This is a genomic window from Ensifer aridi (assembly GCF_002078505.1).
In the GTDB taxonomy this organism is placed as follows: Bacteria; Pseudomonadota; Alphaproteobacteria; order Rhizobiales; family Rhizobiaceae; genus Sinorhizobium; species Sinorhizobium aridi.
In genome coordinates, this window is record NZ_LUAV01000016.1 from 21354 (window position 1) to 134209 (window position 112856).

Consider the following 112856-nt stretch of genomic DNA (forward strand, 5'->3'; position numbering starts at 1 on the left):
CATGTTTTTATCCTTAAATCGGGTACGATTTAAGGAAACATGCAGTAGAATCCGGCTTCCGTCACTCCGCCGCGTGGCGGGCGCCGCCCATCTCGGCCGCGGCGGCCAGAATCGCCTGGACGATGTTGTGATACCCGGTGCAGCGGCAGATATTGCCCTCGAGTTCGGCGCGCACGGTCGCCTCGTCGAGATTGCTGCCGTGACGGCGGATCATGTCGACCGCGGTCATCACCATGCCGGGGGTGCAGAAGCCGCATTGCAGCCCATGATGGGCCTTGAAGGCCGCCTGGACCGGGTGAAGCTCGCCGTTGGCCGAAAGCCCCTCGATGGTCGTGATCGACGACCCTGCCGCCTGGACGGCGAGGATGGAACAGCTTTTCACCGACTGTCCGTCCATATCGACGACACAGGCGCCGCACTGGGTCGTGTCGCAGCCGACATGCGTCCCAGTCAGGCCAAGATTTTCGCGGATAAAGTGCACCAGCAGCGTGCGGTCATCGCACAGGCCGCTCACCTGGCGGCCGTTGACCGTCATTGTTATTTTCGCCATTTCGCTCCTCCGGGGTCGGTCAGTGCCATTTCGAGCGCGGCTTCAAGTCGGGTGATATGTTCACGCGACTGGAAGTACGCGTCACTGATATCAATGCCCTCTGCCAGCGGTCCGCTCCTCCCGGACCGATCGGCGACGTTGTATCATTTGTTTTTTTTCCGAATGTCGCAACCGTCTCGGCTGCCGAATGGCAAAAAAATCCAGGGCCGTCTGTAACAGCGGCGACAGCGCCTTCATCTTCTGTTCAGGAAAGAGCGCATTATCTTGCGGCGGGAATGATTTGCCCCCCCCGTGGACTTTACACGGCGGCGGGGTATCTTCCGGATTGCAAGTTCAAGTGGAGAGCGACGGTCGCGTCGCCCTTCCATTCACCCTAAAGACGGACGAGGCGACAAGCTGAATCCGTTGAAATCGGAGAGGACAATATGAAGAAAGCCATCGCACTTGTGCTGGTCGCCTTGTCGGTCGCAAGCTGCACGCAGACGGAAAAGGGTGCCGGCATCGGCGCTGCATCGGGCGCGGTCATCGGCGGCGCCATCACGAACGACGTGCGCGGCGCGGCCATCGGCGGGGCCATCGGTGGTGTTTCCGGCGCGCTGATCGGCCGTGCCACCGAGCAGCCGGGCCAGTGCTACTACCGCGATCGCTACGGCCGTCGCTACATCGACGCCTGCTGATTGCTGCGGCAGTTCGCGAACATCGGCCCCGGAGCTATCCGGGGCTTTTTTATGGTATTCGGCGGCTGCCGCCGCGCTTTCTACAGCGCCGTGCGTCTTTTCAGACGCACAAAGGACGCTGTAGCACTTTGAATGCTGCATGTTTTTGTCCTTAAATCGGCTACCATTTAAGGAAACATGCAGTAGGCTGCGTGTCACTCGGGAAGCTCGGCGATCCTCTTGCGGATAAATGCCTTTTCCGGTTCCTGGCGGCAAAGTCCGAGGGCGTTTTCATAGGCGAGGCGAGCATCGGGGAAACGCTTGAGCTGGCGCAGGAAATCGGCGCGGGCCGCGTGCGCCAGATGATAATCCCGCAGCTCTCCCCTGGAGAGGATCGCGTCTACGATCGCAAGCCCGGCCGCAGGTCCCTCGCACATGGCAACGGCCACCGCCCTGTTCAGTTCGATAATGGGCGAGGGGCGGGCGCCAAGAAGCAGGTCGTAAAGCCGGACGATGCGGTGCCAATCGGTTTCATCCGCCTTGCGCTTCCGCGCATGTTCGGCGGCGATTGCCGCCTGCAGGCCATAGTAGCCGACCGCCCCACCCTCGGTCGCCGCATCGATCAGAGCCAGCCCCTCCCTTATCATCTCACGGTCCCACAGCGCGCGGTCCTGATCGGCAAGCAAGATGATCTCGCCCGTAGCGCTCCGCCTCGCCGCGCGCCGCGAGTCCTGCAGCAGCATCAACGCAAGCAGCCCTGAAGCCCCGGGGTCCGGCAGAAGGGCAAGCAGTGTGCGGCAGAGCCGAATGGCCTCCGCCGTCAAATCCGCCCTGACGATATCCGTTCCCGAGGAAGCCGAGTACCCCTCGTTGAAGACCAGATAGATCACGTGTAGTACCCGCTGCAGGCGATCCGGCAACTGGTCCTTGTCCGGCACCTCGTAGGGAATTCCGGCAGAGCGGATGCGGTTCTTGGCGCGCACGATCCGCTGCGCGACTGTCGGCGGAGGAATAAGGAAAGCGTGCGCGATCTCCTCTGTCGTCAGCCCGCATATTTCCCTGAGTGACATGGCGATCTGCGCATCCGCCGGAATGAGGGGATGGCAGCAGGTAAAGATCAGGCGGAGCACATCGTCTTCTATGAGATCCATATCGCCGATCTCCGCTTCTTTGGCCGGGTAGAGGCTGTCTTCGATATCCTTCAGCGACGCGTCGAAGCGCGACCGCCTTCTCAGCTGGTCGATGGTACGGAAGCGTCCCGTCGACACCAGCCAGGCCATTGGGTTCTCCGGAACCCCGTTCTTTGGCCACTTCCGCGCCGCTTCGGCGAAGGCCTCGTGCAGCGCCTCCTCCGCCCGGTCGAAATCGCCGAGCAGGCGGATGAGCGTTGCAAGAACCCTGCGCGAATGAGAGCGGTAGATGTCGTCGATCAGCTTCTGCAAGACGTCACCTCAGCCGTGTCGGCATGCCTTCCACCTCCGATAACACGCGATATCACGCCTCGTTGATCGAATAGGCCGGGCGCACTTCTATGGCGGCGATCCTGGCTAGCGGCGAACGACTTGCGATGCGAAGCGCCTCGTCCATGTTCTCGGCTTCGATGAGGATGATACCGCCGAGGTGTTCCTTGATCTCGGCGAAGGGCCCGTCGGTGACCGAAATTTTTCCGTCGCTCATGCGGACTGTCTTTGCAGTTGCCGGAGGCCGAAGGGCCTGAGCGAGCAGCAGATGGCCGCTTTTGGTGAGGCCTTCGTCATAGCTGCGGCACTCTTCCGTGAGCTTTTCCCCTTCTTCCTTCGATAGTTCCTTTCCGCCCGTTTCAAACCAGAATTGGCAGAGATAATGCATAGGTTCCTCCTTGAGCCTCAACCGAAATTGTGAACCGGCCGCACCTCTATGCTGCCGAGCTTTGCGAGCGGAATCCCAGCCGCAACGCGGATCGCCTCGTTCAAATCCCTCGCTTCGATCAGGATGAAGCCGGCGAGCTGTTCCTTGGCTTCGGCGAAGGGGCCGTCCGTCACGGAAATCTCCGAGTGGCGCACGCGTACGACAACGGAGTTCGCGGGCGACTGCAGCGCTTCCGTAGCAATCATATGTCCGCTTCTGGCCAGTTCCTGGTCATAACCCATGGAGTCGCGATCGAGTTGTTCCCTCTCCTCATTGGACAATGCCTCGAACTTCCCTTCCTCGCACCAGACCAGACAGAGATACTTCATGATGAGTGCTCCCGTGTTTCGATGCCCGGTTGACGAACAGAAGAAGCACATTTCGACAGGCGGTGAGAATTTTTTTGGAGTTTTCGTGCCGCCTGTCGAACTTGGTCAGCCGTGTTCGACCAAAGACCGTCGTTACAGATACGGAGTGACGGTCATGAATATTGTTGATGTCGCACTGGCAAAGCAGGCTTTTGCCCGCGGCCATGAAAAATGGCAAAACTTCGATCCCTTGGAAATGCGCCGGCTGCTGCTGCGGCTTTGCATTTTCGTGCCGGTCCTGGCGGCGATCATCGGTTCCCTCGAAATCGCCGGTGCCAGCAATCCGAAAGTCGCTCGATCCGACGCCACTCAAGAGCTGGCTCTTCCCTGACCTTTTGCCTCATTCAAAGGCCTCTTGATAGGTTCGCTGCGGTCTCGCAAGCCGCCGAACGGCATCGGCTCTTGTGCCTGTCACACAACATAACGAGTCCTTTTTGCCGAAAAACGTCGCCGAATCTCGCTTTCCAGGGTGGAACAGATGGGCCTTCACCGTTAACACATGGAAAACCATGCCCTGCTATGGTGGCCGATGCCGCATATGCAGGCAGTAAGTAAAGAGTCGCCTGGAACGGGATGCGGGGAGGAATGTCTCCACCACGATGGAGTATCGCGCATTGGAAGGCTGCGACGGTATTTGCCCTTGCGGCCTCGACGGCGCTCGGTCCGATTGCTGCGGGTAATGCGCATGCGATCAGGATCTTCGGCATGCGCTTCTTCGAAGGTCCCGAGGAGGAAGTGCAGGTCATTGATCCGGTCCGCTATGCGCTCACCTTCGACGCGGGCACCGACGACGAGGAGCTTCGCGAGGCGCTCGAAAACGGGTCGCAGCTCTTTCAGGATCAGGAGGAGCCTGTTTCCGGCGATCTCGGGCTGGCCATCAAGGCGCGCGACGACCGCGACCGCCTTCTCGCGGTCCTCTATGAAAGAGCGCGCTACGGCGGCTCGATCAGCATCCTCATCAACGGGCAGGATATCGATAGCCTGCCGCCCGATCCATCCTTCCCGGACGGCCAGGCCGTTCCTGTCACTGTCCGCGTCACGCCGGGGCCGGTATTCACGCTCGATTCGGTGAGGTTCGAAGGCGACGCCGCCGGCCTCGACCCGGCGACTTACGAACTCAGGCGCGGCGCCCGTGCCGATTCGACGCTGATCATCAGGGCGGGCGAGCGGATCGTGAACGACCTGAAAGAGCAAAGCCGGCCGCTGGCGAAACTCACGGAGCGCAGCGTCGTCGCCGACCACGCCACCTCCACTGTCGACGTCACGATCAGCGCCGACGCGGGGCCGGTCGCACCCGTCGGCGACCTTACCGTCACGGGCACCAGGACTGTGGATCCCGATTTCGTCCGGGACTATTCCCGTCTCAACCACGGCCGCCGCTATTCGCCGGAAAACATCCGCAAGGCTGCCGAGCGCCTGCGTCAGTTGAACGTCTTTTCGAGCGTCACCATCAACGAAGCCGACACGCTCGCCCCCGACGGCACCCTCCCGATGAATATCCACGTGTCCGAAGGCAAGCACCGCTATTTCGGCTTCGGCGGCCAGGTCTCGACGACCGAAGGTCTCGGCGTGCAGGGCTATTGGGGCCACCGCAATCTCTTCGGCCGCGCCGAGTCGCTCCGGATCGAAGGTTCGGTCGACCGCATCGGCGAGACCACGGACGTCGGCAGCCTCGACTATTCGGCCGGCATCCTGTTCGCGAAACCCGGGGCCTTCGGACCGGCGTCGACCTTCACCGCCAGCGTCAAGGCAAGCCTCCTCGATCCGGACGCTTATAGTGCCAAGACCATTACCGCGGCGGCGGGCGCGAGCTTCGAGCTTTCGCCGACGGACACGATTTCGGCCGGCGTGGAACTCGGCTGGGCGGATATCGATGATGCCTTCGGCTCGAACTCCTATGTCACCGCCGCCCTCCCGTTCGAATATGTCCGCGACACACGCGACGACAAGCTGAATGCGACGGAGGGCTACCGGGCGCTGATCAACGCCAAGCCGAGCTACGAAATCGAGGGGCAGACCTTCTTCAGTTCGTTCGAGGCCTCCGCATCGGCCTACTACTCGCCGGGAGAAGAGAACCGTTTCGTACTGGCCGGGAAGCTCGGCGCCGGTGTTCTCGTCGGCGGCGACGAGCTTTCCGACATACCGGCGACGAGGCGCTTCTTTCTCGGCGGCGGCGGAACGGTTCGCGGTTATTCCTTCCAGGAAATAAGCCCACGCAACGCCGACAACGAGCTGACGGGCGGCCGTTCCTATGTGAACGGCACGCTCGAGGCCCGCATCGCGGTTACCGACACGATCGGCATCGTGCCCTTCATCGACGCCGGCAGCGTTTCGGAGAGCACGACACCCGATTTCTCGGATATCCGCGCCGGTGCCGGCATCGGCCTGCGCTATGCAACGCCCTTTGGACCGATTCGGCTCGACTTCGCCGTGCCGCTCAACAAATACCCGGGAGGCACCGACTACGGCATCTATGCCGGCATCGGGCAGTCCTTCTGATCAAGGTCGCGACGCCGTGGTAGAATAGATGAAGCCGGCCCCACGGGGTGATGCGTTTCCGTCCTGACGATTCCAGAGCGGCGCAACATGGTCTATGGATAGGACATGAATCAGGTCATCGGCACTCTTCGATCCGCGCTGCGCTATTTCTTCGCCGTTCTCGGCACCGTGCTGGTCGCGCTGCTCTTGCTTGTCGCGTTCCTCGGCTTCACCGTGCCCGGAGCGCGTGTCGTCGCCTGGGCTATCGAGAAATATGCCGGGACTCCCGATCAGATCGTCCGCATCCAGGATCCGGGGCCCCTGCTGACCGGCGACTTCACCGCCGGAACCGTCACTCTCTTCGACGGCGAAGGAATTTATGCGGAGGTCCGCGACCTTTCGGTGGATTGGTCGCCGGCGGAGCTCCTTTCGCTGCGCTTCGACGCCAGCAAGGTTTCGGCAGGTTCGGTCCGTCTGGAGCGGCTGCCAATTCCCTCGACAGAGACTAAGGAAGTGCGCTCGACCTTAGCGCTCCCGGTCGACCTCAAGATCGATGCCTTCGATGTCAGTGAGATCATGATCGGCAAACAGATCGCCGGGCAGGATCACTTTCTGACAGCGAAGGGTAAAGTCAACGCCACGAATTCCAGCATTGCGCTCGCGGTTGACGCCGCCGAACGCGATCGGCCGGACGCGCGGGCCGTCGCCGACCTCGTCTTCAATCCGGCCGGCAACCAGTTGAAACTCGACGCGCAAGTCTCTGAACCGACGGGCGGACTTCTGGCGAAGCTCATGCGCCTGCCCGGCGAGCCCGCAGTGAACATAACGCTATCGGGTGATGGCCCGCTTTCCGACTGGACGGGGTCGGGCACGGCCTCGCTCGACGGCGGCGAGATCCTGAGGCTCGATGGACGGCATGTATTGGCGCAGGACGGCATGCACAATCTCGCCGTTTCTGGCGGCGGCGCCCTTGCAGCCCTGATGCCGGCCGCTTTCAAGCCGCTTTTCGAGGGAACGACCAGCATCGATCTCACCGCCGCCTTCGACGGCAAGAGCAGGATCCGGATCGACGCCGGCAAGCTTTCGACCGGTGCCCTGACCCTGAACGCCTCGGGAACCGTCGACAGTCGTGGCGAAAACAACCTTCAGGCAAGCGTCACCGGCACGAGCGGGCCCTTCGATTTCCGCTGGCCGCTGAAGAACGGCGAACTACAGGCACGCATCAACGCAGCGAACCTGTCGCTCATCGGCGACGGGCAGTCGGCGATTGTCGACATAGCCGCCGACGTACCCTCGGTTTCACTGCCGCAGGGGAACCTCACCGCCATTCGGCTCTCGGCGCAAAGCGACGCCTTCAATCTGGAAACGCGGTCCGGACCACTGAAGACCACCGTGGACATAGGAGATACCCGGTTTGCGAGCGCCGACCTTCAGCGGGCAATACGAGCTCCGATGAAGCTCGACGGCACGATGACCGTCGCGCCGGACGACATTCGTTTCGATCCGCTGACCATCGAGAGCGCCAGCATTGGCGGCTCGATCACCGGCAATCTTGATCGCACCGACGCATCGCTCGAGGCGGCATTCAAGCTCTTCGCCGTTCCGGACGTGTTGCCGCCCCCGCTTGCGGATAAATTCGACAAGACAATCGAGCTCTCCGGCAATGTCGCGACGGAAGAGGACGGCACCGTTCGGCTCAGCGGTCTCGACATCAAGTCGGAGACCGTCCAAGCCTCCGGCTCGCTTGCCCTTTCAGGCGAGACGCTCACCGCCGACATCCAAGGCACAATCCCGGAAATTGGAAGGTTGGTGGACGAAGCCAGGGGCGCCGTGGCTTTCCATACGACCGCGTCCGGTCCTGTCAACAAGCTTGGCGTCAAGGCGGATATCAGCTCGAGCAGCGTGACGCTGGCAGGACGAACATTGAGCGATCTCAAGATCGGTGCCTACGCGACCGCGACACCCGACAGCCCCGAAGCGAAGCTCACCGCCACCGGCGCGCTCAACGGCCAGGCGATCGACATGCGCGCCGACGTCGTCTCGAAGGATGGCCGCACCTCCGTTCCCGCACTCGAAGCAAAAATCGGCGGCAATACCCTTACCGGCGCGATCGAGCTGACGGCCGACTTCAGGCCGAACGGCCGAATCAATTTCAGGCTGCCCGAGCTCGGGCTTCTCACCGCCATGGCTGGTGAGCAGGCATCGGGTGATCTTGCCGGGACTGCGACGGTGCAGACTGCTGACGGGATCACGTCGGTTGCGATCAAGGCCAATGGCGGCGGCATTCAGCGCGGGGCACTGGCGGCTGCCAGACCGGAGATCGACGTCGACATAGCCGATGTCGCCAACCCGGCGGTTCGGGGGGCAATCCGGGCCGAGAGCCTTTCGCAGGGGGCTAACCGCATATCGGATGTCAAACTCGCTTTCGACCAGCAGGCGGGAAGGACGAACTTTTCTGCCGATGGCCTCTATGATGGCGCGCCGCTCACGGCAACAGGCGAGCTGACGAGCAACGCCGGGCGCACCGAACTCCGCCTTGTCTCCGCCTCCGCGGCGCCCAGACGCCTGCCGCTCGAGCTGGCCGAGCCTGCGGTTATCGCAATCGAAAACGGTGTCGCTCGTCTCGAAGGCCTGGCCATACGAGCTTCGACGGGCACCGTTGCCGTCTCCGGTACGGCCGGCGATACGCTTGACCTCGCGGCGAGCCTGAACGACCTCCCGGCCGTGCTGCTCAACAATTTCGCGCCGGCCCTCGGCGCCGAAGGCATCGTCGACGGTACGATCGACGTCGACGGAGAAGCCGCGGCGCCGCTGATCGAATACGGTCTCGCTTGGCGCGGCGCATCCGTGTCGTCGCTGCGATCTGCCGGCATTGCCGCGCAGGATCTGACGGCGCGGGGCACGGTCGCCGTCACGGAGACTGAGATCCGCTTCGATCCGATGGCGATCTCGAGCGCCGGCTTCCGCGGCAGCGTCTCCGGCAGCCTCTCCCGTGCTGAGGGGACGGCCGCCGCGAATTTCAGATTTGAGGCCGAGCCCGGCCTCTTGCCAAGAGGGCTTGCAACAAGAATCGACACGCCCGTCGCGGTCTCGGGCAAGCTCGAGACCGGCGGCAATGGCAGCGTGAAGTTGAGCGCTCTCGAGGTCAAATCTGGCACCCTCGACGCCACGGGCTCGGCTACACTTGCCGAGGGGCAACTGACGGCCGACGTCAATGGCACGATGCCGGATCTTGGCAAGCTGCTTGCCGAAGCGGAAGGCCAGGTTGATTTCCAAGCCGGCATCTCCGGACCGCTGGACGCGCTCGTCGTCAACGGGGAATTGACCTCCGGCGGCGCCGTCCTTGCCGGCCGTTCACTGACGGACCTGACGGTCACCGCCGATGCGACGGTCAGACCAGGCAACCCGCAGGCAAGGCTCACCGCCACGGGCACCCTCGACGGGCAGGCGATCGACGTTCGCGCCGACGTGGTCTCGGAAGATGGGCGCACGTCCATTCCGGCGCTCGAAGCGAAAATCGGCAACAATCGCCTGACGGGCACGCTCGATCTGACGACTGACTTCAAGCCTAACGGACAGATCGATTTCACCCTGCCCGACCTCGGCCTCATCGCTGCCATGGCCGGTCAGCAGGCCTCTGGCGATCTTGCCGGTTCGGCGACGCTGCAGACGGTGAGCGGCGTTACGTCGGCTGTGATCAAAGCCAATGGCAGCAGTATTCACCGTGGCGAGCTGGCAATCGCGAAGCCCGAGGTCGACCTCGCGATCGCGGACATCGCGAAACTCGCAATCAACGGGGCGATCAGGGCGGAGAGCGTCGCACAAGGGGAAAACCGCGTATCGGATGTCAACGTCGCTTTCGACCAGCAGGCGGGAGAGACCCACTTTTCCGCGAAAAGCCTCTATGACGGCGCGCCACTGACTGCGACTGGCGAACTGACGAGCAATGCCGGCCGCACCGAGGTTCGCCTCGCCTCCTTCTCGGCCGCGCCCAGGCGCGTGCCGCTCGAGCTCGCCGGGCCGACGGTGGTCGCGGTCGAAAACGGTATCGCTCGCCTCGACGATCTGACCATCCGGGTCTCGACGGGCACAGTAGCCGTTTCTGGAACCGCCGGCGACCGGCTTGACCTGTCGGCGAGCATAAACGGCCTGCCGGCCGTGCTGCTCAATACGCTGGCACCGACCCTCGGCGCGGAAGGCGCCGTTGCCGGCACTGTCGATATCGACGGAGAAACGCAGGCGCCGGTGGTCGCATACGATCTTGCCTGGAGCGGCGCATCCGTGTCCTCGCTGCGATCCGCCGGCATTGCCACGCAGGACCTGACCGCGAAGGGCACGGTCACTGTCACGGAAGCGGCGATCCGTTTCGATCCGACGGCGATCGAGAGCCCAGGCTTCCGCGGCAATCTCACCGGCAGCCTCGCCCGCGCCGAGCAGACCGCGACGGCAAGCTTCGAGCTGCAGGCCGAACCGCGCGTGCTGCCGGCTGGCTTAGCAACAAGGTTCGACACGCCGGTTACCGTCTCGGGCGACATCAAGACCGGCGGCGACGGCAGCGTCAGACTGAGCACTCTCGAGGTCCGGTCCGGGACCGTCAATGCCAGCGGTTCGGCGGGCATCGCCGAAGGCCGGGTGACGGCCAATGTCGAGGGCACGCTGCCCGCGCTCGGCAAGCTGCTTGCCGACGCGGAAGGAAAGGCTGCCTTCAACGCCGACATCTCCGGTCCGCCGGACGCTCTCGCCGTCAAGGGAGAGCTGACCTCCAGCGGCGCAATGCTTGCCGGCCGCTCGCTGACGGACCTCACGATCACGGCCGATGCAACGGTCACCCCGGGCAGCCCGCAGGCGAAGCTCACCGCGAGCGGCGGCCTCGACGGTCAGCCGATCGACGTCAGGGCGGAGGTGGTTTCCAAGGACGGCCGCACGTCGATTCCCACCCTCGAAGCGAAGGTCGGCGACAACCGGCTGACGGGCGTGCTCGATCTGACGGCGGACCTCAAGCCGAACGGCACCATCGATTTCAACCTGCCCGATCTCGGACTGGTCGCCGCGCTGGCCGGGCAGAGGGCCTCTGGCGACCTTTCCGGCTCGGCGACGGTCCGCACTGCAAACGGGATCACGTCCGTTACGCTGAAGGCGAGCGGCAGCGGCATCAAACGCGACGCGCTGACGATCGCCAGGCCGGTCGCGGACATTAGCATCGCCGACATCGCCTCTCTGGCAATCCGAGGCAGCGTCAGGGCGGAGAGCGTCGCCCAGGGGCAAAATCGCGTCTCCAACGTCAATCTCACCTTCGAGCAGCAAGGCGGCCGGACCGGCTTCGCGGTCGATGGCCGCTTTGACGGCGCCCCGTTGGCGGCGAAGGGCGACATGGTGAGCCAAGGCGGCCGCACGGAAATCCGCCTCGCCTCCTTCACGGCGGCGCCGAGGAAGCTCCCGCTGAAGCTCGCCAAGCCGACGGTCGTCGCCATCGAAAACGGCGCCGTGCGTCTCGGCGACCTGACCATTCAAGCGTCGAAAGGCGCAATCGCGGTCACCGGAACCGCAGGCCCCTCGCTCGATATTTCGGCCAAGCTCAACGCGCTGCCCGCCGCGTTGATCAACACCTTCGCGCCGGCGCTCGGCGCTGAAGGCGCGATCAACGGTACCGTCGAAGTGAGTGGAACCGCGGCTGCCCCGGTCGTCGACTACGATCTTAGATGGAACGCCGCGTCGGTGGCGGCGGCGCGCGGTGCCGGCGTGTCGGCGCTTGAGGTCTCGGCGAAGGGCCGATACGCCAACAACCGGGTTACCGTCGACGTCACGGTATCGGGTCCGGGCGATCTCTCCTTCCGGGGAGGCGGCCATGTCGATATCGGCGGCAATATGCCGATGTCGATGAAATTCGCCGGCGACGTGCCCTTCGGCCTCCTCGCCAATACTTTGGCGGAACAGGGCTTCACACTCACCGGATCGGCCAGGGTCGATCTCTCGCTCACCGGGTCGGCCCGGGCGCCGCAGATTACCGGTACCGTATCGACCAGCGGCGGCCGGCTCGTCGATGTACGGCGCAATCTCGCCCTGAACAATCTTGCAGCCAATATCGCGCTCGACGGACGTCAGGCGAGGATTTCGAGGCTCTCGGCCAATCTCGCGACCGGCGGATCGATCGAGGCGAGCGGGACGATCGGCATCGCCGCCGGGTCCGGCTTCCCGGCGGATCTCAGGATTCGCCTCAACAATGCCACCTATGTCGACGGCACATTGTTTACGGCAAATCTGGCCGGCGACCTGACGCTCAAAGGTCAGCTCGTCGCCACGCCCGTGCTGGGCGGTCGGGTGACGATCCGCCGGGCGGCGATCACCATTCCGGAAAGATTGCCGGCCTCGCTCTCGGCCATCGACATCGAGCATAGGAACGCCCCGCCCCAGGTACGGCGGATGGCAAGAGACCTCCGCAGGGACACCTCGGCCGGTGCAGGGGTCGAGGCCCGCGGCGTCATCGCCTTCGATCTCGCGGTCCGTTCGCCGGGACAGTTTTTCGTGCGCGGCCGCGGCATCGACGCCGAGCTTGGCGGCGACCTGACGATTCGCGGCACGGCCGCTCAACCGGTCGTTTCCGGCGACTTCGACATGCGGCGCGGGCGCCTCGAAATCCTCGGCAAGCGGCTGACCTTCACCGAAGGCCATATCGGCTTCGGCGGCGATCTCATCCCGACGCTCGACCTAGACGCGACCTCGAGCGCCGGTTCGACGACGATCACCGTCAACATCGCCGGTCCTGCCAACAATCCGACGGTAACCTTCTCCTCCTCTCCGGCGTTACCGCAGGACGAGATCCTGGCGCAGTTGATCTTCAACCGGTCTCTCAACAACCTGTCGGCCTTCCAGATCGCCCAGCTCGCCTCCGCGGTCGGCCAGCTCGCCGGCGGCGGCTCCACCTCGCTGCTCGACGGCCTGCGCAACAAGCTCGGCGTCGACGATCTGGACATCACGACCGACGAAAGCGGCGGCGCGCAACTGCGCGCCGGCAAATACCTCAACGACCGGACCTATCTCGAATTGCAGCAAGGCTCCGATTCGGCCTCCAGCAAGGCAATCATCAATCTCGATGTCGGCCGGGGCGTGAAGCTGAAGGGCGAAGCGGCCGGCGACGGCTCGGCCGCCGGCGGCATTTTCTTCGAGAGGGAATACTAGGTTTCTCGCCACTGAAGAAGGTCAAGGCGCTAAGCCAAGCGATGCAAGTGCAAGACACCGATCTGCCACCCGGTTTCCGTCTGCAGTTGTCAGGCTACAGCTTCGAACGGGATACGCTTGGCCGCTCGGCCTCGACCGTGGTGCTGCTCGAGTCCGACAATCGCCCTCGCCTGATCCTGAAACATGAAAAGGCGGGACGGTTTTCGGAACTGAACGACGAGGCGGCGCGCCTGCGATGGCTTGCCCGACAGGGCATCCCTTGTCCGACGGTTCTCGGCAGCGCGGATCACGAAGGGCAGAGCTGGCTCTTGCTGCAAGCAGTCGAGGGTATCGACCTTGCCTCTTCCCCGCTGCCGCCTGCCGAGCGCATAGCAATCCTCGCCGATGGCCTCCGCCGGCTGCATCAGCTCGACCCGGCGGCCTGCCCTTTCGACCGTCGACTGAAGACGAGCATCGCTGCCGCAAGGGCGCGGATGGAGGCGGGCCTCGTCGACGAGAGCGATTTCGACGACGAGCGGGAAGGCAGGGCAGCGAGTGAACTCTTCGGCGAGGTCCTATCGCTCAAGCCGAAAGACGAGCGATTGGTCGTTGCTCACGGCGACGCCTGTCTACCCAACATCATCGCGGCGGGCGGCCGATTCGCCGGCTTTATCGATTGCGGCCGACTGGGCGTCGCCGATCTCCACCAGGACATTGCCTTAGCCTGCCGCAGCATCGCCTACAATGTGGGAGAGGAATGGGTGTCGCCCTTCCTCGCCCAATATGGTCTTCAGAGCGCCGATCAGGAGAAACTCTCCTTCTATTGCCTGCTGGATGAGTTTTTCTGAAGGGGGCGAAAAAGCGCGAGCAATTCGGGAGGAAGACCCCTCCCCGCGAGGGGCCACGAGAGCCGACAGGGAGAGGGAGCTTGATTCAGCACGAAGCTCGCCGGTCACGCGGCATTCCGGTCGACGCCGAACGCATCCAAGGTCTCGCTCTCGTCAAGCGCCGTGAACAGCGCCCAGATGTGGCCGAAAGGATCGATGAGCGCACCGACGCGATCTCCGGTCGGCAGCGTTTCGGCGGCATTGCGCAGGCTTGCGCCGGCGCCCATCGCCCGTTCGATGACGCGATCCACGTCATTGACGTGAAGCTCGAGGATCGCCGCAGTCGTGCCGAGCGCGTGCGGCGACCGCGGGCCGCCGAGCCTCGGTTCGGCATCCCGGCGGGGGTTGGCTCCGGCCACGCGGAAGACGGAGTCGCCGATGGAGAGATCGGCGCTCGTCAGGATACCGCGCCACTCATGGCGCTGGAGAAGCTCGGCGCCGAAAACGTCGCGATAAAAGGCGATTGCCCGCTCCTCGTCCCCATGCCTGACGAACAGCTTTATGCAGATCTGCCGCACTGTCGGACCGCCGGAATAAATGGCCATGGCAACCTCCCTGGATCGCGATGATTTCGGGTCAGTGGAACCCTGGATCAAGACCGTGATCGTTCAAACAAATGAGAACGGGTGCGAGCGGACCGCGCCCTTCCTCACGCCTGTGTTTTTTCGCTGAGGTGGAGCATCTTACAGGATGCCCGGAACAAATCAAGAACAAACCGATCGCGAACCCGGAAAAGTTGTTACGGCGCGCCGGCCATCTTGCTGGTCTTCAGCAGGATGTTCGTCTCGGTAACGGTGATGCCGTCGATCAGGCGGATCCGTCGCAAGGTCTCGTCGAAGCTCGCGAGATCGCGGTCCTCGAGCTCGGCGATGAAGTCCCATCGGCCATTGGTGCTGTGCAGCGCCCGCACCTGCGGCAAGCCGCGCAATTGCTCGGCGACGCGATCGGCCATCTTGCCGTGCACCTCGATCATGACGACGGCGCGGACGCCGGAGGCGGGGATTTCCGCCCCGGTTCGGATCGTGAAAGCCGCGATCGTGCCGTTCGCCACCAGCCGGTCGATACGCGCGGCAACCGTCGCGCGCGAAACGCCGGTCATCGCCGAGAGCGTCGACACGGGCATGCGGGAATTTTGCCGGAGTGCGCTGATGAGCGCCTGATCGAGGTCGTCCATGCTGATCACTTTGTCAAAGGCAAATTGCCAATGTGCAAATCATAGCCTTCCAATCGACAGTTTTCCATCTTTTTGCTGTCACGCTTTTTGCCGATAATTCGCTCGACTTCACGCAATCGAATAGAGGAAGAGGCGGACATGAAGAGCATCACGTTGATCGGTGCACCCATAGAGGAGGGTTCCGGCCGCCGCGGCGCCGCGATGGGGCCGGCGGCGCTCAGGATCGCTGGCATCGACACCGTGCTCGCCGAGCTCGGCCACACGATTCACGACGATGGTGACATTCGCCCGCTGCCGGCCCGCGACCTCGCCAATCACCCGGGCGCCAACAATCTGCAGACCGTCGCCGCCTTTGCCCGTGCGCTCAACGACGCCGTGCACGACACAGCACGCAGGGGGCATTTCCCCCTGATCCTTGGCGGCGACCACGCCCTTTCGATGGGCAGCGTCTCCGGCATGGCGCGCTATGCTCAGGAGGTTGGCCGGCCGCTTTTCGTCCTCTGGCTCGATGCGCATGCGGACTTCAATTCCCCGGTGACCTCGCCCTCCGGCAACATGCACGGCATGCCGGTCGCCTTCTTCTGTGGTGAAGCGGAATTCGCGCCCGTCCTCCCGAAGGATCGCCCGCTGGTCGACCCGAAGAGGGTCTATCAGGTCGGCATTCGTTCGGTCGACGAGCGCGAACGCGAGGAAATCGCCGAGCATGGCGTCAACGTCTATGACATGCGGGCGATCGATGAGATGGGCATGGCCCAGATCATGCGGAAGATCCTGGACGAGGTCCGCGTCTCCAACGGCCTTTTGCATGTCAGCCTCGACGTGGATTTCATCGATCCGGAGATCGCTCCGGGCGTCGGCACTACCGTGCCGGGCGGCGCGACCTTCCGTGAAGCGCACCTCATCATGGAGATGCTCTGCGACAGCGGCCTCGTCTCCTCGCTCGATGTCGTCGAGCTTAATCCGTTCCTCGATGATCGCGGCAAGAGCGCACGCATCCTGGTGGAATTGACGGCGAGCCTCTTCGGCCGCCGCATCCTTGACCGCCCGACCCGCAGCGCCTGAGAATGGGCGACGGCCGCGGTGGACGCGGTTGAAGAGACGCCAAGCGGAGGCAGTGGATGACCACGGTGCTCGCTTCCGCTTGGCCGCTTTCCCGCGCCCCTTTTCGTCCCCAGCAGCGGACGAAACGCCGCAAAAGCAAGTCTTAACGAATCCGGACTAGACTGGCCGTCCAAAGCGCAAAGCGGGATTTCCGCGCATGATGCGGCTTGCGCTTCGCCGGATGTCGTCGGCGGATCACCACTCCCGACCGGAAAGCTGGAAGGACCTTCGATGACAGGCACGCTGAGGACGGCCGCATTTGACGGCGAGACGCTCGAGATCATAGCGTTCCGCCTCCACGACCAGGAATTTTGCGTCAAGACGACGACGATCCGCGAGATCCGCGGCTGGGCTCCGTCAACGCCGATCCCGCACGCGCCGCCGGAGGTCATCGGCGTCATGAACCTGCGCGGCACGGTGATCCCGATCATCGACCTTGCCCACAAGCTCGGCATGAAATCGACCGTCGCCAACGAGCGCAGCGCAATCGTCGTCGCCGAGGTCCACAACATGGTCATCGGCCTCGTCGTCGACCGCGTCTCCGACATATTGACGGTGCAAGGCAGCCAGGTGCAGCCGGTGCCGGAAGTGACCGCCTCCTTCGACAAGAGCTTCGCGGAAGGCATCATCGCCAACGAGTCGGGCATGATCTGCTTCCTCAATCTCGCTCGCATGTTCAAGGAACGCGAGACGGAAGAGCTTGCCGCTTAGCTGCCGATTCCACACGCCAGGATAGTCAAAGAGGCCCCTCCCCAACCCCTTTTATCTGCCGCTTAGCGGCAGATACAAGGGGTTCCTTTCACGCAGCAAATCGATCGCTGGACTAAGCCGCCTCCGGCTTCCGAATCTTCGCGGCCGCCTCGATCACCAGCGGGTTCAGCCCCTCCCCGCCGGCCTCGATATGCTCGAACAGCTTACGGCGCATGCGCCGCTCCCAATATTTGTTGATGTGCGTCGCGACCCCCTGCGCCGCCTCCTGCGCGGGCTGGCTCTGGAAGAAGGTGGCAATCTGGTTCGCCATATAGATAAGCTTGGCGTTGGTGTTTTCAGACATTCGGCAACTGCTCCGCTTCTCTTAAAATCGATCAGAGCGGGACTCGGGCGGAAAACGGCGTCCGTTCTTCCTCGTCCCGACCTATACGCTCCGCATGGGTGAAGATTTCGAACTCGTCTCCGCGCACCAGCGCGATGAGCGTCATACCCGCCTCTTCCGCCGTACGGATGGCGAGCGCCGTCGGCGCGGAAATCGCAATGATCACCGGGCTCCCGGCGATCGCGGTTTTCTGCACCATCTCGACGGACACCCGCGACGTGACGACGACCGCGCCTTGCGTGCCCTTGAAACCGGCGCGCGCGGCGGCACCCGTCAGCTTGTCGAGTGCATTGTGGCGGCCGACATCCTCGCGAACCGCGGTCAACCCGCGACCCGGCACATAGAAAGCCGCGCCATGCACCGCGCGCGTCTCGATGTGCAGCGGCTGCCGACCGTCGAGAAGCCCCACGGCGTCCACCACATCCTGCTCGGAAAGCCGGAGCGGTGAGCCGGAGACATCCGGCGTCTGGCGAACCGCCTGCTCGATCGATTCGATGCCGCAAAGCCCGCAGCCGACGGGTCCCGCCATATGGCGCCTACGCAGCCGCAACGCCTCGTTCTGCTCGTCGACGAGCGTGATCTGCAGGTCGATACCCTTCTCTTCGGCGACGATCTCGACCGCCTCGATCTGCTCGGGACCGGTGATGATGCCCTCGGTCAGGCTGAAGCCGACTGCAAAGTCCTCGAGATCGGCGGGGGTCGCCATCATCACCGCATGGGTGGAGCCGCCGTAGGTCAGCGCGATCGGCATTTCCTCCGGCACGAGGCGCGATTGCGTGACCATCGCGCCCGCCCGGCGCGCCGCTTCGGGAACTTTCATCGTCGTCCGGAAACGGCTCATGTCCGCCGCCCGGACCGTGACGACGGCCGGAGAGGCGGAAACTCGCTTGTCCGCCATCCCGCCTCCTATTCCGCCGCCTCCAACTTGCCGGCGATGCGCCGCGACTGCCGCGCCTGCTCGTCATAATCACGCTGCCAGTCGGATGGACCGTTCGAAGGCGTCACCTGCACCGCCGTCACCTTGTATTCCGGGCAGTTCGTCGCCCAGTCGGAGAAGTCGGTCGTGATGACGTTCGCCTGCGTCGAGGGGTGATGGAAGGTGGTGTAGACGACGCCCGGCGCGACGCGGTCGGTGATCAGCGCCCTGAGCGTCGTTTCGCCCGAGCGGCTGGCGAGCCTGACCCAATCGCCGTCGCGGATGCCGCGCTGCTCGGCGTCGTGCGGATGGATTTCCAGCCGGTCTTCCGGGTGCCAGACGACATTCTCCGTGCGCCGCGTCTGCGCGCCGACATTGTAGTGGCTAAGAATGCGGCCCGTCGTCAGAAGCAGCGGGAAGCGCGGCCCCGACTTCTCGTCCGTCGCCACATATTCAGTGCGGATGAACTTGCCCTTGCCGCGCACGAAGCCGTCGACATGCATGATCGGCGAACCGAGCGGCGCCTTCTCGTTGCAGGGCCACTGCACCGAGCCCATCTTGTCGAGATAGTCATAGGAGACCATGGCGAAGGTCGGCGTCGTCGCGGCGATCTCGTCCATGATCTCGGACGGATGGCCATAGTTCCAGCTGAGCCCCATGGCCTGGGCGAGCTTTTGCGTCACCTCCCAGTCGGCATAGCCGTTCTTCGGCCGCATCACGCGGCGAACGCGATTGATGCGCCGCTCGGCATTGGTGAAGGTGCCGTCCTTTTCGAGGAAGGTCGAACCGGGCAGGAAGACATGGGCGTAATTGGCCGTCTCGTTAAGGAAGAGATCCTGCACCACGACGCATTCCATCGCCGCAAGGCCGGCGGCCACATGTTTCGTGTCTGGATCGGATTGCAGAATGTCCTCGCCCTGAATGTAGATGCCCTTGAAGGTGCCGTCGACGGCGGCGTCGAGCATGTTCGGGATGCGCAGGCCCGGCTCGTTGTTAAGGGTGACGCCCCAGAGCTTCTCGAAGGTCTCGCGCGTCGCGTCGTCGGAGATGTGCCGGTAGCCCGGCAGCTCGTGCGGGAAGGAGCCCATGTCGCACGAACCCTGCACGTTGTTCTGGCCGCGCAACGGATTGACGCCGACGCCCGGCCGGCCAATGTTTCCGGTGACCATGGCGAGGTTGGCGATCGCCATCACGGTGGTCGAGCCCTGGCTGTGCTCGGTGACGCCGAGGCCGTAATAGATCGCTCCATTGCCGTCGGTGGCGTAAAGCCGAGCAGCCCCGCGCACCAGTTCGGCCGGAACGCCGGTATAGACCTCGGTTGCTTCCGGGCTGTGATAGGGCTCTGCAACGAAGGCGGCCCAGTCCTCGTATTCCGACCAGTCGCAGCGCTCGCGGATGAAGGCTTCGTTGGCGAGGCCTTCAGTGACGATGACATGCGCCATCGCCGTCAGGATCGCGACGTTGGTGCCCGGCTTCAGCGGCAGGTGGTAAGAGGCCTCGACATGGGCCGAGCGGACGAGGTCGATCCGCCGCGGGTCGATGACGATCAGTTTCGCGCCCTCGCGCAGCCGCTTCTTCAGCCGCGAGGCAAAGACCGGATGGCCGTCGGTCGGGTTGGCGCCGATGATGATCGCGACATCCGTATGCTCGACGCTGTCGAAATTCTGCGTGCCGGCCGAGGTGCCGAAGGTCTGGTTGAGGCCGTAACCGGTCGGCGAATGGCAGACGCGGGCGCAGGTATCGACATTGTTGTTGCCGAAGCCGGCGCGCACCAGCTTCTGAACCAGATAGGTCTCCTCATTGGTGCAGCGCGACGAGGTGATGCCGCCGACGGAATCGCGGCCGTATTGGTACTGTATGCGGCGGAACTCGGAGGCCACGTGCGCGAAGGCCTCTTCCCAGGTGACTTCGCGCCAGGGATCGGTGATCTTTTCGCGGATCATCGGATTGAGAATGCGATCCTTGTGGTTCGAATAGCCATAGGCGAAACGGCCCTTGACGCAGGAATGGCCGCGGTTCGCTTGGCCGTCCTTCCAGGGCACCATGCGCACCAGCTCCTCGCCGCGCATCTCGGCTTTGAAGGAGCAGCCGACGCCACAATAGGCGCAGGTGGTGACGACCGAGTGTTCCGGTTGGCCGATCTCGATCACCGATTTTTCCGTCAGCGTCGCCGTCGGGCAGGCCTGCACGCAGGCGCCGCAGGAGACGCATTCGGAGGAGACGAAGTCCTCGTTCATGCCGGCGGAGACGTGCGAATCGAAGCCGCGACCGCTGATCGTCAGCGCGAAGGTGCCCTGCACCTCCTCGCAGGCGCGCACGCAGCGCGAGCAGACGATGCATTTCGACGGATCAAAGGTGAAATAGGGATTGGACTCGTCCTTCGGCGCCCATTGGCGATTGATCTCGCCATTGTTGCGCGCCTTCACGTGGTTGGCACCGTCATAGCCGTAGCGCACGTCGCGCAGGCCAACGGCGCCGGCCATGTCCTGCAGCTCGCAATCGCCATTGGCCGCACAGGTGAGGCAGTCGAGCGGATGGTCGGAGATATAGAGCTCCATGACACCGCGGCGGACATCCTTGAGGCGCTGCGTCTGGGTCGAAACGCTGATGCCCGCTGCCACCGGCGTCGTACAGGAGGCCGGCATGCCGGCGCGGCCTTCGATCTCGACGAGACAGAGGCGGCAGGAGCCGAAGGCCTCCATCATGTCGGAGGCGCAGAGCTTCGGCACCTCGATGCCCGCTTCCATCGCCGCGCGCATGATCGACGTGCCCTCCGGCACGGTGATCTCGCGCCCGTCGATCGTCAGCGTCACCAGCTTTTCGGATTTCGAAGCAGGAGTGCCGAAGTCGATTTCACGCACCAAATTCATTGCACTGCTCCCATGCCGACCATACGGGGGGTCAATCGTTCTCGCGCTGTTTGCGCGGCAAATTCGACAAGTTCTAACGGCAAGTCTTCAGAGAAAGCCGAGAAGGTCATGCGGCCGTCTTCGTCCCGATAGAACACTTCAAGCACGACGTGCGTTCCGCCATCAATTTGCTCGCTGATCTCGATATACATGCCATCGCGCTGTACATCGCTGCCGTGTATGAGGACAAAGTGTCTTCCGCCGAACTCGATCATTCCGCAGCCTCCACCGCCGGTGCCGGCTCGAAATCCTCCGGGAAATGCGTCATCGCGCTCATCACCGGATAGGGCGTGAAGCCGCCAAGCGCGCAGAGCGAGCCGAACTTCATCGTGTTGCAGAGATCGGCAAGCAGCTCGCGGTTCTTCTCCGGCTCGATGCCGGCCCTGATCTTGTCCGCGACCTCGACGCCGCGGGTCGAGCCGATGCGACAGGGTGTGCACTTGCCGCAGCTTTCAACGGCGCAGAACTCCATCGCGAAGCGCGCCTGCTTCAACATGTCTGCGGTATCGTCGAAGACGACGATGCCGGCATGGCCGATCAGCCCATCCTTTGCGGCGAAGGCCTCATAGTCGAACGGCGTGTCGAACAGTGCCCGCGGGAAATAGGCGCCGAGCGGGCCGCCGACCTGCACCGCCTTGACCGGCCTTCCGCTCGCCGTACCGCCTGCGATCTCGTCGACGATCTCGCCGAGCGTCAGCCCGAAGCCGATCTCGAAAAGGCCGCCATGCTTGACGTTGCCGGCGATCTGGATCGGGATCGTACCGCGCGAACGGCCCATGCCGAAGTCGCGGTAGTAGGCCGCGCCCTCGTCGAGGATCACCGGCACCGAGGCGAGGGAGATGACGTTGTTGATGACGGTCGGGCAGTCGAACAGGCCCTTATGCGCCGGCAGCGGCGGCTTGGCACGCACGAGCCCGCGCTTGCCTTCGAGGCTGTTCAAGAGCGAGGTCTCCTCGCCGCAGACATAGGCGCCAGCGCCGGTCCGGACTTCCATGTCGAAGGCGTGGGTGGAGCCGAGTACCGAAGCGCCCAGCACGCCAGCGGCGCGGGCGATCTCGATCGCCTCGGTCATCGCCGCGATCGCATGCGGATATTCGGAGCGGGTGTAGACGTAGCCCTTGGTCGCGCCCGTCGCGATGCCGGCGATCGCCATGCCCTCGATCAGGACGAAGGGGTCGCCTTCCATGATCATGCGATCGGCAAAGGTGCCGCTGTCGCCCTCGTCGGCATTGCAGACGATGTATTTCTGCTTGCCCCTCGCTTCGAGGACGGTCTTCCACTTGATCCCGGTCGGGAAGCCGGCGCCGCCGCGGCCGCGAAGGCCGCTCTCGGTGACCTCGGCAACGATCGCCGCGGGCTGCATCGACACCGCCTTCTCGAGACCGCGCAAGCCGCCATGGGCGCGATAGTCTTCGAGCGACAGGGGATCGGTGATGCCGCAGCGGGCGAAGGTCAGCCGCGTCTGCCGCTTGAAGAAGGGAATCTCCTCCGTCTTGCCGAGACAGAGTGGGTGCGCGCCGCCGTCGACGAGTCCCGCATCGAGGAGCGAGGCGACGTCGCGCGCCTTCACCGGCCCATAGGCGATGCGGCCTTCGGCTGTTTCGACCTCGACCAGTGGCTCCAGCCAATGCATGCCGCGCGAACCATTACGGACGATCGTGGCGTCGAGGCCGCGCGCAGCGATCTCGTCGGCCATCGCCTTCGCCACCTTTTCGGCGCCGAGGGCAATCGCTGCGGCATCGCGCGGAACATAGATCTTCACGGTCATCGGCGTGCCTCCGCGACCAGCGTCTCGAGTTCCGCCTCATCGAGCCGAGCATGCACCTCGCCGTCGAGCATCGCCGACGGCGAGCAGGAACAGAGCCCGAGACAGTAAACGGATTCGAGCGTCACGGCGCCGTCCGGCGTCGTCTCGTGGAAATCGATACCGAGCAGGGCCTTAGCGCGTTCGGCAAGCCGGTCGCCGCCCATCGACTGGCAGGCTTCGGCACGACAGAGCTTCAGCACATGCCGCCCCGCCGGGTGCTCGCGAAAATCATGATAGAAGGTGACGACGCCGTAGACTTCGGCGCGCGACAGATTGAGTTCGCGGGCAATGACCGGCAGGCTCTCTTCTGGCACGTAGCCGAACTCGTCCTGGATCTCGTGCAGGATCGGAAGCAGCGGGCCTTCCAGGCTTTTAAGTTCGCCGACGATCGCCAGCGTCCGTTCGGTCACGTCTGCACGCGGCAGATGGATATTCACTGAGAGAGCCCTCCCGGCTCGCGGCGCGGTGCCGTCGAATTTTCGACCGTCGTCACGCCGTTTCAATCACTTGGCAAAGATCGGAGCCTCTTCGACCTCTGCCTACAAGACAAGCTTCGCGCTTATGTTCCGAAGGGTCAATAATGCTGTTCCGTCGATCGATAGAAAAAATCTATTGAGCCCTGTTGCGCTCACCAAGAATGCGCGCTTCATGCAGCAAAGCCGAGACCAATGGCGTAAACGGCTCACGATAGGTCGCCACCAGGCCAACCGTGTGATGCACGTCCGGTTCGACGATCGGAATCAACCGGATATCCTCGGGAAAACCAAAGGATTTCGCGACGTTATAGGGCATGATGCTCGCCCAGCGGCCGGTGCGGACATGGGAGAAGAGCACGATCATCGAGTTCGATTCGAGCGTCGGGTTCGCGACCGCGCCGGTTTCGGCAAAGTGCTGATTGATGATCCGCCGGTTCTGCATATCCGCAGTCAATAGACAAAGCCGAATGCCGCTCACCTCCTTCCAGGTCACGCTTTCGCGATCCGAAAGAGGCGTGCCAGCGGCCGTAACCAGATGATATTGCTCGACCTGCAGCGGCACGCTGGTGACGCGGCCGAGCGGTTCGTTTTCGAGATAGGTCAAACCGGCATCGATCTCGAGGTTTTCGAGGAGCGCCAGGATCTGCAGCGACGTCGTCGAAAGCACCGAGAAGGTGACGTCCGGATGCTTCTCCTGGAACGGCGCAGTGATCATCGGCACCATGGCAAGCGTCGTCGGGATCGCGGCAAGCCGGATATGACCCGACAGACCTTTTCGCGCCGCCCGCATTTCCTCCCGCATGGTGCGCGTGTCGCCGACGATCCGCCGCGCCCATTCGAGCACCCGCTGGCCTTCGGGCGTCAGCCCCTGAAAGCGCGAGCCGCGATTGACGAGCATGACGCCGAGCTGGTCTTCAAGCTGGCGGATCGCGGCCGAAAGCGTCGGCTGCGTGACCCCGCACTCCTCCGCCGCCCGGCCGAAATGCCGTTCGCGGGCGAGCGCGAGAAAGAATTCCAGCTTGTCGATCATGCCTGGATCTCAAGCGATGAGCTGCCCACCATTCACCTCCAGCACCTGCCCGGTGATGTAGCCCGAAAGCGCGTGCGAAGCGAGGAAGAGATAGGCGGGCGCACAATCCTCGGCGGTGCCGAGCCGGCCGAGGGGGATCGTCTTGCGCGTCGCCTCCAGTTTCTCTGGCGACGAATAGCGCGCGTGGAAGTCGGTGGCGATCGTGCCGGGCGAGACGCAGTTGACGCGGATGCCTGCCGGCGCCAGCTCGCGCGCCAGCGCCTTCGAATAGATGGCGACGAAGGCCTTGGTCGCGGAATAGATGGACGAGCCGGCGCTGCCGCCGGTGCGCGCCGAGATCGAGACGGTGTTGACGATCGCCGGATGGGTGCCTTTGCCGAGGAGCGGCAGCATCGCTCGCGTCATCTCGACGACCGATGTCTGATTGAGCGCAACGACGGTTCGATAGTCGTCGTCGGTGATATCTGCCGCGGAGAAGCGGCCGACCATCGTCCCGGCATTGTTGACGAGCACGTCGAGGCTGTCGAAGCGGCTCCGCACCACATCGGCGAGGCCCTCCACGCCCCCTGCTGCAAGAAAATCCGCCGCTGCAAGGAACGCCCTCCCCTCGGCGGCGGCGAGATCGAGAAATTCCGGACGATCGGCGGCGATCGTCCGGCCCATATGCACCAGCACGCGGGCGCCGCAGTCGAGAAATTGCCGCGCGACCTCAAGGCCGATGCCCCGACCGCCGCCGGTGACCACCACATTCATGCCCTTGAACAAGGCCGGATGAAACATGTGCTTGTCTTCCTCTTAAAGCGCGCCGTGGCCAATCGAATTCATAACCACGCTGGCGCATCCGCCGATCGATTGCAACGTCCGCTTCACGCTTGCGGGCCGAAAATCGAAACTCCAGTTCAATCGCTGATTCTGAAATTGCGCGGCTTTCGTTTTTGCATATTATGAAAGAAAACGAAAACGAGGGAGCGTCGGATGTATCTCACGGAGCGGCAGGCGGAAATCCTGGAAATGGCGAAAGCCGAGGGCCGCGTACTCGTCGAGGACCTCGCCCAGCGCTTCTCCGTGACGCCTCAGACGATCCGCAAGGACCTGAACGATCTCTGCGACGCCAGGGTGCTCAACCGCATTCACGGCGGCGCCATCTTCCCGAGCGGCAAAGAGAACGTCAAATACGAATCTCGCCGCCAGATCGCAGCGGCGGAAAAGCAGGCGATCGGCCGCGCCGCAGCGAGCCTCATTCCCGACAACGCCTCGCTCTTCATCAATATCGGCACCACCACCGAGGCGGTCGGAGAAGCGCTGCTCGACCACAAGGAACTGATGGTCATCACCAACAACATAAATGTTGCCAATCGCTTGCGGGTTTTCCCCTCGATCGAGGTGGTGATTGCCGGCGGCGTCGTGCGCGGCTCTGACGGGGGCATCGTCGGCGAGGCGGCGGTTGACTTCATCAAGCAGTTCAAGGTGGACTTCGCCGTCATCGGCGCCTCCGCGATCGACCATGACGGCGCGCTGCTCGATTTCGACTATCGCGAGGTCAAAGTCGCGCAGGCGATCATTGCCAACGCACGTCATGTCATTCTCGTTTCCGATTCGACCAAATTCGAACGCACCGCGCCGGTCCGCATCGGCCATATCTCCCAGGTGCAAACCTTCATCACCGACCGCTGCATCATTGAAAACGTGAAGAAAATCTGCGCCGACCAGGGTGTCAAACTGATCGAGACGGAAATCTGACCGGGCATGCGTGTTCCATCATCTGAGATTCGGGAAACATTCGTTTGACATTCGAAATGTTTTCGCTTTAACTGCTTTCACTTTCGCGATTGCGTAAAAATTGTGCGTCGCGAAATGTGGAGGGGAGCATACAGTGTCAGAGCAGGCAATCTTCGACGTCTTTGTCATAGGCGGCGGCATCAACGGATGCGGCATTGCGCGTGATGCGGTCGGTCGAGGATATTCCGTCGCGCTTGCCGAGATGAATGATTTCGCCTCCGGAACCTCCTCCGGTTCCACCAAGCTCATCCATGGCGGCCTGCGCTATCTCGAACATTATGAATTCCGGCTTGTGCGGGAGGCCCTGATGGAGCGCGAGGTGCTCTGGGCCATGGCGCCGCACGTCATCTGGCCGATGCGCTTCGTGCTGCCCTACCACAAAGGCGGCCCCCGCCCAGCCTGGCTGATCCGCCTCGGCCTCTTTCTTTATGATCATATCGGCGGTCGCAAGCTGCTCCCGCCGACGAGCACGCTCGACATGACCCGCGATCCGGCGGGTGCGCCCTTGAAGCGTCTCTTCATCAAGGCGTTTGAATATTCCGACGGCTGGGTCGACGACGCCCGTCTCGTGGTTTTGAACGCGCGCGACGCCGCCGATCGCGGCGCGCGGATCATGACCCGCACCCGCGTCGTCTCTGCCCGCCGCGAGGGCGGTCGCTGGGCGATCGAGATCGAGAACGTGACGACGGGCACGCGCGAAACGGTGCGCGCCCGCATGCTCGTCAACGCCGCCGGTCCCTGGGTGGACCGGGTGCTCGCCGAGACCCTCGGCAAAAACGACGTCCGCAATGTCCGCCTCGTCCAGGGCAGCCATATCGTCGTGAACAAGAAGTTCGACGATCCACGCGCCTATTTCTTCCAGAATCCGGACGGACGGATCATGTTCGCCATTCCTTACCAGGACGACTTCACGCTGATCGGCACCACGGACCGCGATTACACCGGCAACCCGGCGGACGTGCGCATCAGTGATGCCGAGATCGACTATCTTTGCAGGGCGGCGAGCGAATATTTCAGTGATCCGGTCACGAAAGAGGATATCGTCTGGACCTATTCGGCGGTGCGTCCCCTTTTCGACGACGGCGCAAGCAAGGCGCAGGAGGCGACCCGCGACTACGTACTGCGCGTCGAGAACGGCGAGGCTCCGTTGCTCAATGTTTTCGGCGGCAAACTCACGACCTATCGGCGGCTCGCGGAATCTGCTCTAGACAAGATCGGCGAGGCGATCGGCGCTAAGGGCAAGAAATGGACGGCCGGATCGCATCTGCCGGGCGGCAAATTTCCAGTTGCGGGCTACGAGGAGGAGGTCGCGAAACTGAAAGCGCACTATCCCTTTCTGGCCGCTTCGCACGCCCGCCGCCTCGTCCGGCTCTATGGCACGCGGGCGGCGCGGCTTCTCGGCAATGCCGCAAGCGAGGCCGACCTCGGAAGGCGCTTCGGGGCGGACCTCTATGCGGCCGAAGTGGATTGGCTCATCGGGCAGGAATGGGCGTTGCGTGCGGAGGACGTGCTTTGGCGCCGTACGAAGCTGGGCTTGAAGCTTTCGCGGGCGCAAACCGCGGAACTGGAGGAGTATATGCGGGACGCGGCCAGCGCAGCCGCGTAGATCACGATGATCTTGGGTGGATTCGACCCAAAATCATGAGCGTGATCGATCAAAAAAGAGCGGGATGCGGGCGGAAAACCGAAAACACTTTTCCTCGTCCCGCTCTATTCCGCGCTTGGGACTGCCGATGGCTGGGTGGAGAATTCAATGCTTGAAATGAAAAACATATCCAAGGTCGTGGGCGGGGAGACGCATATCCACCCGACCGACCTTGCGCTGGAGCGGGGGTCGCTCAACGTGCTGCTCGGCCCGACCCTCTCCGGCAAGACGTCGCTGATGCGGCTGATGGCCGGTCTCGACAAGCCCGCCTCCGGTTCGATCCATTTCGACGGCGCAGACGTCACCGGCCTGCCTGTGCAGAAGCGCTCGGTCGCCATGGTCTATCAGCAGTTCATCAACTACCCGGCGATGACGGTCTACGAAAACATCGCCTCGCCCATGCGCATCAGGGGTGCCGATAGCGCCGCCATCGACCGGGAAGTGCGCAAGGCGGCCGATCTCCTGAAGCTCGCGCCCTATCTCGACCGTACGCCGCTCAATCTTTCCGGCGGCCAGCAGCAGCGCACGGCGCTCGCGCGCGCCATCGTCAAGAATGCCGACCTGGTGCTGCTCGACGAGCCGCTCGCCAATCTCGACTACAAACTGCGCGAGGAGCTGCGGGAGGAATTGCCGAAGATCTTCGCCGCTTCCGGCGCGATCTTCGTTTATGCGACGACAGAACCCTCCGAAGCGCTCCTGCTCGGCGGCAACACCGCCACCTTGAGCGAGGGCCGCATCACCCAGTTCGGCCGCACCATCGACGTCTATCGCCGTCCGGTCGACATCGTCACCGCCCGCACCTTCGCCGATCCGCCGCTCAACACGATCGGCCTCGTGAAAGCGGGATCGCATTTCACGCTCGAAGGTAAGCCGGTGCTTTCCGTTCCCGCGCATCTGGCGGCAGTCGCCGACGGCCCCTGCACGGTAGCCTTCCAACCTCACCACCTTTCCTTCGACCGCCCCAACGGAAGCGGCGATCCGCTGACCGTCAAGACGGCGATTTCCGAAATCACCGGTTCGGAAAGCTTCATTCACGTCGGCTTCGCCGATGCGCGCTGGGTGATGCTGGCGCCGGGCATTCACGATATCGAACCGGACGCGACCCTCGAGGTCTTCGTCGACACCCGCCATCTGATGGCCTTCGGGCCGGACGGCCGGGCGGTCGGCGGGACGGCCTGAAGAAAGCGTCGGGGAGGAGACCATGGCACGCATCGATCTCGACCACATCCGCCACGCCTACGGCGCCAAGCCGAAGTCGGAAGCCGACTATGCGCTGAAGGAAGTCCATCACGAGTGGAACGACGGCGGCGCCTATGCGCTGCTCGGCCCTTCAGGCTGCGGCAAAACCACGCTGCTCAACATTATTTCGGGGCTCATCAACCCGTCGGAGGGGCGCATCCTCTTCGACGGTACCGATGTCACGCATCTGACGACGCAGCAGCGCAACATCGCCCAGGTGTTCCAGTTCCCAGTCATCTACGACACGATGACCGTCTACGACAATCTCGCCTTCCCGCTCCGCAACCGCCGGGTTCCGGAAGCGGAGGTCGACCGCCGCGTCAAGGAGATCATCGAAATGACCGGGCTCGGCGGTTGGGCGAAGAAAACCGCACGCGGGCTGACGGCCGACCAGAAGCAGAAGATCTCGCTCGGCCGCGGCCTCGTCCGCTCCGACGTCAGCGCCATCCTCTTCGACGAGCCGCTGACCGTCATCGACCCGGAAATGAAATGGGTGCTGCGCTCGCAGATCAAGCGGCTGCACAAGCAATTCGGCTTCACCATGGTCTATGTGACGCACGACCAGACCGAGGCGCTCACCTTCGCCGACAAGGTCGTCGTCATGTATGACGGCCAGATCGTCCAGATCGGCACGCCGGCGGAACTCTTCGAGCGGCCGCGCCACACCTTCGTCGGCTATTTCATCGGCTCACCGGGCATGAACGTCCTGCCGGCCGAGATCGACGGAGCCAGGGCAGCTATCGGTGACCAAAGCATTGGCCTGAATTTCCAGCCGAAGATCGAGGCTGGCGCGAAGACCGAACTCGGCATCCGTCCGGAATTCATCTCGCTCGGCCGCGAGGGCATGCCCGTCGCGATCACCAAGGTCGAGGACATCGGCCGCCACAAGATCGTGCGCGCCCGCTTCGCCGATCGGCTGATCTCGATCGTCGTCGACGAGGACGGCGAGATCCCTGCCGAGCCGCGCGTCACCTTCGATCCGAAGGCAATCAACATCTATGCCGATTCCTGGCGCGTCGGTGAGGAGGCCTGACATGGAAAAGACCTGGAACAACAAGGCCTGGTTCATGGTCCTGCCGGTGCTCGTGCTCGTCGCCTTCTCGGCGGTGATCCCGCTGATGACGGTCGTCAACTATTCGGTGCAGGACACTTTCGGCAATAACGAGTTCTTCTGGGCCGGCACCGACTGGTTCCTGGAGGTGCTGGAATCCGACCGCTTTTGGGACGCGCTCACCCGCAACCTGATCTTCTCGGCGATCATTCTCGCGATCGAGATCCCGCTCGGCATCGTGATCGCCCTCAACATGCCGAAGAAGGGCATCGGCGTGCCGATCTGCCTTGTGCTGATGGCGCTGCCGCTGCTCATTCCGTGGAACGTCGTCGGCACCATCTGGCAGGTCTTCGGCCGCGTCGACATCGGGCTGCTCGGACGAGCAGTCGCCTCGCTCGGCATCAATTACAATTATGTGCAGAACCCCATCGATGCCTGGGTGACGCTGATCATCATGGATGTCTGGCACTGGACGAGCCTCGTCGTCCTGCTCTGCTATGCCGGCCTCGTCTCGATCCCGGATGCCTATTACCAGGCCGCCAAGATCGACGGCGCCTCGCGCTGGTCCGTCTTCCGCTACATCCAGCTTCCGAAGATGAAGCGCGTGCTCTTGATCGCCTTCCTCTTGCGCTTCATGGACAGTTTCATGATCTACACGGAACCCTTCGTCGTCACCGGCGGCGGTCCCGGCAACTCGACGACCTTCCTGTCGATCGATCTCGTCAAGATGGCGATCGGCCAGTTCGACCTCGGCCCCGCCGCAGCCCTCTCGATCATCTACTTCCTCATCATCCTGCTCTTGTCGTGGATCTTCTACACGGTGATGACCACGAGCGACGCGCAGGGCTGAGAAAGGAGGGAGGAAACCATGATGACCAACAAGCAACCGCTTTCGCAGCGCCTCTCCTGGCTGGTGCCGACGATCTACATCGTCTTCCTGCTGCTGCCGATCTACTGGCTCGTCAATATGAGCTTCAAGGAAACGAGCGAAATCCTCGGCGCCTTCTCGCTCTGGCCTCAGAACCCGACGCTCGGGAACTACCGGGTGATCTTCACCGATCCGTCCTGGTATTCGGGCTACATCAACTCCATCATCTATGTGGTGCTCAATACCGTTATCTCGGTGACGGTGGCGCTGCCGGCGGCCTACGCTTTCTCGCGTTACCGCTTCCTCGGCGACAAGCACCTGTTCTTCTGGCTGCTCACCAACCGCATGGCACCGCCCGCGGTTTTCGCGCTTCCCTTCTTCCAGCTCTACTCCGCCTTCGGCCTCATCGACACGCATATCGCTGTCGCGATCGCGCACTGCCTGTTCAACGTGCCGCTCGCAGTCTGGATCCTGGAAGGCTTCATGTCCGGCGTGCCGAAGGAGATCGACGAGACCGCCTATATCGACGGGTACTCGTTCCCGCGGTTCTTCGCCAAGATCTTCGTGCCGCTGATCGCCTCCGGCATCGGTGTGGCCGCGTTCTTCTGCTTCATGTTCTCCTGGGTCGAGCTGCTGCTCGCCCGCACGCTGACGACGACCGACGCCAAGCCGATCGCCGCAACGATGACGCGCACGATCTCGGCGTCGGGCCTCGACTGGGGCGTGCTCGCCGCCGCCGGTGTGCTGACCATCATCCCCGGCGCGCTCGTCATCTATTTCGTCCGCAACTACATCGCCAAGGGCTTCGCCCTGGGGAGGGTCTGATGGCAAGCATCGCCACTCGCAAGAACCGCTGGCCCGTCGCACTTGTCGCCGTGCTCGTCGTCTATGTCGCAGCTGCGGGCCTGCTCATTTCCGCTCTGCCAGTGGAGGACGGCGAGCGCGACTGGTTCGCCTCGCTGATCCCCGGTGGCTGGATGGCCTGGTCGTTCCCGACCGCCATGTTTTTTCTGACGATCTTCGCGCTGCTGTCGCTCATGGCTGTCTGGGAATATGCCCGGCCCGGCGGCAATCCGCGCGTCGGCATTCTTCGCTTCGAGACGACCCGCGGCGACCGGCTGTTCGTCTCGCTGCTCGGAAGCGCATTCATTCACCTCGCATGGCTGGGACTAGTCGGCGCAAATCTCTGGTGGGCACTCGCCCTCTCGGTGATCTACGCCATCGGCGTCTTCCGCTACGTCTGAGGCATCGGAATGAAGGGCACGCCGCCAGCGCGCCCTTCGAAACTGCAAGGAAACGCAATCGCAAAACCCAAGGGAGGAATTGATGCGACGGCACCTTTTGACAACGACGGCGGCTATGCTGCTGGCACTTACCGGCTCGGCATTCGCCGGCATGGAAGAGGCAAAGCAGTTCCTGGACAAGGAAATTGCCGATCTCTCCTCGCTCGACCGCGCCGCCCAGGAAGCGGAAATGCAATGGTTCGTCGATGCGGCGAAGCCTTTCGCCGGCATGGAGATCAAGGTCGTCTCCGAAACGATCGCCACCCATGAATACGAATCGAAGGTGCTGGCCCCGGCGTTCACTGCGATCACCGGCATCAAGATCACGCATGACCTGATCGGTGAAGGCGACGTCGTCGAAAAGCTGCAGACGCAGATGCAGTCGGGCGAAAACGTCTACGACGCCTACATCAACGACTCGGACCTGATCGGCACCCATTGGCGCTATCAGCAGGCGCGCAGCCTGACGGATTTCATGGCGAACGAGGGCAAGGACGTCACCAATCCCAACCTCGACATCGACGACTTCATCGGCAAGTCCTTCACCACGGCTCCGGACGGCAAGCTCTACCAGCTTCCCGATCAGCAGTTCGCGAACCTCTACTGGTTCCGCTACGACTGGTTCAACGATCCGAAGAACCAGGAGGAGTTCAAGGCCAAGTACGGCTACGACCTCGGCGTCCCGGTCAACTGGTCGGCCTATGAGGACATCGCCGAATTCTTCACCGGCCGCGAGATCGATGGCAAGAAGGTCTATGGCCACATGGACTACGGCAAGAAGGACCCGTCCCTCGGCTGGCGCTTCACCGACGCTTGGCTGTCGATGGCCGGCAACGGCGACAAGGGCATCCCGAACGGCAAGCCGGTCGACGAGTGGGGCATCAGGGTCGACGAGAACTCGCGCCCCGTCGGCTCCTGCGTCGCACGCGGCGGTGATACCAACGGCCCGGCCTCGGTCTACGCCATCCAGAAATATCTCGACTGGATGAAGGCCTATGCGCCGGCTGCCGCCCAGGGCATGACCTTCTCGGAATCCGGTCCGGTTCCGTCGCAAGGCGAGATCGCCCAGCAGATGTTCACCTATACCGCCTTCACCGCCAGCTTCGTGAAGGAAGGCCTGCCGGTCGTGAACGCTGACGGCACGCCGAAGTGGCGTTTTGCTCCGAGCCCGCATGGCGTCTACTGGAAGGACGGCATGAAGCTCGGCTATCAGGACGCCGGCTCCTGGACGCTTCTGAAGTCGACGCCCGACGACCGCGCCAAGGCCGCCTGGCTCTACGCGCAGTTCGTCACCTCGAAGACCATCGACGTGAAGAAGAGCCATGTCGGCCTCACCTTCATCCGCCAGTCGACGCTCGATCACCAGAGCTTCACCGATCGCGCGCCGAAGCTCGGCGGCCTGATCGAGTTCTACCGTTCGCCGGCCCGCCTGCAGTGGTCGCCGACCGGCACCAACGTGCCTGACTATCCGAAGCTCGCACAGCTCTGGTGGCAGGCGATCGGCGACGCCTCTTCCGGTGCCAAGACCGCGCAGGAAGCCATGGACTCGCTTTGCGCCGAGCAGGAGAAGGTGCTGCAGCGCCTCGAACGCGCCGGCATCCAGGGCGACATCGGTCCGAAGCTCGCCGAGGAGCACGATCTCGAATACTGGAATGCGGAAGCCGTCAAGGCCGGCAACCTCGCTCCGCAGTTGAAGGTCGAGAACGAGAAGGAAAAGCCGATCACCGTCAACTACGACGAACTGGTCAAGAGCTGGCAGACGAACTAATCCAATGACAAAGGCACCGCCCGGAGTTTCGGGCGGTGCCGCGATACCGGAGATGCGGCACCGGGGCTGGAAACAGCCCCGGTTTTCGTTACTGCATGTTTGGTTAAACCGTACCCGATTTAAGGACAAAAACATGCAGTGGAGATCTCCCGCCCAGGGAGATCTCACCACACTTCGATCGGGACCGAAGCATCCGTCTCTCCAGCGAGGTTAGAAGAGCGGCATGGACTCGCTTCAAGGACTGATCGATGATCGCTGCCGCCAAAACAAACATCGCTTGCGAACTGTTGCTTCTTCTCGCTCTCGCGACGCTCTGGGGCGCCTCTTACACCTTCATCAAGATCGGCGTCGAAACCATTCCGCCGATAACGCTGATCGCCGCCCGGACCCTGATCGCCGGGGCGATCCTTCTCGCCGTCATCGGCTGGCGCGGCCTCTCGCTGCCGCGTGACGCGGCCACTTGGCGGCGCCTTCTGTTCCAGGCCTGCCTCAACAGCGTCCTTCCGTTCACGCTAATCGCATGGGCCGAGCGCACGATCGACGCCGGCGTCGCAGCGATCCTCAATTCCACCACGCCCATCTTCGCCTTCCTGCTGACGGCGCTAATCACCCGCCACGAGGCGGTTACCACGCGCAAGTTCGTCGGCGTCGTTGCCGGGCTGACGGGCACAAGCTTGGTCATCGGTTTGGAGGCGTTTCGCGGTATCGGTGATCAACTCGCGGCACAGATCGCGGTGGTCATTGCGACGGTCTGCTATGCGGGCGCCGCGATCTTCGGCAAGGGCTTCAAGGACCTCGATCCGATCATCCCCGCCGCCGGATCGCTGATCTCGGGCGCCGCTCTGCTCGTCCCAGCGAGCCTGATCGTCGACCAGCCGTGGACGCTCACGCCTTCGGCCCAGTCTCTGACGGCGCTCCTCGGCCTCTCGGTCTTCTCCACAGCACTGGCCTTCGCCATCTATTTCCGCCTGATCCAAACGCTCGGCTCCGTCGGTGCGACGGCTCAGGCTTACGTTCGCGTTCCCATCGGCGTTGCGATCGGAGTGCTGTTTCTCGGCGAGACGCTGTCAGCGACGGCGTGGCTGGGGCTCGGCTGCGTCATCCTCGGGGTCGCCGCCATGACCATGCCCGCCGGACGCGCGGTGCCGGCGGTCGTCCCGAAAGGCTGACCGCTCAGTCCTTGCGCTTGCGGCAATAGAGCTCCAGCCGGTGGCGCACCAGGTCGTAGCCGAGCTCGGCAGCGATCTCCGCCTGGAGCTGCTCGATCTTGTCGGAACGGAACTCGATCACGGCGCCCGTTTCGATGTCGATCAGATGGTCGTGATGCGGCGCATCCGCCGTCTCGAACCGGGCAGTCGCGCTCTCGAAGGCGTGCCGCTGCACGACACCCTGCTGCTCCAGCGCGGACAGCGTCCGGTAGACGGTCGAGAGCGACACCGTCGCGTCGATTTCCTTTGCCCGCCGGTGCAGTTCGCTGGCGTCCGGATGGTCTTCCGCCTCGGCCAGAATCTTGAGGATCGCCGCCCGCTGACGCGTGACGCGCACGCCGCCTTCACGCAGGATTCCTTCCAGTTCCTCGATCCGATTCTTCGTCTTTCTCATCCGGCGACACTAGCCAAGGGTCATCTGTTTGAAAATAGCTAGTTGCAAATGGTTCTCATTTGCATTGACTTATGCAGGCCATTCGCCTACCCATAATGTAGGTCTGCAAAGAGGAGAGCTGAATGATCGATCCGACGAGGCGCATGATACTGGCGGCAGCAGCGGCAATGGCTGCCTTTTCCCTCCTGCCCGGCACCGCCGCCGCAGCGGAAAAGTTCAAGGCCGTCACCACCTTCACAGTCATTGCCGATATGGCGCGGAACGTTGCCGGCAACGCGGCAACCGTCGAATCGATCACCAAGCCGGGGGCGGAGATCCACAACTACCAGCCGACCCCGCGCGATATCCTGAAGGCGCATGACGCCCATCTCATTTTATGGAACGGGCTCAACCTTGAGCTCTGGTTCGAAAAGTTCTTCCAGAATTTCGATGACATTCCGGGCGTCGTCGTCTCCGAAGGCGTCGAGCCGATGGGGATTGCCGAAGGCCCCTATACCGGCAAGCCGAACCCGCACGCCTGGATGTCGCCTTCCGCAGCTCTGATCTATGTCGACAACATCCGCGATGCTTTCGTGAAGCACGATCCGGAAAACGCCGAGATCTACAAGGCGAATGCCGAGGCCTACAAGAAGAAGATCGAGGCGACGATCGCACCCATCCGCGCCGAACTCGAGAAAATCCCGGCGGAGAAACGCTGGCTCGTTTCGAGCGAGGGCGCCTTCAGCTATCTCGCCCGCGATTTCGGCCTGAAGGAGCTCTATCTCTGGCCGATCAACGCCGACCAGCAAGGCACGCCGCAGCAGGTGCGCAAAGTAATAGACGTGGTGCGGGCCAACCACATTCCGGTGGTCTTCTCCGAAAGCACGATCTCGCCCGATCCTGCCCAGCAGGTCGCGCGCGAGACGGGTGCAAAATACGGCGGCGTGCTCTATGTCGATTCCCTGAGCGAGGCCGACGGCCCCGTTCCGACCTATCTCGATCTCCTGCGCGTTACATCGGAAACGATCGCGAAAGGCTTATCGCAATGAACCTTCAGGAAAAGGCCCGCGCCTATCCGAAAGCGGTTCCAAAAGAGGAAGCAGACGGCATCCGCGTCAGCGGCGCCACGGTGACCTATCGCAACGGCCACCGGGCGCTGCGCGATGCCTCCTTCAAGATCCCGACCGGCACGATCGCCGCTCTCGTCGGCGTCAACGGCAGCGGCAAGTCGACGCTCTTCAAGGCGATCATGGGCTTCGTCCGGCTGGCAAAGGGCGATATTTCGATACTCGGCCTCACCGTACCGCAGGCGCTGAAGAAGAACCTCGTCGCCTATGTGCCCCAGGCCGAGGAGGTCGACTGGAATTTCCCCGTCCTTGTCGAGGACGTGGTGATGATGGGCCGCTACGGTCACATGAACATGCTGCGCATGCCGAAGCACGCCGACCACGAGGCGGTCGAGGCGGCATTGGCTAGGGTCGGGATGAGCGATTTCCGCAAGCGCCAGATCGGCGAACTCTCCGGCGGCCAGAAGAAGCGCGTCTTCCTGGCCCGGGCGCTCGCGCAGGACGGCCGCGTCATCCTGCTCGACGAGCCCTTCACCGGCGTCGACGTCAAGACCGAGGATGCGATCATCCGCCTGCTCGTCGCGCTTCGCGAGGAAGGTCGCGTGATGCTCGTCTCCACCCACAATCTCGGCAGCGTGCCGGAATTCTGCGATCGCACTATCCTTCTGAAAAACACGGTGCTTGCCTACGGGCCGACCGCAACGACCTTCACCCGTGACAATCTCGAACTCGCCTTCGGCGGCGTATTGCGCCACTTCGTGCTCGGTGGAGAGAACCTGCACGACGATGCCGATCCTCGCCAGCTTGCCGTCATCACCGACGATGAACGGCCGCTCGTCATGTACGGCGCGAAGGGGCAGATGGTGACGCAGCCCGCGAAGCCCGAAACCCCATCCGAGGCGGACAAGGAATGATCGCCACGCTTCTCGAGCCGTTCACCTACACTTACATGGTGAATGCCATGTGGGTCAGCGCGCTCGTCGGCGCCGTCTGCGCCTTCCTCTCGGCCTATCTGATGCTGAAGGGCTGGTCGCTGATCGGCGACGCGCTTTCGCACGCGATCGTGCCGGGCGTTGCCGGCGCCTATATGCTCGGCCTCCCCTTCTCGCTCGGCGCCTTCTTCTCCGGAGCGCTCGCCGCGGCCGCCATGCTCTTCCTCAATCAGCGCACGCGATTGAAGGAGGACACGATCATCGGCCTGATCTTCACCTCCTTCTTCGGCCTCGGCCTCTTCATGGTGTCGCTGTCGCCGACCTCGGTGAACATCCAGACGATCGTGCTCGGCAATATCCTCGCGATCACCCCGGCCGACACGCTGCAACTCGCTCTCATCGGCATCGTCTCGCTCGTGATCCTATCGGCGAAATGGAAGGACCTAATGGTGACCTTCTTCGACGAAAGCCACGCCCGTTCGATCGGCATCAATACGACTTTCCTGAAGGTGCTGTTCTTCACCTTGCTCTCGGCCTGCACGGTCGCGGCCTTGCAGACCGTCGGCGCCTTTCTCGTCATCGCCATGGTCGTGACGCCCGGCGCAACCGCCTACCTCATCACCGACCGCTTCCCGCGGCTGATCGTGATCAGCATCGCCATCGGCGCGCTGACGAGCTTCGTCGGTGCCTATTCCAGCTATTTCCTCGACGGCGCGACCGGCGGCATCATCATCGTGCTGCAGACGGCGATCTTCCTGCTCGCCTTCGTGCTTGCCCCCAAGCACGGACTGCTTGCCGCCCGTCGCCGCGCATCTGAAGCATTGGAGACCGCAGGATGATCTCGCTCGACATGCTCCTTGCCGTGTTCGAATTCGAGTTCATGCGCAACGCGCTCCTGATCTCGGTTCTGGTCGCGATCCCGACGGCGATGCTCTCCTGCTTCCTCGTGCTGAAGGGCTGGTCGCTGATGGGCGACGCGATCTCGCACGCGGTCTTCCCCGGCGTCGTCGTCTCCTATATCGTTGGCCTACCGCTCGCCGCCGGCGCCTTTGCCGCCGGCATGTGCTGCGCACTCCTCACCGGCTATCTCAAGGACAACAGCCGCATTAAACAGGACACGGTGATGGGCGTCGTCTTTTCCGGCATGTTCGGCCTCGGTCTCGTCCTCTACGTGAACATCCAGAGCGACGTGCATCTCGATCATATCCTCTTCGGCGACATGCTCGGCATCGGCTGGGGCGACATTCTCGAGACGGGCCTCATCGCGGCCGTGGCAGCCGGCATCCTCGCCTTCAAGTGGCGCGATCTCCTGCTGCATGCCTTCGATCCGGCGCAGGCACGCGCCGTCGGCCTGCCGGTCGGGTGGCTGCATTACGGTTTGCTGGCGATCCTGTCGCTAACGATCGTCGGCGCGCTCAAGGCGGTCGGGCTGATCCTTGCCATCGCCATGCTGATCTCCCCCGGCGCGATCGCCTATCTCGTCACGCGGACGTTCCGCGGCATGCTGATCGTCGCCGTCGCGGTCGCCGCCATTGCCTCCTTTTCCGGCGTCTATCTCTCCTTTTTCATCGACAGCGCCCCGGCCCCGACGATCGTGCTCTTGATGACGGCGATCTTCCTCCTCGCCTTCGCCTATTCCACCTGGAAGACGGCGCGCATGGAGGCGCGGCGAACGAGCGTGGAATAGGTGGTCTCAGGTCGAATCGTTCCAAAGCCCTCTTCCCCTTGTGTGGAGGAGTTGGGGAGGGGCCGCGGCGCAAGCCTGGGAGAGCGACGTTTGCGCTCCCGCCATCTGCCTCTCTCGGCTGTTTCGAGCACGACGCCTCTTGGACGCCGGCGCGATGATCCCGTATTGTGCGCCGTCTTCAAAAGATGCGATGCGGGAGCGGAAACACGCGTCCCGCGCTAAGGCGGAGCAATGAGGGGATATGGAGGAGAAGCAGGAAGGCCGTTCCGGCGTCGCTTTCTTCTTGATCGCCGTCGCGCTGATCTTCACGGCAATTCTCGCGACCGTGCTCTTCGCCAATGAACAACGCAACCTGAAACAACTCCTCGCCGCAATGGGTCTTGAGATCAAGCCGCCGGAAAAGGAGCGGCTGCCCGAGCATGCTGCGCCGCGCAAGCGGCCGGAACCGCAAAAAGCACTCCTGCCCACCCAGATCTTTGCGGACCTCAAGACGCCGGAGCAGCAATTCATCCGCGAAATCCGCAGCGACCCGCGTGCGCTTTGCGAAGGCCTGCGCGAGGCTGGCTTCCGCGACCTCGAATGGAAGTCGGCCGAGAGCGGCCGGTGGGAATGCTCCACGCTCGTTCCCTTTCCCCGCCCGGGCGAGGGGCAAAGCTCGTCCATTTTCATCTTGGTCAAGGGCAGCGGCGAGGATGAGATCACCTCCTTCCGCGTGAAGCTCAACATCGAGAACGCTGAGGACACGCAGGCCGTCACGAGTGCGGCGGCGAAGGCTGCTTCCGTCTTCCTGACCGAGGTCCGCTGGGCCGATAGCACCAGCATCGCCTTGAAGATCCAGGCGTTGAAGGAGTTCGATCTCAAACGTTTCGGCAGCCGCATCCAGCTGAAGCGGGAATCGGGCGAAACGCCCAGGTACAATTTCCTCGCCAATCAGGCGGCGCGGACGCGACCGAAGAGCGTTGCCGAGGTCTATTTCGACCGCGAGAGATGGCTGCCGCCCGGCGACGGCTCGATCGTCTCCTTCGTCCGAGGCCCGAGCGGCTGGGATATGGCGAGCGCGCCGGCAGACACGCGGGCGGGCGCGGGCGACCGGCCGCAACGCCCAGGCACTGATGCGGGATCGCAATCGTCAGCGATCGATCCGCGTCGAGAGGATGATCGACGATAGCGTCTTTTCGACGCCTTCGATTTCGCCGATTCGATCGATCAAATGGTCCAGTTCGCTGATCGAGGCTGCGGCAACAACGGCGATCAAATCGAAGCTGCCGCTCACCGAATGCAGCGTGCGGATCTCGCGGATCGCCGCGAGTTCCGGCGTAACCCGGCTCAGCGCCCGGGGCGCGATGGTGACCAGCACATGCGCCTTGACGAGGCCCTGCTCATAGCCCTCCGAAAGCCGCACGCCGTAGCCTGCGATCACCCCTTCGCGCTCCAGCCGCTCGATGCGCGCCTGTACCGTCGTGCGAGAGAGACCGAGTCGGCGGGCGATCGTCGCGGTCGGCATGCGGGCGTTCTCGCTCAGCACGGCGAGCAGTTCGCGATCTTTGTCGGTCATTTGCATATCGTCGACTCCGATCGGCGAAATGCCGATCTCTTCCCGGCGATTTAGCCAGATCGACGCTTCAAATCAACGGAATCCGGCAGGATAATTACGACTGAAGAAGCTCATACCCTGGGAAAAAAGAAGAATGAAAGACATCGTCGTCATCGGCGCCGGCAAGATCGGCTCGACCATTGCGCGCATGCTGGCGCATACCGGCGAATATCGGGTCTGCGTCGCCGATCGCAGCGCCGAGCAGCTGGCGCAGATCGAAAAGCACGATGCAATTTCGACCGCCGTCATCGACATTGCCGACCGCAATGCGCTGGCCGGCCTGCTCGCCGGCAAGTTCGCGATGCTGAGCGCCGCGCCCTTCCATCTTACAGTCGCGATCGCCGAGGCGGCAGCCGAGGCGGAGATCCACTATCTCGATCTCACCGAGGACGTCGAGTCGACCCGCCAGGTCAAGACGATTGCGGCACAAGCGAAGACGGCCTTCATCCCGCAATGCGGCCTCGCTCCCGGCTTCATCTCGATCGTCGCCAACGATCTCACCAGGCATTTCGACACGCTCGAGAGCGTGCGCATGCGCGTCGGCGCCCTGCCGCAATACCCGTCCAATGCGCTCAACTACAATCTCACCTGGAGCACGGACGGCGTCATCAACGAATATATCGAGCCCTGCGAGGCGATCGTCGAGGGTTCTCTGATCGAAGTTCCGGCAATGGAAGAGCGCGAGGAGTTCTCGCTCGACGGAGTCACCTACGAAGCCTTCAACACCTCCGGCGGCCTCGGCACCCTTTGCGAGACGCTTAAGGGCAAGGTGCGGACGCTGAACTACAAGACGATCCGCTATCCCGGTCACGCCGCAATCTTCAAGGCGCTTCTCAATGACCTCGGCCTGCGTCACCGCCGCGAGGTGCTGAAGGACATTCTCGAGAATGCACTGCCGACGACGACCCAGGATGTGGTCGTCATCTTCGTCACCGTCTCCGGCTACCGCGAAGGCCGCCTGATCCAGGAGACCTACGCCAACAAGGTCTATAGCGGCGTCGTTGCAGGACGCATGCAGAGCGGCATCCAGATCACGACGGCCGGCAGCATCTGCGCCGTGCTCGACCTGCTCGCCGAAGGCAAGATCCCGACAAAGGGCTTCGTGCGCCAGGAAGACATCGCGCTCGACACCTTCCTCGCCAACCGCTTCGGCCGCTATTACGCTCAGAAGCACGAGGAACGCGCGGCGAGCTGAGTTTTGCCCCGCTCCTCTGGGGCGATTGATGCTCATCCTCGGAAGAGAGACCCAAAATGCCCGGACACGATCCGGGCATTTTGCGTTCACGGCAGTCTCGCCCGGAGCCGCCCATCCCCCTCATCCGGTCTGCCGGCCACCTTTTCCCCGCAGGCGGAGCGAAGGAGACCCGCGGCACCCGACCGTTCCCCCTCCCCCATGAGGAGGCGGTGCGGCGATACTCGGCCCTCTCCCACTTGTGGGGAGAGGGCTAGCGTGAGGTGCATTTGAACACGCTCTGTAAGCGGCGACTGTCACTCGACCCGTCGTCAAATGTTGCTGACAACGAACGGAGGCGATTGCCTTAAACACGAAAAACCCCGCTCGAGGCGGGGTTCGATGAGCATTATCCCTCGTCGGGATGTCCCTTTCAGGCGGGGATGACGATCTCCCCGAGCTTCGTCAGCTCGGCGATGAACTGTTCGATGCGCGTCTTCTTCTCGTCGACAGCGCCTTCGAGTTCGGCGCGCGCCGCGTCGATGCGGTTCTCGAGGATCGTACGATCGAGCTCGTCGACATGGACCGCCGATTCGGCAAGGAGCGTGCAGCCATCGGGCAGGATATCGGCGAAGCCGCCGAAGACGGCGAAACGCTCGGTCTTGCCGCCGGCCGTCTTCACCGTGACCACACCCGGCTTGACGGTCGTCATGGTCGGCGCGTGATGGGCCATCACGGTCATCTCACCCTCGGTCGCCGGAATGACGACTTCCGTAACCTTTTCGGAGAGCAGCAGGCGCTCGGGGGAAACAAGCTCAAAATTGAAACTGTCGGCCATGACCATTCACTTCCGGTAAGCGCACCGCGAGATGGCGGCGGCTGTGCATGTTCTCAACCGCTTGAGCCGCGGCGGAATGAAAACCATGGCGCGGTCGCTCCGCGCCACGGTTCACGATGCAATTAGGCGGCTTCGGCAGCCAGCTTCTTCGCCTTCTCGATAGCTTCCTCGATCGAGCCGACCATATAGAAGGCGGCTTCCGGCAGGTGGTCGTACTCGCCGTTGACGAGGCCCTTGAAGCCCTTGATCGTGTCTTCGAGAGCGACCAGCTTGCCCGGCGAGCCGGTGAAGACTTCGGCGACGAAGAACGGCTGCGACAGGAAGCGTTCGATCTTGCGGGCGCGGGCGACGGCGAGCTTGTCCTCTTCGGAAAGCTCGTCCATGCCGAGGATGGCGATGATGTCCTGGAGCGCCTTGTAGCGTTGCAGGGTCGACTGCACCTTGCGCGACACTTCATAGTGCTCTTCGCCGACGATCATCGGGTCGAGCATGCGCGAGGTCGAGTCGAGCGGGTCCACCGCGGGGTAGATGCCCTTTTCCGCAATCGAGCGCGACAGAACGGTCGTGGCGTCAAGGTGGGCGAACGAAGTCGCCGGCGCCGGGTCGGTCAAGTCGTCGGCCGGAACATAGATCGCCTGAACCGAGGTGATCGAGCCCTTGGTCGTCGTGGTGATGCGCTCCTGCATCGCGCCCATGTCGGTGGCGAGCGTCGGCTGATAGCCCACGGCCGACGGGATGCGGCCGAGCAGAGCCGACACTTCCGAGCCCGCCTGGGTGAAGCGGAAGATGTTGTCGACGAAGAAGAGAACGTCCTGGCCTTCGTCACGGAAGTGCTCGGCGACCGTCAGACCGGTGAGCGCCACGCGGGCGCGCGCACCCGGCGGTTCGTTCATCTGGCCGTAAACCAGCGCAGCCTTGGAGCCTTCGCCGCCGCCGTGCTTGTTCACGCCCGATTCGATCATTTCGTGGTAGAGGTCGTTGCCTTCGCGGGTACGCTCACCGACGCCTGCGAAGACGGAGTAACCGCCGTGTGCCTTGGCGACGTTGTTGATCAGTTCCATGATCAGAACGGTCTTGCCGACGCCTGCACCGCCGAAGAGGCCGATCTTGCCGCCCTTGGCGTAAGGAGCGAGCAGGTCGACGACCTTGATGCCGGTGACGAGGATCTGCGCTTCCGTCGACTGGTCGACATAAGCCGGGGCGTCCTGGTGGATGGCGCGGCGGGCCGAGGTCTCGACCGGGCCGGCTTCATCGACCGGCTCGCCGATGACGTTCATGATGCGGCCGAGCGTTTCCTTGCCGACCGGAACGGCGATCGGGCCGCCCGTGTCGACGACCGACTGGCCGCGGACGAGACCTTCGGTCGAGTCCATGGCGATCGTGCGGACGGTGTTTTCGCCGAGGTGCTGGGCGACTTCGAGAACGAGGCGGTTACCCTTGTTGTCGGTTTCCAGCGCGTTCAGGATCTGCGGGAGATAGCCTTCTTCGAACGAGACGTCGACGACGGCGCCGATGACCTGCGTCACGCGGCCGACAGCACCCGTAGCCGCAACGGCTGTCTTGGCGGAAGCTGCCTTCTTCGGAGCAGCAGGCTTCTTCGCCGCTGCGGTTTCTTTCGGGGTAGCTGCCCTAGCCATATTCTGACCCTCTTCTCGTAACCTTAGAGCGCTTCCGCGCCAGAGATGATTTCAATGAGTTCCTTGGTGATCTGCGCCTGACGCTGACGGTTGTAGTTGAGCGTCAGCTTGTTGATCATCTCACCGGCATTGCGCGTCGCATTGTCCATGGCGCTCATCTTGGCGCCCATTTCGCCGGCGACGTTCTCGAGCAGGGCCCGGAAGATCTGCACCGAAATGTTGCGCGGTATGAGGTCGCTGAGGATGGCCGCAGCATCCGGCTCGTATTCGTAGATCGCCGATGCGGTCTCGGCCTCGGCGGAAACCTCGCCCGCCGTCGCCGGGATGAGCTGCTGCGCGGTCGGGATCTGCGAAATGACGGACTTGAACTCGGAATAGAACAACGTGCAGACGTCGAACTCGCCGTTTTCGAAGAGTTCGATGACCTTGTGCCCGATCCGGTCCGCGTTCTCGAAGCCGATCTTCTTGACTTCACGCAGGTCGACGCGGTCGATGATCAGCGAAGCGAATTCGCGCCGCAGAATATCGAAGCCCTTCTTGCCGACGCAGATGATCTTGACCGTCTTGCCCTGGGCAAGCAGCTTGCGCACATGATCGCGGGCAAAGCGGGCGATCTGCGAGTTGAAGCCGCCGCAGAGGCCGCGCTCGGCGGTGCAGACGATCAGCAGATGCGTGTCGTCACGGCCGGTGCCCGTCATCAGCCGTGGCGCGGCGTCGTCCGCGCCGACCGCCTGGGCGATATTGGCGAGAACGGCAGCCATGCGCTGCGAATAGGGCCGGGCGGCCTCGGCCGCCTCCTGGGCACGCCGAAGCTTCGCCGCGGCGACCATCTTCATCGCCTTGGTGATCTTCTGCGTCGCCTTGACGGAGGCGATCCGGTTTTTCAGATCCTTAAGTGAAGGCATCCGTTGTCCGTCCTAGTTGAGGTCCGCTCAGGCGAAAGACTTGGCGAAGCTGTCGATTGCGGTCTTCAGCTTGGCCTTGGTGTCGTCCGAGATCGCCTTTTCCGTGCGGATCGTGTCGAGGACGGCTTTGCCTTCCGAACGCAGATAGGAAAGCAGGCCCTGTTCGAACTTGCCGACTTCGTTGACCGGCAGCTTGTCGAGGTAGCCGTTGACGCCGGCGAAGATGACCGCGACCTGTTCTTCCGTCTTCAGCGGCGAGAACTGCGGCTGCTTCAGGAGTTCGGTCAGGCGGGCGCCGCGGTTCAGGAGGCGCTGCGTCGCGGCGTCGAGGTCGGAGCCGAACTGCGCAAAAGCGGCCATTTCGCGGTACTGCGCGAGTTCGCCCTTAATCGAGCCGGCGACTTGCTTCATCGCCTTGATCTGAGCGGAGGAACCGACGCGCGAAACCGACAGACCGACATTAACGGCCGGGCGGATGCCTTGGTAGAACAGGTCGGTTTCAAGGAAGATCTGACCGTCGGTGATCGAGATCACGTTGGTCGGAATGAACGCGGACACGTCGTTGCCCTGCGTCTCGATGACCGGCAGAGCCGTCAGCGAGCCGGCGCCGTTGTCGTCATTGAGCTTTGCAGCGCGCTCCAGAAGACGGGAATGCAGGTAGAAGACGTCGCCCGGATAGGCTTCGCGGCCCGGCGGGCGGCGGAGAAGCAGTGACATCTGACGGTAGGCGACGGCCTGCTTGGAAAGGTCGTCATAGCCGATCAGCGCATGCTTGCCGTTGTCGCGGAAGTATTCGCCCATCGTGCAGCCGGCGAACGGAGCGAGATACTGCATCGGCGCCGGATCGGAGGCGGTGGCGGCAATGATGATCGAGTACTGCAGAGCGCCGCGCTCTTCGAGAACCTTCACGAACTGCGCAACCGTCGAGCGCTTCTGGCCGATGGCGACGTAGACGCAATAGAGCTTGTCCTGCTCCGGGCCGTTGTCGTGGATCGGCTTCTGGTTCAGGAAGGTGTCGAGGATGATCGCGGTCTTGCCGGTCTGGCGGTCCCCGATGACGAGCTCGCGCTGGCCGCGGCCGACCGGGATGAGGGCGTCGATCGCCTTGAGGCCGGTCGACATCGGCTCATGCACCGACTTGCGCGGAATGATGCCAGGCGCCTTGATGTCGACGCGGGCACGCTGCTTGGCGTTGATCGGGCCCTTGCCGTCGATCGGGTTGCCGAGCGCGTCGACGACGCGGCCGAGCAGTTCCGGGCCGACCGGGACGTCCACGATGGCGCCGGTCCGCTTGACGATGTCGCCCTCCTTGATGTCGCGGTCGGAGCCGAAGATAACGACACCGACGTTATCGGCTTCGAGGTTCAGCGCCATGCCGCGAATTCCGCCCGGGAATTCGACCATCTCGCCTGCCTGGACATTGTCGAGGCCGTAGACGCGGGCAATACCGTCACCGACGGAGAGCACCTGACCGACTTCGGAGACTTCTGCTTCCTGGCCGAAATTTTTGATCTGATCTTTGAGAATTGCGGAAATTTCCGCGGCGCGGATATCCATCAGCCGACCTCTTTCAGTGCAAGCTTAAGGGTAGAGAGTTTGGTGCGAAGGGAGGTGTCAATCTGGCGGGACCCGACCTTGACGATCAGACCTCCAAGAATAGACGGGTCGACGGTGACGTTGACCGCCACGTCTTTGCCGGTGACGCCTTTCAGCGTCGCCTTCAATTCGGTTTGCTGCGCTTCAGTCAGCGCATGCGCCGACGTCACGTCGGCAGTGATTTCACCCCGGTGGCGCGCAGCGATCAGGCGGAAGGCCTTGATGACGCCCGGCAGCGCGAAGAGGCGGCGGTTGCGCGCGACGACCCTGAGGAAGTTGCCGGTGAGCCCGGAGAAGCCGAACTTCTCGACGAGCGCCGAAACGGCCTTGAACTGGTCTTCGGCGGAAAACACGGGACTGACGATGAGACGCTTGAGATCCTCGCTGCCGTCGATCAGTGCCTGGACGCGAGCGAGATCGGCGCCGACCGCCTCGACGGAACCAGCCTCGAGCGCCAGCTCGAAGAGAGAGGATGCATATCGTTCTGCAACACCGGAAATAAGCTGGGATGTGTCTGCCACGGGCACAAGCTTCTCTCAAAATCATCCAAGAACGTCAGCAGCGGCGAACCGTTGACTTAACATCTTGAATTTGCTGCAATAACTCGCAGGACATCGAGGCCGTTCGACCCACTTCCCCCGCAATTCGCGGTTCGTCTAGCATAGGATGTTTGGACTCGCAACACGCCAAGGGCACGAATGCGGCATAAGTCGGCTGGTTCAGTCGATATTTGCTGTAAATTCCGTTGCAGCCTGCTGCAGGCCGTCTCCGGCGGGTCAGATCAGCCCGAAGACATAGGCAAGCGGCAGGATCGCAAGCGCCAACTGGACGGCGAGCGCGGCCCAGTTGAAAAGCGTGACGCCATTGTCGCTCATCATCGAAAGCATGCGGCCGAAGGCAGCGAGTGCGAAGGCGGCTCCGACGGCGAGATAGACCCAGGTTTGCGCCAGCATGAGGGCCGCGAGACCGAGGCCCAGATGCATTCCGCCCATGGTGGAGCGGGCCTCCGCCAGTCCGCCGCGACGTCCCTCTGCGACACCGATGCCGGCGGCGCGAAAGGTAAGGCGAGGCGCGAAGAGCATGACAAGGCCGATCAGTGCCGCCATCGCGGCGGCGCAGAAGGCCAGGAACTCCCCGGTTTCCGTCGGAATATAGAACTCCATGGCCATCCCTGCGGCAAATCATCTCAGTGCATACACCGCCCACGATTCCTCGTCGGCGCGCCATTGGTCTAGCGCATGTCGGCGCCAAAGGGAATCCGCTGTATCGCCAAAGGAGATTCGATCACAGGAAACTCTGCGGATCGACGTCGAGCTGGACGCTGATCGATCCGCGTTCCTTCGGTCCCGCGGCGATCATCGCCTTCAGGAAAGACTGCATGTCGCTGTTGCGCCGCCCATGCACGAGAAGGCGGAAGCGATGCCGGCCGCGGATGAGCGCGAGCGGCGCCTCGGCTGGCCCGAGCACGGAAATTCCCTCGACGCGCGGGGCGGCGTTGCGCAATCCGCGGGCGTGGCCTTCGGCATCGCCGCGCGTATCGGCCGATACGATGATCGAGGCGAGCCGGCCGAAGGGCGGCAGTGCCGCCCTCTCCCGCTCCTGAATTTCGCGCTCGTAAAAAGCATCGGAATCGCCCGAGACGATCGCCTGCATCACCGGATGCTGCGGCTGATAGGTCTGCAAGAGCCCCAGACTTTTCAAACCGGTCCGCCCGGCGCGTCCCGTCACCTGCGAAAGGAGCTGGAACGTCCGTTCGGCCGCACGCGGATCGCCATTGGCAAGGCCGAGATCGGCATCGACGATGCCGACCAGCGTCATCATAGGAAAATTGTGCCCCTTGGCTACGAGCTGCGTGCCGATGACGATGTCCGCCTCGCCACGGGCGATCGCCTCGAGCTCGAGCCGCAGCCGTTTGACGCCCATGAGATCGGAGGAAAGCACAATGGTGCGAGCCTCGGGGAAATGCCGATCGACCTCCTCGGCAATGCGCTCGACGCCGGGGCCGCAGGCGACCAGATGATCGAGCGTGCCGCATTCGGGACAGGCCTCCGGCGTCCTCTCCGAATAGCCGCAATGGTGGCACTGGATCTGTCCGCGGAAGCGGTGCTCGACGAGCCAGCTCGAGCAGTCCGGGCATTGGAAGCGATGGCCGCAGACGCGGCAAAGCGTGAGCGGCGCATAGCCACGGCGGTTCAGGAACAGGAGCGCCTGTTCGCCGCGTCCAATCGTCTTGCCGATATGGTTCAAGAGCACCGACGAGAGGAAGCCGCCGCGTTGCGGCGGGTGGCGGCGCATGTCGACGACGCCGAGATCGGGCAGCGCTGCGTCGCCGAAGCGGGTCGGCAGGTGGATCGGCCGGTAGCGGCCGACCTCACCATTGACCCGGCTTTCGACCGACGGCGTGGCTGAAACCAGCACCACCGGAAAACCGCCGATCCGGCCGCGCACGACGGCCATGTCGCGGGCGTTGTAAAAAACGCGATCCTCCTGCTTGTAGGCCGGGTCGTGCTCCTCGTCGACGATGATGAGCCCGAGATCCTCGAAGGGCAGGAAAAGCGCCGAGCGGGCGCCGGCGACGACGCGCACTTGGCCGGTCGTCACCTGCCGCCACACTTTCTCCCGGATGCGCGGCGCAAGGTCGGAATGCCACTCGGCCGGCTTGGCGCCGAAGCGGTCATGGAAGCGTTCCAGGAAGCTTGCCGTGAGCGCGATCTCCGGCAGCAGGATCAGCACCTGCTTGCCGGCGCGCAAGGTGGCGGCGATCGCCTCGAAATAGACCTCGGTCTTGCCGGAGCCGGTAATGCCGTCGATCAGCGAGACGGAGAACTTGCGCTCTTCGACCGCCGTCAACAGGTCGGCGGCCGCGTCTTTCTGAGCGCCCTCCAGACGAGGGGCGGCGAAATCCGGATCGGGCGCCGCGACGACGGGCGGCGGCGGCATGAACACCGTTTCGAACACGCCGTGGGAGGCAAGGCCGTCGATGACGCTGGAGGAGACGCCCGCAGCATGGGCAAGTCCGGAGCGGGTCCAGGAAAATCCGTCGCTCGCTGCGGCAATCACCCGCTCGCGCGCCGTCGTCATCCGCTCCGGTCGCATATCGGTCAGGCGCAGCGCTTCGACCATCGGCTCGGGATCGAAAGCCGTCGGCGCCCTGAGCGCCATGCGGGCGACGAGCCCCGGAGGCGTCACCGTATAGGCCGCCACCCAGTCGAGAAAGGCGCGCATCTCGCGGTTGAGCGGCGGGCAGTCGAAGACCTTCTCGATCTCCTTCAGCTTCTTCGGGTCGACGTCGCTCTCCTCACCGCCATCCCAGACGACACCGACGACGAGGCGGGGTCCGAGCGGTACCTGCACGATCGACCCGGGCTGGACGGCCATGCCGTCCGGCACCACGTAGGAATAGGCCTTCGGCGCCGGCATGGGCACCAGCACGGGCACCACGCGGCGGTCGAACAGGGCCCCGAATAAATCGGTTGAATCAAGAGTCATTTTGCCGTGACCTTGCCACCGCTTTCCGCTAAAGAAAACTGCGCAGCGAACCGCTGCCTTGCCGGAAGCAGGGTTTGTCACGGTTCCACCCGAGTTTCAACGCGCGCGATTTCCGTCTTGGAATTTCCTGCCGGCGGAGAGGCGCCCGAACGGCTGAGTGCCAAAGGAAGACTCCCATGAAATTTTTCGTTGATACCGCCGATGTGAAGGAAATCCGGGAACTGAACGATCTCGGCCTGCTCGACGGCGTCACCACCAATCCGTCGCTGATCCTGAAGTCGGGCCGCGACATCGTCGAAGTCACCAAGGAAATCTGCTCGATCGTCGAAGGGCCGGTTTCGGCCGAGGTGACCGCGACCGAATATAGCGAGATGATGAAGGAAGCGGCCGCACTTTCGAAGATCGCCGACAATATCTGCATCAAGCTGCCGCTCACGCTTGACGGTCTCAAGGCCTGCAAGGCGCTGACCTCCGACGGCCACCAGACCAACGTCACCCTCTGCTTCTCCGCCAATCAGGCGCTGCTTGCCGCCAAGGCCGGCGCGACCTTCGTCTCGCCCTTTATCGGCCGCCTCGACGACATCGCCTTCGATGGCATGGATCTGATCCGCGAAATCCGCCACATCTTCGACAATTACGGCTTCGAGACCGAGATCCTCGCCGCCTCGATCCGGACCGTCAACCACGTCAAGGAGGCCGCCCTCATCGGCGCCGACGTCATCACCGCTCCGCCTGCAACGCTGAAGGCACTGGTCAAGCACCCGCTGACCGACAAGGGCCTCGAAATGTTCCTTGCCGACTGGGCGAAGACCGGCCAGAAGATCGCCTGAGCATACGGACTTAGGACTTTTGCAGGGCCTCGCAGCAATGCGAGGCCTTCGTGCGTTCGGGTCGCGCTGCGTGGGATCTGCCCTTCACCCTAACGCTTTTCCCGCAAGCAGAGAGAGGGGACTTGAGGGTCGCCGCGAGTCTCCTTCGCCCCGCTTGCGGGGAAAAGGTGGCCGGTAGGCGGGATGAGAAGCCGCACATGGAGAAGAGCCGCTGCTCAGATCTACCTGGCCGACGGCGCGAACATCGCATCACTATCCCTGGCAAGCTCAAAAACCGTATGTCTTTCAAGCGCGCGAGTCACTTCCGTCGGATCGCCGTCGAGCGCTTCGGGTGCGATCGGATTGCCGACGCGAAAATCGAAAAGGTCGCCCTTTTTGTTCAGGAGCTCGTGAAAGACGGTCATGTCGCGCAGTTCCGTCGACCATTTGGCGAACCAGTAGAACAGGCCGGAATTGCGTGCGCTCATGTGCACGGGCAGGACCGGCAGGCCGTATTTGCGCGCGAAGCTGACCGCGGAGCTTTTCCAGGGGCGCTCGTTGAGCCGCCCGTCCGCCCAATAGGCGATACGTCCGGACGGGAAGAGCACGGTGGCCTTGCCTTCCTCGATCGCCCGGTTGGTCACCTGTAAGGTCTCGCGCGCCTTGAGCTTCGACTTGTATTCCTCGCGCCATTCGACGGGGATGACCATTTCGACGAAACGCGGATTGACGCGGATGGCATCGCGATTGGCGAAGAACATCATGTCCGGCCGGCGGTTCTTCAGGAGATCGAAGACTGCGATGCCGTCGGCGATGCCGGTCGGATGGTTGCTGACGAGCAGAAAGCCGCCCTTTTCCGGGATGCGCTCCGGCTTGTCGACGCGAATGTCGAGCGCGAGCAGCGAACTCAGATGCTCGAAGGCTTGGAAGCCGGGCATGTTGGCGACCGCATTGGCGAATTCGATCGCCTTGCCGTAGTTGAGGAGCGTGTAGAGAAAGGGCCGCATCACCGGCCACAGGGGATGGCGAACGATCCGCCGGCCGCGCTCGGCGATCAGCGTGTCGACGATATGGCCGGGACGCCCTTGCGAGACCAGCGCAATTGCCTCTGCAAAATGCGCCAGAGCGCTCGCCGAATCACGTCTTGCCATGGTCCCATCCGCCGCTGCTGACCGAACATCGCAGTTCAATATGATCGAACAATGACAAATTCCAAGTGCTTATCGGCAAACAACTGTACGTTAGCAAAAACATAAGGCGCCGATGGCATGCTCGACGCAACCAAATCAACGAAGGAAGCAGGGGTGCGGGCGGAAAATCGCTGAGATCTCCTCGTTCCCTGGTGATCGCTGGACCGACGATGAACGAGCTTCTTGTGATTGGCCATCCCGAAGTGATGGCGGAGCGTAAGCGGTGGCTTGCAAGCCTCGCCGAGGAACGCCGGCTCTCGGAAAAGACCATCGACGCCTATGAGCGAGATACGCGGCAATTCTTGACCTTTCTGACCGGACACCTCGCCGGCCCGCCCCGGCTTGCTGATATCCGTGCCCTGCGGCCGGCCGATCTGCGCGGGTTTCTGGCGCATCGGCGCAAAGGCGGCGCCGGCGCGCGCACCCTTGGGCGCGGATTGGCGGGCTTGCGCTCTTTTCTGCGATATCTCGAGAAGAACGGCCTCGCCAATGCCGCGGGCGCGGGCGCCGTGCGTTCGCCGAAGCAGCCGAAGTCCCTGCCGAAGCCGCTGACCGACCGCGAGGCGCTGAAGGTCGTGACGGCCGACGCGCAACTCGCGGAGGAGCCTTGGATCGCAGCGCGCAACGCCGCCGTACTCACGCTGCTCTACGGCTGCGGCCTGCGCATATCGGAAGCGCTCGACCTCACGCCCGGCGACTTCGCGGATACGGTGACATCACTGCGCGTCACGGGCAAGGGCGGGAAGACGCGGATCGTGCCGCTGATCGCCGCGGCCGGCGAGGCGGTTGTGGTTTACAGAAAGCTCTGCCCCTACCACCTCGGTCCCGGTGAACCGCTCTTCCGCGGCGCCCGCGGCGCGAGGCTCCAGCCCGCGATCATCCAGCGCGAGATGCAGAAGCTTCGCGCCGCACTCGGTCTGCCCGATTCGGCGACGCCGCACGCACTGCGCCACTCCTTCGCCACCCATCTTCTGGCGGGCGGCGGTGATCTCCGCACCATCCAGGAGCTGCTCGGCCATTCCAGCCTCTCGACGACGCAGGTCTATACCGGCGTCGATTCCACGCGGCTCCTGGAAATCTACGACCGCGCTCATCCCCGCGCCTAAAATCCGGCATGCTTGTCCGTTAACCAACCTCGTTAAGGAACCCGTGACCGAGGGGGCGTAGGGTTCCAGCTCATTGCCGGGGGCACCCATGACGACGATCACCAGACCCGTTCGCGATCTTGCGGCCAAAGCGGCCGACGGCCTCTTGGGGCTCATTGCGCTCCTGCATGTGGTCCTTGCCGCAAGTCTCATCATCGCATTGCTCTCCGTGTCGGCTGCAAGGGCGGAAGACGCGGATTGCGGCGGCGACAACATATTGATGGCACTCGAGCGCTCCGACCCCGCCCGATTGGTGGCTCTGCGCGAAGAGGCCGCGGCCATCCCCAATGGAAAGGGCCTTCTCTGGAAAATCGAGGGCGGGCGCTCTCAACCTTCCTTTCTGCTCGGCACCATGCATGTGACCGACCCGCGCGTGCTGGCAATGCCAGCCGGTGCCGCTGACGCCTTCGCCGAAGCTCGGACCGTTATCGTCGAATCCGACGAGATCGTCGACGACAAGAAGGCCAGCGCCGCGATCATGATGCGGCCCGACCTCACCATGTTCGCCGATAACAGGACGATCAACGACTTCCTGAAGCCGGAGGATCGGGCGCGCCTCGAGACGGGACTGAAGGCGCGGGGAATTCCCCTGCCGCTCGTGGCCAAGATGAAGCCCTGGATGATCGCAAGCTTCGTGGCGTTGCCGACCTGCGAGTTCTCGCGCAAGGCAGCCGGCGCCTCCTTCCTCGACAAGAAGCTCGCGGAGGATGCGGTGAAAGAGGGCAAGAGCTTGAGGGGCCTGGAAACGCTGGTCGAGCAGCTTGCGGCCATGGATTCGCTGCCGGTCGAACTGCATCTAAGCGCACTGATCCAGACGCTCGCCCTCGGCAAGACCATGGACGACGTGCTCGCAACGACCACGGACCTCTACCTCTCCGGCGATACCGGCATGATCATGCCGATGATGAAATTCGTCTCCGCGGATGTTTCGTCCGACGATGTCGGCTATGCGGATTTCGAGCAGCGCATCATCATCGACCGCAACAAGATCATGGCGGAACGGGCTGCGCCCATGCTGAAGGATGGCGGCGCCTTCATGGCCGTCGGCGCCTTGCATCTTCCCGGCAAGGAGGGCCTCGTGGAGCTCCTGCGGCAGCAGGGATTTACCGTGACACCTGTCAACTGACCGCCGCTCGCGGCCGGTCGCTCAACCCCGCCAGCAATGTCGGGACGATCGCCTTGTGGAAGGGCATGACGGCAGCGAGATAGAGCCGGCCGAAAAAATTCCTGCGGCGCACCAAGGTGGTCATGCCGATAACCTGGCTGTCGGCCGGCCCTTCGCGCACATCGACGACGATACGGAAATCCAGGTGGCGGTCATCATAGCCGACAACGGCTTCGCGATCGTCGCTGTGCAGCAGCGGAAAGGTGCCGATCAGGCCGGAATGCGCGGGGGGCGCGGCTGCGTTCAGACCGATGAGAGACGCGAGGCGGTTGCGCAATGCAAGGAGACTTTGCACCCAGGCGGGTGCGCTTCCAAGCGCTCGCCGCGCCGCCTCGGCCGCAGTCATCCGCTCGCCGAAGACGAGAAGTTCGTAGCGGTCCGCCCAGTCGGCTCCGGGAAGCCAAGCGTTCGGCAGCCTGGCGGCAACGCTTCGTGGTCTCATGAACGCTTCCCCTTTCGCCTTCGCCGTTCCCGCCAATCTGAGGCGGTCATGGCTGCGGTGAATGGTCCATGATTGCGCCGGATTTCGGCGCGAAGCAGGGGGCCACTTGTCGCAGCCCCCGCGCTATTTGTCACATATGGATCGGCTTGAAGAAGGTGGAGAGCGCCGCCTCCTTCACAGCTTCCGACATCGTCGGGTGCGCGTGGCAGGTGCGGCCGAGATCCTCGGACGAGCCGCCGAACTCCATCAGCACCGCGATCTCGTGGATCATCTCGCCGGCGCCGAAGCCGATGATGTGGCCGCCGAGTACGCGATCGGTCTCCTTGTCGGCGAGGATCTTGACGAAGCCGTCCGTCTGAAGCATCGCCCGGGCGCGGCCATTGGCGGTGAAGGGGAACTTGCCGACCTTGTAGGCGATACCGGCAGCCTTCAGCTCCTGCTCCGTCTTGCCGACGGAGGCGACCTCCGGCTGGGTATAGACGACGCCCGGAATGACATCGTAGTTCACATGGCCGGCCTGACCGGCGATGATTTCCGCTACGGCCACGCCTTCGTCCTCGGCCTTGTGCGCGAGCATCGGGCCGCGCACGACGTCGCCGATCGCGTAGACGCCGGTGATGCTCGTCTGGAAGTGACGGTCGACCTCGATCCGGCCGCGCGAGTCGAGCACGACGCCGGCCTTGGCGAGACCCATGTTCTCGGTGCAGGGCTTGCGGCCGGTCGCGACCAGCACGACATCTGCATCGAGCGTGGCGGAATCGCCGCCCTTGACCGGCTCGAAGGTGACCCTTGCGCCGCTGCCAGGCTTGGTAACGCCAGTCACCTTGGCGCCGAGCTTGATGTCGATGCCCTGCTTCGTCAGCATCCGGTGGAGCTGCTTGGCGACCTCGCCGTCCATGCCGCCGAGAATCGTGTCGAGGAATTCGATCACCGTCACCTTGGCGCCGAGGCGTGCCCAGACGGAGCCGAGCTCGAGGCCGATGACGCCGCCGCCGACGACGATCATGCTCGCCGGCACCTTTTCCAGCTCAAGCGCACCGGTCGACGAGACGATGACCTTCTCGTCGAACTCGAACGCGACGCCGGGAATGCCGGCGACGTCCGAGCCGGTGGCGATGACGACGTTCTTCGCTTCGAGGACCTGCTCCTCGCCCTTGTCGTTGGTGACGGAAACCTTGCCCTGGCCGAGAACCTTTCCCAGGCCCTGGAAGCCATCGATCTTGTTCTTCTTGAAGAGGAAGGAGACGCCGTCGACATTCGCCTTAACGGTCGCGTCCTTGTGGGCCATCATCTTTTCGAGATTGAGCTTCGGGCTTGCGACCTCCACGCCGAGCGCCTCAAGGCCGTGCTGCGCGTGATGGAACATCTCGGAAGCATGCAGCAGCGCCTTGGAGGGAATGCAGCCGACATTGAGGCAGGTGCCGCCATAGGTGGCGCGCTTTTCGATCACGGCAACCTTCATGCCCAACTGCGCCGCCTTGATGGCGCAGACATAGCCGCCGGGGCCGCTTCCGATGACGATGAGATCATAAGCCATTTGATAATCCTTCTTGGGAGGACGGTCTTAAGAGGACGATCATCGCCCGCCGCTGACAGTGAGAATGGCTCCGGTCACATAAGTCGCCTTATCCGACAGGAGATAGAGAATTGCGTCGGCAACTTCGCCGGCTGTGCCGGGACGCTGCATGGGAATGGAAGGCGCCATGTCACGGGCGCGATCGGGCAGCCCGCCGGACGCATGAATTTCGGTGTCGATGATTCCGGGACGCACCGCGTTCACGCGGATGCTCTCCGAGGCTACTTCGCGCGCGAGCCCGACGGTGAAGCTGTCGATCGCGCCTTTCGCGGCAGCGTAGTCGACATATTGACCGGGAGCGCCCAGCACGGCCGCGACGGACGAAAGATTGACGATCGCGCCGCCGCGCCCGCCGTGACGCGTCGACATCCGGAGCACGGCTTCCGCCGCGCAGCGGATGGAGCCGGTGACGTTGACGCGGAACATCCGCTCCAGCCGTTCCGGCGAAATCGCGTCGATGCGCTGCGGCGCGCCGACGATGCCGGCATTGTTGACGAGCCCGTCGAGGCGACCGAAGGCGGCATCGACGGCGGCGAAGATCGCTTGCACCCCGCCTTCGGTACCGACGTCGCCCTCGACCGCGATTGCGGCACCTCCGGCATCCGATATACGGCGAACCACGTCCTCGGCCGCCTGCCGGTTGGAAGCATAATTGACGGCGACCCGCCAGCCCTCGTCAGCCGCGACAAGCGAGACTGCAGCACCGATGCCGCGGCTGCCGCCCGTGACGAGAAGCACGCGCCCGTCGCTCATTTGGCGCATCCCTTGAACACAAAGACGTCGGAGCTGTCGGCATTCGCCTTGCCCTCGCCCCAGGCGCTCGATGCACGCAGCGACGGGCCGAAATGAGGCAGCAGGATCTGCTCGGCGGCCGGCGCATCCTCAGCCTGAAGCAGGTCGATACGGCCGGCCTTGTCGACCGTGTAAATCACGCCCTGCCAGACGGTGCAGGCCTCGAGTTCCGCGCCGGTCACGTCGCCCGTCGGGCAATTATTCATGACGATCCCGTTCGCGCGCAACGGCTCGCCGGACTGCATCACGACGCCGTCGAGAAAAAGCTTGGTCTCCCCGACCTTGACCTTGAAGTGATTGCTGGTGACGGCCGCTTCCGACCCTACCGGCTCGAAGCGCAACTCGTAAGTGCCGGCCGGATCGGCATAGATCGCATGCGCCTGCTTGCACTCGTCCGCGAAGGCAGGCGCGGCAGTGAGCACGGCCGCTAGCGCGACGGAAAGGACGTTCCAGCCGCCCGTCATCAGGCGGCCTTTTCCGTCGCGAGCTTCAGCCCGAGCGCGATGAAGACCATGCCGCTCGCCCGGTCGATCCACTTGCTCGCGCGCGTGAATGCAGCGCGCATTCGCGGCGTGGTCATGAACAGGCTGACACCGACGAACCAGAGGATCAGAGCGCTCGCCATGACGAGGCCGTAGCCGAATTTGACCATCATCGGCGTATGGGCGCTGACGACGGTCGAGAAGATCGACAGGAAGAAGAACACCGCCTTCGGGTTGAGCGCGTTGGCGGCGAAGCCGAGGCCGAAGGCCTTCAGCGCCGATTGCCCCCTGCCTTTGCCAGAATCTTCACCCGCCTCGACGGCGATCTCCGTCTGGCCGGCGCGAAGCGCCTTGACGCCGATATAGATGAGGTAAGCGACGCCGCACCATTTGACGATGTTGAAGAGGTAGATTGACTGGGAAATGATCAGCCCCAGGCCGAGAATGGTATAGGTGACATGGAACATCAGCGATGTGCCGATGCCGAAGGAGGTGATGATTGCCTGCCGCCGGCCGTGCACCAGCGACTGCCGCATCACCATGGCGAGGTCCGCGCCGGGGGAAACGATGGCGAAGGAGAAGATCGCCATCAGCGAAGCGAGTTCGATCAGATAGTTGCTCATGCCTTTGCGACCGGTGCTTTGAAGACCCAGATGGAGCCGGAGAGAGCCTGAATGCGCGCATAACGTGCCTCCCGAACCCTAACCTCTAGCGCCATGACTGTCGATTCCCTGCTGGCGCGTCGGCGGGGACGGCGAGCGTCGAGGAGAAGGAAACGGGGGCTCACGCCCCCGCCTCCTTTAGAGATCGAGCACGAGGCGCTCCGGATCTTCGAGGCTTTCCTTGACGCGAACGAGGAAGGTTACTGCTTCCTTGCCGTCGACGATGCGGTGATCGTAGGAGAGCGCCAGATACATCATCGGGCGGATGACCACCTGGCCGCCGATCGCCACCGGGCGGTCCTGGATCTTGTGCATGCCGAGAATGCCCGACTGCGGCGCGTTGAGGATCGGCGAGGACATCAGCGAACCGTAGACGCCGCCGTTGGAGATGGTGAAGGTGCCGCCCTGCATGTCCGCCATCGAGAGCGTTCCGTCGCGAGCCGCCTTGCCGAGCCGGCCGATTTCCTTCTCGATTTCGGCGATCGACATCTGGTCGGCATCGCGCACGATCGGAACGACGAGGCCCTTGTCGGTGCCGACGGCGACGCCGATATGGCAGAAGTTCTTGTAGATGATGTCGGTGCCGTCGATCTCGGCATTGACCGCCGGCAGCTCCTTGAGCGCATGCGTCACGGCCTTGGTGAAGAAGCCCATGAAGCCGAGCTTCACGCCGTGCTTCTTCTCGAAGATGTCCTTGTACTTCGAACGCAGGCTCATGACCGCGCTCATGTCCACCTCGTTATAGGTGGTGAGCATGGCGGCGGTGTTCTGCGCATCCTTCAGGCGGCGGGCGATCGTCTGGCGCAGACGGGTCATCTTGACGCGCTCTTCGCGACCGGCATCTTCCGCCGGTGCCGGGGCACGTGCCTGGACCTTGGCCGGCTCGGCCGCGGCGGGCGCCGAGATGCCCTTGGAAATCGCAGCGAGCACGTCGCCCTTCAACACCTGGCCCCGCTTGCCCGAACCGTCGAGCTGATCGGCGGAAAGGTTGTTTTCGGCGATGAGCTTGGCGGCAGCCGGCGCCGGCGGCATCGATGTGGGCGCCTGCGGCGCGGCAGCGGCTGCCGGTTGCGCAACAGGGGCTGCGGCGGCGGGGGCGGCAGCGGGCTCGGGCATCTTTTCGGCCGGAGCCGCGGCGGCAGCACCCGCACCTTCGGCGATCTGGCCGAGCAGCGCGCCGAGGCCGACGGTTTCGCCCGCCTGCGCGACGATTTCGCTAAGCGTGCCGGCGGCCGGCGCCGGAACTTCGATCGTCACCTTGTCGGTCTCGAGCTCGAGAATCGGTTCGTCGGCCTTGATCGCGTCGCCGACCTTCTTGAACCAAGTGCCGACGGTCGCTTCGCTGACGGATTCGCCAAGGGTGGGAACGCGGATTTCTGTTGCCATGATTTTTGTCCGTTGATCAGATTTCTGTTTCAAGCTCTTAAGTTACGCACTCCCGGACGGAAAACCGCTACGCACTTTTCCTGGAAGTGCTCCAGCGATTGGCAGACCGTGAGGGGCTTGATCAGCCCCCCAGCGCGTCCTCGAGGAAGGCGGCAAGCTGCGCCATGTGCTTGGACATCAGGCCGGTTGCCGGCGAAGCGGCGGCCGGGCGGCCGGTGTAGCGCACCCGCTGGTACTTCGCGTCGATATGGGCAAGGACCCATTCGAGATAGGGGTCGATGAACGACCAGGCGCCCATGTTCTTCGGCTCTTCCTGGCACCAGACCATCTCCGCATGACGGAAGCGGCTGAGCTCGTTGATGAGCGCCTTGGCCGGGAACGGATAGAGCTGCTCGACGCGCAGCAGATAGATGTCGTCGATGCCGCGCTTCTCGCGCTCTTCGAGGAGGTCGTAATAGACCTTGCCCGAGCACATGACGACGCGACGGATCTTCGAATCCTTCTGCAGCTTGATCGGGCCGTCCTTGATGACCTCCGCATCGTCCCAGAGCAGCCGGTGGAAGGAGCTCTCGCCGGCCATTTCGGAGAGGCTGGAGACCGCCCGCTTGTGGCGCAGCAACGACTTCGGCGTCATCAGGATCAGCGGCTTGCGGAAATCGCGCTTCACCTGGCGGCGCAGGATATGGAAGTAGTTCGCCGGCGTCGTGACGTTGGCGACCTGCATGTTGTCTTCCGCGCAGAGCTGCAGGAAGCGCTCCAGGCGCGCGGAGGAATGCTCCGGCCCCTGGCCCTCATAACCGTGCGGCAGCAGGCAGACGAGACCCGACATGCGCAGCCACTTGCGCTCGCCCGACGAGATGAACTGGTCGAAGATCACCTGCGCGCCGTTGGCGAAGTCGCCGAACTGGGCTTCCCAGAGCGTCAGCGCGTTCGGACGGGCGAGCGAATAGCCGTATTCGAAGCCGAGCACCGCCTCTTCCGAGAGCATCGAATTGATGACCTCGTAGCGGGCCTGGGTCGGCGAGAGGTTGGCGAGCGGAATGTAGCGCTCCTCCGTCTCCTGATCGTAGAGGACGGAATGGCGTTGCGAGAAGGTGCCGCGCTCACAGTCCTGGCCGGACAGACGGATCTTCGTCCCCTCCGTCACGAGCGTACCGAAGGCAAGCGCCTCAGCCATCGCCCAGTCGATCCCCTCGCCGGTCTGGATCATGTTGGCGCGATTTTCCATGAAGCGCTGGATGGTTCGATGCGCGCTGAAGCCGGCCGGGATCTCGGAAAGCTTGCGGCCGATCTCCTTCAATTGCTTCATCGGCACCGAGGTCCTGCCGCGGCGCTGCTCATCCTGGTTGTCGGCCGTGCGCAGGCCCGACCAGGCGCCGTCGAGCCAGTCCGCCTTGTTCGGCTTATAGGACTGGCCGGCCTCGAATTCCTGCTCGAGATGAGCGCGCAAGTCCGCCTTCATCTTCTCCACGTCGCCCTCGGTCATGAGGCCTTCGGCGATCAGACGCTGCGAATAGAGCTGGACCACCGTCTTGTGGGCGCGGATGGCGCGATACATCTTCGGCTGCGTGAACGCCGGCTCGTCGCCCTCGTTGTGGCCGAAGCGGCGATAGCAGAACATGTCGATGACGACCGGCTTGTGGAACTTCATCCGGAACTCGGTCGCGACCTTGGCGGCGTAGACGACCGCTTCCGGATCGTCGCCGTTCACGTGGAAGATCGGCGCCTCGATCATTTTCGCTACGTCCGAGGGATAGGGCGAAGAGCGCGAGAAGGCCGGGTTGGTCGTGAAGCCGATCTGGTTGTTGATGATGAAGTGCACGGTGCCGGCAACGCGATGACCGCGCAGGCCGGACAGGCCGAGAATTTCGGCAACGACGCCCTGGCCGGCAAAGGCTGCATCGCCATGGAGCAGCAGCGGCATGACCTTGACGCGCTCGCGCAGCGGAATGATGTCGCCCTCGAAGACGGTGGCGATCTGGTCCTGCTTGGCGCGCGCCTTGCCCATGACCACCGGGTTGACGATCTCGAGATGTGACGGATTCGCCGTCAGCGACAGATGCACCTTGTTGCCATCGAACTCGCGGTCGGAAGAGGCGCCGAGGTGGTACTTCACGTCACCCGAGCCTTCTACGTCGTCAGGCGCATAGGAACCGCCCTTGAACTCGTGGAAGATGGCCCGGTGCGGCTTGGCCATGACCTGCGAGAGCACGTTCAAACGGCCGCGATGCGCCATGCCGAGGACGATCTCCTTGAGACCGAGCTGTCCGCCGCGCTTGATGATCTGCTCGAGCGCCGGGATCAGCGATTCGCCGCCGTCGAGGCCGAAACGCTTGGTGCCCTTGTACTTGACGTCGATGAACTGCTCGAAGCCCTCCGCTTCGATCAGCTTCTGCAGGATCGCCTTCTTGCCCTCGGGGGTGAATTCGACGCCCTTGTCCGGACCCTCGATCCGCTCCTGGATCCAGGCCTTCTCTTCCGGGTTGGACATGTGCATGAACTCGACGCCCATCGTCGAGCAATAGGTCCGCTCGAGGATCTCGACCATCTCGCGCACGGTCGCGTATTCGAGACCGAGCACGTTGTCGATGAAGATCTTGCGATCGTAATCCTTCTCTTCGAAGCCATAGGTCTTCGGCGAGAGCTCGTCGTAATCCTCGACCGGATCGGCAAGGCCGAGGGGGTCGAGCTTGGCGTGCAGATGGCCGCGCATGCGATAGGCGCGGATCATCATGATAGCGCGCACGGAATCGCGGGTCGACTGATGAACCTCGGCCTCGCTGACCGGAACACCAGCGACGGCGGCGGCCTCCTCTGCTTTGGCCTTGACCTTCTTCTCGATGACCTTTTCAACCGTGCCCCAGTCACCGTCGAGCGCCGAGACCAGTTCGCCATTGGCGGGAATAGGCCAATTGCTCTTCTTCCAGGAGGCGCCCTTGGCCGCCTTCACCACATCTTCGGGCCTGTCGGCGAGCGCCTTGAAGAAGGACTGCCATTCGGCCGAAACGGAAGACGGATCCGCTTCATAGCGCGCGTAGAGCTGCTCGATATAGGCGGCATTGGCGCCGTCCAGAAACGATGTGAGCTGGAATTGCTCGTTGGCCTCTTGCCTTGTCATGGTCTCTTGCGGACGTGAGTCCGCCTCCTGACTTAAGTTGGGTTGCCGGATTGTCCCGGTCATGTTTGCCTGGCGCCCGGATCAGGGGCCTTCGCCCATCTCGCCCGACCGCATCATCATGGTGTCTTTCGTGGCTCCAATGGGGCGACCGTATGCCGCCCCATCGCACTGTTGTGGTCAGCCCTTGAGAACTTCGACCAGCGTCTTGCCGAGGCGGGCCGGAGACGGCGAGACGCGAATGCCGGCGGATTCCATCGCGGCGATCTTGTCTTCCGCGCCGCCCTTGCCACCCGAGATGACGGCGCCGGCATGGCCCATGGTGCGACCGGGAGGCGCCGTACGGCCGGCGATGAAGCCGACCATCGGCTTCTTGCGGCCACGCTTGGCCTCGTCCTTCAGGAACTGCGCCGCATCCTCTTCGGCCGAGCCGCCGATCTCGCCGATCATGATGATCGACTTGGTCTCGTCGTCGGCGAGGAACATCTCGAGCACGTCGATGAACTCGGTGCCCTTGACCGGGTCGCCACCGATGCCGACGGCCGTCGTCTGGCCGAGGCCCTCATTCGTGGTCTGGAACACAGCCTCGTAGGTGAGCGTGCCGGAGCGCGACAGAACGCCGACCGAACCCTTGCGGAAGATGTTGCCGGGCATGATGCCGATCTTGCATTCGTCCGGCGTCAGCACGCCTGGGCAGTTCGGGCCGATGAGGCGCGAGGACGACTTTTCGAGCCGCGCCTTGACCTTGACCATGTCGGCGACCGGAATGCCTTCGGTGATGCAGACGATGAGCGGGATTTCCGCATCGACCGCCTCGATGATCGCCGCGGCCGCGCCGGCCGGCGGAACATAGATCACGGACGCGTTGGCACCCGTGGCGTCACGGCCTTCGGCAACCGTCGCGAAGATCGGCAGTTGTTCGCCCTTGGCGCCAGTCCAGGTCTCCCCACCCTTCTTCGGGTGGATGCCGCCGACCATCTTGGTGCCATTGTAGGCAAGCGCCTGTTCGGTGTGAAATGTGCCCGTCTTGCCGGTGAGACCTTGGACGAGGACCTTGGTGTCTTTGTTGATCAGGATGGACATGAAACCTCAGGCTCCCTTCACGGCTGCAACGATCTTCTGGGCGGCATCGTCCAGATCATCGGCGGAGATGACGTTGAGGCCCGATTCATTGATGATCTTCTTGCCGAGCTCGACATTCGTGCCTTCGAGGCGCACGACGAGCGGCACCTTGAGGCCAACTTCCTTGACAGCAGCCAGAACGCCTTCGGCGATGACGTCACACTTCATGATGCCGCCGAAGATGTTGACCAGGATGCCCTTCACCGCCGGATCTGCGGTGATGATCTTGAAGGCGTGCGTGACCTTTTCCTTCGAAGCACCGCCGCCGACATCGAGGAAGTTCGCGGGCTCGGCGCCGTAGAGCTTGATGATATCCATCGTCGCCATGGCGAGACCGGCGCCGTTGACCATGCAGCCGATATTGCCGTCGAGAGCGACATAGGCGAGGTCGTGCTTGGAGGCTTCGATTTCCTTCTCGTCCTCTTCCGTCGTGTCGCGCAGCGCGACGACATCTTCATGACGGAAGAGCGCATTGCCGTCGAAGGAGACCTTGGCGTCCAGGACGCGCATCCGGCCGTTCTTCATGACTATCAGCGGATTGACCTCGAGCAGGCTCATGTCCTTTTCGACAAAGGCCTTGTAGAGGATCGGGAAGAGCTTTTCGGCGTCTGCGCGCGCTTCGCCTTCGAGCTTCAGCGCGTCGGTCAGCGTCTTCAGATCGTCAGCGGTCACACCCTTGTCCGGGTCGATCGCAACGGTGACGATCTTTTCCGGCGTGTGCTCGGCAACCGCCTCGATGTCCATGCCGCCCTCGGTCGAGACGACGAAAGCGACCCGGCCGACGGAGCGGTCGACGAGGATCGAGAGGTAGAGCTCGCGCTCGATGTCGGCCCCGTCCTCGATATAGAGACGGTTGACCTGCTTGCCGGCCGGGCCGGTCTGCTTGGTCACGAGCGTGTTGCCGAGCATTTCCTTGGCGTTGGCGACGACCTCCTCGACGGACTTCGCCAGGCGAACGCCGCCCTTTGCATCGGGGCCGAGTTCCTTGAACTTGCCCTTGCCGCGACCGCCGGCATGGATCTGGCTCTTCACGACGTAAAGCGGTCCCGGCAGCTTTTTCGCGGCCGCCTCGGCCTCGTCGGCAGAGAAGATCGCGACACCTTCCGCGACCGGCGCGCCATAGCTCTTCAAGAGAGCCTTGGCCTGGTATTCATGGATGTTCATGGGTTCTTTCCTGTCTGATAGGCCGGATGGCGGTTACTTCAGGCTGGGTGCGATGTTGATGCAGGCTTCGCAAAGGCCGGCGACCGCCGCCACCGACTTGTCGAAGGCTTCCTTTTCGCCCTTGTTGAGGTCGATCTCGATGATGCGCTCGACGCCGCCGGCGCCGATCACCGTCGGCACGCCGACATACATGTCCCTGACGCCGTACTGGCCGGAAAGATGGGCCGCGACGGGAAGCACGCGCTTCTTGTCCTTGAGGTAGGCTTCGGCCATCTCGATCGCGGAAGCCGCCGGCGCATAGTAGGCCGAGCCGGTCTTCAAGAGGCCGACGATCTCGGCGCCGCCGTCACGGGTGCGCTGGATGATCTGGTCGAGCTTCTCCTTGGTGGTCCAGCCCATCTGGACGAGGTCCGGCAGCGGAATGCCTGCAACCGTCGAATAGCGGGCGAGCGGTACCATGGTGTCGCCATGGCCGCCGAGAACAAAGGCGGTGATGTCCTTGACCGAAACGTTGAACTCCTGGGCGAGGAAGAGGCGGAAACGCGAAGAGTCGAGAACGCCAGCCATGCCGACGACCTTGTTCTTCGGCAAGCCCGAAAACTTCTGCAGTGCCCAGACCATGGCGTCGAGCGGGTTGGTGATGCAGATGACGAAGGCGTTCGGAGCGTATTTCTTGATGCCGGCACCGACCTGTTCCATCACCTTGAGGTTGATGCCGAGCAGATCGTCACGGCTCATGCCGGGCTTGCGCGGGACGCCGGCGGTGACGATGCAGACGTCTGCGCCTTCGATCGCCGCATAGTCGCTGGCACCCGTGAGCGATGCATCGAAGCCTTCGACCGGAGAGGACTGCGCGATGTCGAGGCCCTTGCCCTGCGGAATGCCGTCGGCGATGTCGAAGAGGACGATGTCGCCCAGCTCCTTCAGGCCGGCGAGATGCGCCAGCGTGCCACCAATCATCCCTGAACCGATAAGTGCGATCTTGTTGCGCGCCATGAAAGTGCTTCCTTTGTGATCCCAATATGATCGAGGCCTGAAACGCGGCAAACGCCAAACCTTCGGAAAAGCCACTTAAACGGCAAAAGGTAAAATATCAATCCATACTTTTGAGCAAAGCAATTTCAATCGGTTAGATCAAAAAGTTCTTACGTAAGCGTAAGAATATCCGTCACGATTGTGTCACTGAACGCCGGAATCTACCGGATGTGCGGCGATATATTCCTCGCTCTGCATCTCGATCAGACGCGAAACCGTCCGATCGAATTCGAAGCCTTCCGTGCCTTTCTTGGCAGTGAGCAGATGCTGCGGCTCGGCGACGGCGGAGGCGAAAAGACGCGCGCCCTGATCGTAAAGAGCGTCGACGAGAATGATGAATCGCTTCGTCTCATTGCGCAGATGCGGTCCGAGATGCGGCACGTGATCGATGAAGATCGTGCTGTAATGCGTCAGGAGTGCGAGGTAGTCGGCGGCGCCGAGCGGCGCGGCGCAGAGATCGGCGAATGTGAAGCGGGCACTTCGGCCGGCGGCCGCCGGTATGCGGATCATGCGGCCCTTGCGCCCGATCTCGGCGGAGGCGACCGGCGCTCCGCCCGTCTCCTGGTACCAGGCTCGGTCCATGGCGGCTTCGGTCTCCGGCCCGAGCGGTGACAGCCATACGGGCGTTCCGTCAGTCTTCTGAAGGCGATAGTCCGTATCCGTATCGAGCGAGATTATTTCCGCGTTCGCCTTTAGGAGATCGATGAAGGGCAGAAAAAGGCCGCGATTGAGACCATCGCGGTAGAGATTGTCCGGCTCGACATTGGAGGTCGCGACGAGCACGCAGCCCTTGGCGAACAGCTCGCCGAAGAGCCGCGCCAGGATCATCGCATCGGCGATATCGGTGACGGTGAACTCGTCGAAACATAAAAGCCGCGCCTCACCGAAAAGCTCGGAGGCGACCGGCGGGATGGGGTCCGCCTGCTTCGTCTCGCCGTTCTTGAGCTTCTGCCGGTGCTTGTAAATGCGCTCGTGCACGTCGGCCATGAATTCGTGGAAATGGGCGCGCCGCTTGCGCTGAATAGGCACAGCGTCGAAGAACATGTCCATCAGCATGGTCTTGCCGCGGCCGACGCCACCGTGGATATAGAGGCCCTTGACCGGCGCGTGATCCTTTTTGCGCGCGGCGAAAAGCCAGCCGAGCGCGTTGGCCTTGCGCGACGGGCGGCTGGCGAGCAGTTCCGCCGTCAGATTATCGAGCCTGCGCGCGATTGCAAATTGCGCCGGGTCGCGCTGTCGCTCTCCGGCGGTAACGAGCGCTTCGAGTTTGTGGTGAATGCTGTCGTCGGGGTTGAGCACGATGCGTCCGGGTGTGCCAGGAGGCTTGTTCTGAAGGTGAGACGCAGGCTGCAGGCGGGAGCCCCACCGCGGCTACAGGCCGTTTGAAGGTCCGGCGCGAAGCCGGACCCGAATTCGCTCAGCGGCTGAGGCTGACCGGCTGACCGCCATTGGTGGAGCCGTCGAAGCGCGCATCCGCCGTCTTGTAGAGACGAGCGATCGGATTGCCGCTGCGGTCCTTGAGCACGACCTGCTTTCCGGTCACCTCCCAGGAACCCATGGTCGTCAGCTCGCCGGCGCAACCACGGGTGCCGCCGCGCGAACCGCTGCCGAGATTGGTGAGCGTCAGGAACATGTCGCAGGAGCTGCCGGCGCTCGATACACGCCAGTTGCCGACCATCGATTCCTTCGTCACGTCGAGCGCATTGGTCGCCGCTGCGACCTCCGTACCCGCCGGCGCACCGCCGGGCGTTACCGCGCCCGCAGTCGGCGCCGCCGGAAACTGCGATGCACCGGCCGTCGGAGCCGGAAGCTGACCCGAGGAAACCGAGGGTACGGGCTGCGCCTGTAGGGGGGCGGGGCCGGGAGAAACATCCCGGGAACCGAAACCACCGAAGGACGTCCGCTGGCATCCGGTCAGCGCAAGTACAATCGCCAACCCGGCCGCCGCATGTAAAACCCGCATATCTTCACCCCCGAGATTGTCCGCGAACCATGATGCAACGCGATAATAAAGGCCGAATTACAGCAAATCCACCTTTCAAATCAAGGCGAGCCATTTCACTCTCGTCGGTTATGCGATTGAAGATGCCAACCCGACACGGGCTCGCGGGCCCTCGCGCGAAGGCCATCCGGCATCGTTGCGGCGGCCTGCCGCGGCGTTCAGAGCGCGGCGCCGCTCTGCCGGTCGAAGACGTAGACCTGGCTGCGGTCCATCGCCGCCTTGAACAGGGTTCCGTGCCGGGCCGGGTGATCGCCGTCGACGACGGCCGTGATCTGTTCCCCGGCGAATTCGAAGAGGACATGCGTCTGGGCGCCGGTCGGCTCGACGAGCAATGTCCGGCCGACAATAGCGTTGCCCTTATCGCCGGCGACGAAATGTTCCGGCCGCAGCCCGATGCGAACCGCCTGCCCGAGCCGCACCTTGCGTTCCGGCGCGATGCGGATCGCCGATCCGTCCCGGAGGCGCACCGCCGGCTCGCCGTCTGCGGCCTCGACCGTCCCGTCGAGCACATTCATGGCCGGCGAACCGATGAAGCCCGCGACGAAGAGGTTGGCGGGCGTGCGGTAGAGCTCCAGCGGCGTGCCCACCTGCTCGACACGGCCGCCGTTCAGCACGACGATGCGGTCAGCAAGCGTCATCGCCTCGATCTGGTCGTGGGTAACGTAAATCGAGGTGGTGGCGACCTTCTGGTGCAAGGCCTTGATCTCGGTCCGCATCTGGACCCGGAGCTTGGCATCGAGATTGGACAAAGGTTCGTCGAACAGGAAGACGGCCGGATCGCGGACGATCGCCCGGCCCATGGCGACGCGCTGGCGCTGGCCGCCGGAAAGCTGGCTCGGCTTGCGGTCGAGAAGCTCCGTCAACGCCAGCATGCGCGCCGCCTCGCCCACCCGTTTGTCGATTTCCGACTTGGGAAGTCCGGAGAGCTTGAGGTTGAAGCCCATATTCTCGGCCACCGTCATATGCGGATAGAGGGCGTAGGACTGGAAGACCATCGCGATGTTGCGTTCGCGCGGCGTCAGCGGATTGACGACCTTGCCGCCGATCAGCACCTCGCCGTCGGTGATATCCTCCAGTCCGGCGATCATGCGCAAGAGTGTGGACTTGCCGCAGCCGGAGGGACCGACGAGGGCGATGAACTCGCCCTCCCCGATCGAAAGCGACACGCCGTGGATCACCTCGAGCACACCGTAGCTCTTGCGGATGTCCCTGAGTTCGACCGATGCCATGATGCTTGCTCCTTGAAACGAGGGGCTCAGGATTTCACTGCGCCGGCCGTGAGGCCCGCGATGATGTGCTTCTGGGCGAGAAAGAAGACGATGACCGTCGGCAGGATCGTCAGCGTGATGAAGGCGAGCACGAGCTGCCAATCGGTGCCGAACTCCCCGCGGTAGACCATGATGCCGAGCGGCCACGGATATTTCTCCTCCGTGTTCAGCATGATCAGCGGCAGGATGTAGCTGTTCCAGCTATGCACGAAGGTGATGATGCCGACGGTCGAGACGATCGGGCGCGAAAGCGGCATGGAGATGTGCCAGAAGAAACGGATGTAGCCGCAGCCGTCGACGAAAGCAGCCTGGAAGAGTTCTTCCGGCAGGTTCCGGAAATAGTTGCGGAAGAGCAGGATGCTCATGCCGAGGCCGAAGGCGACCTGAGGCAGGATGACGCCCCAATAGGTGTCGAGCAGGCCGAGATCGCGGATGCGGATGAAAAGCGGCAGGATCGCGGTTGCCGCGGGGAACATGAGCCCGATCAGGAAGTAGTTCAGCAACTGGTTCGCGCCGAAGAATTTCACATGGGCGAAGGTGAAGGCGGCCATCGCCGAGACGATGACCGTCAGCACCACCGTGACGGTCGCGATGAACAGCGAGTTGAGCATCTGCCGCCAGTAGCGGTCACCGAAAAGAATATCGAGATAGTTCGACCACAGCCATTCGGAGGGCAGGCCGAAAGGGTTGACGCGCAGGTCGCCGAGCGACTTGAAGCCGCCGAGCGCGGTCGTCACCAAGGGTAAGAGAACGAGCATCGCCACCAGCGACAGCGACACGTAGAGGTAAAGGCGGGTGCCCGTGATCATGCGAACGGAAGAGGTCGTGTCAGTCATGGCGCATGAAGATCCGTTTGTAGCCGAAGGCGAGCGTGACGCAGATGACGAAGAGAACGACGCCGACCGCGCTTCCGAGCCCCACCTGCATGCGGGTGACACCGTAGGTGTAGAGGAAGGTCACCATCGTCTGCGTCGAGTTCGACGGCCCGCCGCCGGTGAGCGGCATGACGAGGTCGAAGAGCTGCAGCGAGCCGATGACGGCGAAGAAAATCGACAACCTGACGGTCGAGCCGAGCAGCGGCAGCGTCACATAGCGGAATTTTTGCCAGCCGGTCGCGCCGTCGATCTCGGCGGCTTCGAGCACGCTCCTGTCCACCGCCTGCAGGCCGGCGATGAACAGCATCATGTGGAAGCCGAAATACTTCCAGATGATGACCGCGAGCACCGCATATATGGCAAGGCCGCGATCGGCGAGCACATAGGGCGTTGCAACGCCGAAGAAGCCGGCGACCGCGGCGACGAGTCCGTAGTCGCCGTCATAGACGAAACGCCAGATGAGACCTGCCGCAACGTCCGCCAGAACATAGGGCAGAAAGAAGATCAGCCGGAAGGCGACGACGCCGGCGATCCGGTGCGCGAGCATCATCGCAAGCCAGAGCGCCAGCGGAATCTGCAGAAGCACCGAGACGAGAATGATGATGCCGTTATTGATCAGCGCCTGCGAGAAGGCGGCGTTGTTGAACAGCACCTCGAAATTGCGCAAGCCCACGAATTGCTGCGGCGTGCCATAGCCGTTCCAGCGATAGAGGCTGTACCACGCCGCCTCTCCCATCGGCAGGATGACGAAGACCGTGAAGAGCAGCAGGGCCGGCGGCAGGAAAAGGATGAGCACCGGCAGCCGCCCGCGGACGGTCGGGCTCTTGTAGCGCACTTTCTTGCCGCTCGCCGTGGCCGGCACCGCGGTCATCGTCGCAGTCATGTCGGTCATCATATCCTCGCTGAGTACGTTCCGAATGGTCGAGAACAGGGGCGACGGATTTCCCGTCGCCCCTGTTCTCGCGCTCATTCGAGTTCGCGTGCGTCCTGGATCATCCGGGCTCCCTCTTCGGCGGACATCTGACCGGAAACGATCTCGACGGCAGCGTCGTTCACGACGCGGCCGACTGAAGGGCCGAGATCCTGATCAAAATAGTTCTGGTGCCAGGTCGAGGCTGCAAGCTGGTCGGCCGCCGCTCGCAGCAGCGGATTGGTGACGCCGTCCTCTGCACCGACCGCCACCGGAAGAAGCATGCCGATGCTTGCCATCAGCCGTTCGTTTTCGGCATTCGTCAGATAGCGCACGAAATCGAGGGCTTCCGGCGGAGCGTTCTTCGTCACCGCCCAGCCGTTGAGGCCTCCCAGCGTATCGGTGGCGTTGCCCGCTCCTCCCTCGACGACCGGGAAAGGAAAGCGGCCGATGTTCTCCGGTGCAAGACCCTTGCCGTCGCCGGAATTGGCGCGCTGGGTGGCCTCCGTATGCTCGAAGCTCAGGATCATCGCCGCCTTGCCGTCGCCGAAGAGGCCAAGCGTCTGCGGCCAAGTCGCGCCGAGATAGCCGCCCTGGAACGGTTCGAGCGTGCCGAGCTCAGCGAGCTGCTCGCCGGCCTTGATGATCGCCGGGTGCAGGAAGCCCTCGCCCTCGTTGTTTTTGGCATCCTCGAAGACCTGCTGACCGCCATTGCGCATGACGAGATAGCTCCAGTAGAAATGCAGCGGCCACTTGTCGCCGCCACCGCCGGCGATCGGCGCGATTCCGGCGTCCTTCAGCGTCTTCACCGCCTTGAGGAAATCGTCCCAGGTCTTGATGTCCTCGGCCTTGACGCCGGCCTTCTGAAAGAGCGCCTTGTTGTAGAAGAAGCTGATCGTTCCCATTTTGAAGGGAACCGCATAAATTCGGTCGTTGAAGGTGAGACCTTTGACCGCGGCGGGATTGTAGCTCTTCTCCCAGGCTGCGCCGTCGGCACGCATCGCCTCCGTCAGGTCCATCAGCGCGCCGGTCTCGGATTGCTGCTTCAGCACGCCGCCGCCCCAGCTATAGAAGAAATGCGGAGCGTCATCGGATTGTAGAAGGGTCGGCAGTTTCGCTTTGAAGGCCTCGTTTTCCAGGAATTGGAGCTGAATATCGACGCCCGGATGTTCGGATTCATACTTTGCGGCGATGTCCTCCCACATCTTCAAATGGGCAGGCACCGTCTCGAGGTGGAGCCATTTGACCACCGTGTCGGCGAATGCCTGGCTCGTGCCGAAGAGAAGCGCCATGCCGCCTGCGGCGGCAAGCGCGGACAGTCTGGCGGCGCGAAGGGGCGCCAACCCGCGTTCAAGCATCATCATCTATCTCCTCCCAGGGGCAAAACGTCCTCACCAATTTTTCCCCAACACGGATTAATTCAGATGAGATGCCAGCAAATGTCAACAGGCGCCGCATTTTTTCCGGCATTCCGCTTGACAGAGCGCGCGAATTGCCCGTTATTTAATTCGTATTCCGGCCAAATAATCAGATCCAGTCAGCCATAAACACGCGAGCATCCTCCCCACCATGAAGACCGCCGATCCCGAATTGATGCGCGCGATAAACCGCTTCAACGTGCTCGATACGATCCGTCGGCACGGCCCCATCTCCCGGGTCGAGATCAGCGAACGCTCCGAACTGTCGACTACGACGGTCTCCGCCATCACGGCGTCGCTGCTTGACGACGGCCTTATTCTGACGCGGCACGAGGGCGACATCCGCAACGCCGCCGCTAGGGGAAGGCCGCGCGTCATGCTGGAGCTCAACCCTGACGCCGCCCGCGTCGTCGGCGCCAAGATCGCTGCCAATCGGATGGTCTTCGTCGTCACCAACTTCCGCGGCGAGGTTCTCTCCGAGCTCACCTTGCCTATTCGGGTCGACCGCCAGCCCATCGCCGTCATCGCCGACCTGATCGAGGACGGCGTGCGCCGTTGCGTGGTCGACGCCGACCTGTCGCTCGACGAGATCGATTCGATCTGCATCGGCCTTCCCGGCGTGGTCGAGCACCGCACCGGCCATGTCCGCTCCAGCCCGATTTTCCGGGAAATCGGCGTCGACTTCGCGAGCGAAATGACGAGCCGGCTCAACGTCGCCACCATCGTCGAGAGCGACGCGCATGCGATCACGCTTGCCCATCACTGGTTCGGCCGCGCCCGCGATCTCGACGACATGGTGCTCGTGTCGCTGGAGCAGACGCTGGGCCTCGGCGTGCTGCACGGTGGCCAGCTTTTCCGCGGCGCCGGCGGCTTGAGCCACAATCTTGGCGACCTCGTGCTGGGCGTCGGCCAGAGCCAAACCGTCCGGCTCTCGACCCTTGCCGGGGAGAGCGCGATTCTCGGCGAACATCCGATGGACGGGCGGTTCGCCGAGGCTGTGCGCCTCGGGCGCGGCATGGCGCATGCGCAGACGCTGATCGCGGCGGAGGACAATGCGCTGATCGCGGCCGCCTCCCGGGCAGGAGAAGCAATCGGCCTTGCGGTCGCCAATATCGTCACGCTGTTCGGCCCGCCTCGCGTCGTCATCGTCGGTTCGAGCCTGTCGCTCGGCGCCGTCTTCGTCGAGAGCATACGCCAGGCCTATCAGAGCGCGATTCCGCCCTCTATCCGCACCGTCGCGGAGCTTGTCTTTGAAGAATCCGCCGACGAGACCTGGGCGCAAGGAGCGGCCGTCGTGGCGCTTTGCGAACTCTACGAGTCTCCCTGGGGGACGACCGGTCCGGCGCCGGCGCTCTGAAGCGCTGAGCCGATCTTCTGCAAATTTCCATTCGGGAGGAGACTGATGGAAAAACTCGGTATCGGCATCATCGGCTGCGGCAACATTTCGCCGGCCTATCTGAAGGCGATGGCATCCTTTCCGATCCTCGACATCCGCGGCATTGCCGATCTGAACCGCGGCCTCGCCGAACAGCGCGCCGCGGAGTTCAATGTCGAGGCCCGGGACGTCGCGGATCTCCTCGCCGATCCTTCGATCGAACTCATCGTCAACCTGACCGTGCCGAAGGCGCACGTTTTGGTGGCCATGCAGGCACTCGACGCCGGCAAGCACACCTATTCCGAAAAACCGCTCGCCACCGACTTCGCGGATGGGCGCAAGCTCGTGGCGCTGGCGCGGGAAAAGGGCCTGCGTATCGGCGCCGCCCCCGACACCTTCCTCGGCGGCTCGCATCAGACGGCGCGGGCGATCGTCGATTCGGGCGTGCTCGGCACGCCCATCGGCGGCACCGGCACCTTCATGTGCCCGGGCCACGAGCGCTGGCATCCAAATCCGGACTTCTACTACGACGTGGGCGGCGGACCGATGCTCGACATGGGCCCTTACTACATCACCGATCTCGTCAACCTCTTCGGACCCGTCGCCAAGGTCGCCGGTTTTTCCACGGCGGCACGGAAGGAGCGAACGATCACCAGCGAAGCGCGCAACGGCGAGCGCATTCCCGTTCGCGTACCGACCCACGTCGCCGGCGTGATGGCCTTCGAGAACGGGGCCGTGGTGCAGATCGCGATGAGTTTCGACGTCGCAGGCCACAAGCATGTGCCTCTCGAGCTCTACGGAACGGAGGGCACTCTGATCGTACCGGATCCGAATCATTTCGGTGGTCAGATCGAACTTCTGAAGAAAGGCGGCACCTTCGAGCCGGCTGTCACAGCCGCACCCTATGCGGACGGCAACTACCGCTCACTGGGCGTCGCCGACATGGCGCATGCCATTCGCTCGGGGCGGCCGCACCGGGCGAGCGGAGATCTGGCGCTGCACGTGCTCGAGGTCATGGAAGCCTTTGACAGGGCGGCGGAAACCGGCACCACCATCAGTATCACCACGAAGACCGAGCGTCCGGCGCCCCTGTCGGAGTCGCTCGTTGACGGCCGCATCGGCCGCTAACGCGGGATCATGGAAAAGTGTACGCGGTTTTCCGCCCGGATCCCGCGTCAGGAAAAATGGAATCGAGGAGGAGTTCGACATGCGCGAGGCACTGATCGTCTGGGGCGGCTGGAGCGGGCACGAGCCGCAGGAATGCGCCCATATCATTCGCGACATGTTGGAGGAGGACGGCTTCAAGGTCTATCTGGAGCACACGACCGAAGCCTTCGCCGATCCCGCAATCCACGACCTTTCGCTGGTCGTGCCGATCATGACCATGTCGAAGATCGAGAAGGAGGAGGTGAAGAACCTGGCCGCCGCTGTCGAGGGCGGTGTCGGTATCGCCGGCTATCATGGCGGCGCGGGCGATGCTTTCCGCGAGAGCGTCGAATACCAGTTCATCATCGGCGGGCAATGGGTGGCCCATCCCGGCAACATCATCGACTATCGCGTGAATATCACGCGGCCCGACGACCCGCTGATGGAAGGCATCTCCGATTTTCCCTACACCTCGGAGCAATATTACATGCATGTCGACCCGTCGAACGAGGTGTTGGCGACGACCACCTTCTCGGGCGAACATGCCTGGTGGATCGAAGGCGTGGTGATGCCGGTCGTCTGGAAGCGCAAGTACGGCAAGGGCCGGGTTTTCTATTCCTCGCTCGGCCATGTGGCGAAGGAGTTCGAAGTTCCGGAAATGCGCACGATCTTCCGCCGCGGCGCGAACTGGGCGGCGCGTTGAACATTATTTCCGGTCGGATCGACTTGGGCGATCAGTGACTGACCCCGGCGTAGGCGCGATCGCCCCAGAGCGTCTCGACCGCCCGGTTTCTGCCGCAGCCGTTGCGGTAGTACCAGTAGCGGATCGGGTTTCTGGCTGCGAAATCCTGATGATAGCCTTCCGCCGGCCAGAATTTGGCCGGCCCCTCGACAGGCGTGACGATGGGCTTGCCGAGCTCCGCCTCGGCCTTGATCTTCTCGGCCTTTGCGTCCATGGCCTGACCGTCGGTCAGCGCATAGATCGCCGTCGTATAGGCGAAGCCGCGATCGCAGAACTGGCCGCCGGCATCGGTCGGGTCGGTCGTGTGGAAGAGAACGCCGACGAGCTCGGCATAGGAAACCCTGTCGGGATCGAACTTGATCCGCACCACTTCGCGGTGCCCGCCCTTCGCATAATCCTCATAGGTGGGGTTCTCATTCCGGCCGCCCGCATAGCCGGAGATCGTTTCGAGGACCCCGGGCACGTCGTCGAAGTCGCTTTCGACGCACCAGAAGCAGCCGCCGGCGAAGATCGCATATTGCGGCTCGGCCGCCCGCACCGGCAGCAGCAGAAAGCAACTGGCGAGAACTCCGAACAGCAGGCGAAGCATCGGCAACCTCCATCCTCGGACTATTACCTATGCGCCTCGCCACAGCTTTCAAATCACTTACCGACACGTCGGTGTGACAGCCGTGAAAACGAACGGCGGGCCGCAGCCCGCCGTCAGACAATTTGCGAAAAGTGCAACCGTTAGAATCGCCGCTCGACCAGCATCTTCTTGATTTCGCCGATGGCCTTGGCGGGGTTCAGGCCTTTCGGACAGGCCTGGGCGCAGTTCATGATCGTGTGGCAGCGGTAAAGCCGGAACGGGTCCTCGAGATTGTCGAGCCGCTCGCCGGTCGCCTCGTCTCTGGAGTCGATCAGCCAGCGATAGGCCTGTAGCAGAACGGCGGGACCGAGATAACGGTCGCCGTTCCACCAGTAGCTCGGACAGGAAGTCGAGCAGCAAGCGCAGAGGATGCACTCGTAGAGACCGTCGAGCTTCTGGCGATCCTCGTGGCTCTGGCGCCATTCCTTGGCTGGCGTCGGAGAGACCGTCTTCAGCCAAGGCTCGATCGAACGGTGCTGGGCGTAGAAATTGGTGAGATCCGGCACCAGATCCTTGACCACCGGCATATGCGGCAGCGGGTAGATCTTTACCGAGCCCTTGATCTCGTCCATGCCCTTGGTGCAGGCGAGCGTATTGGTGCCGTCGATGTTCATTGCGCAGGAGCCGCAGATGCCCTCGCGACAGGAGCGACGAAGCGTCAGCGTCGGATCGATCTTGTTCTTGATGTAGAGCAGGCCATCGAGAACCATCGGCCCGCAATCGTCGATATCGATATAGTAAGTGTCGATCCGCGGGTTCTTGCCGTCATCTGGATTCCAGCGGTAGACGCGGTATTCGCGCAGATTGGTCGCGCCCGCCGGCTTCGGCCAGACCTTGCCTTCGTTGATCTGCGAGTTCTTGGGAAGTGCGAGTTCAACCATGTGCCTTAATCCTCGAGATCAGTAGACGCGCGCCTTCGGCTCGATCTTCTTCGGATCGATGCCGTCTGCGATGAGCTCGGTGTGGACCGGACGATAGTCGAGCCGGACTTCGCCCGCCTCGTTGACCCAGGCCAGCGTGTGCTTGCGCCAGTTCAAGTCGTCGCGGCCGCCGAGCGGGCCGTCCTTGTAATCCTCGCGCGCATGCGCCCCGCGGCTTTCCTTGCGCGCTTCGGCGCCGTAGACGGTGGTGATCGCGTTCGCCATCAGGTTTTCGAGTTCCAGCGTCTCGACGAGGTCGGAGTTCCAGATCATCGAGCGGTCGGTGACCTTGACGTCCGGCAGTTCCTTCCAGATCGCGGAGAGGCGCCGGCAACCGGATTCGAGCGATTCCTGGGTGCGGAACACGGCCGCGTCTTCCTGCATGGCGCGCTGCATCTTGTCGCGTAGCACCGCCGTCGGCGTACCGCCATTGGCAAACCGCAGCCGGTCGAAGCGCTCCATGATCCGGTCGCAGGCGGCCGTGTTGACCTCCGGCACCGACTCGTTGCGGTCGATGATCTGGCCGGCGCGGATCGCCGCGGCGCGGCCGAAGACGACGAGATCGATCAGCGAGTTGGAGCCGAGGCGATTGGCGCCATGCACCGAGGCGCAGCCGGCTTCGCCGACGGCCATCAGGCCGGGCGCGAGCCGCTCGGGATTCTGGCTGTCGGCATTCAGCACCTCGCCCCAATAGTTGGTCGGCACGCCGCCCATATTGTAGTGAACGGTCGGCAGCACCGGGATCGGCTCGCGGGTGACGTCGACGCCGGCGAAGATCTTCGCCGATTCCGAGATGCCCGGCAGGCGCTCGTGCAGCACCTTCGGATCGAGATGATCGAGGTGCAGGAAGATGTGGTCCTTGTTCTTGCCGACGCCGCGGCCCTCGCGGATCTCCATCGTCATGCAGCGGGAAACGACGTCGCGCGAGGCGAGGTCCTTCGCGGAAGGCGCATAGCGCTCCATGAAGCGCTCGCCTTCCGAGTTGACGAGATAACCGCCCTCGCCGCGTGCGCCCTCGGTGATGAGACAGCCGGCGCCGTAGATGCCCGTCGGGTGGAACTGCACGAATTCCATGTCCTGCAGCGGCAGGCCGGCGCGCGCGATCATACCGCCGCCGTCGCCGGTGCAGGTGTGCGCCGAAGTCGCCGAGAAATAGGCGCGGCCGTAGCCCCCGGTCGCGAGCACCACCATCTTCGCGGCGAAGCGGTGGATCGTGCCGTCATCGAGGTTCCAGGCGACGACGCCGGTGCAGCGCCCGTCATCCGACATGATCAGGTCGACGGCGAAATATTCGATGAAGAACTCGGCGTTGTTCCGGAGCGACTGGCCGTAGAGCGTGTGCAGGATCGCATGGCCGGTGCGGTCGGCCGCCGCGCAGGTGCGCTGCACCGGCGGACCTTCACCGTAGTTTTGCATGTGGCCGCCGAAGGGGCGCTGGTAGATCTTCCCTTCCTCGTTGCGCGAGAAGGGCACGCCATAGTGCTCGAGCTCATAGACCGCCTTCGGCGCTTCCATGGCGAGATACTGCATGGCGTCGACATCGCCGAGCCAATCGGAACCCTTGACCGTATCGTAGAGGTGCCACTGCCAGCAGTCCGGCGTCATGTTCTGCAGCGAGGCGGCGATGCCGCCCTGGGCGGCGACCGTGTGCGAGCGCGTCGGGAAGACCTTGGTGACGCAGGCGGTCTTCAGGCCCTGTTCGGCCATGCCGAGGGTCGCGCGCAGCCCCGCGCCTCCGGCGCCGACGACGACGACGTCGAAGGCGTGATCGACATACTGATAGGCCTTGCCGTTCGCAGCGGGTGAACTGATCGATGCCATGACGAATTACCCTGCAAAAGCGATCTTGAGGATGGCGAAGAGACAGAGCCCGCCGATCGCGATCGCAAAAAATGTGTTCAGCATGAGAAGCGCGATCTTCGCCCCCTCCGCGTGAACGTAGTCCTCGATGATGACCTGCATGCCGATCCGCATGTGGACGAGAGCGGAAGTCACCACGAAGGCCATGATCACGGCCACGAACGGGTTCGAGAGCGCCGCGACGACCTCCGCATGCGGTGCGCCGGCATAGCGGGCCACGAAGAAGACGAAGAAGATCAGTAGCGGAAGATTGGCGACCGCCGTCAGCCGCTGACGCCAGAAGTGATCCGTGCCCTCCTTGGCCGAACCGAGGCCGCGGACCTTGCCGAGGGGTGTGCGCATATCCATGTTCAACGTCCCCTTAGCGAACGAGATAACCGACGATCCAGATGACGAGCGTCAGCGTCGCCGACCCGATGATCGTCGCCTTGGCCATCCTCGTCGCGAAATGCTTCTCGTAGCCGTAGCCGAGATCCCAGATGAGGTGACGGATGCCGCCGAGCATGTGATGGATCAGCACCCAGGTGTAGCCGAAGAGGACGACCTTGCCGATCAGTGTGCCGAACAGCCAGCTCACCCAGTCGTAATAGGCAGCACCCGAGGCGGCGGCGATCAACCACCAGGCGACCAGGATCGTGCCGAAGTAGAGTGCGCCGCCGGTGATGCGATGCATGATCGACATGACCATTGTTGGGATCGGCTTGTAGATTTGAAGATGCGGCGAGAGCGGCCGGCTTCTTGTGACATTCGTCATCGGAACCTCACGGAATCACCGGATTTGGCGTCCAAAACTGGACTAATCTTGTCCGGTATAGCACCCGATTGTGCGCAATTCAGTCATTCGGACCTTTAATCACCAGAATGCTTAACGACAAGTGTGTTTGCAGTGCAAAATAAATAAAATCGATTAGACGAAAAGCGGCATTTTCCGGCCTGACAGAGACGTGCCATCCGTTAACGATATGCGCGAAAAACATAAGCAAATCCGTGACATTTGCCCGCGATTGCCACAGGATGCGCCTTAAGGATTTATTAAGCATGATCCGGAGGGCAAGACAGAATGAATCTGTTGCGGGCAGTCCATGCAACCAAAGTTTTAGTTCTGGCCTTCGCCCTTGCGATGCCTGTAAGCGTGCCGGTGCGGGCCGACGATAACAGCGGCTTTGGCAATGTAGAGACCCGTACCCGCCACATCCGGCTCAAGCACAGGCTGCCGCATCACGCCTGGCGCAGATGGCACGGCGGCCATCGCTTTTTTGCCGGCCGTAGACGGCACCGCTCGGTGATGTCCGGCTTCGACGATTTCCCGGCATTCTCTTCGCAAGGCCTCCCCGAAGTTCAAACGCGAACCCGGCATGTGCGACTGAAGCACCGCTGGCCGCAGTACGCTCGACGCAAGTGGAAGCATGGCGCGGTGATCATCATCAACGGCGGCGGATACGGCTCCGCCGACTATGGCAGCTATGGAAGCTACGACTTCCCCACCCCGATACCGGATATCGGCACCTATGCCGGCGGCCTTTCGGCCTTCCGGGAGGAGGGCAACGGCATCTATTTCAGCCGCGACGGCGGCTACCGTTATGCCGCGGAGGATTTCGTTGGCATCGCCCCGCCCTCGAAGCGCGCCAAGATCATCATCGTCTCGCCACAGACCAACGCCAGCGCCTGCCCCTGGGAGCACGGCGTCTGCGTCGTGCGGCCATAGGGTCTTATCCATAGAGGCCCGAGCGGGCGGCCGTCACTTGCGCCCGCCCTTGGCGGCTCCGAACCGCCAGACCGTCGTGCGCTTCACTTCGCTGTCTTCGAGCGCGCGTGTCACGGGCACCTCATAAGTCGCAAGCGCCGTCATCCGCTCGCGCGGGCAATAGGCGCGCCCCGGATCGCCGACGAGGACGATGGCGCCGGCGCGTTCGAGCGCATCGAACCACGGGATCAGCAGATCAGCAAAGCCCTTGTCGTAGAAGACGTCGCCGGCAAGATAGACGTCGGCTGTTCTTTCCTCGCCGATGATATCCGCGCCGGCGAAGGCAACCGCCACCCCGTTCAGCTTCGCATTCAGCCGCACCGCCGTCTCCGCCCACGGGTCGATGTCGACGGCCAGAACCTCGGCAGCGCCGGCGATCTTCGCCGCGATGGCGACGAGGCCGGAGCCGGAGGCGAAGTCGACCACGCGGCGGCCGCGCACGGTTTCCGGATGATCGAGAACATAGCGGGCGAGCCCCTGACCGCCCGCCCAGGCGAAGGCCCAGAAGGGCGGCGGCAGACCGATCTCCTCCAGTTCCTCCTCCGTCTTCAGCCACAGTTCATGCGCTTCGCTCGCAAGATGCAGGCGAACTTCCGGCACATGCGGAGGCGCGAGAATGCCGGTATTGGCGCGGATGAAGCTTTCGGGATCGGTCTTCAAGATTACTTGGTTTCAAGATTACTTGGGCGGATTGTCGAGCCCGCCCATGCGGCAGACTTCGATCCATTCGTCTTCGGTCACCGGCTGCACGGAAAGGCGCATGGAGGTGACGAGCGACATCTTGGCGAGCTTCGGGTTCTCCTTGATCTCCTTGAGCGACACCGGGCGCGGCAGGTCCATGACGGCGCGGATGTCGACGCAGTCCCAACGGGCATCGCCCTCAGCGGTCGAATCCGGATGCGAAAGGGCGCAGACCTCGGTGATGCCGACGATCTCCAGCCCCTCGTTGGAGTGGTAGAAGAAGCCCTTGTCGCCGATCTTCATCGCCCGCATGTTGTTGCGCGCCTGATAATTGCGCACGCCGGTCCATTCGGTGCCCTTCTCACCGGCATCCTTCTGCATCTGCCAGGACCATTTGTTCGGTTCGGATTTGTAGAGCCAGTAAGCCATCGCCCCTCAAGCCTCCGGATTGTTGAAGACCCAGTTGTAGGCCTTGATCTCGACATTCGAGAAGAGCCCTGCCTTTGCATAAGGATCGGCCGCGGCGATCGCCTTCGCCGCCTCGAGCGTCTCAGCCTTGACGATCACCAGGCTCCCGGTCGGCTTGCCGTCCTCGCAGAGGAATGGTCCGGCGATCTTCAGAATGCCCTTTGCGTTGAGGTCGTTAAGATAGGCGAGGTGATCGGGCCGCGTGTCGAGCCTCAATTGCAGCGCGCCGGGCTTGTCCGTGCAGACGAGTGCGAAGAGCATGGATCCTCCTGAAGGCATTGTTCTTGGGTGCCGATCATTCCTGGGTAATCGGCCGCGACATCAACTGTTCGAGAGCGGTGCGGACGTCGAGTTTGCCATCGATTATGGCGGCGACGGCTTGCGTGATCGGCATCTCGATGCCGAGATCCTGCGCCACGCGCGCCGCGACCGAGGCAGCAAAGGCACCCTCGACCAGCTCGCCCCGCTCGCCACCGGCGCGACCATTCTTGCCGAGCGCGATGCCGAAACGCAGGTTGCGCGACTGGTGGCTCGTCGCCGTCAACACGAGATCGCCGAGCCCCGAAAGACCGCGCACCGTGTCGGGCTCGCCGCCCTTGGCGACGATGAACCGCGACATTTCCGCAAGCCCCCGGGAGATCAGTGCGGCACGGGCCGAATCGCCGAGCCCCGCGCCTTCGACGATGCCGCAGGCAATCGCCAGCACGTTCTTGAGCGCACCGCCAAGCTGCACGCCGATGCGGTCCGTCGACGGGTAGAGGCGGAAGGTCGGTCCGGAGAGCGCGCCGGCAAGCGCCGCCGCCATATCGCCGTCCGGCGCCGCGATCACCATCGCCGTCGGAAGCCCGCTCGCGATATCGGCGGCAAAGCCCGGGCCGGAGAGCACGGCGGTCGGATGACCCGGCAATTCCTCGCCGAGCACGTCCGTGAGCAGCCTGCCAGTCGACTGTTCCAAACCCTTGGCGCAGGTGACGATCGTCGCATCGCTGCGGATCCGGGCGCCATAGCCGCGGGCCCCCGCTCTCTGCTCCTGCGAAGGCATGGCGAAGAGGACGATGTCGGCATCCGCGAGCACTGCGGCATCGGGGGAAAAGGCAAGGCCGGGGGGGAGGGAAATGCCGGGCAGAACCGCTTCGTTACGGCCCGTCCGGCGGCATTCCTCTGCCACTTCGGCCCGGCGCGCAAGCAGCGTGACCTTCGCTTTGTCCTTTGCGGCCGCGACGGCGGCAAGCGCGGTCCCGAAGGCACCCGCACCGACGACGACGATCTTTGGCACGCTGTTCGAATTGCCGCTCATCTTCTGTCCATCATGCCTTGGCGCCGCGTCTGCCGGAGCCGATCAATGCTTTGGCTTCCGCGTCGAGCGGCCAGCGCGAGCGTGGCGCCACATCGAGGCCGTCGGCCGGCAGGCCCGCCGCCAGGCGCTCCGCCCCCGCCCAGGCGATCATCGCCGCATTGTCGGTGCAGAGCTCAAGCGGCGGCGCGACGAAGCGGAAGCCGTGCTCGTCACAAAGCGCCTGCAGCGTCGCCCTGAGCGTCTGATTGGCGGCGACGCCGCCGGCGACGACAAGAGCGGGATGGTCGACGGCGGCAAACTCCGCCTTGAACCGCTTCAAGCCGCGCCCGACGCGATCCTTGAGCGTGCGCGAGATGGCGCGCTGGAAGGAGGCGCAGATGTCGGCGATGTCCTGTTCGCTCACCGGCTCCAGCGATTGCGCCGCCTGTCGCACCGCGGTCTTGAGGCCCGAGAAGGAGAAGTCGAGCCGCGCGTCGCCGACGAGCGGCCGCGGAAAATCGAAGCGTTCCGGATCTCCGCTGCTTGCCGCCCGCTCCACCGCCGGGCCACCCGGATAGGGAAGGCCGAGGAGCTTCGCCGTCTTGTCGAAGGCCTCGCCGAGTGCATCGTCGATCGTCGTGCCCCAGCGCTCGTAGTCGCCGACGCCCCTGACGAGGATCAGTTGCGTATGGCCGCCGGAGACGAGCAGCATCAGATAGGGAAAGGAAAGCCCGTCCGTCAGTCGCGCGGTCAGCGCATGGCCCTCGAGATGGTTGACGGCGTAGAGCGGCTTTCCAGTGGCGCGAGCGATCGCCTTGCCGGTCATCAGGCCGACGATGAGGCCGCCGATCAGACCGGGACCACTCGTTGCAGCGATCGCGTCGATGTCCTTCAGAGTCACGCCGGCACGCAGCAGCGCCTCTTCGATCAGCGTGTCGAGCGCCTCGACATGGGCGCGCGCCGCGATCTCGGGCACGACGCCGCCATAGGCGCTATGCTCTTCCAATTGGCTGAGCACGACGTCGCCGAGAATGCGGCCTCCCCCCTTCTCGTCGCGCAGCACGACCGAAGCCGCGGTTTCATCGCAGCTTGTCTCGATGCCGAGGATGCACAAGGGCGGGGACGTCACGTGCTATACTCAATGATTGCGGTCGCAGTGAAAGGTGGGTACACGAAACTCATACAGCGTCGTCCCGTGTTTCAGACGCACAAAGGACGCTGTAACGCTTTGAAGTGCTGCATAGTTTTATCCTTAAATCAGCCGATTTAAGGAACCATGCAGTAACAACGGATGGCAAAGGATGCAAACAAAACCTTTCCGCATCGGCACGCGCGGCAGCCCGCTGGCGCTGGCCCAGACTCATGAAACGCGCGACAGGCTCGCCGCCGCCCATGGTCTGCCGCCGGAAATGTTCGAGGTCGTCGTTCTTTCGACGAAGGGCGACCGAATCACCGACCGGCCGCTCTCGGAAATCGGCGGCAAGGGCCTTTTCACCGAGGAGCTGGAACAGCAGCTCCTGTCGGGCGAGCTCGATTTCGCGGTGCATTCGTCGAAGGACATGCCGACGAAGCTGCCCGACGGACTTTTCCTATCCGCCTTCCTGCCGCGCGAAGACATCCGCGATGCATTCATCGGCCGCACGGCCGCAAAGCTCGTGGACCTGCCGCAAGGCGCCACCGTCGGTTCGTCGTCGCTGCGTCGCCAGGCGCTGATCCGCAGGCTCCGACCCGACATCAACGTCATCACCTATCGCGGCCAGGTCGAGACGCGACTGCGCAAGCTCGCCGAAGGCCAGGTCGACGGCACGCTTCTCGCCTTCGCCGGGCTTAGGCGCCTAGGAATGACCGACGTGCCCACCGAACTCCTCGATCCGGAGGAATTCCCCCCGGCCCCGGCCCAGGGCGCGATCTGCATCGAGAGCCGCATCGGTGACCAGCGCGTCAACGCTCTCCTTGCCGCGATCGACGACCAGCGCACCCATGAGGCCGTTTTCTGCGAACGCGGCTTCCTCGCGACGCTCGACGGCTCGTGCCGCACACCGATCGCCGGCTACGCCCGATCCGACGGCACGCATATCCGCTTCTCTGGGATGATCCTGACGCCCGACGGCACGACCTGCCATCGGATTGCCATCGAGGGCAAGGCAGCCGATGCGACGGAGCTCGGCCGCAAGGCCGGCGAAGAGATCCGCGCCAAGGCCGGGCCGGGGTTCTTCTCTAGCTGGATCTGAACCGATGCGCGTGCTCGTCACCCGCCCGCAGCCGGCCGCCGAACGGACGGCGGCGAAGCTCCAGGCGATGGGGCACGCAGCGGTCATGCTGCCCCTGATGCGAGCGGAGCATTTCACGGGCGCCGTTCGGGCTGCATTGAATGAACGCCATGATGCCATCGCGGTTACTAGCGCAGAGGCGATCCGCGTCCTCGGCGCGCTCGGCACCGCAATCGAACCGCATCTTACGGCGCCCCTTTTCGCGGTGGGCGAGGCGACCGCGAGAGCCGCTGCCGATCTCGGCTTTACCGACATCCGCACCGGACCTGGAACCGGCGAAGGGCTGGCGGACAAGATCGCCGCGCGCATGCGCGCGGGCGAGACGCTCATTTATCTCGCCGGCACGCCGCGCGTCGACGGCCTCGAACAAGGCCTGCGCGACCGTCAGATCGACTATGTCACGGTCGAATGCTACCGGATGGTGCCCGTCACCTATCGGCCGGACACGCTGGCCGATCTCGTCGGCTCCGGAGCGTTCGATGCGGTGCTCATCTATTCGCGCGAGACCGCGCGCCGTTTCGTCTCCGTTCTCCACGAAAGCGGCCTCGATGCCGCGGCTTTCGCCTCACGTTATCTTTGCCTGAGCCCTTCGGCCAGGGAGGCTCTCCCGAGTAGCGTTGCCGTCGAGGTGGCCGCGACACCTGACGAAGAAAGCCTTTTCCGCCTCCTATGAGACGGGATCAACAAAGTCGGCATCGGATTCGCGCCCGCACCGGATGCGGGACTACTGCATGTTTCCTCACATCGTTGCCGATTTAAGGACAAAAACATTCAGCAATTCAAAGGGCTACAGCGTCCTTTGTGCATCTGAAAAGACGCACGGAGCAGTAGGATCATCTGAGGCAATTCCTCTAAAAAGGGGAGGCAGGGACTTTCCCCGCCCGATTTCCCTGACTAGGTTTGGCTTTAGAGGGATGAGGAGAACCGCCGGCATCCTGCTCCGACTGGACATGCTGCCCGCGGGCAACAAAACGGTAAGAGGTCACCATGGTATCGGAAAAGCCGCCGCGCCGCTCGAAATCCGAGAAGGAACCGCTGACGATCGACCTTGAGGCGGAAAGAACCGTGACCGAAGAAACGGAATCCATCGCCAACCGGGATTCTGTGACGGATGAACCGGCGGATATTTCGGCACACCAGATGTCCGAGGCGGGCGAGGCTGAGCCGCGCGAGAGTGAGGCTGTAGAGGCAGAGGCGAAAGAGGAGGCCGAGGAGGCGCGGGCCGATGCGGCCGCTGCCGCCTTCGACGAGGAGCCTCCGCACCTGAGCAACGATGCCGTGCCGGAACCGAAGAGAAGGCAGACGACGAGCGCCGGTGCGCTTGCCGCCGGTATCTTCGGCGGTCTCGTTGCGCTCGCCGGCGCCGGCGTGCTGCAATATGCCGGCTACATACCGGCGCTGGGACCGGAGCGGGTGAACCTCGACCAAGGCCTCGCGAGCGAGATCGAGGCAATCAAGGCCGAGCTCCAGTCAAGACCGGCCCCGGCGGCGGTGGACGTGGCACCGCTGGAGAGCCGCCTCGCCGCCCTGGAACAGGCGGCTCGTGAGCCTGGCGCTTCTGCGGCTGGCGCTCCGGAGGTAACGGCACTCGAAGCGCAGGTCGCCAAACTCACCGAGGAAATCGCCGCCTTGAAAACCGATCTTGCCGATGCACGCCAGTCGGTGGATGCCGCAAGGGCGGAACTCTCCGGTCGTATCGACCAGGCGGAACAGAAACTCGCCGAGCCGGTGAACGATATCGAGATGGCGAGGGCTGTCGCCGTCACCGCGCTCAAGACGGCGATCGACCGCGGCGGGCCTTTCCTCGCCGAACTCGACGCACTGCGCAGCATTGCGCCGGAGGACGCGGCGGTGAAGGATCTCGCCGAAGTCGCCGCAACCGGCGTCGCCACGCGCAAAGAGCTGCGGGAGACCTTTCCCGCGACGGCGGATGCCATGCTCGATGCGCTCAACCAGCCCGATCCCAACGAGGGCATCTTCGCCCGCCTGATGTCCAGCGCCATGTCGGGCATTCGCGTGCGTCCTGTCGGCAGCGTCGAGGGAGACACGCCGGAGGCGGTGATCGCGCGCATCGAGGACAAGCTCAACAACGGCGATCTCAAGGGCGCATCGCTGGAATGGGCGGGCCTTCCCGCGCCGGCGAAAGCCGCCGGGCTGGATTTCAAGGAGAAGCTCGACCGGAGGCTCGGCGTCGAGACCGTCATCGACGCGGCCGTGGCCCAGACCATGACGCGAACCGGCACACAGGGCTAGGGACAGGGAAAGAAGACGAAATGATCCGGATATTGTTCTTCATCCTCCTTATCCTCGGCCTCGCCCTCGGCTTTGCCTGGCTTGCGGATCGTCCCGGGGAATTGTCTCTGATCTGGCAGGGCCAGCGCATCGAAATGAGCCTGATGCGCGCCGCCTCGATCCTGATTTCTCTCTTTGCCGCGGTCCTGATCGTCGTCTGGCTGATCCGTGCGATCTGGCTATCGCCCCACACCGTGACCCGTTATTTTCGCGCCCGCAAGCGCGATCGCGGCTACCAGGCGCTGTCGACCGGCCTGATCGCTGCCGGTGCCGGCAATGCCAATATCGCTCGCAAGATGGCGGCGCGCTCGCGCAGCCTGATCAGTGCCGACCAGGAGCCGCTCATCCATCTCCTGGAGGCGCAGACCGCCCTCATCGAAGGCAAGTACGACGATGCGCGCAAGAAATTCGAGCTGATGGCGGACGATCCCGAAACACGCGAGCTCGGTTTGCGTGGGCTCTACCTCGAAGCCAGGCGGCTCGGTGCCAACGAGGCGGCCCGGCAATATGCCGAGCGCGCCGCCGAAAAGGCACCGCACCTCACATGGGCGACCTTGGCCACGCTGGATCATCGCAGTCAGGCCGGTCAGTGGGACGAAGCGATCCGGCTTCTCGACCAGAGCCGTGCCGCCCACGTGCTCGAAAAAAAGGAGGTGGATCGTAAGAAGGCGGTGCTCTTGACCGCACGCGCGATGGAGAGGTTCGACGGTGATCCGAAATCGGCTCGCGATGACGCGCTGGCGGCGCTCAAACTCGACGACCGGTTGATCCCGGCCGCACTCGTTGCCGCCAAGGCGCTGTTTCGCGAGGACAATCTGCGCAAGGGCGCCTCGATCCTCGAACGGATTTGGAAGCTAGATCCGCATCCCGATATAGCCCGCATCTATGTGCGGGCACGCGGCGGCGATTCCGCCATCGACCGGTTGAAGCGCGCGAAGAAGCTCGAATCGCTGCGAAGCAACAATGCCGTGGCGCTGGCCACGGTCGCCGAAGCGGCACTCGAGGCGCGCGACCTCCCGCTCGCCCGAGCAAAGGCGGAGGCTGCCGCCCGGCTGGAGCCGACCGAGAGCATCTTCCTGCTGCTCGCGGATGTCGAGGAAGCCGATACCGGCGACGAGGGCCGCATCCGCTACTGGATGGCGCAGGCGCTGAAGAGTCCGCGCGATCCGGCCTGGACCGCCGATGGCGTCACCTCGCCGGGCTGGCTACCGGTCTCGCCGGTCAGTGGCCGGCTTGACGCCTTCGAATGGAAGGCGCCGCCCTCGCAGCTTTCGGCCGCGGAGGACGGTCATCTGAACGCCGAGGAGGCGATCCGTAGCCTGCCGCCCGTGTCGCCCACGTCGCCCATATCGTCGCCCGCGCAGCACACAACGCCGGTGACGCCGGAGCCGACGCCCGCCAAGGAAGCCGAAGCCGCGCGCGACGCGACGATCCGGGTTCCTGAACGAAGGGAGCAGACGGAGGAGCCGCCGGATCCCTTCTTCGGCCGGCCGCCGGACGATCCGGGTGTGCGCGACCCTGCATCCGCGGAAAAGGACAAGGCCGGCTTCCGGCTGTTCTGAGTTGATATTTCGATTGGGCTGGCGACGGGACATGTTTGAACGGTTTAAGGTGTTTCTCGAAGAGCTGACGGGCTCGACGGCGCGGATTGACAAGGACGATCCGCGTGTGGCGGTGATCGGGCTCTGTTTTCAGGTCATGGAGGCGGATGGCGCGGTTCGCGCCTCGGAGCGCCGCAAGATGCGCGAGCTCATCAAGTCGCATTACAAGCTCGACGACGCCGCCCTTAACGCGCTCGTTGCAGCCGGCGAGACCGCCGAGAGCGAGGCGATCGACTTCTACCGGTTCACCTCCGAGATCAAACGCCATCTTTCGGAGGAGCAACGGGTCGAGCTCGTCGGCATGCTGTGGGAGATCGTCTACGCCGACGGCAAGCGCAGCGAGATGGAAGACCATGCGATCTGGCGGATCGCCGATCTTCTCGGCGTCTCCGGGCGCGACCGGCTCTTGAAACGGCAGGAGGCAGCGGCCAAGATCGATCTCGAGGAGGAGAGCGAGGCGCAACAGGAAAGCTGACGATGCCGCAAGAGGCCCGCGACGCCAAAAGACCCATCCTCATAGTGCTCCACCAGGAGCGGTCGAGTGCTGGCCGCGTCGGTCACATTTTGCAGCAGAAGGGCTTTCCTCTCGATATCCGCCGCCCCGCCTTGGGCGACGAGCTGCCGCCGACGCTCGAAGGCCATTCCGGCACGATCATCTTCGGCGGGCCTATGAGCGCGAACGACGAGGAGGAATTCGTCCGCCGCGAGATCGACTGGCTGTCGGTGCCGCTTCTCGAAAACAAGCCCTATCTCGGCATCTGCCTCGGGGCGCAGATGCTCGCTCGCAATCTGGGCGGCAAGGTCGCGCCCCACCACGAGGGCATGACGGAAATCGGCTGGTATCCGCTGAAGGCCACGGAGGCCGGCAAGGCACTGATGGACTGGCCGGCCATGGTTTATCATTTTCACCGCGAGGGCTTCGACCTGCCCAAGGGCGCCGAGCTGCTGGCAACCGGCGACACCTATCCGAACCAGGCCTTCCGCTACGGCGAGAACGCCTGGGGCATTCAGTTCCATGGTGAATTGACGCGCGCGATGATGCACCGCTGGGTGGTCCACGGCGCCCACCGCTTCGTGCTTCCGGGCGCGCAGATGGGCAAAGCCCATCTGGAGGGCCGGATGCTTCACGACCATCCGTTGCGGACCTGGATGGAGAGTTTTCTCGAGCTGATCTTCTTGCGCGGCGGGGATGCTCGCCCCTCGCCCTGACCCTCTCCCCGCAGGCGGTAAGGGGAATTGGCCGTCCGCCGCGAGTCGCTTTCGTCCCGTTTGCGGGAGAAGATCGCGGCAGCAGGACGAGGGCGCTTCCCGCCCTCGCCATTAAACATGATCGTGCGAGGCGTAGCGGCGTACTTGCCCGTTTAGTTTCCAATGTCTACATGTCTGTCGACAATGAATTGGAGACGGGCATGCTTGCTGTCATCGGCACCTTGAATTTCATCATCAACATCGCGTGGTTTCTGATCATCGCCTCGGCCATCTTTTCCTGGCTCTATGCGTTCAACGTGATCAACGTGAACAATCAGGCGATCAACATGATCGGCCGTTCGCTCTATCAGCTCACCGAACCGCTCTACAGGCCGATCCGTCGCGTGCTGCCGGACCTGGGCGGAGTCGATCTTTCTCCGCTCGTGGTGCTGGTGATCCTCTATTTCATCCAGCTCTTCCTGAATACGACGATCGCTCCGGCCCTCATCCGCTAGATCACGATGAATTTTGGTCGGTTCGACCAAAATTCATGAACGTGATCGCTTCTAAGGAGTGAGAGCGGGATGCGGGCGGAAAACCGCACACAATTTTCCTCATCCCGCTCTGACGTGGCGCGCGCCGCGCTCACCAGTCACGGCAACCATGTGCGCCTGACCGTACGACTGACGCCGAACGGCGGGCGCGATGCGATAGACGGCTTCGAAACGGCGGCCGACGGCGAGGAACACCTCAAAGTGCGGGTGCGCGCCGTCCCGGAAAAGGGCAAGGCGAATGAGGCGCTCATCGCCGCTCTTGCCAAGGCGCTCGGTCTCGCGAAGAACAAGGTCTCGCTCGTCTCCGGCGACACCCAGCGCAAAAAAATCCTCCGGATCGAGGCCGATCCGGAGGCTATCGCGAAACGCCTCGCCGACATCGCCGGCACGACGGAATAATTACTTCTTGGTTTTGGCGCGCTCGATCGCTTCGACGATCAGTTGCCTGGCGACGGTCGCATCCCTCCAGCCGAAGATCTTCACCCACTTGCCGGGTTCCAGATCCTTGTAATGCTCGAAGAAATGCTCGATCTGCTTCAAGGTGATTTCCGGCAGGTCGGTGTAGTCGTGCACCTTGTCGTAACGCTTGGTGAGATGCGCCGAAGGAACCGCGATGACCTTCTCGTCCTTGCCGGAATTGTCTTCCATCATCATCACGCCGATCGGGCGGACATTGATGACGCAGCCCGGCACCAGCGGACGGGTGTTGCAGATGAGCACGTCGATCGGATCGCCGTCATCGGAAAGCGTGTGCGGCACGAAGCCGTAGTTCCCCGGATAGGTCATCGGCGTGTAGAGGAAGCGGTCGACCACCAGCGTGCCGGCTTCCTTGTCCATCTCGTACTTGATCGGATGGCCGCCGACGGGAACTTCAACGATCACGTTGACATCTTCTGGTGGATTCTTTCCGATGGAAATCGCGTCGATCCGCATGAGCACCTCCAGGGTTGTTGAAAAGTCGCCCGTCGATAAAGGGAAACATGCCGCGATGCAATAAAACTTTCGTCCGCAGTGCAGATTCAACCGGTCGTTTCGTCGTCGCCGAACGACCTGCGTGGTGCCGAAATCTCGTTCGAGGGAGATCACGATGAACGGAAAGGTTGCATGGCTGTCGCTGGTCCTGTTGTCAGTCGGGCCGGCAATGGCAAATGAAAGCCTCTATGTCGACGTCAGTCGCGACGAGTGCAAGACGATCGAAGAGGAGCCGGGCTGGTACTCCCTGATGACTTGCCCGGGCCATGACGATTATCCGGTTCATTTCAAGGAGATCGACATCCGCCAGAGCTTCTCCTTCGGGCATCTCAACAAGCGCTATATCGACGAGGCATTCGAGAGCTTCTTCCCCTTCAACCACGCCGGCACGACGGTGGAATGGCGCATCGCCAAAGGCGGCACCCCCGTCGCAACGATCTTGCGCTGGGTCATCGAAAACCCCGATCCGAAGACGGGCGAATCGTTTCCTGCGCTTGAAGGCCAAGTTCTTGTCGTATCGAAGGTTGCGCAGAAGGAAGACGGCAAGGGCTGCGTCGCCGGCTATGTCGATGCACTGGCCAATCCCGATCCCAACGCACTCGCCCGCAAGATCGCCGACGAGGTGGCGCCGACCTTCCGCTGTGGCATTGACCAAGCGGCCTACCATGGCAAGCGCGGCGACAAGGCAGCCGAACCCAACAGCGTACTGCCGGACTAACCTCTTCCGATTTTAGTGATCTCGCTTTAGTTCCAGACGAAGCCGACCTTCTTCAGGTGCTTCTCGCCGAAATCTTCCATACCCTCGGCTATGTCGCGGCCGCCGGCCGACAGGAAGAAATTATAGGCGTGCTCGCTGTCTTCCAAGCACCAGACGACGAGCCCTTCGCAGCCGAGCGATTTCAGGAGGCTCTTTGCCTCGCCGAAGAGGACGCGGCCGAGGCCGATGCCCTGATATTCCGGGCGCAGATAGATCTCGTAGATCTCGCCCTCCTGCGGCAGCGCTCGCGCGCGGCTCAAGCCCAGCGTCGCATAGCCGGCTACGGTTCCCGCCACGTCGACGACGAGCAGCGTCGCGGGACCGCGCGTGGCCTTCCGCCACCACATCTCGTCGCGCCGGTTGACCATCCGGATCAGAGGGCGGTGCGGAATGATGCCCCCATATGTCTGCAGCCAAGAAACGCGATGCGCGTCGGCGATTGCGGCCGCCTCATGCGGCTCCCCGGGCCTCACCTCGATCGAAACAGTCTTCATGACCTGACTCTAAACACACGACACTGCGAACCGGAATCCCGCCGGGTTGCCGCGGCCCGTTAACCCACAGGCAACTTTAACGGCATCCCCCCGAAGGTTAACGCCTTTTTAACTTTATCCGCAAGCCGGCCGCGAACGGCACACACAGCAAAAACCCCGGATCGCTCCGGGGTTTTGCAATCGACAATCAAAATATGGGTCAGCCCGTCGCCCGGCCCGCTTATGCCGCGCCGGCGGTGCGGGACTTCTCGAAGCGTTTACGCTCGTGCGGATCGAGGTGGAGCTTGCGGAGCCGGATCGACTTCGGCGTCACTTCTACCAGCTCGTCATCCTGGATCCAGGAAAGCGCCCGCTCGAGCGTCATCTTGATCGGCGGCGTTAGGCGGACCGCCTCGTCCTTGCCGGCAGCGCGCATGTTGGTGAGCTTCTTGCCCTTCAACACGTTGACCTCAAGGTCGTTGTCGCGGGTGTGAATGCCGATGATCATGCCCTCATAGACCTTTTCGCCCGGCTCGATCACCATCGGCCCGCGGTCTTCGAGATTGAAGAGCGCGTAGGCGACCGCCTCGCCCGGCTCGTTGGCGAGCAGCACGCCGTTGATGCGGCCTCCGATCTCGCCCTTGTAGGGCTGATAGTCGTGGAACAGACGGTTCATGATCGCCGTACCGCGCGTGTCGGTCAGAAGCTCCGACTGGTAGCCGATGAGGCCGCGGGTCGGCGCGAAGAAAACGAGGCGGACGCGGTTGCCGCCGGAGGGACGGAGTTCCACCATCTCGGCCTTGCGCTCCGACATCTTCTGCACGACGACGCCGGAATGCTCCTCGTCGACGTCGATGACGACTTCCTCGACCGGCTCCAGGAGTTGGCCGCTCTCGTCCTTGTGCATGACGACGCGCGGACGGGAAACCGCAAGCTCGAAGCCTTCGCGGCGCATCGTCTCGATCAGCACCGCGAGCTGGAGTTCGCCGCGGCCGGAAACGAAGAAGGAGTCCTTCTCGGAGGATTCCTCGATCTTCAGCGCGACGTTGCCTTCCGCTTCCTTGAACAACCGATCACGGATGACGCGCGAGGTGACCTTGTCGCCCTCGGTACCGGCAAGCGGCGAGTCGTTGACGATAAAAGACATGGTGACGGTCGGCGGATCGATCGGCTGGGCTGTCAGCGCCTCGGTCACGGAGGGATCGCAGAAGGTATCGGCGACGGTGCCCTTGGTCAGTCCGGCGATTGCGACGATGTCCCCGGCATGCGCCTCCTCGATCGGCTGACGCTCGATGCCGCGGAAGGCGAGGATCTTCGAAATACGGCCGGACTCGAGCAGCTTGCCATCCTGACCCAGCACCTTTACGGCCTGGTTCGGCTTGACGGAACCGGAATGTACGCGACCGGTGATGATGCGGCCGAGGAAGGGGTTTGCCTCGAGGATCGTGCCGATCATGCGGAACGGCCCTTCCGCCACCGTCGGCTCGGGAACGTGCTTCAGAACCAGATCGAGCAACGGTGCCATTCCCTGGTCCTTCGGACCTTCGGGATTGACGTTCATCCAGCCGTCGCGACCCGAACCATAGAGGATCGGGAAGTCGAGCTGCTCGTCGGTCGCGTCGAGCGCGGCGAAGAGGTCGAAGACCTCGTTGACGACTTCCTCGTGGCGGCCGTCCGGGCGATCGATCTTGTTGATCGCGACGATCGGCTTGAGGCCCACCTTCAGCGCCTTGCCGACGACGAACTTGGTCTGCGGCATCGGCCCTTCGGAGGCGTCGACGAGCACGATCGCGCCGTCCACCATCGACAGGATGCGCTCGACCTCGCCACCGAAGTCCGCGTGTCCGGGGGTGTCGACGATATTGATACGCGTACCCTTCCACTCGACCGAGGTCGCCTTGGCGAGAATGGTGATACCGCGTTCCTTTTCCAAATCGTTGGAATCCATCACGCGTTCGGCAACGCGCTGGTTTTCGCGGAAGGAGCCCGATTGCTTCAGGAGTTCGTCAACGAGCGTGGTCTTCCCATGGTCGACGTGCGCGATGATCGCGATGTTACGAATGCTCATTTTTTGTCTCGGAAAGTTCGTGGGTACGCCCAGCAAGGCGGGTACCGCTTTTTCAGTTGCCGCGCTCATACAGGTTTTTTCGCATGAGCGAAAGGGGGCCGGAACGCAGAGCAGGCGTGCATAAAGCTCTCTCGCCTCATGCGACGGCCGCCGGATCGAGTGTCACCCGCCAGAGTTCCTGGTCCTGCCGGTCCATGAGCCGTACCGTCATCTGCCGGGTTTGTCCGCTGATGTCGACGATGCCGAAGAATTGCAGGCCCGCCGAAGGCGGCAGATTGCTGTCGATGCCTCCGCCAGAGGCCTTGATGAAGCGGACCTCCGGGCCGAAAGTCATGTCGAGCTCCTTTGGCCCATAGGTGCCGGAGTGGAGGGGCCCCGAGACGAACTCCCAGAAGGGCAAGAAATCCTTGAAGGCCGCACGCGACGGATCGTAATGATGCGCCGCTGTGTAATGCACGTCCGCCGTCAGCCAGACGATGTTCTCGATCGCATTGTCGCGGATGAAGCGCAAGAGATCGGCGAATTCCGTCTCCCGGCCCTTGGGCGCGCCGTTGTCGCCATTGGCGATCGCATCCGATCCGCGCTTTGCCGAATAGTCATCCCAGACGACGAGGCCGACCGGCATGTCGCAGGCGATCACCTTCCAGGTGGCGCTGGAGGCCGCAAGCTCGCGCTTCAGCCAATCCGCCTGCCGCCAGCCGAAAAGGCCGGAATCCCCCTCCCCCTGGTTCGGTCCGCGATAGGAGCGCAGATCGACGAAGAAGACGTCGAGCAGCGGCCCATAGGCGATCTTGCGGAAGATGCGGCCCGGCTGCGTCGGCAGCGTGCGGATCGGCGTCATCTCATGGAACGCGCGGGCCGCACGAGATGCGTAGACGGCGACATCCTTTTCCGGATAGCGCGGATCGTCGCGAAGGTCCGTCGAGGCCGACCAGTTGTTCAGCACCTCGTGGTCGTCCCACTGGTAGAAAGTCGGACAGACGGCGTTCAAGCCCCGCACGTGCTCGTCGAGTAGGTTGTATTTCCATTGCCCGCGATATTCCTCGAGCGTGCGGGCGACGTCGCGCTTCTCGGGCGTCACGATCCGGTTCTTCCACATGCCGCCGTCGCGCAGCTTAATCTCGTCGGGGATCGGATTGTCGGCATAGATCGTATCGCCGGAATGAATGAAGAAATCCGGCTCATGGAGAAGCATGGTCGAATAGGTCTTCATGCCGACCTCGTCGATGCCCCAGCCCTGCCCCGCCGTATCGCCGGACCAGACGAAGCGCACCGACCGGCGGCGGAGCGGCGCCGTGCGGAACCGCCCGACGACCGGTTCGGAAACGCGGTTGCCATCATAGAGATCGGTGGCTGTGAAGCGGTAGAAGATGTCCTGGTCCGGCAGCAGATGGTCGAGCCGGCACTTGATGGCGCAATCGGTCTGCGGCGTCGCATCGATGTCGGGAAGCCGGGCGGCGTCCGCGAAGCTGTCGGTGGTGGAATATTCGATCGCCACCCGCGCCGGTCGATCCACCCGCGTCCAGATCATGCCCGATTGCGTATCGACATCGCCGGATTGCACCCCATGCAGGAATTCCGGCCGGCCGTAGCCGCGGGCATAAAAGGGGGTCGCAAGTCCGGAAGAAGCGGCGAGGCCGGCGGCGCCGGCGGAAAAGAGAAAAGAACGCCTCGTCAGCGTGTTTCGATGAGCCAAAACCTGCCTCCGGTTCCGTTTCGCGAATCATCGCTTTCGCGAGCGGACCATTGGCGAGCCGCATGTCAGCGGCTTTACAAGCACATGAAACTATTTGAACGGTTTGGCGACAGTTCTGTGAAAGTGTGGAGATTGAACGCGCTGATGCGGCCTTAAACACATGGCGAGGCCGAACATCGTTTGCCCCTCACCTGCGTGCCGGCACCTTCTCCCCGTAGTGATCGGGAGAAGAGCGCCTAGGCGGATGAGGGGGACCTTCAATGCATGAAATCGTAGTGATTTTTTATGTTGTGATTGAAGTAGTTCCCGGCGGAATCCGCATGCAGGAGTTCCTCGTACACGCGCTCCGGAACATCGAGGTAATGGTAGGGCCTGCGCTTGCCCATGAACCAGATGCTCAGCGTCCGGCGCGGCGCATCGTATCTGACCTCGTGGATTGCAGAGGAGTCGAGGATTGCAGACGATCGCAGGATCGGCATTGGCGCCTCCCGATGGATTCCGGCAGCTCTTGTGCTCTTTATTGTATAACAAACGCGCGGCGCTATAAACCATAGCTGCCATCGCCGGCCCTCAAGCGGTACGTACCTTTGGTGCACGCCCCGCGGCTGTCTCCGTTTCACGAGGTCTCGCCTTGCGCCAATCGAACGCCGCTTCCCGCGACCAGCTCGAAACCATTCTGACGCGGCTCGACGACCGACGCGCCGAAGAACGCGTCTTCATGAAGCTCTATCACGCAACCGCCCGCGCGGAAGCCGATGCCGCCGACCGGCGGCGTCGCGAGGGAAAAAGCCTCGGGCCCCTCGACGGCCGGATCGTCTCGATCAAGGACCTCTTCGATATCGCCGGCGAGCCGACGCTTGCCGGCTCGATCATCCGTCGCGACGCTCCACCCGCAAAAGCAGACGCCGCGGTTGTCCGGCGCTTGCGCGCCGCGGGCGCCGTCATCATCGGTAAGACGCATATGACGGAGTTCGCCTTCACCGCCGTTGGTCTCAATCCGCATTATCCGGTGCCCAGCAACGCGATCGACGCGAGCCTCATTCCCGGCGGCTCGTCGTCCGGTGCTGCCGTCTCGGTGGCGGAAGGCACGAGCGAGATCGCCATCGGCTCCGACACCGGCGGCTCCGTGCGCATCCCGGCGGCACTTCACGGCCTCGTCGGCTTCAAGCCGAGCGCCCGCCGCCTACCCCTCGACGGCGCCTTTCCGCTCTCGCCCAGCCTCGATTCGATCGGCGCGCTTGCCCGGACCGCTGCCGACTGCGCGGCCGCCGACGCGGTCATGGCCGGCGAAATGCCGAAGCCGTTGACGCCGCTCTCGCTTGGGGGTCTGAAACTCGCCATTCCGCAAGGTCTTCTCCTGGAGGGCCTTGCGCCAGACATCGCCAGGGCGTTCGACGCGAGCCTGCAAATGCTCGCGCGCGCCGGCGCAAAGCTCGCCGACTGCCCGATTGACGATCTCCTCGCCCGTTTCGCCGAGGCGACCTCGATCGGCTCCCTTGCCGGACTCGAAGCGAGCCGCATCCATGTCGATTGGCTGACGGACGAGAACGCACCCGTCGACATCCGCGTGAAATCGACGCTCCGCCGCCGCCTCGCGGTCCCCGACTCGGCCATCGAAAACCTGCTGAGGACGCGGCAAAAGCTCGTCCGCGCCATGGACGAACGGCTGACGCCTTTCGATCTCATCCTCCTGCCGACAACCCCTATTTCCGCCGTCAGCATCGCCTCGGTGGAGGGCGACAAAAGAGAGTACCGCCGCGTCGAAGACCTGCTGCTGCGCAACACGCAGGTCGCCAATCAGTTCGACCTGACGGCGATCACCGTGCCGATGCCGGGCACGCGCCTGCCGGCCGGGCTGATGCTGATGGCGCGAAACGGGGCGGACGAAAGGTTGCTGAGGCTGGCGGCTTCAGTGGAGAACTTGGTACGGCGCGCTTGAATGAGGCTGGACTTTCTGGCGCCTTTTGAGAGCGTCGGGCGCTGCGAAAAGCCGGGTTCCCGGCAAACGCCTCAATGCATCGTCCGGGCCCATTCCTCTTTGAGGATTCGGAATGCATCTTCGAGCGCAGCGACCAGAATATCGGTGAGCTCGTCGCCGTCATTGTTCATGAGGTAGAGGGCGACCGTCGAATCCCGCGGATCGCTGTCAATATCGCTAGACATCTCATTGTCCTTTTCGCCGCGTCACATCCCGGCTGTTGACGCGATGGTAGAAAGGCTGACTTGTGCCGAGCTTGAGAGGCGACGAGAGGAAGCGCGGCGCCTCTTGCCTTCATCCCCCTTGTGGGGGAGATGGGCGACAGGGCAGACGGTGCCAGCGGGCACCGAGATGTTTTTTGCTCGCCCCGTCGCTCCTGGCACGGTAGACGACGATGGAAATCACTGTCGGAACCAAGATGGCGAAGAAAACGAAGCGCGATGAGCTCCACCTGCAACGGCTCAAGACCGATTTCCCGGACATCCACGCCGCGCTGCTCACCGGGGAGATCCCGTCGTTGCGCAAAGCGCTCGTCCGCGCCGGCCTGAAGCCGGAGCGCACCCGGCTTGATAAGCTCAAGAACTCCTGGATGAAGGCGAGCGATGTCGAGCGCGACAGCTTCCTGACATGGCTCGCCGCCAAAGGTGCGCTGCCCGCGATCGCCACGACCCCGCCCGTTCCCTCTCCGGCAGCGGATGTGCGGCCCGCCGGAACCCCGATCGCCAGCGGCCGCTACCTGCTTCCCTCCACCATCGCCGAGATCCGGACGATCATGGCCCGGCGCCGGCTGAGCCCCAACGACGTGATGCGCGAACTGGGCTTCCCGCCCGATGGCCGCCCGCTTGCCCGCGCGCTGACCCGCAACGCGAGCCTCAGACTGTCGGTGATCGCGGCATTGGAGGTGTGGCTCAAGAGGAATGCGGGGCTCGAGCCGGGAGCCGGCCCGAAGGCTGACGACCTGCTGCTATAGCGGACCGAACACATGGGTAACACTTCCGCTTCGGCGAGCTTCGACCCGACGCAGACAGCGGCGACGGGAAAAGAAATGCCCTTTGACAAACTCGCACTGCTCGGCATCGATGTCGGCTACTCACGCTCCCGCCCCACCACGGGCCTTGCTTGGAGCATCGGCGACGACTGCGGCGCCGCGAGGACGCACACCGATTGGGAGCGCCGACAACGCCACATTCCCGCGTCAACGACATTCGCTGTGATCGCCATCGACGGACCTCTCACTCCTCCCGACGCGCCCGACGATCTCGACCGCCTCTGCGAACGCCTTTTCACCCGTGGCGCCTTTCAGAAACGCTGCAAACCGGGCCTTAGCCAGCACGGCTACGGCCGAGCCTTGAGAAAAGCCGCCGCCGAGACTGCCGCACAGGTGAGCCACCTCGCGGACACGACGCCGATCGGCAAAGCCATCATCCCCGGCACCGCGATCATCGAAGCCTTCCCCAACGCTTTTCTCGGGGTTCTGCTTGAGGATGAGCGTTTTGCCATGTCGAAGGCCGCGAGGCGGAAGAAGTTCGACTGGCTGTACGACCATGCCGTTGAGGCCGGTGTTTTCGAAACACTGCTTGGTTACGTCGGCTGGCGCAACGAGTGCCTGCTGCAGAAGATCATGGCCGAATATGATCACGAAAGACGGGCAGCCTGGATCTGCCTGTTGACGGCGGCGTGCGCTGCTGTCGGCAAGTCGGAAGCCGTCGGTGATGAAGCCGGAGGCTGGATCTGGTTGCCGTCAGCGGAGCTTTGGGCGGCGTGGGCGAGGAACGGTTTGGCGGGAAACAGGGCGGCAGTCTCGGCGCGCAGCAGTCAGGCGCCGGTTTGAACGTTACTGGCGGAGAGGGGGGGATTCGAACCCCCGATGGGCTTGCACCCATGCCGCATTTCGAGTGCGGTGCATTCAACCACTCTGCCACCTCTCCGCGGGGCCGGTTGGCGCCTTGTCGGCGCGGTCGGGTTCATCAGCAAGACCGAAAGCTCCCTCGATTGGAATGCGGCCCAAATCAATTGTGGCCGGCATGTGCCGCTCGGAGATCCAGCTAGACTTCCTAGACTGGCAGCTTAGAACGATCAGACAGAAGCGGAGAGGGCGTCGATGGTATTGCCAATGAACAGTTACAGCTTGGATCTGCCGATCCGTTGTCTGGACCTTCTCAATCACCTTCTGCCGATCGTTCAACAGGATGAAGAATTTGCGGCCCGACACGGTGGACCACTTACGACCACGCTTACCCTGGCACTTGCCACGCCAATGCTCACGATACCCATTGAACGCATCCAAAAACATCAGAACGAGGACGTGGGTTACGCTAACGATCGGGGGCGGTCGCAGCGACTCGCCGAGCGAATCGATGCTGCCACCAGAGGAAAAAAGTTAGCGGATCATCCGCAACTGGAAGCATTTGACTGGGCCTACCTCAGTAAGGTCGAACCATTCAACATCGCTGACGGATTAAGTGACGATTTAGCGGCTCTGCTCGATGCGGAAGAGGCTCGCCATGCCGCCCGACGCATGGATTTTTCCGCCTTTCTATCGTGTTTGCGGAACGCGTTGTCACATGGGGGCATCCTCTATCTGAATAAAGAGGGAAGGACCACTCCTGGTCAGGCATCTATGCTGTGTTTGGTGAGCGCGAAACCTCGCTACCCTAGAGTTAGGTGCGAAAAGCGTGATTACTGCCCGCCCGGTAGCTCGGTCACAGAAAGTCTTCGGCTCCTCCGCATAAGCGAAACCGGATTCCGCGAGTTTCTCTTACAATGGGTCGCCTGGTTGCATGAGGCCGGACTCAAAGATCTTGCAGCCAGATAAAACGCAATAAAAGCACTACCGAAAGCTGAGCAATGCCAGTAAGTTCCGCTCATGGGGGAACCATGAGTCAGCACCTGATAAATCAATACCTGAATGAAATCGACCGCCTCCGGAGGTTCTCGGGGCTCTCGAATGAGCAGATCATCAGGCCTGCATTTCGCCGCCTGCTCGATACCTGGGCCACGTCAAGCAAGCTCATCTTCATGGAGGAATACCCCCATCAAACCTCGATGAGGACGACAGTTTATCCTGATGGCACAGTGCTGCATGATATCCGGGTGCCGCTCGGCCACTGGGAGGCAAAGGATACCAAGGACGATCTCGATGAGGAGATCCGCAAGAAACTCGCTAAGGGTTATCCGCAGGACAACATTGTCTTCGAGAACTCGGAGATTGCGGTCCTTTATCAAAATCGCCAAGAGGTCATGCGCGCGCCGATGACTGATACGGCTGCGCTTCTGAAGCTCGTTGCACTGTTCTTTAGCTATGAGCGCGCCGAGATTGCCGAGTTCCGTAAGGCGGTCGAGCAGTTCAAGGCTGATTTGCCGGCCGTGCTTTCTGCACTCCGCGAGCGCATCGAAACGGCCTATGTTGAAAACGCCATGTTCCGCGATGCCGCGGCTGGTTTCCTCGAAGCTTGCAAGGAAACGATCAACCCCGCCCTCGGCGAAGCTGATGTTCGGGAAATGCTGATCCAGCATATCCTTACCGAGGAAATATTCGCGCATGTGTTCAATGAGGGCGATTTCCACCGCGAGAACAATATCGCCAAGGAACTCTATGCCCTGGAAAGCAAGTTCTTCACTGGCGCCGTCAAGCGAGAGACGCTGAAGGGCCTTGAGCCCTACTATGCTGCAATCCGGGCGAATGCGGCGCAAATCACCAGCCATTCGGAGAAGCAGACGTTCCTTAAAGTGATCTACGAGAACTTCTATAAGGTTTATGACACTAAGAAAGCCGACCGGCTTGGCGTGGTGTATACGCCCAATGAAGTCGTGAAATTCATGATCGAGGGAGCTGACTGGCTTTGCGAAAAACACTTCAACAAGAACCTGATCGACCATCACGTCGAGATCCTTGACCCGGCGACCGGCACCGGCACCTTTATCTGCGAGCTTCTAGAATATTTCCGCGGCAACCCACAAAAGTTGGCCTACAAATACGGGCATGAGCTGCACGCTAATGAAGTGGCAATCTTGCCCTATTATGTCGCCAACCTGAACATTGAGGCGACATATGCCGCGATTTCTGGCCAATTCGCCGAATTTCCCAATCTGTGCTTTGTTGATACGTTAGACAACGTCGAGGGTCTTCGTGTTCGCACTGGTCACCAGCACGACATGTTTGCGGCGCTGTCGGACGAGAACGTTGAGCGCGTGAAACGGCAGAACAATCGCAAGATATCAGTGATCATCGGCAACCCACCATATAACGCCAATCAAGCCAATGAGAACGACAACAACAAGAACCGCGCCTATCCGCGCGTCGATGAGTTGATCAAATCGAGCTACATCCAACTCTCGACTGCTCAGAAGACCAAGGTCTACGACATGTATGCTCGGTTTTTCCGCTGGGCATCGGACCGCATGCATGACGACGGTGTGCTCGCCTTCGTCACCAATCGCAGCTTCATCGACAGCCGCACCTTCGACGGCTTCCGCAAGGCGGTGGCCGGGGAGTTCAACGAGATCTACGTCGTCGACCTCGGCGGCGACGTGCGCGCCAATCCAAAACTGTCGGGCACGAAGCATAACGTGTTCGGCATCCAGACCGGCGTAGCCATCTCCTTCCTGATAAAGCGCCGAAAGCAAAAGGGCTGTAAAATCTTCTATACTCGCCGGCCAGAATTCGACACGGCCGCGGACAAACTTGATTTCTTAGCCTCGTCCAGGCTGTCGACGCTCACCTTCGAGCGCGTCGAGCCGGACAAAAAGGGCAACTGGATTAATCTAACGGTGAATGATTGGGATGACTTGATCCCTGTCGCCGATAAAAAGACCAAGTCAGCAAAAGCCAGTAATCAGGAAAGAGCGATTTTTCGACGCTTCTCTCAAGGTCTGAAGACCAACCGCGATGAATGGACTATCGCGCCCAACTCGGCTGAGGTCGCGCATCAGATGGAATTTCTGATCAATCACTATCAGAAAATAATGGAGGCGTCAGATTTCAGTCAGCTTAAGGAAACAGATTCCCCCGACAAAATCATTAAATGGACACGAAAATTAAATAGACATCTTCGGAGCGGACGTAAACTTAATTTTGATTCAAGAAAAATCAAGGACACTACTTATAGACCATTCATAAAATTCAAAGTCTACTATGACGAGGTCCTTAATGAAGATCTCTACCAACTGAAAGAGATATTTAGTCCATCAAAGTCTAGTAACAAATGGATATCATTTGTTGAGGGACAGAGATTGGAATTCTGCGCGCTCGCAGGGGACGCGATCCCAAACTATGCGCTAGTTTCGTTAGATCCCATGCAATTTCTCCCACTCCACCGCTACACCTCCTCCGGGGAACGATTGGACAACATTACCGATTGGGGCCTACGTCAGTTTGAGAAGCACTACGGCAAATCAGCGAAGATCACCAAGGAAGACATCTTCCACTACGTCTACGGCGTGCTGCACGATCCACTGTATCGCCAAAAATATGCACTTAACCTAAAGCGTGAGTTCCCGCGCGTTCCTTTCTATTCAGATTTTCGCCAATGGTCGACCTGGGGCAGGCAGCTAATGGAACTGCATATTGGCTATGAGAAGGTCGACCCTTGGGCGCTCGTTCGAACAGATATGTTAGACGAAAAAGCGCGCGCCGGAGGCGTCGCACCCAAGACCCTCCTCAGAGCTGAAAAGGAGAACGGCATTATCCGCCTGGATACCGAGACGACGATCTCTGGCATTCCGAAAGAAGTTTGGGATTACAAACTCGGTAATCGGTCAGGTCTTGAATGGGTTCTCGACCAATACAGAGAAAAAACTCCGAAAGACCCAACCATCCGCGAGAAATTCAATACCTACCGCTTTGCCGACTACAAGGAGAGGGTGATCGACCTTATCGCGCGCGTCACCCGGGTGTCCGTGGAGACGATGGACATTGTGGAGGCCATGAAACTTGCTCCGAGACAATCGGCAAACACCCAGTCGACCGAGGCGGCGGAGTAGACGGGGCCGTGTCTGTTTCAGATCACGATCCATACGATACGCGGGTGTCGAGATGTTTTGCAGAGGTCGAATTCGGCTACATCGGTGCTATCGTCGTTGAACGCGATTCCGACGGCGCTCTGATCGAGCTTTTTCCTCAGAACCGTTTTTCCCGAGCGCCGTCAACTCCTCTGCACGCTTACGGCCAGGGCCCATTCTGCCGTTTTCACATAAGCTCCAAAAGCAGAGCGGCGGGGGTGTATCTGGTATCTGTGGTCGGGCAGCCAGTTTATGTCGGGGAGTGTGCGAACCTTCACCAGCGGTGGGGTCCTGGCTATGGCTCAATTTCGCCCCGCAACTGCTTCAAGGGAGGGCAGCAAACGAATTGTCGGGTCAACAATCTCCTCCTTGAAACAGCGCGCAACGGCAACCAGATTGAACTTTGGTTCCGGCCGCAGTCCGGCGCGAAAGCGGACCGCATCGCCCTTGAGGCTGCATTGGTGGATGCACTTCAACCGAGCTGGAATAGAGTCATCGTCAAACGGCAGTCACACTCTTTTAGGGCCAACCCGGAATGAAAATGCGCTTCAAGGGCACGAGCTGCTGAGTTTCAAGGTCTAGCTTGCCATACTGTTCCAGAAGGCTCTTCACAAGCTCGTCGAGATCCATGAGGGCGAGCGGAATATTCGCACGTTCGGCCTCGTAGCGGGCCTCCCGCGTGAAGCCCCCGGTGCTGACGTAAAGGCCCTTGTCCTGCGAGTGCCTACCGCCAAGGAAACTTCGAACGTCGGGAGCGCCCATCGCTCCCTTGCGGTGCTTCACCTCGACGACGATTCGGGGAGACTCGAAGCCGAAGCCATCAGGCGACGCAACGATGTCCTTACCGCGATCGGGCCCGGCATCGGATACGCGAGTCTTGTAGCCGAGTGAGCGTAGCAAGCCTGCAACCAGATCCTGCATGTCGTCCCAATCGAGAGCGTTCACCTTATCCTTTATGAACTCCAACGCTCGGGCTTCCATTGACTGAAATACATCTTCCTCCACCCCATCACTTTCGCTGGCCGCCGTTTCGATCTTGGCCGGCTCACCCGAAGTCAGCGCCCTTTGAAGATCATCGACAACTCCGCGGGAGAGGAGGAACAGTGTTGATATCGCGCCGAGGCTGTTACGGCTGGCTACCGAAAGCAAGTCACGACTGACTTCCCCCTTCCATCGCACTGGCCGCACCTGTGGATCAGCCGCGTCGAACGACGGATCGAAGCGATACTCGTCGGCTATTTCCCCGACGAGATAGACGCGGCGAGAAGGATCATAGGTCACCACCATATCTCCAATCGCCATCTCGTTCACGAATCTGTGCAGTTGGCCGGCGCCCATCGCTACACTCTGAGGCTTGGTTTTTGGCCATGATGCTGCGACGCGTTCGGCGATCGATTTCCTCGATTTCACATCCCTCAGGTCACCGACTTCGGCCCAACCGATCGCTACGATATTGTTGTCCCTGAACACGTCGAACAGACGTCCGCCCTGCTCCGCCCGAACCATCCACGCCTTGGTCATGCAATTCTCCTCGGTTGCGCGCACTGTCTTGCACAATCTGCCTTTGCGCAAGTAGGGTGCGGCTCGAAGCCAGACATGTGGGAAAACCAATGAGTTTGTCGCGGAGACAGATCTATGATCTCGTGTGGTCAAAGCCGATGAACAAGCTTGCAGTTGAGCTTGGGCTCTCCGACCAAGGACTCGCGAAGGCATGCCGCCGTTACGATATACCGGTGCCTCCCCTCGGTTATTGGCAGAAGCTCGCACATGGAAAGGCGGTAGAACGTCCACCCCTCGAAATCGCTCGGTTTGATGAAAACGTGAGCGTTCAGGTTTCGCCAGGCGTGAAGATGCGTCCGAAGCCGATCAAACCAGAGGTCACGAAGGCAGGTGGCTCCGAACCACAGGCCGAGCCGACGGCTGAGAAAATCGAAAAGCCTCACCCGGTGCTGATAAAGATCAGGAAGGCGTTCAATCGCTCAAAAAAGCCCGGCGAATTCGCTTACATCAACGTGAGCCCGTTCAAAATCCGCGCGTCGCCACTAGGAGCTGAACGTGTGCTGTCGCTGATTTCGAGCGTCATTGCCGCAGCTCCATCCGAAAACTGGGAGATCAAGCCTTCGAAGGATGGTGATTGGGAGCTGTTGGCGAGTGGAGAACGCGTCGAGATTTCTCTCGCCGAGAACGCCAAGAATGTTCCGCACGTCCCGACACCAACCGAAGTCCGCGAGAGCAAGCTCTACTCCTGGAGCAAGATACCGGAATTCGACTATGTGCCGTCCGGGGAGCTCAAATTCACCATCACGAACGCCTCCTACCTTGGCGTCAGATCGAACTGGTCCGATGGGAAGAAGCAGACATTGGAGTCGGTGCTGCCGAGTTTTATCGAGGGCGTCTCATTGGCTGGAGCAGCTCTCCGTGCCCGACGTCTGGAGCGAGAAGAACAGGCGCGGCAAGCTGAAATTTGGCAGCTGCAAGAGGCGGAGCGCCGGCGACTGCAGGAAATTCAACGCGTGCGGGTCGCCATTCTGAAAGGGCAGGCCCGCCAGCACAACGAGGCTGAGGCTCTTCGTGCTTATGTTGCGGCGGTCAAAGCCAAGCTCGGTAAAGAGCCGCCGGACGATCTTGAACCTACGCAAACCTGGGTTAATTGGGCGGAGCAATACATCCAAGAGCTGGATCCTTTATGCAAAGGGTTTCCTGTGCTGATGTCGGACGAAGAGGCCTACCGCAATTCTTGGCGCTATCGTGACGAATGAGTCCTGGTTGACTCACAGGAGGTCGCTGGCTGGCTCCGTCCATCCTGACGTTGCAACAGCGCAGCCGCCGAGCCAAACGTGCCGGTGAGCGCACACAGGCGTTTTATTTACCGCGCAAATATCTGGCAAAGAGCGATCGTCTCAGCAAACTTTTCACGTGCACCTGCATCCGGCAGCGGGGCTGCGACTATGAAATTTAGGTCTTCTAAGCCTCGGCCAGGTTTGGTGGCGATCCTGACGCTCATGCCACTATACCAATGCCGGACAAATTCCGAGATGCGCTTTCCGAGATCAACGAAGATCAAGCGGTGGCTTCCCGCTTTCATCGAGGAAAGCGGCACACCTGTAATTTCGAGATCACTACCAAATGCCATCACGTCCGCGGTCGCACGAACATCTTCTGTCACCGTGGGCCAAATGTCGTCTTCTGCTGGGATGGAGATCATCACATACTGCCGTCCGTCATCTCCGCAGCGAAGAAGGAACGGGCTGCTGCTTTCGATCTTCTCGTCATGGATCTCGATCTCCTCCAACTCGCTGGACCACGTGACCTCGAGCGCATTTGCCTTTGTTTCCATCGATTTCGTGCCAATAAACGCGTGAACGGTGGTCCCCTCAGCGAACGAGGAGGAGGCGGCAGCAGAGAATATGAGCATCGAGAGCGGCAAGAGCTTCATTGAGAGCACCGAGGCAAGAGCGATCAAGTTCGCTGCACAAAAGGGAAGGGTTCCGTCATAACGAACCCGCGTTTCAGCGCCCGCGCTAACTCGCTGAATTCGTTCAGCGTGGTTCGCGTGGTCAACAGAAATTCCCGCCTGCACAAAAAGGTTCCTTTAAATCAATGGTTTGGCGGGTAGTATCAGCGGATTACCCTTCTGCTTACGAGAACCGACAAGGGTGGAGATGCCGAGTTTCGGATATGGTCGTGTCAGCACGACCGAACAAAGTTTGGACCTGCAGTTGACCGCGCTGAAAGCCGCAGGCTGTGACAGGATCCACACGGATGAGGGTTTCTCAGGCTCGGACTTTTCTCGTCCAGGGCTAAGTGAGCTTCTGAAGAAACTGCGTGCCGGCGACACCCTCATTGTCTGGCGACTCGACCGGCTGGGACGATCGCTCTTTGAACTGCTCAAGCTCGTCCGCGATCTGAACGAGCGCGGCGTCGAGTTCCGGTCGCTGAGCGAGAGCTTGGACACCAGCACGTCGGGAGGTCGCCTCTTGTTGCACGTGTTGGCAAGCATGGCCGAATTTGAGCGTTCGCTGATTAGCGAACGAACCCGAGCCGGAATGGCCGCTGCTCGGGCTCGAGGTAGCCGAATCGGCAGAAGGCCGGCGATGACGCAAGAGCAATTGGTTGATGCCAAAACAGTCATTGAAACGGCCCGGCGACCGATCGCCGAGGTCGCTAACGAATACCGCGTCCACCCGCGGACGCTGGCGCGACTTCTGAGGCAACAGGCCGAGTTCGCCGACGGCTCATGACCTTCACCGACAGCGGCAGGTTTATTCAAGGCCAGCAAAAGTCTCTTCGATCTCCTTGTCGGATCGGAGCCAGAAGTCTGACAGCCTATTGCTCTTCAAGGCCTCATGAACCCAGCGACCTCCCTCAGAGGGAATAGGGCTTGGTCAGCGCGCCGGTCCGGCGCGCTGCTTATAGTCAGGAAGAAACAGGGGAGCGTAGCGACCGCCCGGAGGCAGGATTTGGCCGAAAAAGTGTAACGCTCGACCAAATATTTATTATATCTAATTAGAATAATAAATACATCTGGCAGACCGTTACACTGCTGCCGTCCGGGCGGTCAATTCGCTTCGGGTGATGACATCAAGTTCGCTGCCTTCTTCTTTGCGCGGCACCGCGCGGTCCTACGCCGCTGCCCTGCCTTGCGCTTCTCGTCCCGCTCGTCCCTCAGCGTAGAGACGCTGCCATGACGCTTGATCATCTCGGCTGACACAGCCTTGCTCATATGCTGGCAATACATATTGAACGAGCATGATGAGCAGCGTGATGCAGCCGGGTCTGAGGTAGCCAGGCCGAAACAGGCGGGCACGAATGCAATCTTCGGAAGAGACACCTTCGGCGTCTCAAGGAGCAGATCGCTTTCCAGTTCAAGGCGAAGTTCGGTCATGATACGCCCACGCTGGTCCTTCGGTGCGAGCTTGATCGCGAGCAGCACGGGGAGGTGCCGCTTCTCAATGCACGGTCCAGTCAGCCGAAATGCCCAAGGCTTGGTGGAGGCACCAAGATGATCCACGAGGTAGGCGCGGAACTCGTCCTGGACCGGCAGGTGCCGGTAGTTCTCGACACGATACTGCGGAAGACCTGCAAACCTATCAACCAACAGGGGCAGCCGGTCGTTCAGAAACTTCTTGATCTCCAGCGGCCAGGCGACGCCAGATTCTGCGGATCCGAAGAGCTGCATGGGCCGAGGCGGATTCTTCCAGCCACCCTTGCGGGCAAAATCGAAACCAAATTCGATAAGCAATTCGTAGGGAAGGCCAAGTTCATCCGCGCGCTGACGAGCATGCCAGAGTTCAGTCAGGGAGCGGCTGGGCTTGTTGAAGATCTTCTGCCCCAGTCCCTGCCGGAGCTCCGCCTCGTCACGATCTCGGTTGAACCGGATGTGTTCCTTGAACCCCTTGCTATACAATTCCGCGAAATGCTTCGTTGCAGCAAGCGGTGACATGAAGCGATAGGCAAACCACTTCTTATCCGCAACCTCGCGTTCACGTTCCAGCAGGCCGGGCATCACCAGGCGCATAGCCTCGATGGTGTCGCCAAGCCTCTGGGCTGACGAGTTGGAGTAAAATGACATAGCTTCTCCTTCGGACGACGGCTGTCGTCCGGTTTGTGTTCATGAAATGTGTGCAAGCACTTGCTGTTCTAGTTGTAGCGGGATCGCGATTGGAGCGCATAAGGTCGTGAGCGAAAGTTCAGACCCGCTTACACGCGATTGACTCGAGGTTTTTCGCTGGCGCGATCCGTGGTGCGAAATGCGTAAGAAGTGCGCTTCATCGCCCACGCTCGCCTACGAGCTTCCCTGTCGATTTCATGGGAGGATTGGACCTCGGGCACTCGCCAGCATGGAAGGCATCCCCATCATAGACGTTGATTTTTCCTAGGACTTCGCTCTCCGGGTCGCCCTCTCCGAGGCTCGGCGTGAGAAAGGCAAAGGAGGCTTCTCGGCACCGGATGGTGGCGAACAGTAGGGCGGCGCGCAGCGAATGATCGCCGGCGATGACGTCAATCCAATCGCAAGTATGACGCTGTCTGGGGCAGCCCGACCCTATTCATACCGGAATGGCGAGGCCGCATCGCTCGAAGATATCTACTACTCCATACCTGGTGACACACTTGGATATGTGTTCGACGCTGAGAATCAAGGGGTTTTGAGAGACCTCGACCGACCAACCTGCCACACCGTAGGCACTTGCACCTTGTGTCCGGCACCGTCTCAAGAACGCCCAGGCTAAGCTTTGGCTCGACACAACCAAAGCGGGCTTGAGAACCTTTACGCGTGGGGCGAAAACGCAGAAATCAAGCGGATCTGTCAAGTTAGCGTAAAGTTAGCGTAAAGGTTCGTCAGGCTTCGGCGTCAATTGACAACGTCTGCACACCCGCGAACGCAACCATCGATAGGTATTTTGCAACGGTTTTCGTCTACAAACCTGACAAACCTTGCGTGCGATCGGGAAAATGTAAAGGTCGCGCAGGGCTGCGCGACGCATCGGAGTTGTAGATTGATCTATCCGAGGCGACCGACAAGATCGTCGGCGCTCAAGTGGGTATAGCGCTTCAACATTCGGAGCTCTTTGTGCCCTGAGATGCTACTTACCTCGATCACGTTGAGCCCGCGCTCGAACAAGCGGCTGACCCCCTCGTGACGTAGATCGTGGAACCCTAGCTCTGTCACCTCAGCCCGGGTGAGAAGACGATACCAAGCTTGCTCTAGCGAACCTGGAGTCATCGGAAACACGCGGGGCTGGTCCGCATCCGCCCGCGTCTTCCACTCCGTCAGCGCGTCGAACGCGCGCTGTGACAGAGGCACTTCTCGTTCGGATCCGTTTTTCGTCATCTTCAACGCGATCACCCGGCGATTGTGCGCGATATCGCACCATTGCAGCCCGAGGATCTCTCCACGGCGCATCCCGGTCTCGATGGCAACAATGATGAGCGTCTTGAAGAACGGAATTTTCCCGCCGGCACATGCGTCGAGCAGGCGCTGCTCTTCATCG

Annotated in this window: 106 protein-coding genes and 1 tRNA gene (1 of these 107 only partly in view); 46 read left to right on the forward strand and 61 right to left on the reverse strand. The window is 62.5% G+C overall.

Annotation, left to right across the window (positions count from 1 at the left end; translation table 11 throughout):
- Positions 1–61 precede the first annotated feature (61 nt).
- Complete coding sequence (locus tag AYK65_RS15350) at positions 62–550, reverse strand: (2Fe-2S)-binding protein (RefSeq protein WP_026615566.1); 489 nt, start codon at positions 548–550, stop codon at positions 62–64.
- A 425-nt stretch (positions 551–975) separates the two neighbouring features.
- Here AYK65_RS15350 and AYK65_RS15355 point away from each other — a divergent pair, with 425 nt between their 5' ends.
- Positions 976–1227 carry a YMGG-like glycine zipper-containing protein gene (locus AYK65_RS15355; RefSeq protein ID WP_046120495.1) on the forward strand — a complete coding sequence of 84 codons (252 nt, stop codon included), beginning with the start codon at positions 976–978 and terminating at the stop codon, positions 1225–1227.
- Between the two features lie 194 nt (positions 1228–1421).
- On the opposite strand, the gene AYK65_RS15360 is transcribed toward AYK65_RS15355, so the two are convergent.
- Genes AYK65_RS15360 through AYK65_RS15370 form a run of 3 tightly spaced genes read right to left on the reverse strand, consistent with a single transcriptional unit; the run spans position 1422 to position 3422 of the window.
- Entirely contained in the window at positions 1422–2648 is a 1227-nt protein-coding gene (locus AYK65_RS15360; protein ID WP_046120496.1) for an RNA polymerase sigma factor, read from the reverse strand.
- A 52-nt stretch (positions 2649–2700) separates the two neighbouring features.
- Complete coding sequence (locus AYK65_RS15365; protein WP_046120497.1) at positions 2701–3054, reverse strand: YciI family protein; 354 nt, start codon at positions 3052–3054, stop codon at positions 2701–2703.
- Positions 3055–3071: 17 nt separating this feature from the next.
- Positions 3072–3422, reverse strand: a complete 351-nt coding sequence (locus AYK65_RS15370) for a YciI family protein (RefSeq protein WP_046120498.1) — start codon at positions 3420–3422, stop codon at positions 3072–3074.
- On the opposite strand from AYK65_RS15370, the gene AYK65_RS31705 reads away from it, so the two are divergent.
- From AYK65_RS31705 to AYK65_RS15390, 4 genes are all read left to right on the forward strand, one after another.
- The gene (locus tag AYK65_RS31705; protein ID WP_139793191.1) at positions 3421–3792 is read left to right on the forward strand and encodes a hypothetical protein; all 372 of its coding nucleotides are present in this window, start codon (positions 3421–3423) and stop codon (positions 3790–3792) included. The two genes, AYK65_RS15370 and AYK65_RS31705, sit on opposite strands and share 2 nt — an antisense overlap.
- Positions 3793–4046: 254 nt before the next feature.
- Entirely contained in the window at positions 4047–5960 is a 1914-nt protein-coding gene (locus AYK65_RS15380; protein ID WP_026615560.1) for an autotransporter assembly complex protein TamA, read from the forward strand.
- Positions 5961–6065: 105 nt separating this feature from the next.
- Positions 6066–13115 carry a translocation/assembly module TamB domain-containing protein gene (locus AYK65_RS15385; protein WP_139793192.1) on the forward strand — a complete coding sequence of 2350 codons (7050 nt, stop codon included), beginning with the start codon at positions 6066–6068 and terminating at the stop codon, positions 13113–13115.
- A 41-nt stretch (positions 13116–13156) separates the two neighbouring features.
- On the forward strand, positions 13157–13942 hold the full coding sequence (locus tag AYK65_RS15390) for an APH(3')-II family aminoglycoside O-phosphotransferase (RefSeq protein WP_046120501.1): 786 nt from the start codon (positions 13157–13159) through the stop codon (positions 13940–13942).
- A 104-nt stretch (positions 13943–14046) separates the two neighbouring features.
- Here AYK65_RS15390 and AYK65_RS15395 read toward each other — a convergent pair whose 3' ends face one another.
- A complete protein-coding gene (locus AYK65_RS15395) occupies positions 14047–14526 on the reverse strand; it encodes a VOC family protein (protein WP_026615558.1) in 480 nt (159 codons plus the stop codon).
- Between the two features lie 194 nt (positions 14527–14720).
- Positions 14721–15155, reverse strand: a complete 435-nt coding sequence (locus AYK65_RS15400; protein WP_026615557.1) for an Lrp/AsnC family transcriptional regulator — start codon at positions 15153–15155, stop codon at positions 14721–14723.
- 138 nt (positions 15156–15293) lie between these two features.
- Here AYK65_RS15400 and rocF point away from each other — a divergent pair, with 138 nt between their 5' ends.
- Positions 15294–16217: an arginase gene (rocF, locus tag AYK65_RS15405; RefSeq protein WP_046120502.1), complete on the forward strand. Its 924-nt coding sequence runs from the start codon at positions 15294–15296 to the stop codon at positions 16215–16217.
- Positions 16218–16487: 270 nt separating this feature from the next.
- Complete coding sequence (locus tag AYK65_RS15410; RefSeq protein WP_026615555.1) at positions 16488–16967, forward strand: chemotaxis protein CheW; 480 nt, start codon at positions 16488–16490, stop codon at positions 16965–16967.
- A gap of 112 nt (positions 16968–17079) precedes the next feature.
- On the opposite strand, the gene AYK65_RS15415 is transcribed toward AYK65_RS15410, so the two are convergent.
- The 8 genes from AYK65_RS15415 to AYK65_RS15450 form a co-directional block, all read right to left on the reverse strand.
- Complete coding sequence (locus AYK65_RS15415) at positions 17080–17310, reverse strand: formate dehydrogenase subunit delta (RefSeq protein WP_026615554.1); 231 nt, start codon at positions 17308–17310, stop codon at positions 17080–17082.
- Between the two features lie 31 nt (positions 17311–17341).
- Positions 17342–18247: a formate dehydrogenase accessory sulfurtransferase FdhD gene (gene fdhD, locus AYK65_RS15420; RefSeq protein WP_081158922.1), complete on the reverse strand. Its 906-nt coding sequence runs from the start codon at positions 18245–18247 to the stop codon at positions 17342–17344.
- Between the two features lie 8 nt (positions 18248–18255).
- Positions 18256–21135 carry a formate dehydrogenase subunit alpha gene (gene fdhF, locus AYK65_RS15425; RefSeq protein WP_046120503.1) on the reverse strand — a complete coding sequence of 960 codons (2880 nt, stop codon included), beginning with the start codon at positions 21133–21135 and terminating at the stop codon, positions 18256–18258.
- Complete coding sequence (locus AYK65_RS15430; RefSeq protein WP_046120504.1) at positions 21132–21389, reverse strand: hypothetical protein; 258 nt, start codon at positions 21387–21389, stop codon at positions 21132–21134. The genes fdhF and AYK65_RS15430 overlap by 4 nt, the downstream gene beginning before the upstream one ends.
- Positions 21386–22942, reverse strand: coding sequence for a formate dehydrogenase beta subunit (locus tag AYK65_RS15435; protein WP_046120505.1), 1557 nt, complete (start codon positions 22940–22942; stop codon positions 21386–21388). Before AYK65_RS15435 ends, AYK65_RS15430 begins: the two co-directional genes overlap by 4 nt.
- Positions 22939–23418 carry a formate dehydrogenase subunit gamma gene (locus AYK65_RS15440; protein WP_081158924.1) on the reverse strand — a complete coding sequence of 160 codons (480 nt, stop codon included), beginning with the start codon at positions 23416–23418 and terminating at the stop codon, positions 22939–22941. The genes AYK65_RS15435 and AYK65_RS15440 overlap by 4 nt, the downstream gene beginning before the upstream one ends.
- A 172-nt stretch (positions 23419–23590) precedes the next feature.
- The gene (locus AYK65_RS15445) at positions 23591–24487 is read right to left on the reverse strand and encodes a LysR family transcriptional regulator (RefSeq protein ID WP_026615549.1); all 897 of its coding nucleotides are present in this window, start codon (positions 24485–24487) and stop codon (positions 23591–23593) included.
- A gap of 9 nt (positions 24488–24496) precedes the next feature.
- Positions 24497–25267 carry an SDR family NAD(P)-dependent oxidoreductase gene (locus AYK65_RS15450; RefSeq protein ID WP_046120506.1) on the reverse strand — a complete coding sequence of 257 codons (771 nt, stop codon included), beginning with the start codon at positions 25265–25267 and terminating at the stop codon, positions 24497–24499.
- Between the two features lie 195 nt (positions 25268–25462).
- On the opposite strand from AYK65_RS15450, the gene AYK65_RS15455 reads away from it, so the two are divergent.
- The 9 genes from AYK65_RS15455 to AYK65_RS15495 all read left to right on the forward strand — a co-directional run bounded on the left by AYK65_RS15455 (position 25463) and on the right by AYK65_RS15495 (position 35289).
- Positions 25463–26227, forward strand: a complete 765-nt coding sequence (locus tag AYK65_RS15455) for a DeoR/GlpR family DNA-binding transcription regulator (protein ID WP_046120507.1) — start codon at positions 25463–25465, stop codon at positions 26225–26227.
- Between the two features lie 133 nt (positions 26228–26360).
- On the forward strand, positions 26361–27872 hold the full coding sequence (gene glpD / locus AYK65_RS15460) for a glycerol-3-phosphate dehydrogenase (protein WP_081158925.1): 1512 nt from the start codon (positions 26361–26363) through the stop codon (positions 27870–27872).
- 147 nt (positions 27873–28019) lie between these two features.
- Entirely contained in the window at positions 28020–29090 is a 1071-nt protein-coding gene (locus AYK65_RS15465; RefSeq protein WP_046120509.1) for an ABC transporter ATP-binding protein, read from the forward strand.
- 22 nt (positions 29091–29112) lie between these two features.
- Positions 29113–30183: an ABC transporter ATP-binding protein gene (locus AYK65_RS15470; RefSeq protein WP_046120510.1), complete on the forward strand. Its 1071-nt coding sequence runs from the start codon at positions 29113–29115 to the stop codon at positions 30181–30183.
- A 1-nt stretch (position 30184) separates the two neighbouring features.
- The gene (locus AYK65_RS15475) at positions 30185–31051 is read left to right on the forward strand and encodes a carbohydrate ABC transporter permease (RefSeq protein ID WP_026615543.1); all 867 of its coding nucleotides are present in this window, start codon (positions 30185–30187) and stop codon (positions 31049–31051) included.
- A gap of 18 nt (positions 31052–31069) precedes the next feature.
- Positions 31070–31894, forward strand: a complete 825-nt coding sequence (locus AYK65_RS15480; protein WP_026615542.1) for a carbohydrate ABC transporter permease — start codon at positions 31070–31072, stop codon at positions 31892–31894.
- Positions 31894–32313, forward strand: a complete 420-nt coding sequence (locus AYK65_RS15485; RefSeq protein ID WP_081158927.1) for a DUF2160 domain-containing protein — start codon at positions 31894–31896, stop codon at positions 32311–32313. The genes AYK65_RS15480 and AYK65_RS15485 overlap by 1 nt, the downstream gene beginning before the upstream one ends.
- Before the next feature lie 82 nt (positions 32314–32395).
- Positions 32396–34120 (forward strand): ABC transporter substrate-binding protein, encoded by a 1725-nt coding sequence (locus tag AYK65_RS15490; RefSeq protein WP_026615540.1) that lies wholly within the window; start codon positions 32396–32398, stop codon positions 34118–34120.
- A 248-nt stretch (positions 34121–34368) separates the two neighbouring features.
- Positions 34369–35289, forward strand: a complete 921-nt coding sequence (locus AYK65_RS15495) for a DMT family transporter (RefSeq protein WP_046120512.1) — start codon at positions 34369–34371, stop codon at positions 35287–35289.
- A 4-nt stretch (positions 35290–35293) separates the two neighbouring features.
- On the opposite strand, the gene AYK65_RS15500 is transcribed toward AYK65_RS15495, so the two are convergent.
- Entirely contained in the window at positions 35294–35722 is a 429-nt protein-coding gene (locus AYK65_RS15500; RefSeq protein ID WP_026615539.1) for a Fur family transcriptional regulator, read from the reverse strand.
- Positions 35723–35844: 122 nt separating this feature from the next.
- Between AYK65_RS15500 and AYK65_RS15505 the strand changes: the two genes are divergently transcribed.
- The 5 genes from AYK65_RS15505 (at position 35845) to AYK65_RS15525 (ending at position 40555) form a co-directional block, all read left to right on the forward strand.
- The gene (locus tag AYK65_RS15505) at positions 35845–36750 is read left to right on the forward strand and encodes a metal ABC transporter substrate-binding protein (RefSeq protein WP_026615538.1); all 906 of its coding nucleotides are present in this window, start codon (positions 35845–35847) and stop codon (positions 36748–36750) included.
- Positions 36747–37682 carry a manganese/iron ABC transporter ATP-binding protein gene (locus AYK65_RS15510; protein ID WP_046120513.1) on the forward strand — a complete coding sequence of 312 codons (936 nt, stop codon included), beginning with the start codon at positions 36747–36749 and terminating at the stop codon, positions 37680–37682. The genes AYK65_RS15505 and AYK65_RS15510 overlap by 4 nt, the downstream gene beginning before the upstream one ends.
- Entirely contained in the window at positions 37679–38539 is an 861-nt protein-coding gene (locus AYK65_RS15515) for a metal ABC transporter permease (RefSeq protein WP_026615536.1), read from the forward strand. Before AYK65_RS15510 ends, AYK65_RS15515 begins: the two co-directional genes overlap by 4 nt.
- Positions 38536–39387, forward strand: a complete 852-nt coding sequence (locus tag AYK65_RS15520; RefSeq protein ID WP_081158928.1) for a metal ABC transporter permease — start codon at positions 38536–38538, stop codon at positions 39385–39387. The genes AYK65_RS15515 and AYK65_RS15520 overlap by 4 nt, the downstream gene beginning before the upstream one ends.
- Positions 39388–39628: 241 nt before the next feature.
- Positions 39629–40555 (forward strand): DUF6030 family protein, encoded by a 927-nt coding sequence (locus tag AYK65_RS15525; protein WP_244559983.1) that lies wholly within the window; start codon positions 39629–39631, stop codon positions 40553–40555.
- On the opposite strand, the gene AYK65_RS15530 is transcribed toward AYK65_RS15525, so the two are convergent.
- Positions 40517–40948: an Lrp/AsnC family transcriptional regulator gene (locus AYK65_RS15530; protein WP_046120514.1), complete on the reverse strand. Its 432-nt coding sequence runs from the start codon at positions 40946–40948 to the stop codon at positions 40517–40519. The genes AYK65_RS15525 and AYK65_RS15530 overlap by 39 nt on opposite strands.
- A gap of 127 nt (positions 40949–41075) precedes the next feature.
- Here AYK65_RS15530 and AYK65_RS15535 point away from each other — a divergent pair, with 127 nt between their 5' ends.
- On the forward strand, positions 41076–42176 hold the full coding sequence (locus AYK65_RS15535; RefSeq protein ID WP_046120515.1) for a saccharopine dehydrogenase family protein: 1101 nt from the start codon (positions 41076–41078) through the stop codon (positions 42174–42176).
- Between the two features lie 409 nt (positions 42177–42585).
- On the opposite strand, the gene AYK65_RS15540 is transcribed toward AYK65_RS15535, so the two are convergent.
- From AYK65_RS15540 to AYK65_RS15570, 7 genes are all read right to left on the reverse strand, one after another.
- Positions 42586–42990, reverse strand: a complete 405-nt coding sequence (locus tag AYK65_RS15540; protein ID WP_026615532.1) for a F0F1 ATP synthase subunit epsilon — start codon at positions 42988–42990, stop codon at positions 42586–42588.
- Positions 42991–43112: 122 nt separating this feature from the next.
- Complete coding sequence (gene atpD / locus AYK65_RS15545) at positions 43113–44627, reverse strand: F0F1 ATP synthase subunit beta (protein ID WP_026615531.1); 1515 nt, start codon at positions 44625–44627, stop codon at positions 43113–43115.
- Positions 44628–44650: 23 nt separating this feature from the next.
- Entirely contained in the window at positions 44651–45532 is an 882-nt protein-coding gene (locus tag AYK65_RS15550) for a F0F1 ATP synthase subunit gamma (RefSeq protein WP_046120516.1), read from the reverse strand.
- Positions 45533–45559: 27 nt separating this feature from the next.
- Positions 45560–47089: a F0F1 ATP synthase subunit alpha gene (gene atpA / locus AYK65_RS15555; protein ID WP_081158929.1), complete on the reverse strand. Its 1530-nt coding sequence runs from the start codon at positions 47087–47089 to the stop codon at positions 45560–45562.
- Positions 47089–47655, reverse strand: coding sequence for a F0F1 ATP synthase subunit delta (locus tag AYK65_RS15560; RefSeq protein ID WP_046120518.1), 567 nt, complete (start codon positions 47653–47655; stop codon positions 47089–47091). Before AYK65_RS15560 ends, atpA begins: the two co-directional genes overlap by 1 nt.
- 249 nt (positions 47656–47904) lie before the next feature.
- Complete coding sequence (locus tag AYK65_RS15565; RefSeq protein WP_046120683.1) at positions 47905–48291, reverse strand: AGROH133_08824 family phage infection protein; 387 nt, start codon at positions 48289–48291, stop codon at positions 47905–47907.
- A gap of 121 nt (positions 48292–48412) precedes the next feature.
- Entirely contained in the window at positions 48413–50617 is a 2205-nt protein-coding gene (locus AYK65_RS15570; RefSeq protein WP_081158930.1) for a primosomal protein N', read from the reverse strand.
- 176 nt (positions 50618–50793) lie between these two features.
- Between AYK65_RS15570 and fsa the strand changes: the two genes are divergently transcribed.
- Positions 50794–51447, forward strand: coding sequence for a fructose-6-phosphate aldolase (gene fsa, locus AYK65_RS15575; protein ID WP_026615525.1), 654 nt, complete (start codon positions 50794–50796; stop codon positions 51445–51447).
- Between the two features lie 221 nt (positions 51448–51668).
- Here fsa and AYK65_RS15580 read toward each other — a convergent pair whose 3' ends face one another.
- Positions 51669–52577: a GNAT family N-acetyltransferase gene (locus AYK65_RS15580; protein WP_026615524.1), complete on the reverse strand. Its 909-nt coding sequence runs from the start codon at positions 52575–52577 to the stop codon at positions 51669–51671.
- Between the two features lie 209 nt (positions 52578–52786).
- Here AYK65_RS15580 and AYK65_RS15585 point away from each other — a divergent pair, with 209 nt between their 5' ends.
- Both AYK65_RS15585 and AYK65_RS15590 read left to right on the forward strand, forming a co-directional pair.
- Positions 52787–53722 carry a tyrosine recombinase XerC gene (locus AYK65_RS15585; RefSeq protein ID WP_026615523.1) on the forward strand — a complete coding sequence of 312 codons (936 nt, stop codon included), beginning with the start codon at positions 52787–52789 and terminating at the stop codon, positions 53720–53722.
- Positions 53723–53810: 88 nt separating this feature from the next.
- Complete coding sequence (locus tag AYK65_RS15590) at positions 53811–54887, forward strand: TraB/GumN family protein (protein WP_081158932.1); 1077 nt, start codon at positions 53811–53813, stop codon at positions 54885–54887.
- Here AYK65_RS15590 and AYK65_RS15595 read toward each other — a convergent pair.
- The 16 genes from AYK65_RS15595 to AYK65_RS15670 all read right to left on the reverse strand — a co-directional run bounded on the left by AYK65_RS15595 (position 54880) and on the right by AYK65_RS15670 (position 73118).
- The gene (locus AYK65_RS15595) at positions 54880–55368 is read right to left on the reverse strand and encodes a DUF2867 domain-containing protein (protein WP_046120520.1); all 489 of its coding nucleotides are present in this window, start codon (positions 55366–55368) and stop codon (positions 54880–54882) included. The two genes, AYK65_RS15590 and AYK65_RS15595, sit on opposite strands and share 8 nt — an antisense overlap.
- 130 nt (positions 55369–55498) lie before the next feature.
- Positions 55499–56905, reverse strand: coding sequence for a dihydrolipoyl dehydrogenase (lpdA, locus tag AYK65_RS15600; protein ID WP_046120521.1), 1407 nt, complete (start codon positions 56903–56905; stop codon positions 55499–55501).
- Positions 56906–56944: 39 nt separating this feature from the next.
- Complete coding sequence (locus tag AYK65_RS15605) at positions 56945–57697, reverse strand: SDR family oxidoreductase (protein WP_046120684.1); 753 nt, start codon at positions 57695–57697, stop codon at positions 56945–56947.
- Positions 57694–58200 (reverse strand): hypothetical protein, encoded by a 507-nt coding sequence (locus AYK65_RS15610; RefSeq protein ID WP_046120522.1) that lies wholly within the window; start codon positions 58198–58200, stop codon positions 57694–57696. Before AYK65_RS15610 ends, AYK65_RS15605 begins: the two co-directional genes overlap by 4 nt.
- The gene (locus tag AYK65_RS15615; protein ID WP_046120523.1) at positions 58200–58841 is read right to left on the reverse strand and encodes a LysE family transporter; all 642 of its coding nucleotides are present in this window, start codon (positions 58839–58841) and stop codon (positions 58200–58202) included. The genes AYK65_RS15610 and AYK65_RS15615 overlap by 1 nt, the downstream gene beginning before the upstream one ends.
- A 177-nt stretch (positions 58842–59018) precedes the next feature.
- Complete coding sequence (gene odhB / locus AYK65_RS15620; RefSeq protein WP_046120524.1) at positions 59019–60266, reverse strand: 2-oxoglutarate dehydrogenase complex dihydrolipoyllysine-residue succinyltransferase; 1248 nt, start codon at positions 60264–60266, stop codon at positions 59019–59021.
- A gap of 121 nt (positions 60267–60387) precedes the next feature.
- Positions 60388–63384 carry a 2-oxoglutarate dehydrogenase E1 component gene (locus AYK65_RS15625; RefSeq protein ID WP_046120525.1) on the reverse strand — a complete coding sequence of 999 codons (2997 nt, stop codon included), beginning with the start codon at positions 63382–63384 and terminating at the stop codon, positions 60388–60390.
- Between the two features lie 177 nt (positions 63385–63561).
- Complete coding sequence (gene sucD, locus AYK65_RS15630; protein ID WP_026615514.1) at positions 63562–64464, reverse strand: succinate--CoA ligase subunit alpha; 903 nt, start codon at positions 64462–64464, stop codon at positions 63562–63564.
- A gap of 6 nt (positions 64465–64470) precedes the next feature.
- Positions 64471–65667: an ADP-forming succinate--CoA ligase subunit beta gene (gene sucC, locus AYK65_RS15635; RefSeq protein ID WP_046120526.1), complete on the reverse strand. Its 1197-nt coding sequence runs from the start codon at positions 65665–65667 to the stop codon at positions 64471–64473.
- Positions 65668–65700: 33 nt separating this feature from the next.
- On the reverse strand, positions 65701–66663 hold the full coding sequence (mdh, locus tag AYK65_RS15640) for a malate dehydrogenase (protein WP_026615512.1): 963 nt from the start codon (positions 66661–66663) through the stop codon (positions 65701–65703).
- A 183-nt stretch (positions 66664–66846) separates the two neighbouring features.
- Entirely contained in the window at positions 66847–68001 is a 1155-nt protein-coding gene (zapE, locus tag AYK65_RS15645) for a cell division protein ZapE (RefSeq protein ID WP_026620043.1), read from the reverse strand.
- Between the two features lie 118 nt (positions 68002–68119).
- On the reverse strand, positions 68120–68665 hold the full coding sequence (locus AYK65_RS15650; RefSeq protein ID WP_026615510.1) for a protease inhibitor Inh/omp19 family protein: 546 nt from the start codon (positions 68663–68665) through the stop codon (positions 68120–68122).
- 197 nt (positions 68666–68862) lie between these two features.
- Positions 68863–69933, reverse strand: a complete 1071-nt coding sequence (locus tag AYK65_RS15655) for an ABC transporter ATP-binding protein (RefSeq protein ID WP_026615509.1) — start codon at positions 69931–69933, stop codon at positions 68863–68865.
- Between the two features lie 26 nt (positions 69934–69959).
- Positions 69960–70808 (reverse strand): carbohydrate ABC transporter permease, encoded by an 849-nt coding sequence (locus AYK65_RS15660; RefSeq protein WP_026615508.1) that lies wholly within the window; start codon positions 70806–70808, stop codon positions 69960–69962.
- Positions 70801–71739, reverse strand: coding sequence for a carbohydrate ABC transporter permease (locus tag AYK65_RS15665; RefSeq protein WP_046120527.1), 939 nt, complete (start codon positions 71737–71739; stop codon positions 70801–70803). The genes AYK65_RS15660 and AYK65_RS15665 overlap by 8 nt, the downstream gene beginning before the upstream one ends.
- A gap of 74 nt (positions 71740–71813) precedes the next feature.
- Complete coding sequence (locus AYK65_RS15670; RefSeq protein ID WP_026615506.1) at positions 71814–73118, reverse strand: ABC transporter substrate-binding protein; 1305 nt, start codon at positions 73116–73118, stop codon at positions 71814–71816.
- A 208-nt stretch (positions 73119–73326) separates the two neighbouring features.
- Between AYK65_RS15670 and AYK65_RS15675 the strand changes: the two genes are divergently transcribed.
- The 3 genes from AYK65_RS15675 (at position 73327) to AYK65_RS15685 (ending at position 76399) form a co-directional block, all read left to right on the forward strand.
- Positions 73327–74532, forward strand: a complete 1206-nt coding sequence (locus tag AYK65_RS15675) for an ROK family transcriptional regulator (protein ID WP_026615505.1) — start codon at positions 73327–73329, stop codon at positions 74530–74532.
- Between the two features lie 45 nt (positions 74533–74577).
- Complete coding sequence (locus AYK65_RS15680) at positions 74578–75678, forward strand: Gfo/Idh/MocA family protein (protein WP_081158933.1); 1101 nt, start codon at positions 74578–74580, stop codon at positions 75676–75678.
- Between the two features lie 79 nt (positions 75679–75757).
- Positions 75758–76399, forward strand: coding sequence for a ThuA domain-containing protein (locus AYK65_RS15685; protein WP_026615503.1), 642 nt, complete (start codon positions 75758–75760; stop codon positions 76397–76399).
- A 31-nt stretch (positions 76400–76430) separates the two neighbouring features.
- Here AYK65_RS15685 and msrA read toward each other — a convergent pair whose 3' ends face one another.
- The 5 genes from msrA to sdhC form a co-directional block, all read right to left on the reverse strand.
- Positions 76431–77027, reverse strand: coding sequence for a peptide-methionine (S)-S-oxide reductase MsrA (msrA, locus tag AYK65_RS15690; protein ID WP_026615502.1), 597 nt, complete (start codon positions 77025–77027; stop codon positions 76431–76433).
- A 140-nt stretch (positions 77028–77167) separates the two neighbouring features.
- Entirely contained in the window at positions 77168–77947 is a 780-nt protein-coding gene (locus tag AYK65_RS15695; protein ID WP_026615501.1) for a succinate dehydrogenase iron-sulfur subunit, read from the reverse strand.
- Between the two features lie 18 nt (positions 77948–77965).
- Positions 77966–79807, reverse strand: coding sequence for a succinate dehydrogenase flavoprotein subunit (sdhA, locus tag AYK65_RS15700; RefSeq protein ID WP_026615500.1), 1842 nt, complete (start codon positions 79805–79807; stop codon positions 77966–77968).
- A 6-nt stretch (positions 79808–79813) separates the two neighbouring features.
- Positions 79814–80194, reverse strand: coding sequence for a succinate dehydrogenase, hydrophobic membrane anchor protein (sdhD, locus tag AYK65_RS15705; protein ID WP_026615499.1), 381 nt, complete (start codon positions 80192–80194; stop codon positions 79814–79816).
- A gap of 13 nt (positions 80195–80207) precedes the next feature.
- Positions 80208–80600: a succinate dehydrogenase, cytochrome b556 subunit gene (gene sdhC / locus AYK65_RS15710; protein ID WP_046120528.1), complete on the reverse strand. Its 393-nt coding sequence runs from the start codon at positions 80598–80600 to the stop codon at positions 80208–80210.
- 306 nt (positions 80601–80906) lie between these two features.
- Here sdhC and AYK65_RS15715 point away from each other — a divergent pair, with 306 nt between their 5' ends.
- Entirely contained in the window at positions 80907–81551 is a 645-nt protein-coding gene (locus AYK65_RS15715) for a hypothetical protein (RefSeq protein WP_081158934.1), read from the forward strand.
- Between the two features lie 33 nt (positions 81552–81584).
- Here AYK65_RS15715 and AYK65_RS15720 read toward each other — a convergent pair whose 3' ends face one another.
- The 5 genes from AYK65_RS15720 to tsaD are packed head-to-tail and all read right to left on the reverse strand — an operon-like array spanning position 81585 to position 85144.
- Positions 81585–82250 (reverse strand): class I SAM-dependent methyltransferase, encoded by a 666-nt coding sequence (locus tag AYK65_RS15720; protein ID WP_026615496.1) that lies wholly within the window; start codon positions 82248–82250, stop codon positions 81585–81587.
- Positions 82251–82268: 18 nt separating this feature from the next.
- Positions 82269–82700, reverse strand: a complete 432-nt coding sequence (locus AYK65_RS15725) for an EVE domain-containing protein (RefSeq protein WP_081158936.1) — start codon at positions 82698–82700, stop codon at positions 82269–82271.
- A 6-nt stretch (positions 82701–82706) separates the two neighbouring features.
- Positions 82707–83000, reverse strand: a complete 294-nt coding sequence (locus tag AYK65_RS15730) for a YciI-like protein (RefSeq protein WP_046120531.1) — start codon at positions 82998–83000, stop codon at positions 82707–82709.
- A 34-nt stretch (positions 83001–83034) separates the two neighbouring features.
- The gene (locus AYK65_RS15735) at positions 83035–84036 is read right to left on the reverse strand and encodes an NAD(P)H-dependent glycerol-3-phosphate dehydrogenase (protein WP_081158937.1); all 1002 of its coding nucleotides are present in this window, start codon (positions 84034–84036) and stop codon (positions 83035–83037) included.
- Between the two features lie 10 nt (positions 84037–84046).
- Positions 84047–85144 (reverse strand): tRNA (adenosine(37)-N6)-threonylcarbamoyltransferase complex transferase subunit TsaD, encoded by a 1098-nt coding sequence (gene tsaD / locus AYK65_RS15740; protein WP_081158939.1) that lies wholly within the window; start codon positions 85142–85144, stop codon positions 84047–84049.
- 172 nt (positions 85145–85316) lie between these two features.
- Between tsaD and hemC the strand changes: the two genes are divergently transcribed.
- The 8 genes from hemC (at position 85317) to AYK65_RS15780 (ending at position 92319) form a co-directional block, all read left to right on the forward strand.
- The gene (hemC, locus tag AYK65_RS15745) at positions 85317–86246 is read left to right on the forward strand and encodes a hydroxymethylbilane synthase (protein ID WP_046120534.1); all 930 of its coding nucleotides are present in this window, start codon (positions 85317–85319) and stop codon (positions 86244–86246) included.
- A gap of 4 nt (positions 86247–86250) precedes the next feature.
- On the forward strand, positions 86251–86958 hold the full coding sequence (locus AYK65_RS15750) for a uroporphyrinogen-III synthase (protein WP_081158940.1): 708 nt from the start codon (positions 86251–86253) through the stop codon (positions 86956–86958).
- A gap of 314 nt (positions 86959–87272) precedes the next feature.
- The gene (locus tag AYK65_RS15755; protein WP_081158942.1) at positions 87273–88538 is read left to right on the forward strand and encodes a COG4223 family protein; all 1266 of its coding nucleotides are present in this window, start codon (positions 87273–87275) and stop codon (positions 88536–88538) included.
- A gap of 20 nt (positions 88539–88558) precedes the next feature.
- A complete protein-coding gene (locus tag AYK65_RS15760) occupies positions 88559–90139 on the forward strand; it encodes a heme biosynthesis protein HemY (protein ID WP_046120537.1) in 1581 nt (526 codons plus the stop codon).
- A 31-nt stretch (positions 90140–90170) separates the two neighbouring features.
- Positions 90171–90653 carry a tellurite resistance TerB family protein gene (locus tag AYK65_RS15765; RefSeq protein ID WP_026615487.1) on the forward strand — a complete coding sequence of 161 codons (483 nt, stop codon included), beginning with the start codon at positions 90171–90173 and terminating at the stop codon, positions 90651–90653.
- Positions 90654–90655: 2 nt separating this feature from the next.
- On the forward strand, positions 90656–91387 hold the full coding sequence (locus tag AYK65_RS15770; RefSeq protein ID WP_081158943.1) for a glutamine amidotransferase: 732 nt from the start codon (positions 90656–90658) through the stop codon (positions 91385–91387).
- Positions 91388–91587: 200 nt separating this feature from the next.
- Positions 91588–91881 (forward strand): YggT family protein, encoded by a 294-nt coding sequence (locus AYK65_RS15775; protein ID WP_026615485.1) that lies wholly within the window; start codon positions 91588–91590, stop codon positions 91879–91881.
- A gap of 69 nt (positions 91882–91950) precedes the next feature.
- The gene (locus tag AYK65_RS15780) at positions 91951–92319 is read left to right on the forward strand and encodes a DUF167 family protein (protein WP_081158945.1); all 369 of its coding nucleotides are present in this window, start codon (positions 91951–91953) and stop codon (positions 92317–92319) included.
- Here AYK65_RS15780 and ppa read toward each other — a convergent pair whose 3' ends face one another.
- Complete coding sequence (ppa, locus tag AYK65_RS15785) at positions 92320–92853, reverse strand: inorganic diphosphatase (protein ID WP_026615483.1); 534 nt, start codon at positions 92851–92853, stop codon at positions 92320–92322.
- A 154-nt stretch (positions 92854–93007) separates the two neighbouring features.
- Here ppa and AYK65_RS15790 point away from each other — a divergent pair, with 154 nt between their 5' ends.
- Positions 93008–93610 (forward strand): hypothetical protein, encoded by a 603-nt coding sequence (locus AYK65_RS15790; protein WP_081158946.1) that lies wholly within the window; start codon positions 93008–93010, stop codon positions 93608–93610.
- 26 nt (positions 93611–93636) lie between these two features.
- Here the strand turns inward: AYK65_RS15790 and AYK65_RS15795 are convergent, their stop codons facing one another.
- From AYK65_RS15795 to AYK65_RS15810, 4 genes are all read right to left on the reverse strand, one after another.
- On the reverse strand, positions 93637–94143 hold the full coding sequence (locus AYK65_RS15795; protein WP_026615482.1) for a GNAT family N-acetyltransferase: 507 nt from the start codon (positions 94141–94143) through the stop codon (positions 93637–93639).
- A gap of 220 nt (positions 94144–94363) precedes the next feature.
- On the reverse strand, positions 94364–96190 hold the full coding sequence (gene typA / locus AYK65_RS15800; protein ID WP_026615481.1) for a translational GTPase TypA: 1827 nt from the start codon (positions 96188–96190) through the stop codon (positions 94364–94366).
- Between the two features lie 136 nt (positions 96191–96326).
- Positions 96327–97886, reverse strand: a complete 1560-nt coding sequence (locus AYK65_RS15805) for an alkaline phosphatase D family protein (RefSeq protein ID WP_081158948.1) — start codon at positions 97884–97886, stop codon at positions 96327–96329.
- 257 nt (positions 97887–98143) lie between these two features.
- A complete protein-coding gene (locus AYK65_RS15810) occupies positions 98144–98365 on the reverse strand; it encodes a KTSC domain-containing protein (RefSeq protein ID WP_081158949.1) in 222 nt (73 codons plus the stop codon).
- A gap of 152 nt (positions 98366–98517) precedes the next feature.
- On the opposite strand from AYK65_RS15810, the gene AYK65_RS15815 reads away from it, so the two are divergent.
- Complete coding sequence (locus AYK65_RS15815) at positions 98518–99825, forward strand: amidase (protein WP_046120540.1); 1308 nt, start codon at positions 98518–98520, stop codon at positions 99823–99825.
- Between the two features lie 71 nt (positions 99826–99896).
- Here AYK65_RS15815 and AYK65_RS31715 read toward each other — a convergent pair whose 3' ends face one another.
- Positions 99897–100049: a hypothetical protein gene (locus AYK65_RS31715; protein ID WP_139015730.1), complete on the reverse strand. Its 153-nt coding sequence runs from the start codon at positions 100047–100049 to the stop codon at positions 99897–99899.
- Positions 100050–100282: 233 nt separating this feature from the next.
- On the opposite strand from AYK65_RS31715, the gene AYK65_RS15820 reads away from it, so the two are divergent.
- Together AYK65_RS15820 and AYK65_RS15825 are read left to right on the forward strand one after the other, a co-directional pair.
- Positions 100283–100834 carry a hypothetical protein gene (locus AYK65_RS15820; RefSeq protein ID WP_046120685.1) on the forward strand — a complete coding sequence of 184 codons (552 nt, stop codon included), beginning with the start codon at positions 100283–100285 and terminating at the stop codon, positions 100832–100834.
- A 12-nt stretch (positions 100835–100846) separates the two neighbouring features.
- Positions 100847–101695 (forward strand): DUF429 domain-containing protein, encoded by an 849-nt coding sequence (locus AYK65_RS15825; protein WP_234706843.1) that lies wholly within the window; start codon positions 100847–100849, stop codon positions 101693–101695.
- Between the two features lie 7 nt (positions 101696–101702).
- Here the strand turns inward: AYK65_RS15825 and AYK65_RS15830 are convergent.
- Positions 101703–101792, reverse strand: a tRNA-Ser gene (locus AYK65_RS15830).
- A gap of 173 nt (positions 101793–101965) precedes the next feature.
- On the opposite strand from AYK65_RS15830, the gene AYK65_RS15835 reads away from it, so the two are divergent.
- The 3 genes from AYK65_RS15835 (at position 101966) to AYK65_RS31720 (ending at position 106403) form a co-directional block, all read left to right on the forward strand.
- Positions 101966–102679: a hypothetical protein gene (locus tag AYK65_RS15835; RefSeq protein ID WP_081158951.1), complete on the forward strand. Its 714-nt coding sequence runs from the start codon at positions 101966–101968 to the stop codon at positions 102677–102679.
- A gap of 62 nt (positions 102680–102741) precedes the next feature.
- On the forward strand, positions 102742–105846 hold the full coding sequence (locus AYK65_RS15840) for a type ISP restriction/modification enzyme (RefSeq protein WP_081158952.1): 3105 nt from the start codon (positions 102742–102744) through the stop codon (positions 105844–105846).
- A gap of 8 nt (positions 105847–105854) precedes the next feature.
- Positions 105855–106403, forward strand: coding sequence for a GIY-YIG nuclease family protein (locus tag AYK65_RS31720; protein WP_139793194.1), 549 nt, complete (start codon positions 105855–105857; stop codon positions 106401–106403).
- Here AYK65_RS31720 and AYK65_RS15845 read toward each other — a convergent pair.
- Positions 106384–107385 carry a restriction endonuclease gene (locus tag AYK65_RS15845; protein ID WP_244559984.1) on the reverse strand — a complete coding sequence of 334 codons (1002 nt, stop codon included), beginning with the start codon at positions 107383–107385 and terminating at the stop codon, positions 106384–106386. The genes AYK65_RS31720 and AYK65_RS15845 overlap by 20 nt on opposite strands.
- A gap of 89 nt (positions 107386–107474) precedes the next feature.
- Between AYK65_RS15845 and AYK65_RS15850 the strand changes: the two genes are divergently transcribed.
- Entirely contained in the window at positions 107475–108623 is a 1149-nt protein-coding gene (locus AYK65_RS15850) for a sensor histidine kinase (protein ID WP_081158954.1), read from the forward strand.
- 107 nt (positions 108624–108730) lie between these two features.
- Here AYK65_RS15850 and AYK65_RS15855 read toward each other — a convergent pair whose 3' ends face one another.
- Complete coding sequence (locus tag AYK65_RS15855) at positions 108731–109444, reverse strand: hypothetical protein (protein WP_081158955.1); 714 nt, start codon at positions 109442–109444, stop codon at positions 108731–108733.
- Positions 109445–109526: 82 nt separating this feature from the next.
- Here AYK65_RS15855 and AYK65_RS15860 point away from each other — a divergent pair, with 82 nt between their 5' ends.
- The gene (locus AYK65_RS15860) at positions 109527–110105 is read left to right on the forward strand and encodes a recombinase family protein (protein WP_081158957.1); all 579 of its coding nucleotides are present in this window, start codon (positions 109527–109529) and stop codon (positions 110103–110105) included.
- A gap of 317 nt (positions 110106–110422) precedes the next feature.
- On the opposite strand, the gene AYK65_RS15865 is transcribed toward AYK65_RS15860, so the two are convergent.
- Positions 110423–111436, reverse strand: a complete 1014-nt coding sequence (locus tag AYK65_RS15865; RefSeq protein ID WP_081158958.1) for a hypothetical protein — start codon at positions 111434–111436, stop codon at positions 110423–110425.
- A gap of 930 nt (positions 111437–112366) precedes the next feature.
- Positions 112367–112856, reverse strand: the 3' portion of a protein-coding gene (locus AYK65_RS15870; RefSeq protein WP_081158960.1) for a site-specific integrase. Its footprint extends 503 nt past the window's final position; the window shows 490 of its 993 coding nt (coding positions 504–993); its start codon lies beyond the right edge, outside the window; its stop codon occupies positions 112367–112369.

Excerpts from the sequence above, each read along its gene's own strand:
- AYK65_RS15350 (WP_026615566.1), bottom strand. The coding sequence starts at position 550 with ATGGCGAAAATAACAATGACGGTCAACGGCCGCCAGGTGAGCGGCCTG.
- AYK65_RS15355 (WP_046120495.1), top strand. The coding sequence starts at position 976 with ATGAAGAAAGCCATCGCACTTGTGCTGGTCGCCTTGTCGGTCGCAAGC.
- AYK65_RS15365 (WP_046120497.1), bottom strand. The coding sequence starts at position 3,054 with ATGCATTATCTCTGCCAATTCTGGTTTGAAACGGGCGGAAAGGAACTA.
- AYK65_RS31705 (WP_139793191.1), top strand. The coding sequence starts at position 3,421 with ATGATGAGTGCTCCCGTGTTTCGATGCCCGGTTGACGAACAGAAGAAG.
- AYK65_RS15370 (WP_046120498.1), bottom strand. The coding sequence starts at position 3,422 with ATGAAGTATCTCTGTCTGGTCTGGTGCGAGGAAGGGAAGTTCGAGGCA.
- AYK65_RS15380 (WP_026615560.1), top strand. The coding sequence starts at position 4,047 with ATGTCTCCACCACGATGGAGTATCGCGCATTGGAAGGCTGCGACGGTA.
- AYK65_RS15385 (WP_139793192.1), top strand. The coding sequence starts at position 6,066 with ATGAATCAGGTCATCGGCACTCTTCGATCCGCGCTGCGCTATTTCTTC.
- AYK65_RS15390 (WP_046120501.1), top strand. The coding sequence starts at position 13,157 with ATGCAAGTGCAAGACACCGATCTGCCACCCGGTTTCCGTCTGCAGTTG.
- AYK65_RS15395 (WP_026615558.1), bottom strand. The coding sequence starts at position 14,526 with ATGGCCATTTATTCCGGCGGTCCGACAGTGCGGCAGATCTGCATAAAG.
- AYK65_RS15400 (WP_026615557.1), bottom strand. The coding sequence starts at position 15,155 with ATGGACGACCTCGATCAGGCGCTCATCAGCGCACTCCGGCAAAATTCC.
- rocF (WP_046120502.1), top strand. The coding sequence starts at position 15,294 with ATGAAGAGCATCACGTTGATCGGTGCACCCATAGAGGAGGGTTCCGGC.
- AYK65_RS15410 (WP_026615555.1), top strand. The coding sequence starts at position 16,488 with ATGACAGGCACGCTGAGGACGGCCGCATTTGACGGCGAGACGCTCGAG.
- AYK65_RS15415 (WP_026615554.1), bottom strand. The coding sequence starts at position 17,310 with ATGTCTGAAAACACCAACGCCAAGCTTATCTATATGGCGAACCAGATT.
- fdhD (WP_081158922.1), bottom strand. The coding sequence starts at position 18,247 with ATGGCGGACAAGCGAGTTTCCGCCTCTCCGGCCGTCGTCACGGTCCGG.
- fdhF (WP_046120503.1), bottom strand. The coding sequence starts at position 21,135 with ATGAATTTGGTGCGTGAAATCGACTTCGGCACTCCTGCTTCGAAATCC.
- AYK65_RS15430 (WP_046120504.1), bottom strand. The coding sequence starts at position 21,389 with ATGATCGAGTTCGGCGGAAGACACTTTGTCCTCATACACGGCAGCGAT.
- AYK65_RS15435 (WP_046120505.1), bottom strand. The coding sequence starts at position 22,942 with ATGACCGTGAAGATCTATGTTCCGCGCGATGCCGCAGCGATTGCCCTC.
- AYK65_RS15445 (WP_026615549.1), bottom strand. The coding sequence starts at position 24,487 with ATGATCGACAAGCTGGAATTCTTTCTCGCGCTCGCCCGCGAACGGCAT.
- AYK65_RS15450 (WP_046120506.1), bottom strand. The coding sequence starts at position 25,267 with ATGTTTCATCCGGCCTTGTTCAAGGGCATGAATGTGGTGGTCACCGGC.
- AYK65_RS15455 (WP_046120507.1), top strand. The coding sequence starts at position 25,463 with ATGTATCTCACGGAGCGGCAGGCGGAAATCCTGGAAATGGCGAAAGCC.
- AYK65_RS15465 (WP_046120509.1), top strand. The coding sequence starts at position 28,020 with ATGCTTGAAATGAAAAACATATCCAAGGTCGTGGGCGGGGAGACGCAT.
- AYK65_RS15470 (WP_046120510.1), top strand. The coding sequence starts at position 29,113 with ATGGCACGCATCGATCTCGACCACATCCGCCACGCCTACGGCGCCAAG.
- AYK65_RS15475 (WP_026615543.1), top strand. The coding sequence starts at position 30,185 with ATGGAAAAGACCTGGAACAACAAGGCCTGGTTCATGGTCCTGCCGGTG.
- AYK65_RS15480 (WP_026615542.1), top strand. The coding sequence starts at position 31,070 with ATGATGACCAACAAGCAACCGCTTTCGCAGCGCCTCTCCTGGCTGGTG.
- AYK65_RS15485 (WP_081158927.1), top strand. The coding sequence starts at position 31,894 with ATGGCAAGCATCGCCACTCGCAAGAACCGCTGGCCCGTCGCACTTGTC.
- AYK65_RS15490 (WP_026615540.1), top strand. The coding sequence starts at position 32,396 with ATGCGACGGCACCTTTTGACAACGACGGCGGCTATGCTGCTGGCACTT.
- AYK65_RS15495 (WP_046120512.1), top strand. The coding sequence starts at position 34,369 with ATGATCGCTGCCGCCAAAACAAACATCGCTTGCGAACTGTTGCTTCTT.
- AYK65_RS15500 (WP_026615539.1), bottom strand. The coding sequence starts at position 35,722 with ATGAGAAAGACGAAGAATCGGATCGAGGAACTGGAAGGAATCCTGCGT.
- AYK65_RS15505 (WP_026615538.1), top strand. The coding sequence starts at position 35,845 with ATGATCGATCCGACGAGGCGCATGATACTGGCGGCAGCAGCGGCAATG.
- AYK65_RS15510 (WP_046120513.1), top strand. The coding sequence starts at position 36,747 with ATGAACCTTCAGGAAAAGGCCCGCGCCTATCCGAAAGCGGTTCCAAAA.
- AYK65_RS15515 (WP_026615536.1), top strand. The coding sequence starts at position 37,679 with ATGATCGCCACGCTTCTCGAGCCGTTCACCTACACTTACATGGTGAAT.
- AYK65_RS15520 (WP_081158928.1), top strand. The coding sequence starts at position 38,536 with ATGATCTCGCTCGACATGCTCCTTGCCGTGTTCGAATTCGAGTTCATG.
- AYK65_RS15525 (WP_244559983.1), top strand. The coding sequence starts at position 39,629 with ATGGAGGAGAAGCAGGAAGGCCGTTCCGGCGTCGCTTTCTTCTTGATC.
- AYK65_RS15530 (WP_046120514.1), bottom strand. The coding sequence starts at position 40,948 with ATGCAAATGACCGACAAAGATCGCGAACTGCTCGCCGTGCTGAGCGAG.
- AYK65_RS15535 (WP_046120515.1), top strand. The coding sequence starts at position 41,076 with ATGAAAGACATCGTCGTCATCGGCGCCGGCAAGATCGGCTCGACCATT.
- AYK65_RS15540 (WP_026615532.1), bottom strand. The coding sequence starts at position 42,990 with ATGGCCGACAGTTTCAATTTTGAGCTTGTTTCCCCCGAGCGCCTGCTG.
- atpD (WP_026615531.1), bottom strand. The coding sequence starts at position 44,627 with ATGGCTAGGGCAGCTACCCCGAAAGAAACCGCAGCGGCGAAGAAGCCT.
- AYK65_RS15550 (WP_046120516.1), bottom strand. The coding sequence starts at position 45,532 with ATGCCTTCACTTAAGGATCTGAAAAACCGGATCGCCTCCGTCAAGGCG.
- atpA (WP_081158929.1), bottom strand. The coding sequence starts at position 47,089 with ATGGATATCCGCGCCGCGGAAATTTCCGCAATTCTCAAAGATCAGATC.
- AYK65_RS15565 (WP_046120683.1), bottom strand. The coding sequence starts at position 48,291 with ATGGAGTTCTATATTCCGACGGAAACCGGGGAGTTCCTGGCCTTCTGC.
- AYK65_RS15570 (WP_081158930.1), bottom strand. The coding sequence starts at position 50,617 with ATGACTCTTGATTCAACCGATTTATTCGGGGCCCTGTTCGACCGCCGC.
- fsa (WP_026615525.1), top strand. The coding sequence starts at position 50,794 with ATGAAATTTTTCGTTGATACCGCCGATGTGAAGGAAATCCGGGAACTG.
- AYK65_RS15580 (WP_026615524.1), bottom strand. The coding sequence starts at position 52,577 with ATGGCAAGACGTGATTCGGCGAGCGCTCTGGCGCATTTTGCAGAGGCA.
- AYK65_RS15585 (WP_026615523.1), top strand. The coding sequence starts at position 52,787 with ATGAACGAGCTTCTTGTGATTGGCCATCCCGAAGTGATGGCGGAGCGT.
- AYK65_RS15590 (WP_081158932.1), top strand. The coding sequence starts at position 53,811 with ATGACGACGATCACCAGACCCGTTCGCGATCTTGCGGCCAAAGCGGCC.
- AYK65_RS15595 (WP_046120520.1), bottom strand. The coding sequence starts at position 55,368 with ATGAGACCACGAAGCGTTGCCGCCAGGCTGCCGAACGCTTGGCTTCCC.
- lpdA (WP_046120521.1), bottom strand. The coding sequence starts at position 56,905 with ATGGCTTATGATCTCATCGTCATCGGAAGCGGCCCCGGCGGCTATGTC.
- AYK65_RS15605 (WP_046120684.1), bottom strand. The coding sequence starts at position 57,697 with ATGAGCGACGGGCGCGTGCTTCTCGTCACGGGCGGCAGCCGCGGCATC.
- AYK65_RS15610 (WP_046120522.1), bottom strand. The coding sequence starts at position 58,200 with ATGACGGGCGGCTGGAACGTCCTTTCCGTCGCGCTAGCGGCCGTGCTC.
- AYK65_RS15615 (WP_046120523.1), bottom strand. The coding sequence starts at position 58,841 with ATGAGCAACTATCTGATCGAACTCGCTTCGCTGATGGCGATCTTCTCC.
- odhB (WP_046120524.1), bottom strand. The coding sequence starts at position 60,266 with ATGGCAACAGAAATCCGCGTTCCCACCCTTGGCGAATCCGTCAGCGAA.
- AYK65_RS15625 (WP_046120525.1), bottom strand. The coding sequence starts at position 63,384 with ATGACAAGGCAAGAGGCCAACGAGCAATTCCAGCTCACATCGTTTCTG.
- sucD (WP_026615514.1), bottom strand. The coding sequence starts at position 64,464 with ATGTCCATCCTGATCAACAAAGACACCAAGGTCCTCGTCCAAGGTCTC.
- sucC (WP_046120526.1), bottom strand. The coding sequence starts at position 65,667 with ATGAACATCCATGAATACCAGGCCAAGGCTCTCTTGAAGAGCTATGGC.
- mdh (WP_026615512.1), bottom strand. The coding sequence starts at position 66,663 with ATGGCGCGCAACAAGATCGCACTTATCGGTTCAGGGATGATTGGTGGC.
- AYK65_RS15650 (WP_026615510.1), bottom strand. The coding sequence starts at position 68,665 with ATGCGGGTTTTACATGCGGCGGCCGGGTTGGCGATTGTACTTGCGCTG.
- AYK65_RS15655 (WP_026615509.1), bottom strand. The coding sequence starts at position 69,933 with ATGGCATCGGTCGAACTCAGGGACATCCGCAAGAGCTACGGTGTGCTC.
- AYK65_RS15660 (WP_026615508.1), bottom strand. The coding sequence starts at position 70,808 with ATGACTGACACGACCTCTTCCGTTCGCATGATCACGGGCACCCGCCTT.
- AYK65_RS15665 (WP_046120527.1), bottom strand. The coding sequence starts at position 71,739 with ATGACCGACATGACTGCGACGATGACCGCGGTGCCGGCCACGGCGAGC.
- AYK65_RS15670 (WP_026615506.1), bottom strand. The coding sequence starts at position 73,118 with ATGATGCTTGAACGCGGGTTGGCGCCCCTTCGCGCCGCCAGACTGTCC.
- AYK65_RS15675 (WP_026615505.1), top strand. The coding sequence starts at position 73,327 with ATGAAGACCGCCGATCCCGAATTGATGCGCGCGATAAACCGCTTCAAC.
- AYK65_RS15680 (WP_081158933.1), top strand. The coding sequence starts at position 74,578 with ATGGAAAAACTCGGTATCGGCATCATCGGCTGCGGCAACATTTCGCCG.
- AYK65_RS15685 (WP_026615503.1), top strand. The coding sequence starts at position 75,758 with ATGCGCGAGGCACTGATCGTCTGGGGCGGCTGGAGCGGGCACGAGCCG.
- msrA (WP_026615502.1), bottom strand. The coding sequence starts at position 77,027 with ATGCTTCGCCTGCTGTTCGGAGTTCTCGCCAGTTGCTTTCTGCTGCTG.
- AYK65_RS15695 (WP_026615501.1), bottom strand. The coding sequence starts at position 77,947 with ATGGTTGAACTCGCACTTCCCAAGAACTCGCAGATCAACGAAGGCAAG.
- sdhA (WP_026615500.1), bottom strand. The coding sequence starts at position 79,807 with ATGGCATCGATCAGTTCACCCGCTGCGAACGGCAAGGCCTATCAGTAT.
- sdhD (WP_026615499.1), bottom strand. The coding sequence starts at position 80,194 with ATGGATATGCGCACACCCCTCGGCAAGGTCCGCGGCCTCGGTTCGGCC.
- sdhC (WP_046120528.1), bottom strand. The coding sequence starts at position 80,600 with ATGACGAATGTCACAAGAAGCCGGCCGCTCTCGCCGCATCTTCAAATC.
- AYK65_RS15715 (WP_081158934.1), top strand. The coding sequence starts at position 80,907 with ATGAATCTGTTGCGGGCAGTCCATGCAACCAAAGTTTTAGTTCTGGCC.
- AYK65_RS15725 (WP_081158936.1), bottom strand. The coding sequence starts at position 82,700 with ATGGCTTACTGGCTCTACAAATCCGAACCGAACAAATGGTCCTGGCAG.
- AYK65_RS15730 (WP_046120531.1), bottom strand. The coding sequence starts at position 83,000 with ATGCTCTTCGCACTCGTCTGCACGGACAAGCCCGGCGCGCTGCAATTG.
- AYK65_RS15735 (WP_081158937.1), bottom strand. The coding sequence starts at position 84,036 with ATGAGCGGCAATTCGAACAGCGTGCCAAAGATCGTCGTCGTCGGTGCG.
- hemC (WP_046120534.1), top strand. The coding sequence starts at position 85,317 with ATGCAAACAAAACCTTTCCGCATCGGCACGCGCGGCAGCCCGCTGGCG.
- AYK65_RS15750 (WP_081158940.1), top strand. The coding sequence starts at position 86,251 with ATGCGCGTGCTCGTCACCCGCCCGCAGCCGGCCGCCGAACGGACGGCG.
- AYK65_RS15755 (WP_081158942.1), top strand. The coding sequence starts at position 87,273 with ATGGTATCGGAAAAGCCGCCGCGCCGCTCGAAATCCGAGAAGGAACCG.
- AYK65_RS15760 (WP_046120537.1), top strand. The coding sequence starts at position 88,559 with ATGATCCGGATATTGTTCTTCATCCTCCTTATCCTCGGCCTCGCCCTC.
- AYK65_RS15765 (WP_026615487.1), top strand. The coding sequence starts at position 90,171 with ATGTTTGAACGGTTTAAGGTGTTTCTCGAAGAGCTGACGGGCTCGACG.
- AYK65_RS15770 (WP_081158943.1), top strand. The coding sequence starts at position 90,656 with ATGCCGCAAGAGGCCCGCGACGCCAAAAGACCCATCCTCATAGTGCTC.
- AYK65_RS15775 (WP_026615485.1), top strand. The coding sequence starts at position 91,588 with ATGCTTGCTGTCATCGGCACCTTGAATTTCATCATCAACATCGCGTGG.
- AYK65_RS15780 (WP_081158945.1), top strand. The coding sequence starts at position 91,951 with ATGCGGGCGGAAAACCGCACACAATTTTCCTCATCCCGCTCTGACGTG.
- ppa (WP_026615483.1), bottom strand. The coding sequence starts at position 92,853 with ATGCGGATCGACGCGATTTCCATCGGAAAGAATCCACCAGAAGATGTC.
- AYK65_RS15790 (WP_081158946.1), top strand. The coding sequence starts at position 93,008 with ATGAACGGAAAGGTTGCATGGCTGTCGCTGGTCCTGTTGTCAGTCGGG.
- AYK65_RS15795 (WP_026615482.1), bottom strand. The coding sequence starts at position 94,143 with ATGAAGACTGTTTCGATCGAGGTGAGGCCCGGGGAGCCGCATGAGGCG.
- typA (WP_026615481.1), bottom strand. The coding sequence starts at position 96,190 with ATGAGCATTCGTAACATCGCGATCATCGCGCACGTCGACCATGGGAAG.
- AYK65_RS15810 (WP_081158949.1), bottom strand. The coding sequence starts at position 98,365 with ATGCCGATCCTGCGATCGTCTGCAATCCTCGACTCCTCTGCAATCCAC.
- AYK65_RS31715 (WP_139015730.1), bottom strand. The coding sequence starts at position 100,049 with ATGTCTAGCGATATTGACAGCGATCCGCGGGATTCGACGGTCGCCCTC.
- AYK65_RS15820 (WP_046120685.1), top strand. The coding sequence starts at position 100,283 with ATGGCGAAGAAAACGAAGCGCGATGAGCTCCACCTGCAACGGCTCAAG.
- AYK65_RS15825 (WP_234706843.1), top strand. The coding sequence starts at position 100,847 with ATGGGTAACACTTCCGCTTCGGCGAGCTTCGACCCGACGCAGACAGCG.
- AYK65_RS15835 (WP_081158951.1), top strand. The coding sequence starts at position 101,966 with ATGGTATTGCCAATGAACAGTTACAGCTTGGATCTGCCGATCCGTTGT.
- AYK65_RS15840 (WP_081158952.1), top strand. The coding sequence starts at position 102,742 with ATGAGTCAGCACCTGATAAATCAATACCTGAATGAAATCGACCGCCTC.
- AYK65_RS15845 (WP_244559984.1), bottom strand. The coding sequence starts at position 107,385 with ATGACCAAGGCGTGGATGGTTCGGGCGGAGCAGGGCGGACGTCTGTTC.
- AYK65_RS15850 (WP_081158954.1), top strand. The coding sequence starts at position 107,475 with ATGAGTTTGTCGCGGAGACAGATCTATGATCTCGTGTGGTCAAAGCCG.
- AYK65_RS15860 (WP_081158957.1), top strand. The coding sequence starts at position 109,527 with ATGCCGAGTTTCGGATATGGTCGTGTCAGCACGACCGAACAAAGTTTG.
- AYK65_RS15865 (WP_081158958.1), bottom strand. The coding sequence starts at position 111,436 with ATGTCATTTTACTCCAACTCGTCAGCCCAGAGGCTTGGCGACACCATC.